Origin of the sequence: Bacillus sp. FSL E2-8887 (assembly GCF_038007205.1) — a bacterium.
In the GTDB taxonomy this organism is placed as follows: Bacteria; Bacillota; Bacilli; order Bacillales; family Bacillaceae_G; genus Bacillus_A; species Bacillus_A mycoides.
This window is the reverse complement of sequence record NZ_JBBOWS010000001.1, coordinates 4,955,798-5,071,140: the sequence shown is the minus strand read 5'-3', so window position 1 is coordinate 5,071,140 and position 115,343 is coordinate 4,955,798. Positions and strand designations below refer to the sequence as shown.

Below are 115,343 nucleotides of genomic sequence, written 5' to 3'. Positions count from 1 at the left end.
AACCAGGTTTCATAACTTGGCTTGCTTACCTTTTTTTCTAATTCTTTTAAGGCACTATTCCATAAATCAGAGATATTTTCCAAAGGTGTCCCTCCTTTACAAAGATGGTAAAAGAATAAGGTTGCGCAACAATTGTACAACCTGTAAATATTTCTAATGCATATTTATACGAAACGTATTTTAAAATATAAAAACGTCGTTAGTATCCGAGATAGAGTTTTCGACAAAATAACACATGTGGACAACTATTTACTCACATGTGATTTAAACTATCCACATGTTATACACAAATTGTGGATAAAATAAAGGTGTGGAAAACTTATTCAAAGTGAAAACACAACTATAATATCAAAAAAAAGCAGCTATAGCAATGAATTTAAGAAAGTTATCCACAAAATCAATACCTTGTGGAATAAACTTGTCCACAACACGATATACTGTGTAAAAGTAAAAAAAGAGTTTGTGGATACAAAAAAGAGAAAATATATTTATCCACAAGGAAATATAGGTACTGTGAAAAAGTTTGTGAATAGGTTAAAAATGAATATTTGATGAAAATTTCGAGAACCATTGACATTTTCCTATTTGATTTACTATAATTTATTAGACTGTCTTTAACAGATATTCCTCAGGGAGGTGTCATATAATGAAAAGAACTTACCAACCAAATAAACGTAAGCGCAGCAAAGTACATGGTTTCCGCAGCCGTATGAGCACAGCAAACGGACGTAAAGTGCTAGCAGCTCGTCGTCGTAAAGGAAGAAAAGTATTATCTGCGTAGACCACTGATCGTTCAGTGGTCTTTTTTTCTAATAATAATGAGTTTCCGCTGATGAAATACAGGAGTGTCAAATGATATGAAGAAAAAAAATCGTATAAAAAAGAATGATGAATTCCAGGCTGTTTTCCAAAAAGGACAATCGAATGCCAATCGCCAGTTTGTTGTATACAAATTAGATAAAGAAAAACAGCCGCATTTTCGCATTGGTCTTTCTGTTAGTAAGAAAATAGGAAATGCAGTAGTGCGTAATCGAATTAAGCGTATGATTCGCCAATCGATTATAGAATTAAAAGATGAGATAGATTCTGGAAAAGATTTTGTTATAATAGCAAGGAAGCCTTGTGCAGAGATGACATATGAAGAGTTAAAGAAAAGCTTAATTCATGTCTTTAAACGCTCTGGTATGAAAAGAATAAAAAAGTAGCGTAAGGAAATGAATTACACTATATACATACCGAAACAAGGAGGAGCAGGCTTTGAAAAAGAAAATAGGTTTATTAGCCATGGTTATTATGCTAATGGCAATTGCTACCGGCTGTAGTGAAACAAATCAACCGATTACACCGAAAAGCACTGGGATTTGGAATGAATATTTCGTATACCCGCTTTCTCAGTTAATCACGTATTTTGCAGAATTATTTGGTAGTAATTACGGTTTAGCAATCGTTGTTACAACTCTTATCATTCGTTTTGCATTATTACCATTAATGATTAAACAAACGAAGAGTACGAAAGCAATGCAGGCGTTACAACCAGAAATGGTGAAATTAAAAGAGAAATATAGTTCTAAAGATCAAGCAACACAGCAAAAACTACAACAAGAAATGATGCAGTTATATCAAAAGAATGGTGTAAACCCATTAGCAGGATGTTTACCAATATTTGTTCAGATGCCTATTTTATTCGCGTTTTATCATGCGATTATGAGAACAACAGCAATTAGTGAACATACATTTTTATGGTTCGATTTAGGACAGGCGGATCCGTTCTATATCCTTCCAATTGTTGCAGCTATTACGACGTTTATTCAGCAAAAGCTTGCAATGGCAGGAACGGCTGGACAAAATCCGCAAATGGCAATGATGATTTGGCTTATGCCAATTATGATTTTAGTCTTTGCAATTAACTTCCCAGCAGCACTATCATTGTACTGGGTAGTTGGTAATATCTTTGGTATCGCTCAAATGTATATGATCAAAGGGCCTGACATTAAGGCTAGTAAGGCAGGAGGATCAAGCAAGTGAGTATGATTACTGCTAAAGGACAAACAGTCGAGCTGGCAGTACAAGATGCTTTAAGACAATTAAATGCTTCGAAAGATCGAGTAGATATAAATATTATCGATGAGGGTAAGAGGGGGTTCCTAGGTTTATTTGGGAATCGCCCCGCTGTTGTAGAAGTTGTATTGAAAAAAGATCCAATCCAAGAATGTGAAGAATATTTAAAAAATGTTATTCAAAATATGGGTGTGGAAGTTGAGATTAGAAAAATTGTAAAAGGACGCGAAGTTGAATTTACAATTTCTGGTGAAAATATTGGTGTTTTAATTGGTAAAAGAGGGAATACGTTGAATTCTTTACAGTATTTAACAAAGCTTGTTGCGAACCGTAATACAAAGCAATATATTGGTATTACACTGGATGCTGAAAACTATCGTAGTAAAAGAAAAAATACGTTAGAATCTCTTTCCTATCGATTAGCAAAACAAGTAGTGAGTACGAAAAAAAGAGTTGTTCTAGAACCAATGCCTTCTTTCGAACGAAAAATTATTCACCAAGCATTATCTAATCATCAAAATATCATTACAACTTCTGAAGGAAAAGAACCACATCGGTATGTTGTAATATCTTCCAAGTGACCGGTTACTCAATTGAGTGCCGGTTTTTTTGAGGAGAAAATAAATGTGGATAACTAAAAAACACTAAACTTATCCACTGTGAATAAGTTTAGTGTTTTTTACATAAGGACATAATAAAATGAGTTATTATTCTTTTGTAGATAGGTTCGTTATGGTATCCTAATAATTTAGTGACGGAAAAAATTCATGTTGAAATAGAGATAAATAAGCAAGTGAGGTGAAAGGACATGGAATTTGATACAATTGCCGCAATTTCCACAGCACTTGGGGAAGGTGCAATTGCCATTGTTCGAGTAAGTGGGGATGATGCGATTGAGAAAGTCGATCGTATTTTTAAAGGGAAGGATTTAACACAGGTTTCTTCTCATACAATTCATTATGGTCATATTGTCGATTTAGATACAAATCAAGTTATTGAAGAAGTTATGGTGTCCATTATGCGTGCACCAAGGACTTTTACGCGTGAAAATATAGTAGAAATTAACTGTCATGGTGGACTTGTTTCGGTAAATAAAGTATTACAGCTTATTTTAGCGCAAGGAGTACGACTGGCAGAGCCTGGTGAATTTACAAAACGTGCTTTTTTAAATGGACGTATTGATTTGTCACAAGCAGAAGCTGTTATGGACTTAATCCGTGCGAAAACAGATCGTGCTATGAATGTAGCGATTAACCAAATGGAAGGCCGATTATCTAAATTAATCGGCCATCTGCGTCAAGAAATATTAGAAACATTAGCTCATATTGAAGTGAATATAGATTACCCAGAATATGATGATGTAGAAGAGATGACGCATAATATTTTAATTGAGAAAGCTACACATGTCCGTGCTGAAATTGCAAAGATATTAGAAACATCGAAGCAAGGAAAGATTTTACGTGAAGGCATTTCTACCGCGATTATCGGTAGACCTAACGTTGGGAAATCATCGCTATTAAATAGTCTTGTTCAGGAGAAAAAGGCAATTGTAACTGATATTGCAGGAACAACTCGTGATGTTATTGAAGAGTACGTTAATGTGCGTGGTGTACCACTTAAACTTATAGATACAGCCGGAATTCGTGAAACGGAAGATATTGTTGAACGAATTGGTGTAGAGCGTTCGAAGGAAATGATGAGCCAAGCAGACTTAGTGTTAATTGTAGTGAATTATAGCGAGGCTTTAACAAATGAAGATGAGGATCTATTCCGTGCCGTACAAGGAAAAGATTTCATTGTTATTGTAAATAAGACAGATTTACCGCAAGAAATTGATATGGAACGTGTTACAGATTTAGCGGTAGGAAATCGTGTTATTACAACATCTTTAATTGAGGAGCAAGGAATAGATGAGCTTGAAAAGGCGATAGCTGATTTATTCTTTGAAGGAACAATTGATTCTGCGGATATGACATATGTGTCTAATGCGAGACATATCGGATTATTAACACAAGCAGGAAGAACAATTAACGATGCAATTGAAGCGATAGAAAATGGTGTTCCGATTGATATGGTTCAAATTGATTTAACAAGAGCGTGGGAAATACTTGGTGAAATTACTGGTGATACTGTCCATGAAAGTTTAATTGACCAATTGTTCTCTCAATTTTGTTTAGGAAAATAAAGTAAAACTCTAATCAGAGATGATTTAGTAAGATAGAGGTTATTAGGAGGAATAAACAATGGGATACAATGCCGGTTCATATGATGTCATAGTAATCGGTGCAGGTCATGCAGGATGTGAAGCTGGTCTTGCGGCAGCACGAATGGGCTCAAAAACATTAATGTTAACAATTAACTTAGATATGGTAGCGTTCATGCCATGTAACCCTTCTGTTGGTGGACCAGCAAAAGGGATTGTTGTTCGTGAAATTGATGCATTAGGCGGAGAAATGGGACGCAATATTGATAAAACACATATTCAAATGCGTATGTTAAATACGGGTAAAGGACCAGCTGTACGCGCGCTTCGTGCACAAGCTGATAAATTCTCTTACCAGCATGAATTAAAGAAAACAATTGAAGAAACACCAAACTTAACGTTGTTTCAAGGTCTGGTAGAGCGTTTAATTATTGAAGATGATGTATGTAAAGGGGTAATTACGCAAGCTGGTGCTGAATACACAGCGAAAACAGTTGTAATTACAACGGGAACATTTTTACGTGGTGAGATTATTATGGGCGATTTAAAATATTCAAGTGGTCCAAATAATCAGCAACCATCTATTACATTATCTGAACACTTAGAGGAACTTGGTTTTGATCTTGTTAGATTTAAAACAGGTACACCTCCGCGTGTAAACAGTAATACGATTGATTATAGTAAAACAGAAATTCAACCAGGTGATGATAAGCCACGTGCTTTCTCTTTTGAAACGACAAAATTTATTATGGATCAAATTCCATGTTGGTTAACGTATACAAGTACAGAAACACATCGTTTAATAGATGAAAACTTACATCGCTCAGCTATGTATTCTGGTATGATTAAAGGAACAGGGCCTAGATATTGCCCTTCAATTGAAGACAAGGTAGTAAGATTTAATGATAAACCACGTCATCAAATTTTCTTAGAGCCAGAAGGACGTAATACACAAGAAGTATATGTACAGGGCTTATCGACGAGCTTACCAGAAGATGTACAGCGTGCAATGCTTAGAACAATTCCTGGCCTGGAAAATGTTGAAATGATGCGTACGGGTTATGCAATTGAATATGATGCGATCGTACCAACTCAACTATGGCCAACACTTGAAACGAAAAAAATTAAAAATTTATATACAGCAGGACAAATTAACGGAACTTCTGGTTACGAAGAAGCAGCAGGACAAGGGCTTATGGCTGGGATTAATGCAGCGTGTCGTTCTTTAGGTAAAAAAGAAGTTATTTTAGGTCGTGCTGATGCTTATATTGGTGTTTTAATTGATGACCTTGTAACGAAAGGTACAAATGAACCATATCGTTTATTAACGTCTCGTGCAGAATATCGCCTATTATTACGCCATGATAATGCTGACCTTCGTTTAACTGAAGTTGGTCGTGAAATTGGCTTAATTAAAGAAGATCGCTATGAGCGATTTACAAATAAAAAGTTACAAATTGAACAGGAGAAGGAACGGTTAGAGAGTATTTTTATTAAACCGCGTCCTGAAGTTCAAGAATTAATTCGTAGTATTGGCGGAAGTGAATTGAAAGATGGAATACGTGCAAGTGACTTATTACGTCGTCCAGAGGTGACATATGAGCATATTCATCTTTTAGTACCAAGTGAAGTAGCATTAAGTGATGAAATTACGGAACAAGTTGAAATTCAGACCAAGTACGAAGGATATATCGAGAAATCTTTACAGCAAGTAGAACGTATGAAGAAAATGGAAAACAAAAAAATTCCTGTGGATATTGATTATGATGCGATTTCTAGCCTTGCCTCAGAAGCAAGACAGAAATTGAAAGATGTTCGTCCGCTTTCAATGGGGCAAGCTTCACGTATTTCTGGTGTAAATCCAGCTGATGTTTCAATTTTGCTTATTTACATTGAACAAGGAAAAATTGCACGAGTATCGAACCAATAACATAGTAAGGAGATATTGCTAGATGAACATAGAACAATTTCAATCTATGCTAGAAGAGAAGGGTATTTCCCTCTCTTCTAGACAGTTAGAGCAGTTCGGAATCTATTTTGAAACATTAGTAGAGTGGAATGAAAAAATGAACTTAACGGCTATTACGGAGAAAGAAGAAGTATACTTAAAACACTTTTTTGATTCTGTTACAGCGGCTTTTTATTATGATTTTTCGAAACCATTTTCTATTTGTGATGTTGGAGCAGGAGCTGGATTCCCAAGTATCCCTTTAAAAATCTGTTTCCCGCACTTAAAAGTAACAATTGTAGATTCATTACAAAAACGTATTAATTTCTTAAATCACTTAGCGCAAAAGTTAGAATTAAGTGATGTTGCATTTTGTCATGATCGTGCTGAAACATTTGGAAAAAAAGAAGGTGTACGTGAAGCATACGATATCGTAATGGCACGTGCAGTTGCACGTCTTTCTGTATTAAGTGAGCTATGTTTACCACTTGTAAAAGTAGGGGGAACATTCATTGCAATGAAAGGTGCAGCGGCGAACGAAGAAATCGAAAATGGCAAATATGCTTTAGAGGTACTTGGCGGAGAATTGAAAGAAATGTCTACGTTCCAATTACCGTTTGAAGAAAGCGAGCGTAATATTTTATTAATCGAGAAAAAGCGCAAGACACCAAAGAAATATCCACGCAAACCGGGAACGCCCAATAAATTACCTATTGAAAAATAAATCTTATTAGACGTAAGATTAAATTATATAAATGAAAACGTAAATGTTTCATAGGAAACATTTTATGTAGAACAGTCAATAGGCCTAAAAGGTGGTGGAATATGTATGAAAAATACGTTTTCTCGTTTATTTGGCTTTGGAGATAAAGAGAGCGAATTCGAATTACAAGACGAAAGCCATGAAGAAATAGCTAAAAAGGTATATGAAGAAATCCAGGAAATTCCGATAGTAAACATTACCCCTAACCGTTATCAACCACGAACAGTTTTTGACGATGCACGTATTGAGGAGCTAGCATTAACGATTCGTACGCATGGGCTTATCCAGCCGATTGTTGTGAGACAGTATGAGGATGATAAGTACGAGATTATTGCCGGGGAAAGGCGTTTCCGCGCAGCAACAAAGTTAGGGTGGGAAAAAGTTCCTGCAATAATAAAGAATTTAAATGATACTGAGACTGCTTCTGTAGCGTTAATTGAAAATTTGCAACGTGAGGAATTAACAGCAATTGAGGAAGCTGTGGCATATCAAAAGCTGATTGAGTTACATAATTTAACACAAGAAGCATTGGCACAACGACTTGGAAAAGGACAATCGACAGTCGCAAATAAATTGCGATTATTAAAATTGCCTGAAGAAATCAAAAGTGCATTATTAGAAAAAAGTATTACAGAACGGCATGCTCGCGCCCTTATTCCTTTGAAGAATGAGGAATTACAACTGAAGGTTTTACAAGAGATTGTGGAGAAGCAATTGAATGTAAAGCAAACAGAAGAACGAATTGCAAAGTTATTAGAAGAAGTAAAACCAAAGCGCAAAGCGAAGCAAAAAGCAGTAAGTCGAGATGCGAGAATTGCTATGAACACGATTAGACAATCATTACAAATGGTTGCTAATAGTGGTTTGAATGTTAATTCTGCGGAAGAAGAGTTTGATGAATACTATCAAATTACGATTAAAATTCCGAAGAAAAAATAATTACGTGCTAGAGACCTTATCCTATTGGAGAGGTCTCTTTTACTATATTTTCTTGTTAAAGCAAGAAGGAGTTTAGAAATAAATTTTGAAGTTTAATAAGGACGTAAAAGAAAAACTTTTATTTCATGTTACAATAAACGTAATTGTTTCTAGAATAAGAAAGAAAGGTTGAAAGTAGGTGACATCATGGGAAAAATCATTGCTATTGCTAATCAAAAAGGCGGTGTTGGAAAAACAACAACATCCGTTAATTTAGGGGCTGGATTGGCACAAGTAGGAAAAAAAGTCCTTCTCGTAGATATTGATGCTCAAGGAAATGCAACGACTGGTGTAGGGATTGAAAAGTCTGAATTAGATCAATGTATTTATAATGTTCTTGTAGAAGATGCAGATGTTCAAGGTGCCATACGGAAAACCGCAACTGAAAACTTAGATGTTCTACCCGCTACAATTCAATTGGCTGGTGCTGAAATTGAATTGGTACCAACCATTTCCCGGGAAGTACGCTTGCAAAGAGCGTTACAGCCGATTCGTGATGAATATGAGTATATTATTATTGACTGTCCCCCATCCTTAGGGTTATTAACGATTAATGCATTAACAGCAGCAGATTCTGTTATTATTCCTGTACAGTGTGAATATTACGCGCTGGAAGGGTTAAGTCAGCTATTAAATACAGTTCGACTTGTGCAAAAGCATTTAAATAAAAATTTAGCAATTCAAGGTGTATTGTTAACGATGTTGGATGCTCGTACAAATTTAGGAATTCAAGTTATAGATGAAGTGAAAAAATACTTTAGAGATAAAGTATATCGTTCGATTATTCCTCGTAATGTTCGCTTAAGTGAGGCACCAAGTCATGGAAAACCAATTATGCAGTATGACGCTAAATCAAGAGGAGCAGAAGTATATTTAGATTTAGCAGAGGAAGTGATTGCAGGTGGCTAAGGGATTAGGAAGAGGAATCAACGTGTTTTTTCCAGATTTAGATGTGAAAGAAGAAGAAACAATTCAGGAGATTATAGTAACTGAATTAAGGCCGAATCCATATCAACCACGTAAATATTTCAATAAAGAAGCGATTCAGGAATTAGCGGCTTCTATTAAAGAGCACGGTATATTGCAACCTTTAATTGCTCGAAAGAGTATTAAAGGATATGAAATAGTTGCAGGTGAAAGAAGATATCGTGCTGCTAAAGAGGCCGGACTTGAGAAAGTGCCTGCTGTCGTAAGGCAATTAAATGAGCAGCAAATGATGGAATTTGCTTTGCTTGAAAACTTACAACGAGAAGATTTAAATCCTATGGAAGAGGCAATGGCATATCAGATGTTAATGAACGAGCTAAATGTAACACAAGAACAATTAGCAAAACGTCTTGGTAAAAGCAGGCCTTATATCGCAAATTATACTCGTTTGTTAAGCCTCCCTTCATTCGTTCAAGATATGATTGCAAACGGTCAACTTTCAATGGCTCATGGAAGAACTTTACTTACAATAAAAGATGAAGAACAGTTGAAATCTTTATTGAAGCGAATTGAAAAAGAAGGACTGAACGTTCGCCAATTGGAACAAATTGTCCAGGAAATTAATCAACGTGTTTCACGTGAAACACAACAAGTGAAAAAAGAAAGAAATATATTTTTTGTAGAGCGCGAAACGTTTTTAAGAGAAAAGTTTGGTACGGATGTAAAAATTAAAGAAACGAAAAAAGAAAAAGGTAAAATCGAAATCGAATTTTTTAATAAAGAAGATTTAAATCGAATTTTAGAATTATTATCAAAGGGAAATTAAAAAGCAAACCATCTTATTGTTTATAGATGGTTTGCTTTTTTTAATGCAGATAATTTTTGATCGGTTTCTTTTATACTTTGTGCAATTACATCGGCCATCTTCATAACTAAACTTAGTCTTGTATTTTGAAGTACGAAAAACTCCATGAAACCATTTAAATTTACGATGCCATGAATATGCAAATCACCAATTTCAGGTAATTTCTTATTCATCGCAGCTCCAGGTTTACTGGGGCCCTTTCCAGTAGTTATAGAACCGATACTTTGAGATTTTCCTAAACATGCATCAACAGCAATAATAAATGAAGTAGGATTTTCTTTCTGTATATTCTGAATTTTTTCCTCTAGATTTAGTGCATGTATTGGTTCGTCTAGTGTGCCGAATACTTGAAGGTTTTTGATTTCAATTTGTTCTAGTTTAGTACCAACTAATGGACCAAGTGCATCACCGGTGGAACGGTCTGTTCCGATACAAACGAGAATGAGTGGCATATTAGTCTTAATGGGAATATGGGAAAGTAAGAAATTACTGATTGTCTCAGAGGCTTCTAAGTCATGATGCATAACATTTTGAGTTTCTTTTTCAAAAAAAGGTAAGCGAAAACTTCTAATATTCATGAAGCACCCATCCTTTTAATAAATTTTCACAATATGTTATATGGTGTGTGAAATGGAAAATTATAAGTGCATACTTTTTACAAACTGTGAATGAAAATGGAAATAATAGTACTAGTATATATATATTCGTTTCATTTTATACCTGAATGGAAGTTAACAAATGGAATTAAAGTCATAAATTTTTTTCAGAAATCAGAGAGAGTTCTGATACAATAATAAGGATAACTAAAAAGAAATTTTAGCTAGAGAGGTAGAGGGACATGGATTTAGCGTTGAAATGGTTTGAGTCCATTGATTGGACGAATATAGGTGTGAAGTCACTAAAAATAATCGTTATTTTAATACTTGGTGCAATCGTTGTGCGAGTTGCAAGGGCAATTGTACGAAATGCGTTTCGTATGGGAAGCCGTTCGCCGATTCAAATTTCAGAACGTCGTACAGTTACGGTAGCGAAGTTGCTTGAAAATATTGTGGCATACGTTGTTATGTTCATTATGTTAATTGCGATTTTAGGTGTGTTTGATATTAATGCATCAGGTCTATTAGCCGGTGCTGGGGTAATTGGTTTAGCAGTCGGTTTTGGTGCACAAAGTTTAGTTAAAGATGTTATTACAGGATTATTTATTTTGTTAGAGGATCAATTTTCAGTAGGTGATTATGTAAGAATAGGGCAATTTGAAGGAACTGTTTTGGAAATTGGACTACGTACAACGAAGATGAAAAGCTGGACAGGTGAAATTCATATAATACCAAATGGTAGTATTGTACAAGTAACGAACTTTTCCGTTAGTAATAGTGTAGCATTTGTTGATGTATCTATTTCTTATGAAAGTGATATAGTACGAGCGGAGCAAGTTATTGAAGATTTATTAGTAGAATTACCAGGAAAATATGAGAAAATGGTAACAACACCTCAATTGCTAGGTGTTCAAACATTGGCAGCGTCTGAAGTTGTATTACGTGTTATTGCTGAAGTTGAGCCGATGCAGCATGCAGTTATTGCGAGGGCTCTTCGCAAAGAGATTAAAAATCGTCTTGATTTACATGGGATTGAAATTCCATACCCACGTATGGTTTTATATAGTCGCGAAGAATTAGTTAGTGAAAAAGCAATTTAATAGTGGGAGGGATTTAGAGAATGGAGCAAAAGCAATATAACTTGTACGATGTTGTGGAAATGAAGAAAGCCCATCCATGTGGTGAAAATCGCTGGAAGATTATTCGTATGGGAATGGATATCCGCGTTAAGTGCGAGGGGTGTGACCATTCGGTAATGATTCCTCGAAGAGAGTTTGATCGCAAGGTAAAAAAAATACTTGTGAAGCACGAAGAATAGTGAAAAAGCAACGGCTGCAGTAGACAGCTGTTGCTTTTTTTCATTTGGTGGAAACTTGTCATTTTTTTCGTTACTATCTATAATGATGAAAGATTGAGACATAGGAGTGAAAAATATGGGATTAACGGCTGGGATTGTTGGATTACCTAACGTAGGTAAGTCCACTTTATTTAATGCAATTACACAAGCAGGAGCAGAATCTGCGAACTATCCATTCTGTACAATCGATCCAAACGTAGGGATTGTAGAAGTACCAGATGAGCGTTTAAATAAATTAACGGAATTAGTAGAACCGAAAAAAACTGTTCCGACTGTATTTGAATTTACCGATATTGCAGGTATCGTAAAAGGTGCGAGTAAAGGTGAAGGGTTAGGAAATAAATTCTTATCTCACATTCGTCAAGTAGATGCAATTTGCCAAGTTGTTCGTTGTTTTGAAGATGAAAATATTACGCACGTTTCAGGAAAAGTAGATCCAATTGATGACATTGAAACAATTAACTTAGAACTAATCTTAGCGGATTTGGAATCTGTTGATAAGCGTATCGAACGAGTTGCGAAGTTAGCAAGACAAAAAGATAAAGAAGCTGTATATGAGCATGAAATTTTAGTTCGTTTAAAAGAAGCTTTTGAAGAGGGAAAACCAGCTCGTACTGTTGAATTTACAGAAGAGCAAATGAAGATTGTTAAAGGCCTTCATTTACTTACAACGAAAGAAATGCTATACGTAGCAAACGTAAGTGAAGATGATATTATGGATCCTTCTGACAATAAATATGTACAAATGGTAAAAGAATTTGCAGCAAATGAAAATTCTCAAGTAATCGTTGTATGTGCAAAAATCGAAGAAGAAATCGCTGAGCTAGACGAGGAAGAGAAAAAAGTATTCCTTGAAGAACTAGGCATTCAAGAATCTGGTTTAGATCAATTAATTCGTGCTGCATATGATTTATTGGGACTTGCTACTTACTTCACAGCTGGTGTGCAAGAAGTACGTGCATGGACGTTTAAACAAGGTATGAAAGCACCACAATGTGCTGGTGTTATTCATACGGACTTTGAACGTGGATTTATTCGTGCGGAAACAGTTTCTTATACTGATTTAATGACAAATGGTTCTATGACAGCTGCAAAAGAAGCTGGAAAAGTACGTTTAGAAGGAAAAGAGTATATCGTAAAAGACGGAGATGTTATGCACTTCCGCTTCAACGTTTAATTTAATATTTCCTAGGAAAAATAAAGATATGAGCTTGGCAAATATATTATGTGTTTGCCAAGTTTTTTACGTATTGGTGAGTTGATTCATATAACTTACTATGATATAATCTAAACTCGTGAGTAATTACTATAAATTAATTGCTCCTTGCCCATTATGGGCCGTTTAGACCAAAAGGAGGTGAAAGTGTAATGAGAAAGTACGAAATTATGTACATCATTCGTCCTGGCGTTGAAGAAGAAGCTCAAAAAGCTTTAGTTGAACGTTTTGCAGGTGTTTTAACAAACAATGGTGCAGAAATCATTAACACGAAAGAGTGGGGTAAGCGTCGTTTAGCTTACGAAATCAACGACTTACGTGAAGGTTTCTACATGATCTTAAACGTGAACTCTAACTCAGAGGCGATTAACGAATTCGACCGTTTAGCTAAGATCAACGAAGATATCCTTCGTCATATCGTTGTTAAAGAAGAAGAAAAATAATTGATATATAAGGGAGAGTGGTTCGATTGATGAATCGTGTTATCCTCGTTGGTCGTTTAACTAAGGACCCTGACTTACGTTACACGCCCAATGGTGTTGCAGTAGCTACTTTTACGTTAGCTGTGAATCGCGCATTTGCGAATCAACAAGGTGAGCGTGAAGCTGACTTTATTAATTGTGTAATATGGCGTAAACAAGCAGAAAACGTGGCAAATTATTTGAAAAAAGGTAGCTTAGCAGGCGTAGACGGACGTCTTCAAACTCGTAATTACGATGGACAAGATGGTAAACGTGTATATGTAACAGAAGTTCTTGCGGAGAGCGTACAATTTTTAGAGCCGCGTAATGGCGGTGGGGAGCAACGTGGTTCATTCAATCAGCAACCATCAGGAGCTGGTTTCGGTAACCAAAGCTCTAACCCATTTGGTCAATCTAGTAATTCAGGTAACCAAGGTAACCAAGGTAACTCTGGATTTACGAAGAATGACGATCCATTTTCGAATGTTGGTCAACCGATTGACATTTCGGACGACGATTTACCATTTTAATGGTGTGAATCGGCTATTTTTAACAAAGAATGGAGGGAATAGACATGGCAGGACGCAAAGGTGGACGTGCGAAGCGTCGTAAGGTGTGTTTCTTCACATCTAACGGCATCACTCGCATTGACTATAAAGATGTTGATTTATTAAAACGTTTCGTTTCTGAGCGCGGTAAAATTTTACCTCGTCGTGTAACAGGAACAAGCGCGAAATACCAACGCAAACTTACAGTTGCAATTAAACGTGCTCGTCAAATGGCACTTTTACCATATGTTGGTGAATAATAGCGTATGAAATGCACAGTAGAGTCGGACTCTACTGTGCATTTTGCTATGCTTTTCTTTTTTTGAAAGAGAGGTTAGATGATGAAGAATACGAAATTTATTACTGAGGGTGCAGCACTGTTAGCGATATATGCAATGTTATTGCTTATATCTATGTATGTTCCAATTTTAGGTACAGTTGTAACGTTTGCGTTGCCATTGCCATTTATATTGCTAACGATAAGATATAGATTATCTAACGCCTTTATAGTTTTTACTGCGGCGCTTTTTATTACTGTTATTGTCAGTCAGCCGATGAACCTAGTAAAGACAACTATGTTTGGATTGATAGGTATCGTTTTAGGATATATGTATAAAAAACGAAAAAAGCCGGTAGAAACTTTAATGGCGGGGACGCTTGTGTACTTAATTGGTATTATGCTCATTTATGTTGCGAGTATAAAGTTTTTTAACATAGATTTAATGAAGCAAATGCAAAATATGTTTAATGAAAGTATGGCGCAAAGTGAAAAGATAGTTACTGCTGCGGGTATGCCTATTAGTAAAGAGCAAAAAGAATTATTTACACAATTTAATGATGTGTTACAAACGTTATTCCCAAGTTTGCTTGTAATGGTTTCTGTATGTTTTTCTTGGATTACAGTTATGATATCAGGTAGTGTTTTGAGAAAACTAAAGCATGACGTTATACCTTGGCCTAAATTTAAAGATATACAATTACCAAAGAGTATTGTTTGGTATTACGTTATATTTATTTTGCTATCAACTTTTATAAAAGTAGAACCGACATCATATTTACATATGGTATTTTCTAATTTATATGTCATATTTGCTTTACTACTAGTACTGCAAGGTCTGACATTTATCGCTTTTATAGCGCATAGCAAAGGTTTTACGAAAGGTGTTCCTATTATTAGTTTTATTGTCTGCATGTTTATTCCGATGATGTTTCCTCTTGTAACAATCTTAGGTATAATTGATTTAGGGATTTCATTGCGTTCTAAAATAGGGGAATAAAATAATATTCCTTACACTATTTTAATTTGTTTAACTAACTGGAAAGTGAGTTAGTTTTACTTTATAGGAGTTGTATACATGCCTGAATTTTATAAGAAACAGTGGTTTTTATATCCTGTTTACGTATTGGCATTTTTTGTATTCGTGCTAATTTCACTCCTCTGTTACTTTCATTTAATTATGGGGATATCAGCCTTCTTTATCTTTTGTATTGTACTTTTTTTCGTTATACGATTCGAACTTACTTTTCAAAGGAATTTTGAAAAACATACGACAGATATGATTACAAGGGTAAAGAAAGTGAGTAATGAAGCATTTAACCAAATGCCAATTGGTATTTTGTTATACAATAAGGATTATGGGATTGATTGGGCGAATCCTTATTTATCATCATGTTTGGGGCAGCATGCATTAGCTGGTTGGCACCTTTACGATGTATCAGAAACATTACTCCTTTTTATTAAGGGGGAAACTTCTGACGATATAGTTTCTTTAAATAATCGTAAGTTTCGTGTTTTTGTAAGGAAAGAAGAAAAACTAATTTATTTCTTTGATGTAACGGAACAAACAGAAATTGAAAAGATGTATGAAGATCAACGCACTGTTTTAGCTGTTATTTATTTAGATAACTATGATGAAGTTACACAAGGATTAGATGACCAATTACGTACGAATATAACAAGTCTTGTGACGTCACGTCTAAATGAATGGGCTGTTAAGTATGGTGCATATTTGAAACGTGCATCTTCAGAAAGATTCTTCGTTGTACTAAATGAAAGTATTTTAGCGCAAATGGAGAAAGGGAAATTTAGTATTTTGGATCAAGTGCGTGAAGAAACATCAAAAAGGAATATACCACTTACATTAAGTGTTGGTGTTGGCTCAGGTGATTTACCTTTATCAGAGCTTGGAGCGATGGCCCAATCTGGTTTAGACCTTGCATTAGGACGAGGAGGAGACCAAGTAGCTATTAAACAAGCAACGGGTAAAGTTAAGTTTTACGGTGGTAAGACGAATCCGGTTGAAAAGCGTACTCGTGTACGTGCTAGGGTTATTTCGCATGCATTAAAGGATTTAGTATTAGAAAGCAGTAATGTCATTATAATGGGGCATAGAGCTCCTGATATGGATGCGATTGGTGCAGCGATTGGTATTTTAAAGGTAGCTCAATTAAATGAGCGCAAAGGATATATTGTATTAGATGAAAATGATTCTGATAAAGGAATCAAACGTTTGATGGATAAAGTGAAACAAAATGAAGAGTTATGGTCACATTTTATTACACCAGGGCAAGCGATGGAATTTGCAAATGATGATTCATTACTTGTTGTTGTTGACACGCATAAACCTTCAATGGTGATGGAGGAAAAACTGTTACACAAGATTGAAAATGTAGTAGTTATTGACCATCATCGCCGCGGGGAAGATTTCATTGAAGATCCATTACTTGTTTATATGGAGCCATACGCTTCTTCAACGGCAGAGCTTGTTACAGAATTACTTGAGTATCAACCGAAAAATTTAAAGATGACAATGTTAGAAGCAACGGCATTGTTAGCTGGTATTATTGTTGATACAAAAAGTTTTACATTCCGTACAGGCGCTCGTACATTTGATGCCGCTTCTTATTTACGCTCGCATGGCGCAGACACTGTACTTGTACAAGAGCTTTTAAAAGAAGATATGGGTCAGTATTTACGAGTTGCAAAAGCCATTAAAAATGCGTACATTTATAAAAATGGAATTGCGATTGCTAAAGTTGATGGTGATGAATATTATGACCAAGTACTTATTGCACAATCAGCAGACACATTATTGACAATGACAGGTATCATTGCATCGTTTGTTATTGCAAAACGTGGAGAAAATTTCATTGGAATTAGTGGTAGATCTTTAGGTGAATTGAATGTACAGCTAATTATGGAGAATTTAGGAGGTGGCGGGCACTTAACAAATGCAGCCACACAAATGAAAAATGTTACAGTAGATGAAGCGGAGGAGAAGCTTCGATTTGTTATTGATGACTATTTACAGGGAGGCACACAATCATGAAAGTAATTTTTCTAAAAGACGTAAAAGGTAAAGGTAAAAAAGGAGAAATAAAAAACGTACCAGACGGTTATGCAAATAATTTCTTACTAAAACAGGGGTTAGCTGCCGAAGCGACAAACAGCAGTATGAAAACTTTAGATGCTCAAAAGCGCAAAGAGGAAAAAGATGCAGCAGCAGAAGTTGAGAATGCAAAAGAGCTGAAAGAAACATTAGAGAAATTAACTGTAGAAGTAAAGGCGAAATCTGGAGAAGGTGGCCGCTTATTTGGTTCTATCACGAGTAAACAAATTGTAGATTTAATGCAAAAGTCACACAAGATTAAACTTGATAAACGTAAATTTGAAATGGATGATGCAATCCGTGCATTAGGTTATACAAACGTCAATGTGAAATTGCATCCGCAAGTAACAGCAACAGTAAAAGTTCATGTTAGTGAACAATAAAAATAAATTAAGCAAGGAGGATTGCGCATGAGTGATGTAATGGCTGATCGTACCCCTCCGCATAATATAGAAGCTGAGCAGGCAGTCTTAGGTGCCATATTAATTGATCAGGATGCGTTAACGTCAGCATCGGAACTATTGGTACCTGACTCATTTTATCGAACGAAACATCAAAAGATTTTTGAAGTCATGCTTGGGTTGTCTGATAAGGGAGAACCAATCGACTTAGTAATAATGACATCAGCGATGGCTGATCAAGGATTACTAGAAGAAGTTGGTGGGGTTTCTTATCTAGCAGAGTTAGCAGAAGTTGTTCCAACAGCTGCTAACGTAGAATATTATGCACGCATCATCGCTGAAAAGGCACTTTTACGTCGTTTAATTCGAACGGCGACTCATATTGTATCGGATGGATACGAGCGAGAAGATGATGTGGATGGCCTTTTAAATGAGGCTGAGAAAAAAATATTAGAAGTATCTCACCAAACAAATGCAAAAGCATTCCAAAACATTAAAGATGTTCTTGTAGATGCTTATGATAAAATTGAACTTTTGCATAATCAAAAGGGTGAAGTTACCGGGATACCAACTGGATTTACTGAATTAGATAAGATGACCGCAGGTTTTCAGCGAAATGATTTAATCATCGTGGCAGCGCGTCCATCGGTAGGGAAAACTGCATTTTCACTAAATATCGCACAAAACGTAGCGACGAAAACTGATGAAAATGTAGCGATTTTTAGTTTAGAGATGGGCTCTGATCAGCTTGTTATGCGTATGCTTTGTGCAGAAGGAAATATTGATGCACAAAGACTTCGTACCGGTTCATTAACTTCTGATGATTGGGCGAAATTAACAATGGCGATGGGTAGCCTTTCTAATGCTGGTATATATATTGATGATACACCAGGGATTAAAGTAAATGAGATTCGAGCAAAATGTCGTAGATTAAAGCAAGAGCAAGGTCTTGGGATGGTTTTGATTGACTATTTACAGCTTATTCAAGGAAGTGGGAAATCAGGAGAAAACCGTCAGCAGGAAGTATCTGAGATTTCTCGTACATTAAAAGGGATTGCACGTGAATTGCAAGTACCTGTTATTGCCTTGTCGCAGTTATCTCGTGGTGTAGAATCTCGTCAAGATAAACGTCCGATGATGTCTGACATTCGTGAATCAGGAAGTATCGAGCAGGATGCTGACATTGTAGCCTTCCTATATCGTGAAGATTACTATGATCGTGAAACAGAAAATAAAAATACAATTGAAATTATCATTGCAAAGCAACGTAATGGTCCGGTAGGTTCAGTAGAGCTTGCGTTTGTTAAGGAATTTAATAAATTCGTCAACTTAGAACGCCGCTTTGAGGATGGACATGCACCGCACGCATAAAGGCAGTATAAAAAAGAAACACATTTCTTATAATAAGATGTGTTTCTTTTTTTTTATATGAAAGATAGGGCTTTCATAAGGTGAATATGTAATTCTTACGAACGAAAACGTTTTTCGATAAAAAAATGTTCGCTTTTTGGTTGACTTCTCTTTCTGTTTTGGTACAATTATATTGTTTGAATAGATCGTTTGAAAATTGCGGAGGTGCTTTAATAATGTCTTCAGTAGTAGTTGTAGGAACACAATGGGGCGACGAAGGAAAAGGTAAAATCACTGATTTTCTTTCTGAGCATGCGGAAGTAGTTGCAAGATATCAAGGTGGAAATAACGCGGGACATACAATTGTTTTCGGTGGAGTTAAATATAAATTACACTTAATTCCATCTGGTATTTTCTATAAAGAGAAAATTTGTGTAATCGGAAATGGCTTAGTAGTAGATCCGAAAGCATTACTTGAAGAGTTGAAATACTTACACGATCGTGGTGTAAGTATTGATAATTTACGTGTAAGTAACCGTGCGCACGTTATTTTACCTTATCACTTAAAACAAGATGAATTAGAAGAAGCGAGTAAAGGTGATAACAAGATTGGTACAACGAAAAAAGGTATCGGTCCTGCATATATGGATAAAGCTGCTCGTATTGGTATCCGTATGGCTGATCTTTTAGACCGTGAAGCATTTAAAGAGAAGCTTGAGCGTAATTTAGTGGAGAAAAATCGTTTGTTTGAAAAAATGTACGATACAGAAGGTTTCAGCGTAGAAGAAATCTTTGAAGAGTACTTCGAATACGGACAACAAATCGCACATTACGTATGCGATACATCTGTCGTATTAAATGATGCACTAGATAACAATAATCGTGTATTATTTGAAGGTGCACAAGGTGTTATGCTTGATATCGACCACGGTACGTACCCGTTCGTTACATCTTCTAACCCAATTGCTGGTGGTGTAACAGTTGGAACTGGAGTTGGTCCTGCGAAAGTTACTCGCGTTGTAGGTGTATGTAAAGCATATACAAGCCGTGTTGGTGATGGTCCATTCCCTACTGAACTTAATGATGAAATCGGTCACCAAATTCGTGAAGTTGGTCGTGAATACGGAACAACAACGGGTCGTCCACGCCGTGTAGGTTGGTTCGATAGCGTTGTTGTAAGACATGCACGTCGTGTTAGTGGTTTAACAGATTTATCATTAAACTCTATCGATGTATTAACAGGTATTCCAACTGTTAAAATTTGTGTTGCTTACAAATGCAATGGCGAAGTTATCGATGAAGTTCCAGCTAACTTAAACATTTTAGCGAAATGTGAGCCTGTATATGAAGAGCTTCCAGGTTGGACAGAAGATGTTACTGCTGTGAAATCATTGGATGAGCTTCCTGAAAATGCAAGAAAATACGTAGAGCGTGTTTCTGAATTAACAGGAATCCAATTATCTATGTTCTCGGTTGGACCAGATCGTAATCAAACAAATATCGTTCGTAACGTATACGAAGCTTAATTGATATAAAAAATTGATTTTTTTAAGAAAAAACTCATATTTTTATGAGTTTTTTCTTATTTTTTATAAAAAAATAAAAAAGGTATTGCAAAAATGAAAGACATCATGTTATGATATGTCTTGTCGTCACGAAAATATGACGTTGGTGAGTATGAGCCATTAGCTCAGTTGGTAGAGCATCTGACTTTTAATCAGAGGGTCGAAGGTTCGAATCCTTCATGGCTCACCATTTTATTTTTCGTGGCCCGTTGGTCAAGTGGTTAAGACACCGCCCTTTCACGGCGGTAACACGGGTTCGAATCCCGTACGGGTCATGTTTTTTTTATGTTCATTTTTGGTCCCGTGGTGTAGTGGTTAACATGCCTGCCTGTCACGCAGGAGATCGCCGGTTCGACCCCGGTCGGGACCGCCACTTTTGTTTATACCACCATTAGTGGTTTTATATATAGTTTTGGCTCGGTAGCTCAGTCGGTAGAGCAGAGGACTGAAAATCCTCGTGTCGGCGGTTCGATTCCGTCCCGAGCCACTCTCAGGATATTAAGTGGGCCCACTTAATATCCTTTTTATTTTGTCCAGTTTTACAAATGTGGGTAGTTATTTTACAATAGAATGAGGAGCCTCTAGCAGTTGAAGCTAGAGGTTTTTCTATAGATCGTATAGGATTCCGTGTAAAAGTGGATGATACATGAGTCTATGAGAATAGAGGAGAAATACTTAGACTAAGATTGTTGTCATATAGGAACATACTATAGAAACACCAATATGTTTGAGGATTATTGATCATATTTTTATAAGGAGGAAATAGACGATGATGGGAAAGAAAATTTTAGTAGTTGATGATGAAAAGCCAATTGCGGATATTTTGAAGTTCAACCTAGAAAAAGAAGGTTTTGAAATTGTAATGGCGCATGATGGTGATGAGGCGATTGAAAAAGCAAATGAAGAACAGCCAGATATGGTTTTATTAGATATTATGTTACCGGGAAAAGACGGTTTAGAGGTATGTCGTGAAATACGTAAAAGCTCAGAAATGCCAATTATTATGCTTACAGCAAAAGACTCTGAAATTGATAAAGTATTAGGGCTTGAGCTTGGAGCAGATGATTATGTAACGAAGCCATTTAGTACGAGGGAGTTACTTGCTCGTGTGAAAGCGAATTTACGTCGCCATCAGCAGGGTGGTGCTGCAGAGAAAGAAGAAAATACCGAAATGGTTATTGGACCAATCGTTATCAATTCGAACGCTTATAGTGTAACAAAGCGTGAAGAAAGCATTGAGCTTACACATCGTGAATTTGAATTACTACATTATTTAGCGAAGCATTTAGGTCAAGTTATGACTCGTGAACATTTATTACAAACAGTTTGGGGTTATGATTATTTTGGAGATGTACGTACAGTAGACGTAACAGTACGTCGTTTACGCGAAAAAATTGAAGATAATCCAAGTCATCCTACTTTAATTGTAACTAGACGTGGGGTAGGGTATTACTTGCGTGACCCAGAACAGGAATAGTATATGAAGAAAGTTGGTTTTTTTCAATCTATTCATTTAAAATTTGTGCTCATATATATGCTGTTAATATTAATAGCAATGCAAGTAATTGGTGTATATTTCGTCAGGGAATTAGAAAAAAGCCTTGTAAAAGGCTTTCAAGATTCCTTAACGCAGCAAACAAATCTACTTTCTTATAACCTGAAGCAAGAGTTTGTAAAAGAACGTCCTAAAACAGAATCAGTAGATAAAGCTATTAATGATTCGATTCAAAAATTTGCATCAGATCGTAAGAAAGATATTCAAGAAGTAAGTGTAATTGATTCTACTAAAAAATTAATGGCAATTTCAGACGGGTCTAAGCAAAATAAGGTAGGAAGAACGTCAGCAGATACAGCTGTACAACGGGTAATGGTACAAAAGAAACCAGAGTCAAAGATTGAGAAAGATGGAAATACAGGTCATCGAGTTCAAGTTATGATTACCCCTATTCTAAAAGATCCAGGCGGAGAGGTACTTGGTGTCATTCATATCGTTGCATCTATGGAAGATGTGTATAAACAAATGAAGGACATCAACCAAATTTTCGCAACGGGTACAGTAATTGCTTTATTAGTAACAGCTGTACTTGGAATTTTATTGGCTCAAACAATTACGAGACCAATTTCAGATATGCGAAGACAAGCAATTGAAATGGCGAAAGGAAATTATTCGCGAAAAGTAAAGGTGCATAGTCACGATGAGATTGGACAATTAGCATTATCTTTTAACAATTTATCTAAAAAATTACAACAAGCTCGTTCCTCCACAGAAAGTGAAAGACGAAAATTATCATCCGTTTTATCACATATGACAGATGGAGTAATTGCTACTGATCGAAAAGGGGATATCATTTTATTAAATGATCCTGCGGAAAAGATGTTAAATGTTTCGCGTGAAACGGCGCTAGATCAATCAGTTTTAGAAGTGCTAGGAATACAAGAAGAATTTACACTGGATCATTTATATGAAGAGCCGGATTCAGTTTTATTAGATTTTAGTACGAGAAATGAACCATATATTTTACGTGCTAGTTTCTCTGTTATTCAAAAAGAAACAGGGAAGGCAAATGGTTTAATTGCTGTATTATATGATGTAACAGAGCAGGAGCGGATAGAACAAGAGCGCCGTGAGTTTGTTGCGAACGTATCTCATGAGTTAAGAACGCCGTTAACAACGATGCGCAGTTACTTAGAAGCACTTACTGATGGAGCATGGCAAGATCCCAATATTGCACCGCAATTTTTAACAGTTACACAAGAAGAAACGGAAAGAATGATCAGGCTTGTAAATGCATTGTTACAACTATCTAAACTAGATAGTACAGAACATCGCTTAATGAAGGAATGGGTTGACTTTACTGATTTCTTTAATAACGTTATCGATCGTTTTGAAATGTCTAAAGAGCAAAATGTAAGCTTCAAACGATCTTTCTCTAAAAAATCTCGATTTATTGATATGGATACAGACAAAATTACACAAGTTTTATATAACATTATTTCCAATGCACTAAAATATTCGCCAGAAGGTGGTACAGTAACATATCGCCTACGTGACCGCGGGGAGTTATTAGAGATTAGTGTGAGTGATCAAGGAATGGGAATTCCGAAAGAAAATGTAGATAAAATATTTGAACGTTTTTATCGTGTAGATAAAGCGCGTTCGAGACAAATGGGTGGTACAGGTCTTGGGTTAGCCATTGCGAAAGAAATGATTGAGGCACATGGCGGCTCGGTTTGGGCGAAAAGTGAGGAAGGAAAAGGGACAACTATTTATTTCACATTGCCAATGGCGACAGATGAAGAGGACGATTGGGAATGAGTATGGAAAACTTTAAAACGATAGTTCTAATTAATTTGGTTGTCATTAGTCTATTTCTTACTTTTAACTTGTGGACATATGTTCCTGATTCTACTTCTATGCAAAATACAAAGTTCGTTCAAGGTAACGAAGAGATAAATACGATAAAGATTTCGGAGGTTGTTCGCCCATCCTCTGTCGTTATTCATAAAGAGAAAAATCATTATGTAAGCGAAAAGAAGGAAAATATGGATTCGATTTATAAAATTCTTGAAAACGGAGAATTACATAATTTCGAGGAAATAACGGGGACAGTCCCTAAAGGTGATTTTCTGTCTTATGTACACGGAGAAGAAAAAATTGAATTTGTTTTTCCTACAAATATCCCGTTAGATACGATTAAAAATATGTTTAATATTAAAGATAAAAACATAGAAAGTAACAGAAGTTTTAATCGTATTATAATTGATCCTTCTAGAAGTAAGGATCAAGAAATTAAAGTTAGCTTTGTTTCCTATGATACTCCTCATAAAATATATCAAGCAACATTAAGTGGTGCTTATATAAAGGATATTATAAATGCTCAAAATCAACTTATAACAGTAGCAAGACCATATTTTGAGTATCAAATAAATGATACAAAAAAACTTTTTTTACCAGAGGGAATTACGGAATTAAGTAAGGCAGAGTATATTACAGCTAAACTAGAAGTGGATCCATTTAAAAATGCTTTATTTAGTGATCCACGTTATTTAAGTCCTATTTCTGAGAGAACAAAGGAAACATTTACAGATGGCATCCGTTCTATGGAAATTGATAAGTCGGATGCAATGTTGAAATATAAAAATTCCGCTGTACATGGTGATAAATCTACGGATAATGCGGTAATTTTACAGAAAAGTTTTGACTTTGTAAGTGGGCATAGTGGATCCTTGAAGTCCTATCGTTTTGATTATATTAATGGGAGGAAAACTTCATTCCGTTTATATGAGGATGGTTTGCCTGTATTTAATGCAAATGGAATAGCGGAATTAAAACAAGTATGGGGTTCAGGTGAAATTATGCAGTATGAAAGACCCTTTTTTGAGTTCAGTATTACTTTGCCTAGTAAACAACAAACAACTTCTCTCGCATCAGGTCGTACAGTGATGACATCACTAGAGAATAATCCAGAAATTGATAAAAAATCAATTCAGGATGTTGGTATTGGTTATAAAATGTCATTGGAACCGTCCATCAGTGATGCGAGAATCGCTGTCTTACAGCCGATATGGTATGTAAAATGTGAAGAAGATGGTAAGCAACAAATATATGAGTGGAGTGAGGGGGGACTAAATGGATTGGGATCGAATTAAGACCATATTTATTGTGACCTTTTTTGTTTTAGACCTCTTTCTTATCTTTCAGTTCATTCAAAAGCAAGATAGTAATCAATTAGAACTTGTGACGGAAACGAAAATCGATCAACAATTAAAAGCTGAAAAAATTACTATGGGAAATTTTCCTAAAGAACCGAAAAAAGAGTCATTTATAATGGCGAAAAATAAGAGTTTCAAAGAAGAAGATGTGCAATTTTTAAAAAATCAGACAGCGCATGTGCAAGACGAATATCAAATAGAGGGTAAATTAAAAGAGCCTTTTTTAAATACAAAATCATTGTCAAAAGATAAGTATAATGAGTTTTTGAAAAATTATGTGCTGGATGGACAAAAATATGAGTTTGGAGCAATAAAGGACTCAAAAATTTACTTCTTTCAAAAGTATAAAGATAAACCAATCTTCTACAATAATCGTGCGATGATTGTTGTAGATTTAAATGAAAAAAATGAGCTTATTTCATATACACAAACAATGTTAACGGATTTGAAGGAAATGGGCGAAAGCGAAAAGACGAAAGAACAAGAAATTATTACTGCTCAAACAGCTTTAGAAAATATATATTTGAAAAATAAAATTGCAGAAAATACGCACGTGAAAGAGGCGCAGATTGGATATGCGACTCTTGCGGAGTCTTCTTCTAATATACAAGTGCTTGCTCCAACATGGAACTTAAAGACAGAACAAAAAAAGGATTTTTTTGTGAATGCAATTGAAGGACAAGTTATGGAATTAGGGGAAACTCAAGTGCCGGAAGAACATAATGGAGTGAGAAAGAATGAGCATGCATTTTAGTGTACTTGCAAGTGGAAGTACAGGGAATATGCTATATGTAGGAACAGATGAAAAAAAACTGCTTGTCGATGCAGGTTTAAGTGGTAAAGCGACAGAGGCTTTATTTAAACAAGCTGAACTGAATATAAATGACATATCAGGTATTCTTGTAACACATGAGCATAGTGATCACATTAAAGGATTAGGTGTATTGGCGCGTAAATATGATTTACCTGTTTATGCGAACGAGAAAACATGGAATGCAATGGAACATTTAATAGGTAATATCCCAACTGATCAAAAATTCATTTTCTCAGTAGGAGACGTGAAAACATTTGGGGATATTGAAGTTGAATCATTTGGTGTTTCTCATGATGCGGCGGAACCGATGTTTTACGCTTTTCATAACAATAATAGAAAGTTAGCTCTTATTACAGATACGGGCTACGTAAGTGACCGTATGAAAGGTGTTATTAAGGGAGCAAATGCTTTCGTGTTTGAAAGCAATCATGATGTGGAAATGCTTCGTATGGGACGCTATCCATGGAGCATTAAGCGACGTATTTTAAGCGACGTTGGCCACGTTTGTAATGAGGACGCTGCATTAGCGATGGCTGATGTTATTACAGATGAGACAAAACACATTTATTTAGCACATTTAAGCTTAGATAATAACATGAAAGAATTAGCGCGTATGTCTGTATCACAAGTATTAGAAGAAAAAGGTTTTGGGGTTGGAGAATCCTTTGAAATACATGATACGGATCAAAAAGTGCCTACGAAAATTCAATACGTATAATTCTTCATTTTAGTAAACAATAAAGGTGAATATAGTTGTTTTCAGGAAGATAGGTGAACAAATATGTCCTTTATTGATGAAGAAAAATATCGTATTAAACGTGCAGGCAAAAAGAAACATAAAGGTATTGTCATTTCTAGCATAGCGGGGACAATTGTAGGGGCTTCATTATTTGCGTTTGGAGCTCCTTTATTTTCAAATCATGCAGGTAAGCTTCCGCAAGCTGAAGCAAGTGAAAAAAATATGGCTGAAGCTCAAAGTGGAAATGTTCCTGTTAAACAGATTAGCTTTGTAGACGCTGTTGATCGTGCTTCAGAGGCTGTTGTTGGTGTTATTAATATTCAACGAGACAATTTTTCAGAGGCTGATTCGGAAGCTGGTACAGGCTCTGGTGTGATTTATAAGAGAACAGATGGACATGCGTATATTGTAACGAATAACCACGTTGTTGCTGGGGCGAATCGTATTGAAGTGAGCTTAAGTGACGGTAAGAAAGTTCCAGGTAAAGTATTAGGAACCGATGTAGTCACGGACTTAGCTGTACTAGAAATAGATGCGAAGCATGTGAAGAAAGTGATTGAAATTGGCGACTCTAATACCGTTCGTAGAGGAGAACCAGTTATTGCGATTGGAAATCCGCTGGGGTTACAATTTTCCGGAACTGTCACACAAGGTATTATTTCGGCTAATGAGCGTATTGTTCCTGTAGATTTAGATCAAGATGGACATTACGATTGGCAAGTAGAAGTATTGCAAACAGATGCGGCAATTAATCCAGGTAATAGTGGTGGAGCGCTTGTAAATGTAGCGGGACAATTAATAGGTATTAACTCAATGAAAATTGCAGCAAAAGAAGTAGAAGGAATTGGACTAGCTATTCCAGTTACGAGAGCTGTTCCTATTATGAATGAACTAGAAAAGTACGGTAAAGTAAGAAGACCTTACGTTGGGATTGAACTAAGATCATTAAATGAGATTCCGAGTTACTATTGGTCAAAAACATTACACTTACCAGGTAACGTAACAGAAGGAGTCTGCATTTTAGATGTGAAAAGTCCTTCGCCAGGTACGGATGCGGGTCTTAGAGAACATGATGTTATTGTGGCGGTAGATGGAAAAGCGGTGCACGATATTATTGGGTTCCGCACGGCCTTATATAATAAAAAAATTAATGATAAAATGACTCTTACGTTTTATCGTGGTACAAAACGAGCGACAACAACGGTGAAATTAGGCATTCAAAAGTATTAAAAACAGGAGGGCCTACCTCCTGTTTTCTATTGTAGAAAAGTGAGGTGAAGAATATGAATTTACCTTGTTGTTTAGAACATGTTGAATTAGCATTAGATATCATTGTGGATGAGTGTGAAGTCGCACCGGTTATTAACAATGTGGATAACTCTAAAGAAGAGAAAAAAACATGTGAATTTTGTCAAAATGAGGCGACATATGTTGTATCGAACACAGATTCTCACACAATATGTGGGTAACATTTGTGGATATGTGGATAAGTCCTGTGGATAACGTGTTTGTAAGGTGGGGAATAAATGTGAATATCTCGATTATTTCAATCGGAAAATTAAAAGAAAAATACTTAAAACAAGGTATAGCAGAATACTTAAAACGATTATCTTCTTACGCAAAAGTAGAAGTAATTGAATTGCCAGATGAAAAGGCACCAGAAAATTTAAGTGCAGCAGAAATGTTAATTGTAAAAGAAAAAGAAGGTATTCGTATACTGGATAAAATTTCTGATGATACGCATGTCATTGCGTTAGCTATAGAAGGAAAACAAAAATCATCAGAAGAATTTGCGGTAAGTATAGATCGCCTTGCTACATATGGAAAGAGCAAGATAACATTTGTAATTGGTGGATCACTGGGGCTTAGTTCTGAAGTAATGAAGCGTTCAAACGAATCTCTTTCTTTCTCAAAGATGACATTACCACATCAATTAATGCGTCTAGTATTGCTTGAGCAAGTGTATAGGGCGTTTCGGATTAATCGTGGTGAACCGTATCATAAATAAATTTTTCATTTGTATATAAAGAGTAAAAAAGACCATTGGACAAAAATCACCGATGGTCTTTTAAACATTAATAGATGGTATGTAGATTTCCTAAAATAAGTATGTTTCTATTTCTAAAAAAATATGCTGTAATATGAAGAGGGAAAAAGTATAAGTAGTCATAGAAGTGAGGAATTAAAGGTGAAGAAGTTTAAGAAGTTTTACTTGGAGATTACGAGTGTATGTAATCTTGCGTGCAGCTTTTGTCCGCCGACGGAAAGGCAGAAGCAATTCATTTCTGTAGAGGATTTTGCTAAAAGATTAGACCAAATTAAACCTCACACAGACTACATTTATTTGCACGTGAAGGGTGAGCCGTTGCTCCATCCGAAAATAGATCAACTATTAGATTTAAGCCATGAAAAAGGGTTTAAAGTTAATATTACAACGAACGGAACGTTAATTAATAAGAGAAGGCATAGACTGTTAAATAAGCCTGCGTTAAGACAAATGAATTTTTCACTGCACAGTTTTGATGGACACCCAGGATCGCAAGATAAAGAGGGCTATGTAAGAAGTATACTTTCTTTCATTAGAGAAGCAACGAGTCAATCGGATTTAATTGTTTCACTAAGATTATGGAATTTAACTCAGGATAATAAAACAAATGCTGAAATCCAGAAAAATAGGGATTTATTATCCATAATTGAAAATGAGTTTGATCTATCCTATCAAATTGAAGAGAAGCTTACACCAGGAAAAGGTATAAAAATTGCGGAACGTGTCTTTATTAATCAAGACTATGAATTCCAGTGGCCGGCATTGCATGAAGAAGAGGATGATGGAAAAGGATTCTGTCATGGTCTTCGAAATCAGGCAGGTATTTTAGCGAACGGAACGGTTATTCCTTGTTGTCTAGATGGTGAGGGAATTATTAATCTCGGAAATATTAATAATGATTCATTCTCTAATATTATTGAAGGCGAAAGAGCGAACAATATTGTAGATGGATTTTCAAAAAGGGTTGCAGTAGAAGAACTATGTAGAAAGTGCGGATACCGCAAAAGATTTGGAAAGTAAATATAGAATAAGCCCTCATAAAGTGAGGGCTTATTTTTATTCTTGATAAGAACGTTCTAATTCATCAATTAAGGAACCGACGTAAGAAACAGCTTTACGGATTGCATCTGGTTTTGACATATCTACCCCGGCATGTTTCATTAATTCAAGTGGTTTCATCGTACCGCCTGCACGGAGTACATCAAGCCAGCGATCAACAGCAGGTTGTCCCTCTTCTTTAATCATTTGAGCTACAGCGGTAGAAGCAGTTAGTCCCGCAGAATATGTGTAAGAATATAAGCCCATATAATAGTGAGGTTGACGCATCCATGTTAAACCGGCGCCTTCATCAATTTCTACGGAATCTCCCCAGAATGTCGAAAGGACCTTCGTTTTTATTTCAGTTAAAGTTGTAGCTGTGAGTGCTTGCCCTTCTTCTGCTAGAGCGTATACTCTTCTTTGATATTCTCCCTCAAGTAGATGGGTAACGAAGTTGTGGTAATATGTGCCGAGTAGTTGCAGAATAACCCATCTGCGCATTCTCTTATCTTCAGTAGTCGCAAGTAAATGCTGGGCTAATAGTAATTCATTCATCGTTGATGGAGCTTCAACGAAGTACATAGATGGACGCACATTCATAATACGCTGATTTTTATTAGCTAAATAAAAATGACCAGCATGTCCAAATTCATGAGCTAATGTGAAACACCCGCGCATCGTACCCTGCCATGTAATTAAAATATAAGGGTGAGAACCGTATGGGCTAGAGCAGAAGGCACCTGTTGATTTTCCTACGTTATCTGCAAGGTCTACCCATCTTTCTTTGAAGCCCTTTTCGATAATGGAACTATATTCATTTCCTAATACTTTTAAAGAATCTTGAATAAGTTTGTCAGCTTCTTCGTAAGTGATTGTTGGATTAAATTCAGGATCTAACGGTGCATGTAAGTCACAGAAAAGCATTTGATCAAGCCCTAATACATTCTTTTTTAAATCTGCAAAACGGCGCATATGAGGCGCTAATTCGTTATAAATAATATCTAGTTGGTTGTTATACATTTCAAGTGGAACTTTTTGAGGTTCTAAAAGCATATGGGTAACGGACTCGTACTTACGCAAACGAGAAAGCGCCACTTGTTTTTTTACTTCAGTAGCATATGTTGTTGCAACTGTATTTTTATATCGTTTCAATGTGGAAACAAATGATGAATATGCTTTTTTACGTATATATGCGCTTGGAGAAAATTCATATTTGCTTTCGAATAATGCAAACGATACAGGCAAATCATTTCCCTGTGCATCTTGTATAGAAGGGAAATCCATATCGGCTAATTTAGTCATGCCGTAAATTTTGTAGGGTGAACTATGAACTTCGCCGAGTGCAGCAAGAGCTTCTTCTGTTTCAGGAGAGAGAGTGTGCTGCCTCTTTTTGAGTATCTCTAGTAATGATTTACGGAAAGGTTCAAGTTTTATTTCCTCAGTTAAATATTTTTCAATTGTTCCCTCCTCAAATGAGAGAATTTCGTTATGAATAAAGGATAGTGCAGTATGTACATTCGTTCTTAGAGCGGAAATTTTGGAAGAGTTCGCTTGAATAACTGAATCTGTACGATCAGCGGATTCTTTTAAATTTGCATATGCGCCGAGTTTTGTTAGCTTCATTAAAAGCTCTTCTTCTAAAAGTAGGCAATTTAATAAGGTAGCGGAGCTAGTGTGTAATTGTCCTTTAAATGCATCAAGTTTTTTTATATCGTCTGTTAATACACGTAATGCAGTTTCCCACTCTTTGTCAGATTCGTATAAATCAGAAAGGTCCCATGTCAATTCAGTAGAGACTTCCGCGCGAATAAGGCGTTTCTCAATTACATTTTTCATTTGTTATATCCCCCTTATTATAAGTATCTAAAAACATAATACTAGAAAATTCAGTTAAATGAAAATATTTTACATTTTTATACATGAAAAAGAAGGACAAGCATAAAAAATGCTTGTCCTTCTAGTTAAATTTATAAATTAATATACTTTGTCACCGTTGAAAATAGAGTTTTTCACGACTACATAATCTACAGTACGAATTGCGTCTAATTTTGTTCCACCAGCGTAAGAGATAGAAGATTGAAGATCTTGTTCCATTTCGATTAAAGTGTCTTCTAAAGAACCTTTATGCTCAACGAACATTTTCTTACCTTCAACGTTTTTCTTCTCACCTTTTTGGAATTCAGAAGCTGAACCGAAGTACTCTTTATAAAGTTTGCCATCTTTTTCGATTGTTTCCCCTGGAGACTCTTCATGACCTGCGAATAGAGAACCGACCATAACCATAGTTGCTCCAAATCGAATTGATTTAGCTACGTCGCCATGTGTACGAATACCACCGTCAGCGATAATTGGCTTACTTGCAGCTTTTGCACACCAGCGAAGTGCAGCTAGCTGCCAACCGCCAGTTCCAAAGCCTGTTTTAATTTTAGTAATACAAACTTTACCAGGTCCAATGCCAACTTTTGTTGCATCAGCACCAGCGTTTTCTAATTCTCTTACCGCTTCTGGAGTTCCAACGTTTCCAGCGATAACGAAGCTTTCTGGTAAATGTTTTTTAATATGTTGAATCATGTTGATCACAGCGTTAGAGTGACCATGTGCGATATCGATTGTAATGTATTCAGGTGAAAGTTGCTCAGCAGCTAATTGTTGTACGAATTCGTACTCGTCTTCTTTAACACCAACGCTGATTGAAGCAATTAATCCACGTGATTGCATATCTCTAATGAATGAAATTCGTTTCTCTGGTTGGAAACGATGCATGATATAGAAGTAATTATTTTCAGCTAAATAAGTTGCGATTCTTTCATCAATAATCGTTTGCATATTTGCAGGTACGACAGGTAATTTAAATTTATGTTTTCCTAAAGTGACAGTTGTATCACATTCAGATCGGCTATTTACAATGCATTTTGCAGGAATTAATTGAATATCTTCATAGTCAAATACGTTTTCCATCATTTACACCCCTAAAATACGAATATTTTATTTTTATTGATTGAAAATGTTCGTCCATAGGAAAATTTACATCATTTTCAGTAAGAAGTCAAAGATTTTCTTAACGTTTTTTTGAAAAGAAGCCAATATATTTTAAAAATAACGTTAAAAACGAATTTAAATAGATTTCTTATGCATAATGTTCGTTTATAAAAAAGTAAGGAAAGTTGCGATAATTGCATAAGATTGTATGTATGCTTCTTATTTTGAGCGAGGGGGCTGGGGAAATACTATGAAAAAGTTAATACTAATAATAGGAATAACTTTGTTGGTTACTGCCGGATGTAGCAATAATGAAGCATTTGATAAGGCAGAGAAACAAGGAGATTTAGCATTGGAAAATAAAGAATACGATAGAGCAGTCGTATCTTTTGAATTAGCATTAAAAGAAAAGAAGGATGATCGGGAAATAAGGCTGAAGGTGAATCAAACAAATAAAATGATTGAAGCATTACAGGAAAGTAATATAGACCAAGCAATTTCGTTATTGAGGGAAATTGAAAATGATTCTGCTAGTTCAGTTATATTAGCCAAACAAAAGAAAAACGAGAAGTTTTAGCTAATCAAAAAGATGAGGAAGAAAAATATAAGCAAATGCTAGTTAAAGTAGAGGAGTTGAAAAACGAGCAGAAGTTTGCGGATGTAAAAGAGCAACTTAACGTAATTATTAGGGAAACGAAAGGGAAAGAACAGTTTAAAATATATTATCAAAATGCGAATGAACAAATTATACAGAGTGTGCCGAGGGCAGTAGATGTAGATAAAACAAAAGATGAGAACCGTAAGGAAGAAAAAGTAATAGAAGAGAAGCCGAAGAAAGTGTTATTACCGGTCAGAAGGCAGAATAATATGGAATAATATTTTTAAAAAGTTTTTAAAATAGAAGATCCTTTTGTTTAGTCAGGCGAATCACGAATGATTCGCCTTTTTATGTGAGCTTTCAAGTATAATGAATAAGGTGATAATAAGGTATATGATGATTCATTGATAGAAAAAGCGAAAAAAGAAAATAATACAGAATAAAAAGAGGTTAATATATGAGTAAAAAAAGTTTTGCTGATTATGCATTAAGTAAAGAAATTGTAAGAGCACTTACTGGTTTAGGATATGAACATCCAACGGAAGTGCAAGGAGAGGTTATTCCAGTTGCCTTGCAAAGGAAAGACCTTGTCGTGAAATCACAGACTGGAAGTGGAAAAACCGCTTCATTTGGCATACCACTTTGTGAAATGGTGGAGTGGGAAGAGAATAAGCCACAAGCTTTAGTTTTAACACCGACGAGAGAGCTTGCGGTGCAAGTAAAAGAAGACATTACGAATATAGGTCGTTTCAAAAGAATTAAGGCCGCTGCAGTTTATGGTAAATCTCCATTTGCACGTCAAAAATTAGAGTTAAAGCAAAAAACACATATTGTAGTTGGGACTCCTGGCCGTGTGTTAGATCATATTGAAAAAGGTACCCTTTCTTTAGAGTGTTTGAAGTATTTAGTTATTGATGAAGCGGATGAAATGCTGAATATGGGTTTTATCGATCAAGTAGAGGCAATTATTGACGAATTACCTAAAAAACGAATGACAATGCTATTTTCAGCAACACTTCCAAAAGATGTTGAAAAGTTATCTCGTACGTATATGGATTCGCCAACGCATATTGAAATTAAGGCTACCGGGATTACAACAGATAAAATTGAACATACACTTTTTGAGATGAGAGAAGAGGAGAAGCTTTCACTTCTTAAAGATGTAACAACGATTGAGAATCCAGATAGTTGTATTATTTTTTGCCGTACGCAAGAAAATGTAGATCACGTATTTCAGCAGTTAAAGCGGGTTAACTATCCTTGTGACAAAATACATGGTGGTATGGTACAAGAAGATCGTTTTGAAGTTATGGACGATTTTAGAAAAGGAAAGTTCCGTTATTTAGTAGCGACAGACGTAGCTGCTAGAGGAATTGATATTGATAATATTACACATGTTATTAACTATGATATTCCATTAGAAAAAGAAAGTTATGTACATCGTACGGGAAGAACGGGACGAGCTGGTAATAACGGGAAAGCTATTACATTCATGACGCCGTATGAAAATAGATTTTTAGAAGAGATTGAGGAGTACATTGGCTTTGAAATTCCAAAGGCACTTGCACCTTCAAAAGAAGAAGTTATGAAAGGGAAAGCAGTATTTGAGGAAAAGATACATGCTAAACCAATTATAAAGAAAGATAAAAATGCAGACCTAAACAAAGGAATTATGAAATTGTACTTTAATGGCGGGAAGAAAAAGAAAATTAGGGCGGTAGATTTCGTCGGTACAATTGCTAAAATTAAAGGTGTTACAGCAGAAGATATAGGAATTATTACAATACAAGACAATGTTTCTTACGTTGAAATATTAAATGGAAAAGGACCACTTGTTTTAAAAAATATGAAAAACACAACGATTAAAGGGAAACAATTAAAGGTTCATGAAGCAATTAAGTAAACAAAAAAACTATCCACCTCTAACAGGTGGATAGTTTTTTTGTTTAAGTTTCTTTGAGGTCATCAACTAGTTTCTCTGCTAAACGTCTATACATATTACTCATAGTCACGAAGGATGTTAGTAATAAAAACTTTTCTAGCTTTGGATCTTCTAAGGAAGAAACCTCGTTTACTTCCTTAACACGGTTATTCACGTCTTGCTTAAAGCTTTCCACATTGGTGTCAGTAAGAGAAAGGTAATCTTTATATAGAGTATTTAATTCGAATGTATCATCGTTTATTAACGGTGCATTTATATTTTCTAAGGAGCTTTTTATATCATTAATGGAAAGAGCTCCTTTTAATTGATAAATTAAGCTGATTAAAATCATATGTTCTTTTGAATACTTTTTATTTTTGATAGGGATGAATAATTTCCCTTTTGCGTAATTGTTAATCATTGTTTTTGTTAATACTTTTTCATCATCAGTTCTCGTTGTATCCGCATAAGTATTCTCAAATAGTTGGACAACTTGGTCTACATATAAGTCGACATTTGGGATATCCTCAAGTTTAATACTTTTTTCTAAATGTAATGATTCAAGTAATTTATTTATATTTTCCACGTAGAACCCCTCACTTTTATAACTTAGTGGAACTTAATGTTTAGTATATCTTTAAATATGGTATTACGAAACAAATGAATTGTAAATGTTGACCCGTACGGATAATACGTATATAATTACATGTAGTTATGAAAACTACATGTAATTATATGAGGGGTGTTTATATGAATGTTTATGTAAGAGAACCGGTTAATGCATTTACTCACTTAGGAGGAGCTGTATTATCATTTATTGCATTATTAGCTATGCTTGTGAAAGTTTCTGTTAAGATGCCATCTGTTGCTGCAATTACAGCTGTTATTTTATTCGGTATCGGGATGATGGTCCTTTATATGGCATCAGCTGTGTATCATAGTGTCGTAGCCAGTGAACGTGTTATTTATTTCTTTAGGAAGCTAGATCATTCTATGATTTTCATATTAATTGCAGGTACATATGCACCCTTTTGCTTAATTACATTAAATTCGGCAAATGGTTTACTATTATTTTGTTTAGTTTATGCAACGGCAATTTGTGGTATTGCTTTTAAAATGTTTTGGTTTAATTGTCCAAGATGGTTATCGACAGCAATTTATCTTCTGATGGGTTGGTTAATTGTTCTATTCTTTGCACCGCTAGCTGAGAATCTAAGTACAGGAGGTATTATTTTCTTAGTACTTGGAGGCATTTTTTATACAATTGGTGGGTTTATTTACGGTGCGAAGCCAAAATGGTTGGAGTTTAAATATATGGGACACCATGAAATTTTTCATGTTTTTGTATTGTTAGGTAGTCTTGCACATTTTCTAAGTGTATATTGTTACGTAATTTGATCAAAAAACGCCACGCGATGTCTGTTATGTGGCGTTTTTTTATTACCTGATTTGAATCGTGTATTGTACTAAAAATCATGGGATAAAATGTAAGTTTCTGTGTTCGCATAATAAACATATGATAAGAAATATGTGATATACTTTGAGAAGTTTATAATGAATGAAATATGGAGGACTATAATTATGGCAATACTTGTAACAGGTGGAGCAGGATATATTGGTAGTCATACATGCGTAGAATTACTAAAAAACGGTTACGAAATTATAGTAGTAGATAATCTTTCGAATAGCTCAGCAGAGTCTATAAATCGAGTGACAGAGATAACAGGAAAACAGTTTAAATTTTATAAAGAAGATATTTTAAATCGAGAAGCACTTGATACGATTTTTGAAGAAAATACAATTGAAGCTGTTATTCACTTTGCAGGCTTTAAGGCTGTAGGGGAATCAGTAGAAATTCCGTTAACGTATTATCATAACAACATTACAAGCACATTAGTGCTATGTGAAGTGATGCAGAAGCATGATGTGAAGAAGATGATCTTCAGTTCGTCTGCAACAGTGTATGGTATTCCAGAAACATCACCAATTACGGAGGAGTTTCCATTAAGTGCAACGAATCCATATGGTCAAACGAAATTAATGATTGAACAAATTATGCGTGACGTAGCATTTGCAGATGCAGGATGGAGTATTGCATTACTTCGTTATTTCAACCCATTTGGTGCACATGAAAGTGGACGCATTGGAGAAGATCCAAACGGAATTCCAAATAACTTAATGCCATATGTAACGCAAGTAGCAGTAGGGAAGTTAGAGGAATTAAGTGTATTTGGAAATGACTATCCAACAAAAGATGGCACGGGTGTCCGTGATTATATTCATGTTGTAGACTTAGCAAATGGCCATGTAAAGGCGCTTGAAAAGGTACTTGGCACTACTGGGATAGATGCATACAATCTCGGTACAGGTACTGGTTATAGTGTGTTGGAAATGGTTGAAGCATTTGAAAAGGTTTCGGGAAAAGAAGTTCCTTATAAAATTACGGAGCGTCGACCTGGCGATGTGGCAGTATGTTTTGCAGATGCATCGAAAGCGAAGCGTGAATTAGGATGGGAAGCAAAACGCGGATTAGAAGAGATGTGTGCAGACTCTTGGAGATGGCAATCAAATAACAAAAATGGCTATCTAGAAGTTTAATAACCAGATAAAAAAATGACCTTTTGCGGGAGCAAAAGGTCATTTTTATTTATTTATTTCCATTAAGTTTATTAGCAAATTTAGTAAAGAAAGTTCGCCGTTTTATAGGAGTATTTGACTGACAAAACGTATAGTAATCAATATCTTTAATGTAAGTAAAGAGTCTAGAAATAGCATATAAGAATGTAATAGAAGATCCAAGTGCAAAACTAATACCGTAACCATTGAACCCAAATGGAAGTAGAAGAAGACTTAATAACAAATTTGCAGAAAAGAACAGGGCTGATGTTCGAAATGCCCCTTTACGATCTTCAAAATATAAGAGTAGTAACGTGATAACAAGGACCATCCCGTTTGCATAAGCACCAATTATAGTCAGCTGCAAAATAGAGTATTCAAGTGTTACGTTCCCAGATTGTGAACTAAACATCCATATTATAAAAATAATAAGTAAAGAAAAAATACCTTGATTACGAAGTATTCGTTCCATTTCTTGCTTTAGGACAAAGTTCATTGATTCTTTTAATTGTAAAATTGTATTTAATGTCGCCCCATTGTTAACTGAACCGAAGAACTTCTTATACCGTTCATAAAACCTTGTTTCAATGGATACTACGAAGAAAATATAGGTTGGGATAATGCTTAAATAAGCCCAGAAAACAGATGTATCATAAATTTGATGATAAATAAACGTGTTTTCAATATTTCCTCGCCCTTCTCCGAACCAAATAACAAAGTTACATACCCAAATGCCAATATTGTAAAGTAAGCTTGACCAGAATAGTTCTGGATATTTATCTAAATAAGAAAGAAAGGTAAATTGTTCAGTAGCATCACTAGTTGGAAACATTCGTACAATAACTATACTTAACCACACTAATGTAATGAAAGTCCCGATTGTAAAAGAAATTAAAAGTAATAGGGCCAATCCGTGTTCTATTCCAAGTGTTGGATGCCAGTAAGCGATAAGTGCAATTCCAGATAAGGAGAAAATGGAACCAATTAAAAATGCAAGAGCGATGGACTGATAATCTTTAGCTGCTGTTAAATAAATGGATTGAATCCAAATGATGTTTAAAGCTAAAAATAAAAATAGCATCACAATTTTATAATACAAGGCTAATGGTTGTCCTTCAGATATACTTGTTAATACGAGAATATCTGTTTGTTTTAAGTAATCTTTAATATTTACTTTGCCGGTCATTATTACATGCTCTTCTAATCCTAATTGTTGAATTAAATCACGACATTCCTGAGCATATTCTGCTTCTTCCGTATCAGGACCTAGTAAGTAAAATATAAATGGAATATCTTTTTCTAATAATAATTTAGCTGCATAAATCATTGTTTTTACATCTTTAATTGGTACAACTCGTATAATAGCGTAAATGATGAGTTTATCCGAATTGTATTTTGGTTTACGTAACCCTTTATAGTCAGATAAAGTAACGCCATTTGGAACGATTTTTAGTTTATGGGCCGGAGCACCTAATTCTTTTTGATATGCACTATTTCGGCCGAACAACGTAATTACATCAGCGGCTTGTTCATATGCTTGATGAGACAAGTGATGAAAGAAAGAAACCCATCTTTTTTTATATTCAATTGGTATCCAAGTAGATTGTAGTATTTCTTCTTCACGCTCCCGAGAATAAATACCGTGTTCAGTTAGAATAAATGGTATATCGGACTTGGCACTAATTGCAGCACCCAGCAATCCACCATACCCTGTCGATACAGAATGAATAAGATCTAATTCAGGAAAATCAATTTGTAAAATTTGAATGATTGGTGTGAACATAGATCTCCACATCCAAAAGTAATTTAAGAAGGATCCACTACTTTCTTCATATAAATAGCAAGTGTTCAAAATGAGATACTATCAAGATTGACTATCACGCTTTAGGTCAGTAATACGATTATCTTATAAAGATAAATGTATTACTGACCAGCCCCTTTCACATAATAGGGGAGATTTAATGAATTCGAACGAGTTGTTTATGGTATACTGTATTACCTTCTTGGCTTGTATATGGCGGGATACTTCGCCCAAAACAATTTGCAACAATATTGGAGTGGCCAGGATAAGAAATACGAATTTCATACAAATCAATAGAGTCATCTAAATCAGCATAAAAAACTGCTAAGTGGTTGCCTTGTAAAATATATGGGAATGCTACTTCCGTATTTTCACCAATTAGTACAGGTAATTTTACAGGATTAGAATAGTTAGACCAATCCCAAACCTCTATAGTTACATGGTGTGTGTAATATGCATCTAAATTTACAATGTTTACTACTGCTGAAACAGTTGCGGGCTCTCTTGTTAATACACCTGTGGAGTGAAAAACAAAATGATTTGGATAATGAAGAGGCATAAATATCAAACCTTTCTAAATTAATATGAGTGTACGATATTCTATGCAAATAATTAATAGAATGAGATAGGGAAAATGTATCATTCTACTAATTTTTTATAGAAATTCAAAACGTAGTATTGAAAAGTATTCCAACACTTGTATCATTGTTAGAGTACGTTTATAATCAAGGAATCCTATTTCATGTTTTGATAGGGTTATTTATTATTGAAAGCGTTTTAAATTTGTTATTTTTTAAGGTAGGAAGTCTAACTTATTCAGGTTAAAAATTATGTATGTAGTTTTAAATAGGAAGAAAAATAATAAAGTGAAACTTTAATCATTGGGTGGGGGTTGTTCATCCCCACTGATTATTAGCCTTCACCGATCGGGCTTTACGGGCAGTTGATCTCCCACTTAACTTCTTTGCTCTAGCTGAATTTTGAGGTGGGAGTTTTACTGCTCGTTAATGCGGGATAAAGTATCACTTTATATTGTGGGGAGGTTAAAAGTGTGAAAGGGAAAGATTTTCACACGAATATATATGGGTTACGTAGGATTATTACTTTCAGGTGCAGCTTTATTTTTAAATAGTCTTGTCATATTAGGCAAAGTAGAGATGAAAAGTGCAGGTGTCTTTAATTTATTTGTGGGGGCATTACAAATTATCATTCCGTTCTATTTGATTATGATTTCTGATCAAAGTAATTGGACGGTATATTCATATGCGGCTACTTTTTTATTTGGTTTAACTTATTTATATGTAGGCGTTACTTTTATTAAAGGAATGGATAGTAGTGGACTAGGCTGGTTCTGTATTTGGGTAGCAATTATTGCTTTATTCTATATGGTTGTTTCATTTGTTCAATTCCACGATGTTGTTAATGCGTTAACATGGTTTATGTGGGCATTACTTTGGTATTTATTCTTTGTATTAAATGCACAAAAAAAGAATATCAATCAATATCTTGGCAGAATTGCTTTTGTACAATCGTGGGTAACATTGACGTTGCCTTCACTCTTTTATTTTATGGGAGTATGGGGCGAGGGATTCATATATGAACTATGGGTTTATGTATCAGTAATTTCTATTTTATATTGCTGCTATTGTATTTTTAAATATCGAGTACGTTAATGTATCGTGTGTAGAAAAAACATGGAATCGTTAAACTGATTCCATGTTTTTTTATTTTAGCGTTTATAATAATAGAGGTAGTATTTTACAATTTGTAAAAACGGGGATGATGAAGGTGAAAAAAGTATTGGTGCTAGGGGGAACAAGATTTTTTGGTAAACATTTAGTAGAAGTACTGTTGCAAGCTGGACATGATGTAACGATTGCGACGAGGGGAGTTACTGAAGATCCCTTTGGAAGTGCAGTAAAAAGACTGATTGTAGATAGAGAAGATGAGAGGCTACTAGAAGAGCGTTTTGAAGGTAAAAGTTATGATATCGTATACGATAATTTATGCTATAGCTCGAATGCAGCGAAGATAATATGTGAAGTGCTAAAAGGAAAAACGAAGAAATACATTATGACATCTTCAATGGCTGTCTATGAGCCTGCGCTAGGCCTGTTAGAAGAAAACTTCAATCCGTACGAGTATACAATTACGTATGGAGGTAGGAATGATTTCAATTATAGTGAAGGTAAGCGATTAGCTGAAGCAGTTTTATTTCAACATGCAACATTCCCAGTCGTTGCGGTAAGATTTCCCGTCGTTATTGGAGAAAACGATTATACGAAAAGATTACAATTTTACGTTGAACATGTTGTGAAACAAGAGTCTATCGTTGTGGATTATGTAGATGGAGAGTTGTCATTTATACATGAAAAAGAAGCAGGAGAATTTTTAGCTTGGTGCGGGATGAAGGACATAGAAGGGCCAATTAATGCTTGTAGTAACGGGGTGGTTTCTACCAGAGAAGTTATTCGTTTCATAGAAGAGAATACCGGGATAAAAGCGCTCATTCAAGAAGTAGGAGATAATATAGCTCCTTATAATGGAGTGATTAATTGTACGTTACATAATGGAAAGGCTCGTGAATTAGGATTCCCGTTCCGAGAGTTGAAATTAGAGACGGAAAAAGTTTTACTTTATTACATAAATACAATGAAATAATCATAAATCCCCCGGTGGCAATCCGGGGGATTCTGGAGGATTTCGACAATACTAATTTTACATTACCAAATTTACCTTATACGCACGACTAATGTGTTTGTGATTGAATTGCTTGTAAATACTTTTCATTTACCCGGTCCCAGTTCACCGTATGCCACCAGTTGGTAACAAATTCTGGACGCCGATTTTGATACTTTAAATAATAGGCGTGTTCCCATACATCGATGACGAGTAATGGAATTTTACCTTCTTGCAAAGGTGTATCTTGATTGGGTGTACTCATAACGGAAAGTTCCTCACCGTCCAGAACAAGCCATCCATAGCCACTTCCAAAACGACTAATAGCTGCTTTGGAAAGTTGATCTTTTAAGTTGTCAAAGGTATTGAAATAATAATCAATTACTTTTGCAACGTCTCCATTAGGCTCACCGCCACCTCGCGGGCTCATTAATTCCCAAAAAAGACTATGACAATAATGTCCACCACCGTTATTTCTGACAGCTGTAACAATTTCTTTTGGTAAAGTTTTTAAATTACATAGTAACTCTTCTAAAGATTTATTATGTAATTCCGTATAGTTTTCTAAAGCGGCATTCAAGTTATTTACGTATGTCGCATGGTGCTTTCCATGATGAATAGAAAGCGTGTTGCTATCGATATATGGCTCTAGTTCATCATAGTCATATGAAAGCTTTGGCAATTGAAATGAAGACATAACATTCCCTCCTTTCTTATTAAAAAAGTTGGTCTAGGTAAAAATAATTTACCTGAGTCAAAAATACACCTATTTTTTATACAAGTCAATAGTAATCTCTTTAATTTTCTGAAAAATATTACAATAAAAGTAACACTTCGACTTTCATTTGTGACTCTTATTCTTTTTGCTTATACTGTAAAGTAGTAACGTTTTGTTGAAATAGAAGGAGATCGTTTATGAGTAAAACGAAACAATTAATAGAGGAAGCGAGTCATTTTATTACGGTTTGCTATAAAGAGCTTAATAAAGAACAATTCATAGAAGAGAGAATAAAAGAAATTCAAATTGAAATAGAGAAGACGGGGACGTATGAGCATACATTTGAAGAACTTGTTCATGGATCACGAATGGCATGGCGCAATAGTAATCGATGTATCGGAAGACTATTTTGGAGTAAGATGCACATATTAGATGCACGTGAAGTAAATGATGAGGAAGGTGTATACAATGCATTAATTCATCATATTAAATATGCAACGAACGATGGGAAAGTTAAACCGACAATTACAATTTTTAAGCAATATCAAGGTGAAGAAAATAATATACGAATTTATAATCACCAATTGATTCGGTATGCAGGATATAAAACAGAAATGGGAGTGATTGGTGACTCTCATTCCACTGAGTTTACGGATTTTTGTCAGGAACTTGGCTGGCAAGGAGAAGGTACGAATTTCGATGTATTGCCACTTGTGTTTTCTATAAACGGGAAGGCACCTATATATAAAGAAATTCCGAGAGAAGAAGTAAAAGAAGTGCCAATTGAACACCCAGAATACCCGATTTCGTCACTTGGAGCAAAATGGTATGGGGTTCCAATGATTTCAGATATGCGCTTAGAAATTGGCGGTATTTCTTATACGTCAGCCCCGTTCAATGGATGGTATATGGGAACGGAGATTGGGGCTCGTAACTTAGCGGATCATGATCGCTATAATTTACTTCCGGCTGTTGCGGAGATGATGAAGCTCGATACATCGAGAAACGGTACGTTATGGAAAGACAAGGCGCTAATTGAATTAAACGTGGCTGTTTTACATTCTTTTAAAAAACAAGGAGTTAGTATTGTGGATCACCATACAGCTGCACAACAATTTCAACAATTTGAGAAGCAGGAAGCGGCATGTGGACGGGTTGTAACAGGTAATTGGGTGTGGCTCATTCCACCGTTGTCGCCAGCTACCACTCATATTTATCATAAACCGTATCCAAATGAAATTTTGAAGCCGAATTTCTTTCATAAATAATAGCTAGTATAGTTTTTTTTCTGCAAAATATAATTTTTTTTAATTACTGTTACGTAGCAAATGGAAGCCTTTACTATCGGTTATTTTTGGAAAGGACTTTTTGAACCAAGGAGTTCCTTATGTTATAATCAAATTTCTGTTTCGAAGACCTTATAGAAATATAAGGTCTTTTGTTTTGCTTTTTTATGTAATAGGAATAGAAATTTTCTTTTAAATAAGGGATTTAGCATATTTTTAGGGACAACATAAGTGTGTAGGAAATTGATGAATTATTATGCTTATATAATCATTGTGTTTTGGGTGTAAAAAAGAAAACATAATAAAGTTGTTTTTTTAGATTGCTGAGGAAGGAGGAAGTGTAAATGAGGATGAAGAGTCGAAAAACGGATTGGCCTGTATTTTTTATTAGTGGTGGCTCACTTTTATTATTTGTAATTGCAGTTATTTTAAATAAAAGTTACGTAGAGGGAGCTATTACTAGCAGTTTTGCAGCTTCAATTAAATATTTTGGTGCCTTTTGGCAGGTTTTATTAATTGGTACATTTGTTGTTGCAATGTGTATGGCGTTTTCGAAATATGGGAGAGTTAAACTTGGGGGACTAGAAAAACCTGAGATTAGTACGACAAAATGGCTCGCTATTATTATGTCTACATTACTTGCTGGAGGTGGCGTTTTTTGGGCAGCCGCAGAGCCGATGTACCATTTGATGACGGTGCCACCAATACATGAAGGTATAACTGCTGGAACGAAAGAAGCGGTAATGCCTGCTTTAGCACAAAGTTATATGCACTGGGGTTTCCTGGCTTGGACGATTTTAGGTACAATTAGTGCGGTAGTTATGATGTACGGGCATTATCATAAAGATATGCCTTTAAAACCTCGAACGCTTTTATATCCTATTTTTGGAGAGAAATTGCGAAAGAGTTGGCTTGGAACAATGATCGATGTGTTTGCCATTATTGCGGTAGCTGCAGGGACGATTGGTCCAATCGGATTTTTAGGACTACAAGCAAGCTATGGGTTACAAGCATTGTTTAACATTCCTGATGTGTTTACTACTCAATTAGCCATTATTGTTTGTGTAGTAGCTGTTTCTACTATATCTGCGGTAACAGGAATTGATAAAGGGATTCAAATTATAAGTAATTTAAATGTTAGGTTAGCAGTTCTATTAATGGTATTTGTATTACTATTTGGACCAGGTGGATTTATTATCGATTCATTTGTTTCTTCGTTTGGATTTTATATAAATGAATTTATTCCAATGAGCACATATCGTGGTGATACAGCTTGGTTAGGATCGTGGACAATCTTTTTCTGGGGATGGTTTATTGGATATGGACCGATGATGGCAATTTTAGTGAGCCGAATTTCAAGAGGAAGAACAATCCGAGAAATCATCGTTGCAATTGGAATTATTGCACCTATTATTACAACGTTTTGGTTTACTATACTAGGGGGATCAGGTGTGTTTTATGAGTTAATGAATCCTGGTTCTATCTCGACCGCATTAAGTGAATCTGGTATGCCAGCGGCTATGATTGCAATTACAGAGCAACTGCCACTATCTAATATTATTGGACCTGCATTTCTTTTATTAACAATTTTATTTGTAGTGACAACAGGAGATTCAATGGCTTATTCGATTTCAATGGCAGTGACTGGAGATGGAGATCCTAGAATTAGTTTGCGAGTTTTTTGGTCGCTTATTATGGGCGCAGTTGCGGCGATTCTTTTATATATGGGTGAGGGAAGTATTAACGCCTTACAATCCTTCATTGTAGTGACGGCTGTTCCGGTATCTATTCTGTTATTCCCAATGCTATGGCTAGCGCCTAAAGTCGCAGGGGAATTAGCGTTAAAACAAGGTATTGTAAAAGAAGAAGATAAAACTAGCTTCTTGTTCCAAAAAGCTAGTAAATCAAAATAAATAATTGTATTTATATAAGAATAGGAAGCATTTCATTTGAGATGCTTCCTATTTGCTATTTATCCAAATACTTTTCCTGAGGGGACAGTATTTGGATAAACATTTCGTACAGCTTCAATCTATTCTAATACTTTATCTTTCGTCTCTGGGACACATAATAGCATTGTAACTAAACCGATTGGATAGATAATGAAGATGAGAGATAATGCTCCCATTAAATTACCACCTGCAGCAAGTAAGCCGATAATAACAGGTCCAAATCCAGCTAACCCACGTCCTGTACCGAAAATAAAGTTCTCTGCTGTCGAGCGAGCTTCAGCAGGATAGTTTTCAGCTAAAACTGCTCCGAATCCCCCCATCATGCCATTGGCAAAGAATCCAAGCAATGCACTTCCCCATAACAATGATGTTGAGTCTGTGAATAAGAAGAAGTAAATGAGACAGTATATAGTACCACCGACATAATAGATTGTAAAAGTTTTACGTCGGCCAATTTTATCGGCTAGAATACCAAAAGTTGCAATTCCAATTAGCATGCCGATTGTAGAGATGAACATCCAACCGCTCGCTTTTGCTAATGTGTAGTTATATTTATTCGCTAAAATAGTTGGCATCCATGTGAAAATTCCATAATATCCGAAGTTCTGGATGAATGACATAATAATAAGACCAATTGTTGTTATCGTTACTTTTTTATTGGCAAATAACTTTCGAAGTGGGAACTTTTTCATTTGCTTTAGTTGTTCTGCCTCAGTAGTTGTTAAATTACCTTTAGCTTCTTTTTGTAACAATTCTTTTTTGTATCGTTGTTTTTGTTCCCATATTTTCGGTTCACTTAAACTTTTGCGGACGTAAACAGCTAGTAGAGCGGGAATGAGTCCAAATAAGAAAACAGCTCTCCATCCGAAATGTGGGACGATAAATGCCGGAAGGAGTGAAGCGACTAGTACGCCAAATTGCCATCCAAGTGCAACAACGGATGTCGCCTTAGCGCGCATTTCTTTAGACCATGTTTCAGTTACGATGGCCATCCCAATCCCGAATTCACCACCAACTCCCATTCCAACTAAAAAGCGAAGAATTAATAATTGCCAATAATCTGTTGCGAAATAAATAAGTGCTGTTGCTAGTGAGAATAGTAAGATTGTGAAGGCCATCGTACGGATACGCCCAAATAAATCAGCAATAAATCCAAATAAATAAGACCCGATTAGCATTCCTATTGTGGTAGCTAATGTTAAGTTTCCACCTTCAACAGGGCTTAAATGAAATTCTTTTAAAATGTAGACGAGTACGAAAGATAAGAGCAACATGTCTAAACCTTCTGCTGCATATCCTAGCGCAGAACCAAACAATGTTTTATATCTTTTCTCTTTCGTCTCCTCTGTTGTTGATTGTACATCAGTAGTGACGTTCATCATTAATCCTCCTTATTTTCTTCTACAGTCGCTATGGAAGAATAACAAAAGGCCTTCTCACCTGATATGATGAGAAGGCCAAAAAAGCATACGTATCCCTAAAAAAGACCATACGTATAGTATATTCCGACTTCCTTCTCAACCTCACGGGGTTGGGTTAAAGGACTGTATTATATTACTTTATTTTTAGCACTCTTCTGTTAGATTGTCAAATAAAGAGGGGATAGTTATGTGTAAAATATTTCAAAAAACATTTCATTCTCCTTGACGCGCGCTTCATTATTTTCCCATAATAAAACTAACTAATATAAAAAGGAATGAATCACAGATGCTAAATTTAGTACTTATGATGATTGAACGCGTCGGACTTATTGTTATTTTAGGATTTTTACTCTCTCATATTAAAACGTTCCGGCGTCTTCTTCATAAGCAAGACGGATATGTAGATAAGTTTAAGCTTATTTGTATTTTTTCAGTGTTTACAATTGTAAGCAATTACACAGGGATTGAAATAGCAGGAAATACTATTATGAATGAAAATTGGTTACAAGGTGTTTCATCATCCAGCACAATTGCGAATACACGAATCATGGGTGTTGGAATTAGTGGATTGCTTGGCGGTCCTATCGTCGGAATTGGAGTAGGTTCTATTGCGGGTATTCATCGTTATATGCTTGGTGGGACGACGGCAGTAAGTTGTGCAATTTCATCAATTTTGGCTGGGATTATAACAGGTTATATTGGATACATTTTCAAAAAATATAACCGTACTATTACTCCTAAATTTTCTGCGATTTTAAGTGTTTTTATCGTTACTTTAGAAATGCTTATGATTCTATTAATTATAGAAGATGGACTTAGTGTTGTGAAAACAATTGCGCTACCGATGATTCTTGTAAATAGTTTTGGCAGTTTCATTTTACTTTCGATGATACTAGCTATTTTACGACAAGAAGAAAACGCAAAAGCTTTGCAAACGCATAAAGTATTACGAATTGCTGATAAGACGTTACCATATTTCCGCCAAGGGTTAACAGAAGAGTCTTGTAAACATGTGGCACAAATTATTCACCGCTTTACGGGAACAGATGCGGTATCCTTAACAGATACAGAGGAAATCTTAGCTCACGTTGGATTAGCATCAGATCATCATATTCCTTCACACAGTTTAATAACAGGTTTATCAAAAGAAGTATTAAAAACAGGGAAAATAATGAAGGCAAAATCACGTGAGATTATTAATTGTCAACATGAAGGGTGTCCATTACAAGCGGCAGTTGTTATTCCATTAACTTCACATGGAAATACGATAGGAACATTAAAACTTTATTTTAAAAACCCTAATCAATTAAGTCGTGTTGAAGAAGAGTTAGCGGAAGGGCTAGCGAAAATATTCTCCACACAGCTTGAGTTAGGTGAAGCTGAGTTACAAAGTAAGTTATTGCAAGATGCAGAAATAAAAGCGTTGCAAGCACAAATCAATCCGCATTTTTTATTTAATGCAATTAATACAGTATCAGCTTTATGCCGAACAGATGTAGAGAAAGCGAGAAAATTATTATTGCAGCTTAGCGTTTATTTTCGTTGTAATTTGCAAGGGGCACGACAATTACTTATTCCATTAGAACAAGAGTTGAATCATGTACATGCATATTTATCGTTAGAGCAAGCGAGGTTTCCGAATAAGTATGAAGTGAAGATGTACATTGAAGAGGCACTAAAGGTGACTTTAGTTCCACCATTTGTGCTTCAGCTATTAGTTGAAAATGCATTGCGCCATGCTTTTCCGAAAAAGCAGCCAGTGTGCCAAGTCGAGGTACATGTGTTTGAAAAAGAAGGGATGGTTCACTTTGAAGTAAAGGATAATGGACAAGGGATTGAGAGTGAACGTCTAGAGCAATTAGGAAAAATGGTAGTTCCATCAAAGAAAGGGACGGGAACAGCCTTATATAATATTAATGAACGACTTATCGGGTTATTTGGGAAAGAGACAATGCTTCAAATTGAAAGTGAATTAGAGCAAGGGACAAAGATCCTCTTTGTGATTCCGAAAAAAGTAGAGGAGGACAAACGGAGTGTTAAAAGTATTAGTAGTTGATGATGAAATGTTAGCACGGGATGAATTGAAATATTTATTAGAGAAAACAAAAGAAGTAGAGATAATTGGTGAGGCGGATTGTGTAGAGGATGCATTAGAAGAATTAATGAAAAACAAACCAGATATTGTTTTTCTAGATATTCAATTATCTGATGATAATGGATTTGAAATCGCAAATATATTAAAGAAAATGAAAAACCCACCTTCAATTGTGTTTGCTACTGCATATGATCAATATGCGTTGCAAGCATTTGAAGTAGATGCGTTAGATTACATTTTAAAGCCATTTGATGAAGAACGTATCGTACAGACATTAAAGAAATATAAAAAACAAAAGCAAATAAAGTTAGAAACAAAGCAAGATGTAAAGAGTGTAGATGTAACGGCCGAGATGCATAAATTAGCATTACCAATTGAGGAATCAATTGTACTTGTTAACATTGAAGATATTATTTATGTAGGGCTTGTAGATGGGAAAGTAACTGTAAAAACAATGAAAGAAACATATGTAACACATGATACGCTTGTCATTTTGGAAAAGAAATTACCACAAACAATTTTTATGCGTGTTCATCGTAGTTTCGTTGCTAATATTAATCATATTTCTGAGATACAGCCGTGGTTTAATTCGACTTATAACTTAATTATGAAAGAGGGATCCAAAGTCCCGGTTAGCCGTACATATGCAAAAGAACTTAAAAAGCTGCTTCGTATTTAAGAAGCAGCTTTTTGTATTTCGTCTGCCTATTTTTGTAACTAATTTTGTATATTTGACGTTCTGTTATGTAAACGCTTACAGTTTTATTTTTATCTTATACAATAAAGGTACCAAATCGAAAGAGGTGGCCAAAATGAGTACGAAAAAAGTATATAGTTTCTTATCACAAGCATTCATATTTTCAGCTATTATGTTAGTTTCTAATATTATTGCAACGCATTTACCAATTCCAATGCCTTCATCGGTGATCGGATTAGTTATTTTATTTAGCCTATTATGTTTAAAAGTTATTAAATTGGAACAAGTTGAATCACTCGGAACGGCTTTAACAGGTATTATCGGATTCCTTTTCGTTCCATCAGGTATTTCGGTTATTAATTCTCTCGGTGTAATGGGACAATATTTTGTACAAATTTTAACTGTAATTGTTGTCGCAACAATTATTTTACTCGCTGTAACAGGATTATTTGCACAATTTATTTTAGGAAAAGACGATAAAGAAATAGAAGATACGAAAGAATTGAAAGTAGTAAATAAAGGACGTAGGCACGGAAAAGTTGCGTAACCAATTTAGTATATATTGTTAGGAGGGAATGAACATGGCAAGCACAATGACTCCATATTTCGGAATCGTCGTTTCATTAATCGCATACGGAATCGGAACATTATTATTTAAGCATTCAAAAGGATTTTTCTTATTCACACCATTATTCGTAGCGATGGTATTAGGGATTGTCTTTCTAAAAGTAGGTAACTTTACTTTTGAAGAATATAATACTGGCGGAAAAATGATTAGCTTCTTCTTAGAACCAGCAACAATCGCGTTTGCAATTCCATTATATAAACAAGTTGATAAGTTAAAAAAATATTGGTGGCAAATTTTATCGGCTATTGTGGTTGGATCTATTTGTTCAGTGGTTGTTGTGTTCATTGTCGCAAAAGCAATTGGTCTAGATACAGCTGTAATGAACTCAATGTTACCGCAGGCAGCAACAACAGCAATTGCATTACCAATCTCTGAAAGTATCGGTGGTATTCCAGCAATTACATCATTTGCAGTTATCTTTAATGCTGTTATCGTATACGCATTAGGAGCTTTATTCTTAAAAACATTTAGAGTTAAACATCCGATTGCTAAAGGTTTAGCGCTTGGAACAGCAGGACATGCGTTAGGGGTTGCAGTAGGTATCGAAATGGGTGAAGTAGAAGCAGCTATGGCCAGTATCGCTGTGACAGTGGTTGGTGTCGTAACAGTGGTGGTTATTCCAATGTTCATGCTGTTTATTGGATGATAAAACTTACTAAAAAAAATATAAAAGCAAGTTATTTGTAGGACGGATTTCTACTGATAGCTTGCTTTTTATGTTACAGTAGTGGTAAGACCTATTGAAGGATAAAAGTTTCCTTAAATCTTCATTAATACTACGTATAATGCGTTCTGAAATAGGTCATTGTATTGTAAAATAAGAAGTAACATAATATATAGCACAATTAACGGGTGGTTAGAGTTGAATATAAATTGCTCGCAATGGCTTTAATATTAAAGGATAATTATAAGTAGAGGATAGAGAGAGATCTACTTGTTAACGTTTTACTTTATAGGACAGGAGAGAGTACTCGTCGATTATGCAAATAAAAAACCTGTTTCAAAGCAAAGGATTTCAGAGGTTAATCGTATTAGTATTACTTGCTCTCATATTGTATGGGATGCAAAGTATGTTAAATTTAATTTTAATTACGTTTATGTTGACGTATTTAATGGATCGATTCCAAAAGTTTATTTCTCGCAAATTAGATCATTTCATGCCAATTAATCGAAAAATTATTATAGCGCTTTTATATGTAATGTTGGTGGCAGGAATTGCCATTACGCTATTTAAATATTTACCGGTATTAACAATACAAATTTCACAATTGATTTATCAATTTAATGTATTTTTAAGAAATCCACCTGATAGTGAATTAATTAAGTATGCAGTTAATGCTGTTAATCATATGGAGCTTTCTAAATATGTGGGGCAAGGCGTAGACATTTTGTATAAATCTATTACGAATGTTGGGAAATTTGGCCTTCAAGTTTTACTTTCTGTAATTTTAAGCTTATTTTTCTTACTTGAAAAAGCACGTATCGTTGCTTTTACTTCGAAATTTAAAGAAAGCCGACTTGCAATTTTCTATAACGAAATAGAGTATTTCGGAAAGAAATTTGCACGTTCATTTGGAAAAGTAATCGAAGCACAATTTTTAATTGCAATTGTTAACTGTGTTTTATCTGTTATTGCATTATGGATATTAGGATTCCCGCAATTACTAGGTTTAGCGTTAATGATTTTCTTGCTTGGTTTAATTCCAGTGGCGGGTGTTATTATCTCGTTATTCCCACTCTGTATGATTGCTTACAATATTGGCGGTATTATGTATGTCGTTTATATTGTAGTTATTGTAACAGTAATTCATGCACTTGAGAGCTATGTATTAAATCCGAAGTTTATGTCACAAAAAACAAACTTACCAATCTTCTACACATTTATGATATTAATTTTCTCTGAGCATTTCTTAGGTGTGTGGGGACTTATTATCGGTATTCCAATCTTCATTTTCTTATTAGATGTCTTAGATGTGACAAGTGATGAAATGGAGAAGGACGTTGGAAAAAAATAAAGTGAAGTAAAGAAAAAGCATCGATGTTCGATGCTTTTTCTTTTATAACATGACGTTCCTTATGCCATACTGTAAGGAGAAGATAGAATAGGGGTGAAATAATGGCTGTAAATGAAAAGATAGAGTTAGCTACGTTTGCCGGAGGGTGTTTCTGGTGTATGGTTTCGCCATTTGAAGAGATGGAAGGGATTATACAGGTTGTTTCAGGCTATACAGGTGGCCATAAAGAGGATCCAACGTATAAAGAAGTGTGCTCGGAAACAACTGGGCATTATGAAGCAGTACAAATTACATTTGATGCAAATAAAATGCCGTATGAAGAGTTGTTAAATATATATTGGAGACAAATTGACCCGACTGATATAGGGGGACAATTCCACGACCGCGGGCAGTCTTATGAAACGGTGATTTTTTATCATAATGAAGAACAACATAAAAAGGCAGAGGCTTCAAAAGAAGAGCTCGAGAAAAGTGGGCATTTTTCGAAGCCAATTGCGACAAAAGTATTGCCAGCTGCTACGTTTTATCCAGCTGAAGAATATCACCAAGGATATTATAAGAAGAATACATTTCGCTATGAGTTATATCGTAAAGGCTCAGGTCGAGATGCTTTTATTAAACAACATTGGCCAAAGAATAATGCTCATTTAAAAGAAAGATTAAACGAGATGCAGTTTTATGTAACACAGGAAAATGGGACAGAACCGCCTTTTCAAAATGAGTATTGGAATCATAAAGAAGAAGGGCTTTATGTAGATATTGTTTCGGGGGAACCATTATTTACTTCTTTCGATAAGTTCGATAGCGGCTGTGGATGGCCGAGTTTTACGAAACCAGTTATGTCAGCTAGTGTGAAAGAAAAAATGGATGTTAGCCATAATATGACGCGTACGGAAGTGAGAAGTAAAGAAGGAGATTCACATCTTGGGCATGTATTTCCAGACGGCCCAGGACAAAACGGCCTTCGTTATTGTATTAATTCGGCAGCGCTACGCTTTATTCAAAAAGAAGATTTAGAAAAAGAAGGATATGGTGATTTCCTAATCTTGTTTGGGAATAAAAAATAACCTCGCAGTCAGCGAGGTTATTTTTTTATTTTACTTTTTTCTTTTTAAATTTGCTTAATGCTTCATAAACGATTGGAACAATAAGAAGTGTTAATAACGTTGAACTTGTTAATCCACCAATTACTGTTACGCCAAGTCCTTTAGAAATTAAGCCGCTACCTTCAAATCCTAATGCAAGCGGGATAAGAGCCCCGATTGTTGCAATTGCAGTCATTAAGATAGGACGCAGGCGTGTTGTACCAGCTTCTAATAATGCTTCACGTGTTGATAGGCCGTCATTTTCTTTATGAATAACACGGTCAATGAGCACGATTGCGTTCGTTACAACGATACCAATTAGCATAAGAGCCCCAATCATCGCAGATACGCTTAACGTTTCGCCAGAAATTAATAAGGCAACGAGTGCACCAATGATTGTGAATGGTAGCGAGAATAAAATTGCGAATGGTGCAAGGGCACCGCCAAATGTAACAACAAGAACGAAGTATACAATGGCAATCGCAGCTAACATCGCTAAGCCAAGTTGTTTGAATGATTCTTGAATATCTTGTGTAACACCACCCATAGAAACATCTATACCAGAAGGAAGATCCATTTTATCTACTTCTTTTTGAACAGCGGCAGATGCTTTTGAAACGTCATCAGATGTTAGTTTTGCACTAACTTCCGCATAAACACGGCCATCACGATGTGTTACTGTGTTAGAAGTTTCACCTTCTTTTACAGTCATAACATCTTTGACAGCAACTTCATTACCAAGTGGTGTTGTAATTTTACGATTTGTTAAGTCATCGATCGTTTCATAGTTTTGTTTTTCAGTTTCTACATATACATTTATATCTTTATCGTCTTTTTTAATTGTTGTAAGAACAGGGCGATCATGTTGATTAGAAAGTCCCATTCCAATTTGAGCAGCAGTTAGCCCCATTTTACTTAACTTTTCTTGATCAGCGACTAAAGTATATTCTGCATATGTTTTTGCAACACTAGAGTCTATGTCTTTTAAATCTTTATTTTTCTTCATGATATTTTGAATGTCTTTCACGACAGGCTTAATTTCTTCAGAGCTATCTCCATAAACGTATAGCTTAATTTCGTTACTACCGCCACCTGCTCCGAAATCTTGGTTTTTCCATTCACCTTTTCCAGACATCTTTTGTAAATCTTTAACGACTTGTTCTTTCTCTTTTTCAAAGTTTTTCGTATCGTTATCATATTGAACGAAGAACATCGCTTGATTTGTTTGACCAGGGCTCATTGGGTTTTCGCCGCCTAATGAGAATTGAATCGTTTTGACGTCTTTTTTATCTTGGAAATGCTTTTCAGCTTTCGTTGCAATTTTTTCAACGTCGTCTAACGTTTGACCTGGCTCAGGTTTGTACGTTGCGATAATCATTTTTTCTTCTTCAGATGGTAAGAAGCTGACACCGATGATTGGTACAAGTGCAAGGCTGCCTACTAATAGGAGGACTGTGATACTTGATGTAATAATTTTATGGTTTAACGCCCATTCAAGTATACGTTTATAGCCGTTTGCTAATTTGCTTGGTTTTTCCTCATGATGTACTTCTTTTTCTCTCATGCTTTCCTTCTTAAATAAGGAATGTGCTAGCATCGGTACAATTGTAACTGCCACAAGTAAAGAAGCAAGTAGGGCAAAAACAATTGTTAAAGCAAATGGTAAGAACATTTCACCAATCATACCTTTTACAAGTCCAAGAGGTAAGAATACAGCGATTGTTACAATTGTAGAAGACATAATCGGGATAAACATTTCTTTCGTAGCTTCACGAATTAAATCTTTCCCACGTAATTTCTCTTCTGATAAAGACATACGTCGGTAAATATTTTCAATAACAACAATTGAGTCATCAACAACGCGTCCAATAGCAACTGTCATTGCTCCAAGTGTCATAATGTTAAGGGTAATATCCATTTGTTTTATTACTAAAACTGCAATTAATAAAGAAAGTGGTATAGAAACGACAGAGATTAGTGTTGTTCGAATGTTTCGCAGGAACAACATAATAATAACAATTGCAAAGATAGCACCGAAAATAGCTTTGCTAAGCATTGTTTCGACTGATTTTTCAATAGGCGCACCTTGATCGAATGTTGAAATAATCTCTAAGTCTTTATATTTTTTCTCAAGGTCCTTCACTTTATCTTTAACTGCATTTACAACATCAACTGTATTCGCATCAGCAGCCTTCACAATTTGAATACCGATTGCTTCTTTTCCATTCGTTCGAGAAATGGATTCTGCTTTTCCAACTTCTTTAATATCAGCAATCTCCTCTAATGTAACCGTTGGCATGCCGTTCATAGCGGCCGGATTCATCTGTGGTGCTTGTGTTCCAGCACCAGCGTTTTGGCTACCTTGACCATTCGGTGATGAAGGGATAGCTGGAATTTTTAATTCTTTTAATGCTTTAATTGTTGTAATGTTACCATCGACAACAACTGATTTTTCCGTATCTTTAAATGTATATAAGCCAAGTGGTAACGATACGTCCGAACCTTTAATCATATTTTTTACAGTATCTTCACTTAAACCTAATTCTTTCATCTTATCTTTTTTGAAGACAAGCTGTACTTCGTCTACTTGTTGACCTGCGATTTGAACAGATGCGACACTATCAAGTCCTTTTAATCCAGGAACAACATTTTTTTCTACATTTTCTGTTAAGGCAGCTAAAGATTCATTTTTACTCGCTACGCTTAATGAAATAACAGGAAAGGCATTAAAGTTTACTCGTGAGACTTTCGGGTCTTTCACACCTTCTGGCAGTTTCACGTTTGCGAGCGATTCTTTAATTTCCGTTTCGGCTTTTTCCATATTTTTATCAAAATCATATTCTACCTGAATAGAAGATGCGTTTTGATAAGATGATGAACTAACAACGTTTACACCGCTTAAATTTTGGAGTTGCTCTTCCATTGGTTTTGAAATTTTATCAGCTACTTCTTCTGGTGTAGCACCAGGATAAACCGTGGTTACTGTTACAATCGGTGTTGTAATATCAGGAATTGTCTCCAGCTTCATATTGAGTCCAGAATAAATACCCGCAATAGTAACAATAATGGTTAGTAGCCAAACTGCGAACTTATTTTTTAACGTGAAATTGATGATTTTGTTCATGTTTGCGCTCCCTTTTCATTATATTGACCAATCGGTCAGTCTAATACATAATATAACTGACCGATTGGTCAGTCGTCAATGAAAAGAGATGGTATAATAAAATCAAACTGTAAGTAGTCGGTTTCCTATTCTTTTTCTGATCATTGGCTTTTACTAACCGGATTTTATAGATGGAAAGGCTTCTATATAAACCATTTACTCCATTAAATTTTAGATGGGGAGTTTTATTTTCAGTTAATGTGGAATAAAATCAAGTTTGAATTTACATAAGATGCGAGATTAAATTTAGGAGAGAGAATATGAAAGAAAAAGAGCGCTTAATTATAGAGATGGCTATGAGGTTATTTGCAACTAAGGGTGTAAATGCAACGTCAGTACAAGAAATCGTAACCGCATGTGGTATATCAAAAGGAGCTTTTTATTTATATTTCAAATCAAAAGATGAGTTATTATTGGCCACACTTCGATATTATTATGACAAGATTCAGAAGAAAATGCTGGATATTGAAAAAGAATCTTTATTACCACGTGAAAAATTTGAAAAACAATTATATTGTCAGTTTACTGATGTACAAAAACATAAAGAATTTATTATTATGCATGCAAGAGAAAATGCAATTCCGTTTAATAAAGAAGTAGAAGAGTTTATGATGAGGATGAAATTAGAGTCTCATGCATTTTATCGGAATAGCTTACTGTCCATTTATGGTGAAAAGGTTATTCCATACTTGTTAGATCTAGTAATTATGGTGGAAGGGATATGCCGTGGGTATTTAGAATTAATTATTTTAAATGCACCAGAAATTGATTTGTCCTATGTCTCAGCTTTTATTTTAAAAAGGATAGACAATTTAGTAGAGGGGCTTCTAGAATCTTCGGAGGAACCTGTCCTACATGAAGAGAGACTAGGAGAATTTCTTTGTAGTTCCGAGCTTATTAAGGAACAGGTGAAGGAACATTTTCTAAGTGAAATTATTGTATTTAAACGAACATTAGCTGATCAATTAGAAAATGATGAGTTACTTGTAACTTTAGATGTTTTAGAAGCAGAAATGAGATTGCAAAATCCAAGAATTCCAGTCATTAGAGGTATGCTTGCTAATTTAGCGGTATATCCTAGTTTAAATGAGTTTCGATTGAGGCTTACGGCATACTATAATATAAAAAATCCTTGCATATAGAACGCAAGGATTTTCTATTATAATTAAGAATTATTTTGTGACCATTCTTCAACATTCCAAGTTTTTGTAATCCAGCCTTCATAAAATTCTGGTTCGTGACATACAAGAAGGATTGTCCCTTTATATGCCTTCAGAGCTTTTTGAAGTTCTTCCTTTGCTGTAACATCAAGATGGTTTGTTGGCTCATCAAATAGGATCCAGTTACTTTCTTCACCCATTAACTTACATAAACGAACTTTTGCTTGTTCGCCACCACTTAATTGATTTAGTGGGCGAGAGATATGCTCATTTTTTAATCCGCATTTCGCTAACATTGCACGAACTTGATGTTGGTCCATACTAGGGAATGTGTTCCAAACATCATCAATTGGTGTTATATTATCAGCTTTTACTTCTTGCTCGAAGTATGCAGGCTCTAAGAAGTCACCAAGACTCGTTTTACCGCTTAAAGGTTTAATTTTTCCTAAAATTGTTTTTAGTAATGTTGATTTACCGACACCATTACATCCAACGATAGCAATTTTTTCACCGCGTTCAATTGTCATTGTTAGTTTTGGTAGTAATGGGTGTGTATATCCGATTTCTACATTTTCACCTTCAAAGACGAAACGGCTACTTGCACGACATTCTTTAAATGAGAATTCTGGCTTAATTGCTGTTTCAGGACGATCAATACGCTCCATGCGATCAAGTTGTTTTTGACGACTTTTTGCACGACCTGTCGTTGAATAACGAGCTTTGTTCTTTGCAATAAAGTCTTCCTGCTTTTTAATAAACTCTTTCTGTTTTTCATAAGCATTTATATGTTGATTTTTATTAATTACGGCTAACTCTAGGAATTTTTCGTATGTCGCTGTATAGCGCGTCATTTTTGTAAATTCTAGATGGAAAATAACATCAACGCATTTGTTCATAAATTCCGTATCATGAGAAATTAATAAGAATGCATGTGGATATTCTTTTAAATAATTAGTTAACCAATGAATATGTTCAACGTCTAAATAGTTAGTAGGCTCATCGAGTAATAACACTTCTGGTTGCTCAAGTAATAGCTTTGCAAGTAATACTTTTGTACGTTGTCCACCACTTAGTGCTGAAACATCACGATCTAAACCGATTGCATCAATTCCAAGACCTCTTGCTGCCTCTTCGATTTTCATATCTAGTAAATAGAAACCACCTGCTTCGAGAGCATCTTGGATTTCTGCCATCTGCTCAAGAAGGTCCTCTAATTCTTCCGGTGTTGCAGTTCCCATTTTTTCTGCAACTTCATTTAAAGCTTTTTCTTTTTCAAATAAAGGTAAAAACGCGTCAGCTAATACATCACGAATTGTGCGACCAGGTGTTAAAATTGTATGCTGGTCTAAGTAACTGTAATTTGTACCAGGTGTCCATTCTACACGGCCTTCATCATGGATAAGTTGACCAGTAATAATATTCATAAATGTTGATTTGCCAACACCGTTTGCACCGACTAATCCGACATGTTCTCCTGCTAGTAAACGCATGGATACATCTTTAAATAATGTGCGATCGCCAAATGTATGGCCTAGTTTTTCTACTGTTAATAAGCTCATAGTATCCTCCGTCCAACTTGAAATAGTACCTTGAATCATGATACTAAATTATTGAGTATAATGCTATCCTTTCAAAATGTATCTTTTTTCAAGAATTATTTTGCGTTAATTTTTTTGGGAAATATAATAGTAAAAAAGTTACTTCTATTTACAGAAGTAACTTTTTTACTAAGCTTTTTGTTTTACTTTACTAACTTTTTTTTCTGCTACAATGAAATGTGGTCTACGCTTTGTTTCATAATAAATACGACCGATGTATTCACCGATAACCCCTAGGAAAATGAGTTGAATACCACCGATAAATAATATGGCAGAAATTAATGTAAAGTATCCTGGTACATCGACGCCGCTAACGGTAATTTGAATAAATGTAGTGATTACATATAAAACAGCTAAAAGCGTTGTTAATAATCCAAGGTATATAGATAATCGCAATGGTTTATTGTTAAACGAAATTACACCATCTATCCCGTAATTTAATAACTTAGAGAAAGTCCATTTACTTTCTCCGTCAGAACGTAATACATTTTCGTATTCAATAATTTGTTCTTTGAAACCAATCCAAGAAAATAAACCTTTTGAAAAACGATTGTATTCAGTTAGAGATAGTAGTGAATCGACTGCACTTCTACTTAAAAGTCTAAAATCACCGATGCCATCTACTAGCTCAATATCAACGAATTTATTCATGACTTTATAATATAAGCTAGAAACGAAAGAACGTACTGGTGAATCACCCGTTCTAGTTCGCTTTGCAATTACTTGATCATAGCCGTTATTATAGCCGTCTAGCATATCTTTTATTAGTTCGGGTGGATGTTGTAGATCAGCATCCATAATAACCACAGCGTCGCCTGTAGCATACTTTAGACCGGCAAGCATAGCAGCTTCTTTTCCAAAATTCCTACTAAATGATATATAATGCACACTTGAGTCTGAATCGGCTAGGTCACGTAGAATTTCTAGTGTGTTATCTTTACTTCCATCATTGACGAAAACAAATTCATAATCAGTAGTTAGTTTATGAATTTCAAGAGAAGTCTCTGAATAGAAAGCTCTGAGTACCTTCTCTTCATTATAACAAGGTACTACTATTGAAAGGGTCATGTTAGGACCTCCTTAGGTGTAATTTTAAACTGGGCATGAAGTAAAAGCTCAAGCAATTATCTTCAACTTTTACTTCACTTTATTTTAATAACTTTTTTTAAAACGACTTTTAAATTTTTTATATCGATCCTTATCTCCAAGAACTAGAAGCGAGATACAAATGATAAATGAAATGATAGAAATAACGAGACCCATTTTGAAATAAGGTGTGACGTATTTCATTTCAACTACATGCTGCCCTTTTGAAATAGGAACACCAATAAAGGAAGAATTAGCCTTCGTAAACTCAGTTTCTTTACCGTCAACCTGTATTGACCATCCTTTACTATACGGTACAGATAAATATAGTAATCCATCTTTAGTAGAATTAATATTACCTTTTAAGTAGTTACCTTTATAGTAAATATTTTGTAGGCTATTTTCTTTTAAAGTATTCACTTTTTTCGGGACAGTTTTATAGTTGGTACTGTTGACTTGTAAGTCTTTCAACTCGTATTGACCAGGAGTAGGGATAGAAATGATTAGCTCAGTTGGCTTCGCATCTTTTCCTAAATTGTAAACAAATCTTTCTAACGGGTAAGCATAAGCTCCATCTTCATTACCTTTTATCATAGATTTGTCATTCACAGTAACCCCAAATGATTCCTTATTTATATTTCTAATTTTAATTTCAACAAGGAGATCACCTAACATATCGGTATTATCAACAGGTACTATTATACGCCCATTTTCATGAACAGTGAGTATATCTTTCTCTTTATCTATATTTTCCCACTTAATTTTATTTGGATTAATCTTAATTTGTTTTGAATCTAGCTGTTTTGTATTAAATTGTTTTAACGGAAGACTTCCAACATTATCTACAACTACAGCATCTAATAAAAGTTGATCTCTCTCAGCAAAATTAAGTTTTGAAAATTCTTCATCACTTATTCCAGCTTCGTATACATAGCCTAATGGTAGTGCAAATTCGTTTTTATAAATGTTGTAAGGACCTACTTGTTGTAAATATTTATAACCATACGGAATATCAGTTTTATTAGCACCTTCACTTAATACATAATATTTTACCCCTAGCATGTTCTCAAGGAATAGTCGTTTATCTAACTGGAAGAACATAGATGGACTATCATATCCTTGGAAAACATTGTACTTATTTTTCATAAAGTCATGAACATCACGATTGACTAAGCTTTGATAAGTACTTGTACCATGATAACCTTGCAGCATCGGTGTATTCTTATAATTATTGTTTGGATTGATAATTCGATAAAAATCTTTATCTTGATTTTGTATATAATGAATTGCGTCAATTTCATCCTTATTATCGAGACCTGGACCATGTAATGATTCTTTTGTTGCGCCTGCTTGATTAAAGTGTTTACTAAGAGCTGTATCTGAATAGATGTAATTAATACATATTACATTGACCAGTACATTCAATATAATGAAAGATTGTAAGACTGCTTTTGATAAATAGCGCCATAGTAATATTGTAATAATAGATAAAGCAGTGGTACCAATTAAAATTTTATCAATCGTTTCTAGTGGTTGTTCGTTTATATTTGTTTTTCTATAGAATGCGTAAATAAATAACGCTGTCGCTAGCAAAGGACCTATTAAATAGTTGACCTTCTTTTTGTGAAGTAGCATCCAATCTAAAATGTAAGCTGAAGTTTGGGCAACCACAAATGCAAATAGGTAAAACCATCTGGATTGCATAGCAGAAAAACCATTAAATACGGAATACGTATATGGAAGCATATACAGAACTAGCATAAACCCAATAAAGAGTAACTTATTTGTGACAAGTTTATTGCGTATTAGAAGCGCGCTAGTAATAAGGAAGAGAATGAAAACTGGGAATGCGAGCTGATACTCCTCTGTATTATTAATGAAAAAGATACTTTCCATTAAGTTTTTATAAAACGTATCTTCAAAAAATAATGGAATAGTAAATTTTGTAGCTAGTCGATCTGAACTAAATACACCATTTACAGATGGTATAAAGCAAACAGCAGCTAAACCTAGTGATAAAGAATATAGGAAAGCAATTCTAATATAATAAGTTAGAAATGTTTTTATCGTTTTGTTTTGCTGTGTAGCGAAATACTGGAAAAAGGCATAAATATAGATGAAAATGCTAGTAATGAAAGCGAAATAGAAATTTGATGCAAGCATAAGCGCTGTTGCAAACAGGAATAATCCCTTTTTTCGCTCTAAAATATATTTATCCAGTCCCCATATTACTAAAGGTAAAAACACTATAGCATCTGCCATGAAATCCCATAATAAAGAATGGCGAATAAAAGTCACACATCCCCCATATATAATGGCAGAAATGAAAGAAGAAAAAATAGTTTTATTATGATAACGTAAAGAGCCATACATGAATAACATCGCTAATGTACTTTTTAAAATACTCATATATAGCTTCATCTCAAAGATTTGGTCAAAATTTAGTTTAGGAAGAAGGAGCGTAAGCCAGAAAAATGGTGCTGTACTATAGTAATAACTAAATTCCCCGAATAAATCTCCACCTAAGCCATAATCCCAAGACCAAAATAAATTCCCATCTTTAAATGCATGTTGTAAAAGGAATGTAAAGAAGCTGAATTGTGATAATGCATCTCCCGTACTAGAAAATACACTGTCTGATTTTAAGAAAAAGTAATGAAAAGCAAATGCACATACTATTAATAATGGAATGATAATAAGTGTGCTTTTAGTGAAAAAGGTTCTTTTATTTACTTCTGAAGTCATTAAATGAATAAGCCTCCTCAATACAATTATTAAGATTTAAGCCACATTCTCCATATTTAGATATTGTTTTATAATGAAGAAAAACTATGGATGAATCGACGATTTTTGATGGTAGTAATAAAGTTTTCAGGTGTGCAATTTATGGTAAATTTGGGTCGTAACAAGTTAATGTTTGTATAGAAGATTAACTGCGAATTGCTTTAATACTAGGTGTTGTACATCTAGGGCTGTCCGTTTCCAAGTATAATCATTCCAGAAAGGCAAGTCAATTTAAGATAAAGATTGAAAACAAGGTTAATTCTAAGTAAAGACGATAAAATAAAAACTTCAAATTAAATTTGAAGTTTTTATTTTTATTTATTTTCTAGCTAGCTTTTTATTTATAAATCCTAAAATTAACCCGCGTATTTGAGGATCAATGGCAAGACCGATAATGCCGTACAATATACCAGTAAATGTTAAAGCTATTAGTGGCGGTAAGTTAATTAACACTGTGCGGTATATCGCGTAACTGATTATAAATGCTAATGCATTGAATATTATTCCTTTGAATAGTAATGCAAAGCCTTTACGAACGAATAAAGTAAATCCGATTAATAATGTAATTTCGGTAATGATTGCAGCTCCCGCAGCTCCCATCATTCCAAATTGGCTACCTAATACGATGTAACTTACGATAGCGACAGCTAATCCAATTCCCATCGTTGTCGCACGCTTCCACTGTTGACCAATAGTTGTTAAATTATCAGCAAGTGGATAGTTGATAGATTGTAAAATGACCATAAAGGCTAAAATTGCAAGAGCATCACCGGCTGGTGCATATTGTTCACCTAATAAAGTAACAATCCAAAAGCTTGGATCAGCGATAAATGGAATGGAGATTCCCATTCCTAAGAAAGACATAAGTTTTAATTCGAACTGAGATAGTTTTCTATGTTCATCAATATTCTTTTCATTTCCAAAAGCAAATAATTTTGGATAAAAAGCTGCTGCAATTACACCAGGTATTTGATAAAGGACAGCGGGTATTTTCGATGCAGCTCCAAAGAATCCAACTTGCTCATACGTTGAAACTTTTTCTAATATAATGGGCCCTAACTGTGGTAAGAGCATAATGATAATGCCATTGATTGTGAAAATGAGCAATTGATCTAAAATACCTTTATCCCAGCCCTTATGAACTGTTGTATGGCGAATTACCATTATAAAGGCGATGAGTCCTGTTACGAGACTGGATATCCCGTACATGGCAGCAACCATCATAAGTGACCATTTAAAGGACATTCCTAGTAGAAGAGCAGCTGCGGCTGTTACACCTTGTATTACAGAAATAATCGCTGTAAATTGCATGCGTTCTGTTACTTGGAAGTAAGCCATCCCAACACCTTGTAAAGTGGCTCCAAACATTGTCGGCAGTACAACCCAATATACCATCGCACGTAAGTAAGCATCAGGATAGAAGAACTGAGCGAAAATAGCGAAGAGCACAGAAATTACGATAGCTAATACTAAACGAATACGTAAATAACTACTAATTAGTACGCTAATGTTAGCGTTGCTTCTCGTTCCTTCACGCATAAACGTATGTGTCAAACCTGCATCTGTAAAATAACAAATAACAGCGGAAACTGCTAATGCAGTTGTAAACATCCCATAATCCTTTGGTGAAACATATCTCGCAAAGAAAATCGTCGCAATAGCAAGTACAAATCGAACAGTAATATTTCCTACAAATAGGTAGGAGGCGTTTTTAAGGATTTTATTTGTTTTCATGGAACAAGACCTTTCTATTTTTCAGGACGCACTTCGTCCTATTTGTAAATTTGATTTGTTTACGGAAGGTATGTTTAAAAGCGTATTCTTTATTTAAGAAAACATAAACTTTATTCGTACAAACCAAAGCATTGCGTATAGCTTTTTGCTTCGTTTTCCATTTTTTGAATAAATTTTGCGACAATATTTATTTATATCGCCCTTGATTAATTGAACTTGTGATTTATCTAACTTAGAGCTTCCTTTAATGTATATACAAGCATTGTTAATGACTGTATATGGGAATAGGTAAGTTTCAAGAATTTCAAGAAGTTCTGTAGAATCATTCACGATTAAGTCTTGTGATTTATTATGAACCCAATCCTTCATTCGATTAAATACTTCTAATTCTTTTGCTGTTTTTAATTCATAATCTTTATACTTTGAAGAAAGATTTCCTTCTGATAAGATTCTGTAATATGTCAAATATTCATCTACATAGCATACGTTTGTTACACTCATTAATTTAAATAGAAATTCTAAGTCTTCTCCCCAGCTACATCCTGGTGTGAAACGAATGTTATGATCCATCACGATAGATCTTTTAAAAATCCAAGTACTCGTTTGCGCAACAACTTGATGCGTTAAGAAAGCTTTTGTCATATCACCTTTAATAAAGTTTGTCGTGTGTTCAACTTTTTCACCCGTCTCTTCATAAAAGTTCATATAGCCACAATAACAAGCATTCATGTTGTTTTTATGCATGCTTTCAACTTGTTTTTCGATTTTTGTTGGATGCCATAAATCATCACTATCAAGAAAAGCAACATATTCTCCGCTAGCGTTTTCAATTCCTGTATTACGAGCAACAGAAACGCCTTGATTTTCTTGAGGGACGTATTTTATTTGTCCTGGATATTTTTGTTCAAGGTTTTTTACGATAGAAGATGATTGATCTTTACTCCCATCATCTATAATTACAATTTCAATATGTTTATATGTTTGATTTAGTATCGATTCCATCGTTTCTTCAATATATTTTTCCGCATTATACAGCGGGATAACAACTGAAACGATTTGTTTTTGTTCCATCATATAATTTTTATCTCCTCAAATTTTTTATGTTTCACACTATATATAGGCCTTTTCAAAGGAAGAAGATTACAAGAACATCTGTATAAGTTTACCGCATATAAACTTTGTAAATCAACTCTATGTATTTTATATGAAAAGCGTGCAAACAAATGCTTCATATAAAAAACCTTCCTTTTTGATTAGAAAAAAGGAAGGTAAATCAGTTATTAAATACTCCAAGGTTTATTCAAAGTTAACACTTCAGCCATTTCTTTACTTTTCAAACGTCCCTTTTTTCTATTTTCTGCACGCTCTGAACCAGTTGTATGTAGCCAATGTTCTTCCTCTGTTTCAGGAATTACTTGTGGTACAGATGAAGGTTTTCCGTCTTTTAATGCGACAAATGTAATGAAACACGTTGCGGCCATTCTACGCTCGCCTGCTAGTAGATCCTCTGCAATTACTTTTACGAAAACTTCCATTGAAGATTTTCCTGTATAACATACGAATGCTTCATAACAAACAGAATCTGCTTGGTGAATTGGAGTTAAAAAATCAACGGAATCGATAGATGCTGTTACGCAATGTTTGCGGCTATGTCTTGCAGCTGCAATTGAGGCGATACTATCAATTTCTGCTAATAATTTCCCACCGAAAAGTGTTTGGTGATTATTTAAATCGTTAGGAAAAACACGTGTTGTTTTAATTGCTTTTGATTCTCGCATGAATTTCTTTTCCATATATTCATCCCCTATTTTCTGTTTTCAATCAGAGTGACATGTGTAAGTGGAGTACTCATATTAGATATTTAATGAAGTAAAGTGTTCCAAGAGGATTATCCCGCTATTTTCGGGATAATAGTCAGTGGAGGATGAACAACCCCCCGCGGATTAAAGTTTCACTTTATTGAAATTTCTGTATTTGCATTCATGTAACTGAAAGAAAATTTATCGTATATAAAATGTAGTGTAAAAGAGGATTCGCTTACATTGCAAGTGAAAAAGTAATGACTATGTATTTGTCATAGAAATTCCCTATTAACCTTATGCCTATTCATGATAGAATCGTTTTGTTATGAATGGAAATAGAGGTGCAATGAACATATGAATCATATACAAACAAATTTTTCATCTTTCTTCAGTAAAATAATGATTGGTGCGATGCTCGCATTTTTTGTCTATAGTTGTTGGTCCGCTTTTGAAACAAGTAAGCAATTTTTTGGGGGAAGTACAACAAGTATAACAATCGTATTAGTGATTTTTGTTATTCTTATTTTGTTAGTAGCATCAATTTTGCAATATCGTTTTACAGATAAACAATTTCTTATTTTTCTTATAAGCATGTCTATAGTTGTAAGACTTATCACAGTTCTATTTGTAGATAGTCCAATGATAGGTGATATGAAAGCTATGTATGAGTCTGCAAAGCAGATTGCAATTGGCAATAATATAGAGAATGTAGCACAGTTACCTTTTATTATTTATGAATCGATCATCATTCGTATATTTGGTGATACGGTATTCGCTTTACAACTATTTAATATTTTATTTTGTACAGGAACTGCATTTTTCATTTATCGCATTGCGTCAATGGTCTTTGGAGAAGAGTGTGGTCGTATTGCATCAATATTTTACGCTTTATATATTCCAAATATATTTATGAGTTCTGTATTAACGGGGGAATCACTCGCAATATTTTTATTTTATTGTGCTTGTTACATATTTTTATATAAGGGATTAGATCATCCTTATATGTGGGTAATTTCAACCATTTTATTTGCGCTTAGCAATATGATTTTCCCAATGGGGTTATTTTTACCTATCTTTATAGCTGTATATGTGCTGTTAATTGAATTATTTCAATCAGGGGCGAAACAAAAATTACTATTAAAAATGATAGGAATACTTATTCTGTTTTATAGTACTCATTTTGGTGTGAGCTATGGTATCAAGATGATGGGAATGTCACAGTATACGATTTCTAATCAGACTTATGTTCAATCTGTTTTAATTGGGAAAAGTCAAAAGGAAGAAAAAACATCCAAAAATCAAAGTGTAAAAGAGCACATTGATCAAGAGTTAAAAGAAATGGAAGTAGAAAGATTTAAACTGTTAAAACCAGTTATTAACCAGTTTTCAGATGAGGGAATAAATTCTATTATTTTTAAATGTGAAAAGCTTATATATATAGTGGTGACATTATTTATGGCCATAGCTTTATTACATTTTCTAATTAAGAAACAGCAAAACGAAGGATATATGTTGTTTGTATTATTAATTACCGGATATGTGTCGTTAAGGCTCTTTCGAGTAGATATGGCATATTATAATATTATTATGCCAGCCTTGTTTATTTTACAAAGCTTTGGTGTTTATATGAGTTATTTTTATTGCCAAAAGATATTTTTCAGAAAATAAAAGAATCCATTTTGGATTCTTTTTTTGTAGATGGATGATAAGGATGAATGCAAAGCGGAGATGAAGAATCTCCACTTTGTATCGATTCGCCTTATCGGTTTAGTTCTAGTTGTAAATTATCCGCTGTTAAGGCCATTGTTGAGGAATCGTCTTGAATACTCTTCATTACTTGTGAGATAGTCTCTAATTCATTTTCAATTTTTTTATTTTGTTCTTTAGAGTTAGACATATCTTTTACGATTTCTTGGAAATATTGATCTGTCGCATGCATACTATCTGTCCCTTCAGATACGAGAGAGCTTATTTGTTCCACGGAAGAAGAGACGTGTATAATTTGTTCATTAGTTTTTTCAACGAGTTTTGTAACGTTGGAAATTGATTCTTTCGTTTGCTCTGATAACTTTCGAATTTCTCCCGCTACGACTGAAAAACCTTTACCAAATTCGCCGGCACGTGCAGATTCAATAGCGGCATTTAATGCCAGTAAATTTGTTTGCTCGGCGATTGATTTTACAATATCAATGATTTCGTTAATTTTGTTAGAAATATCAAGAAGTTCACGAGTATCAGTAATAATAGTTTCCATATTCGTTTGGATACTTTCCATTCGTTTGTTTTGCAGATTTAATTGTTCTTTTCCTTTATTGGCCTTTTCTTCTGATGTCGTAGCTAATGATGTACCTGTTTTTGCAATTCCTACGATACTTTCTGATTTAGATGTTAACTGTTGAATAGAAGAGCTTGTTTTTTCAGATACTGCCGCTAGTTCTGTTGCAATATGTGTAATCGTCATAGTTGTCAGTTCTTTTTCTTTTTCATGTTCTTTTTGGATTCTTTCATATTCGGATTCATAAGCCGCAATAACAAGTTCTTGTTCTAATGTGAATAATTTATTTATTACGTTTATGGAATAAGAAAAATCGTCTATCGTTGAAATTTTCGTTTGCAAAATCTTCATGACGGAGCGGAATAACTCTTGATAAGCAGCAGTATACCATTTTCTATGTAAACCAATTTGTACGTGCCTTTTTGCAATTCTAACACGTTGTTCAATAAAATCTTCATTCATATTCCCGCTGAACAATTCTTTAATATGTGTCTTTAAAGTTTGTTTTAATTTGGGAATAGAGCTGTAGCGTTCAATAACAGCAATTAAATTAGGTTGTTTTGTGATGTTGGTGTAGAATTTTTCTGTTATCCAATCTATTTCCTCATAAATAAATGGCTGTAATACTTTAACAATTTGTAAATCTTCCTTTGAAATATGTAGCATATCCATTTGAGTTTTTAGTTCAGAATTAGCAGGCACGTTAAATATGATTTGTTGGCCTTTGCTTAATTCAATTATACTGGTGTTTGTTTTATTTTTTTTAAAAACCCCAAGCATCATTCTTCCCCCTGTTTATAAAGCGTTTTCATTTGTTTATTCTAATGTAATTATATATTTTTATATACAATTACTCTATAGTATATGGAATTGTATATAAATTAAGAGAATTCTATGTAGAATTCTCTTAATGGCCTTTATTAATTTTTGCATGTGTTTTAAAGAAAACTGGGAAATGTACATTATATATTACGGTGACTACACGAATAACGAATGTTATTAATAAACAAACATAGAAAGCTAATACGTGTGCCCCCATTGCATGTGTAATTAGGAAACTAACTGCTCCTAAAATAGAAGCAATTGCATATATCTCTTTTCGGAATACATACGGGATATCTTGAGCGCAAATGTCACGTAAAATGCCGCCCCCAATACCTGTAATAACTCCCATTGAAACGACTAAAAACGAGGCGTCAACGTGATGTGACATTGCTGCATTTGCACCAATAGCTGTAAATACACCTAAACCAACAGCATCAGAAAGCATAATAACAACTTGAAGTTTATTGATGCGCTCAAAAAACATACATGTGAATAATGCTGATAGTACACTTACGAAAAAGTAAATGGGTTTTACAAATGCGACAGGAGGCAGGTTACCAATCATAATATCACGAATAATACCGCCGCCGAGCGCAGTAGCTACAGCTAAACAAAGGACACCAAATAAATCTAGATCTTTTTTCAAACCAACTAATGTACCAGAAATGGCAGCGGCGATAATGCCAAGAAACGTAAATATATCGATTAATAACATGGCTTTAATTCCTTCCTCTTAAAGATGTTCCAGAGAAAAAATATACACTAAAGTTTTGGAAATAACAATTACTTTTCGCTACATGTAGAAAAACGGATGAAATAGCTAAAGAAAGCGTTTGAAAATGCTTGATAAGTAGCAATAAAGTAAAGCGAAAAAGTGTGGAAAGATTAATTGTATAGTTTTTTGATGTAGCTTAGTTGGAGGAATGGTAGAATAAGAGAAGTCCGCTTTGTACATTTGTATAAAATGATAAAAAAATATTTCTGTACGGTCGAAAATAAGTGCACAGGTGTTAGATAGTTTTTATAGGGATAGGGAAGGATAGCTAAAGGACAATAGTTTCTATTACTAATAACGCTTGATTTGACTAGTGTCGGCATAAAAAATAGTTCTCAATTTAAATATGAGTTATGTTATAATTGCTAGGTGTGTTTTAACGATAGAAAACTATGATTAAAAGATAATGTAAAGATTTTGTATGGAGGTCTTGGAATGTTAGCAAATCAAGCTAGGGTTAGATTTGAGCATTTTTTGCTCTTTTTTATTATTTTACAGCCTGTTTTGGATTTATTAACGTCTCTTAGCATTGAGTTATTAAAAGTAAATGCGACAGTTGGAATTATGGTGAGATTCCTCATTATGGCAATGGGCGGTATCTATATTTTAATTCAGGCAAAAGAAAGAGAAAATAGGAAGTTTTTGATTTATCTTGTATTACTAGGAGCTGCATTAGGAATAGGGTTTATTAATAACAAGTTAATCAAGAGTCCTATTGTACTCGCAGAAGAAGTTAAATTCATTGGAAAAGCATTGTATATATATATTATGCTTGGTTCATACATTTTAGCTTTAAAATCACTAAAGAAAACAGTAAATATTAGCGATAAAGTTAGAAATAACATTATGTATTCAACATTAATTATTAGTGCTGTTATGGTTATTTCTATTACGACAGGTACAGATTTCGGTAGTTATGAATGGATGAAAGTTGGTTCCCGAGGATGGTTCTATGCAGGTAATGAACTAGGGTCAATCTTAGCTATTATTTTCCCTATCGTGGTACTATATTCTATTCAAAAAACAAAGAGCGTGAAACACGTTTTATATTGGATTCCATCGCTTTTAATGATTTACTCGTTAATTCAAGTTGGTACGAAAGTAGGGATGGGCTCAATTGGTGCTACGTTAGCAGCAGCAATCGGGATTATCGTACTACAATTATTATTTGATAGAAGAAATCCAAACAAAAGGTCTCTTGTACTTAATGGATTAATTGCTATTGTTCTATTAGCTGGTGTTGTCGGAACGTTTAAAATGACGCCATTAGCACAAAATATGGGTATTCATAACAACTATTTATCAGAACAAAATGTAGCGCAGCAAGGTCAGAAAGAAAAAGAAATTAAAGATAAAATTAAAAAAGAAGAAAAACAACAACATAAAGTGGAAAAGCCGGAAGAAAAGGCAAAGATAGAAGAGGAAGTTAAGAAAGAGCTTGAGAAAGAGCAAAAGAAAGAAAATCAAGAAAATCTTATTTTCAGTGGACGTCAAGTATATGAAGAGAGACATAAGCAGTTCTTTAAAGAAGCGCCAACGTCACAAAAGTTATTCGGAATGGGTTATGCAGGTAACTATAAATATAATGAACAAAAGCAGCCAGATCCGAAGCTAATCGAAATGGACTTCCATGATTGGTTTTATGATTTCGGAATTATTGGTTTTGCGTTAATGATGATTCCATTTATTTATTACGGCTTAAGAATCTTAATAGCATTTGTTACAAGATTTAAGGAAATATTCAATGTGAAATATGGAATGATTTCAGCAAGCTTAGTATTAGCATTAGGTATTGCATATATTGCAGGACATATTTTCACAGCACCAGGAGTAGGAATTTACTTTGTAGTGTTGTTAGCTTATCTAATCGTAGATCTAGAAATTGAATGATAAAAATAAAAGCTAACTTTTGTTAGCTTTTATTTTTTAGTACAGTAAAATAAAGATAGATGGAAATGTAGCGAGGATTTAAAGGAGGAAAAAATATGAGGATATTGCATATGAATGCAGGGGCAGAAGATGGTGGAGGAAAAACACATATTATTTCACTGCTCGATCAATTTCCGAATGGTGAAGTAGAATTAGCAGTATTTGAAGATGGAATTGTTGCGAAAGAAGCAAGAGAGCTAGGGATAAAAGTTCATGTGTTTTCACAAAAATCTCGCTATGATTTATCCATTTTAAAAAACATAAGTGAATTCATTAATAAAGAAAAATTTGATGTAGTTCATACACACGGTCCTAGGGCAAATTTCTTTGTTTCTTTAATGAAAAAGAAATTCGCGGCAAAATGGGTAACGACAATTCATAGTGATCCATTTCAAGACTTTACTAAACAAGGCTTAAAAGGCTGGATTTTTACTAAATTAAATTTGAAAGCTTTAAAAAATATAGATTTATTTTTTGTTGTAACGAATAGGTTGAAAAAAAGCTTAGCCGCATTAGGTATTTCAAATGAAAAGATGCATGTTATCTATAACGGGATTGAATATGATCAGGAAAAAGCAGATGGCTATAATAAAAAGGAAATGTTTAATATTGATGAAGATGTGTTTACGGCAATCCAAGTAGCGCGTTTGCATCCTGTTAAAGGACATGAAGTTTTATTCGATGCGTTACAACAAACAAAATTGGAGAAAATTAAAGTGTTATTAGTTGGTGACGGGCCGTTAGAAAGAGAACTAAAGGCGTTAGCTACTGAAAAAGGGATTAATGATAAAGTTGAATTTTTAGGGCATCGTCAAGATGTGAAACAATTATTTGCTTCATCACATGTCAATTTGTTAACTTCCCATAGCGAAGGATTTCCATTAGTTTTATTAGAAGCGGCAAATCAACGTGTACCATCAATTGTGACTAGAGCTGGAGAAATCGAACCGTTAATTGCAGATGAAACTTATGGGTGGATTGTACCAACTGGTGATGGAAAAGCATTGGCATCGGCATTAGAAGAGGCGTATGATAAGTGGAAAACTGGAGAGTTATCAGTAATGGGCAAGCATATTTATGAGCATGCTACTATGAACTTCTCACTTCAAAAGTTATATGAAGATACGAAAGAAACATATAAGCAATTAATAGCGAAAAACCTTTAATGATAGAGAGGATAGTTAAATATGGCAGTACAAACGGTTGATATTCTAGGTGTTCCTTTCTCTACAATGACAATGGATGAAACGGTCCAATATTTAAAGGAACAACTAGAATTGGAGCAAACTCATACTTTTCAGGTAGTAACAGCAAACCCTGAAATTGTTATGTGCGCAAAAAAGGATGAAAAATTCCATAAAACATTACTAAATACCGATTTAATTACACCTGATGGTATTGGGGTTGTAAAAGCAAGTGGTATGCTTGGTACACCTGTAAAAGAACGTGTAGCAGGTTTTGATTTAATGTGTAATTTATTTGCGAAGTTATCAGAAGAGAATAAACCAGTATCTGTTTTCTTATTAGGTGCAAAACCACATGTTGTACAAGCCGCGGCTGATCATTTAACGAAGACATATTCGGCTGCATCTATCGTGGGGATACAAGATGGATATTTTAAACAAGAAGAAGAAGAGAATATTGTTTCACGTATTCAAGAGGCAAAACCAGATCTATTACTTGTTGCACTTGGCTTTCCAAGACAAGAAAACTTTATCCAAAACAATAAGCATCGTTTAGAAACGAAAATGGCTGTTGGAGTAGGCGGTAGTTTAGATGTGTGGGCTGGAGAGGTAAAGCGTGCGCCAAAATGGATTCAATCTATTCATTTAGAGTGGTTTTACAGATTATGTAGTAATCCAACACGTTGGCGTCGTCAGTTAGTATTAGCTGAATTTTTAAAAGAAGTAATGCGTTCAAAAAAGTAGCGGAACATCGCTACTTTTTTTTATTTGTTTATTTTTGATAAACATTTTACTTTTGGGAATGATGAAGGAGAATTTTTTATAAGAAAGTATTTTACTTATGCAATACACACGTGTAAAATGATGTGTAAAGACACCTGTGTAAGGAGGACTTCTTGTGAGCAAGGTAAAAGAAATTTCGAAGCGAAAGCTACTGGGTATAGCAGGGCTTGGCTGGCTATTTGATGCAATGGATGTTGGAATGCTTTCATTTGTAATCGTAGCACTCCAAAAAGATTGGGGATTAAGTACTCAAGAAATGGGTTGGATAGGTAGCGTTAATTCAATTGGTATGGCAGTAGGAGCGCTCCTTTTTGGGATACTATCAGATAAAATAGGACGGAAATCAGTCTTTATTATTACATTATTACTATTTTCTATCGGTAGTGGTTTAACTGCTTTAACGACGACATTCGCGATGTTCCTCGTTTTACGCTTTTTAATTGGTATGGGACTTGGCGGGGAACTTCCAGTTGCATCTACTCTTGTATCAGAAAGTGTTGAAGCGCACGAACGTGGAAAAATAGTTGTACTATTAGAAAGCTTTTGGGCTGGTGGTTGGTTAATCGCAGCTCTTATCTCATATTTTGTTATTCCTAAATACGGTTGGGAAGTTGCTATGGTATTAAGTGCAGTTCCAGCGTTATATGCTTTATATTTAAGATGGAATTTACCCGATTCTCCAAGGTTCCAAAAGGTTGCAAAAAGGCCATCTGTTATTGAAAATATAAAATCGGTTTGGTCTGGAGAATATCGTAAAGCAACAATTATGTTATGGATTCTATGGTTTTGTGTTGTCTTTTCCTATTATGGAATGTTCCTTTGGTTACCTAGTGTAATGGTACTGAAAGGCTTTAGTTTAATAAAAAGTTTTCAGTACGTACTCATTATGACTTTAGCTCAACTTCCAGGATATTTCACAGCTGCATGGTTTATTGAACGTCTTGGTCGTAAATTTGTATTGGTTACGTATTTAATTGGTACAGCATGTAGTGCTTATGTGTTCGGAATTGCGGATTCATTAACAGCATTAATAGTGGCGGGTATGTTACTATCCTTCTTTAATTTAGGTGCTTGGGGTGCATTATACGCTTATACACCGGAACAGTATCCAACAACTATTCGCGGTACAGGTGCAGGAATGGCAGCTGCATTTGGGCGTATTGGTGGTATTCTTGGACCACTATTAGTAGGGTATTTAGTTGCTTCACAAGCTTCACTATCGCTAATATTTACGATTTTCTGTGGATCAATTTTAATTGGGGCACTTGCTGTAGTTATACTTGGTCAAGAAACGAAACAGAGGGAATTAGTATAAAGAGAAACCTTAATCAGTGGTGTTTTGTCCATCAACCACTGATTATTAGCCTGCACCAATCGGGATAAAAGAAAAGGGGAACCAAAGTGGTTTCCTTTTTTCTGTTTTTTTAGATAAATAATGGTATAGTAAGAAAAAGGGAATGTTTCTTACTAAGGCGAATGTATACAACAAGACATATGGACGAAGGAATTAGGTGGCTGGATAAATGAAAATCTTACTTATCATGGAAGAAGCAGAAGAGCGAAGAAAATTAGTTGAGAACTTTACTGAAAACATTCGAAATGTAGAATGTTTTGAAGCGAAAACTGGAACAGAATCTTTGCTAATAATGAAAAAACATACACCTGATTTTGTTTTTTTAAATTCGCAATTAATGGATGGTACTGGTTTTGAATATTCGAGTTTGTTACGAGAAGTGAATTGTTATACGAAATTTATTTTTATTGGTGAGGATATAGAAGAGGCAATTACAGCTTTTCGTTTCCAAGCGTTTTATTATTTATTACGACCATTTCGTGAAGAAGATTTACAATTCATTTTATATAAAATGGGAAAAGAACAAGGTGAGAAAGCAAAGAGTCATCTGCGTAAACTGCCGATAGAAGGCCATGAGGGGATTAGATATATTCTCCCGGAGGATATTGTATATATTAGTAAAAATAAGGAAAACAAAACCGTTTCAATTTATACAACGAATAATCAGTATATTTCAACATACACACTCCAGGAATTAGAAAATAAACTAAATGCATATGATTTTTTACGTGTACATAAAAGCTATTTAATTAATATGTCATACGTACAAGAACTTAAACCTTATTATAATGGCACGTATAATTTGCATTTAGACAGGTACGATGAGCAACCGATTCCAGTAAGCCGTAATTATGTAAAACGGCTTCGAAATAAAATTGAGCTATGACAAGTAATGAGAGAATTTTAACATAATAGCCTAGAAATCCTTCATGATAAGGAGGATTCAAATTAAATATTCAGAAAATTTAGTACAATCTCCTATAAGAAGTAGTAATGGGGGGATTGTACGTGAAAACATTGAAATCAATTTTACTTTGGGGAGTTATTGCAGCAGTAGGAGCATCTGCTTTTGGTGTAATAGCTTTATCACAAGGTGAGACAATTAATGCTGTATGGCTATTAGTTGCTGCTGTATCAGTGTATGCGATTGCTTATCGCTTTTATAGTAGATTTATAGCAAGGAAAGTTTTCGGACTAGATAATAATAGGCAAACACCTGCTCATACATTAAATGATGGGAAGGATTATGTTCCGACAAATAAATGGGTTTTATTTGGCCATCACTTTGCAGCTATTGCAGGGGCAGGTCCTTTAGTAGGCCCAATTTTGGCGGCGCAGATGGGCTATTTACCCGGGACGATTTGGATTATTGTTGGAGTAGTTATTGCCGGAGCTGTACAAGATTTTGTAATTTTATTTGCTTCAATGAGACGTAACGGTAAATCATTAGGAGAAATGATTAAAGATGAGATTGGTCCTGTTACAGGATTAATTGCGATGATTGGCATTTTAGGTATTATGATAATTTTATTAGCAGTATTAGCTTTAGTAGTCGTGAAGGCGCTCGTTGGAAGTCCATGGGGAATGTTTACAATCGCAGCAACGATTCCAATTGCTATTTTAATGGGAGTTTACATGCGTTACATTAGACCAGGGCGAGTAGGGGAAGGATCAGTAATCGGTATTGTTCTACTAGTCCTATCGCTTATTGGTGGACAATATGTAGCAGAAAATCCAACACTTGCAAGTATGTTTACTTTTAGTGGTGAAACAATTGCTATTATGCTTATCGTATATGGATTCATTGCATCGGCATTACCAGTTTGGATGCTCCTTGCACCACGTGATTATTTAAGTACATTTTTAAAAATAGGAACGATACTTGGATTAGCAATTGGTATTTTAATTGTAGCTCCAGATTTGAAGATGCCGGCAGTATCTAAGTTTATTGATGGAACAGGCCCTGTTTTCTCCGGGAATTTATTTCCGTTCTTATTTATTACAATAGCTTGCGGTGCTGTCTCTGGATTCCACGCTCTCGTTTCATCAGGTACGACGCCGAAAATGATTGAGCAAGAAGGTCATGCACAGCCAATTGGTTATGGGGCAATGTTAATGGAATCATTTGTAGCAGCGATGGCTATGATTGCAGCTTGTGTATTAACACCAGGAACTTATTTTGCAATTAATAGTCCAGCAGCACTGATCGGAACAGATGTATCACAAGCGGCTCAAGTTATTTCTTCGTGGGGATTTGCTATTACACCGAATGAATTAAAAGAACTTGCTGTTAACGTCGGAGAACAGACCATTTTATCACGTACAGGTGGCGCACCAACATTAGCAATTGGTATGGCACATATATTTTCACAAGTAATAGGTGGAACGGCGATGATGGCATTTTGGTACCATTTTGCCATTCTTTTTGAAGCACTATTTATTTTAACAACGATTGATGCTGGAACACGTGTAGGACGATTTATGATTCAAGATATTTTAGGGCATGTGTACAAGCCGTTTGCGAAAACAGATTCCACAATAGCGAATGTGGTTGCTACAACGTTATGCGTATTAGGCTGGGGGTACTTCTTATATCAAGGGGTGGTTGACCCTCTCGGTGGAATTAATACGCTATGGCCACTTTTCGGTATTGCAAATCAAATGTTAGCGGGGATTGCATTATTACTTGGAACGACAATTTTATTCAAAATGGGGAAAAAGGTATACGTATGGGTAACGCTTATTCCGACTGTGGGATTACTTATTGTAACGATGACAGCTGGTTATCAAAAGTTATTTCATGAAAATCCTAAAATAGGATTCCTATCACATGCGAAAGTATTCCAAGGAGCATTAGATGATGGGAAGGTATTAGCTCCAGCTAAAAACGTTGCGCAAATGAAGCAAATTATTTTTAATGACTATATTGATGCGGCACTTTGTGGGATTTTTATGATAGTTGTAATTGCTGTATTAATTTCTGCACTTCGAATTTGGATTCAAGTATTAAGAAATAAGCCAATGCCGTTAAAAGAGGCACCATATATTCCAAGAGATGAAAGTGAGTCGAGGAACTATGCTTAAAAGTTTACGGAACGTATGGGGAAAGAGAAAGCAATTTATTAGTTTACTTGTCGGAGTTCCAAGTTATGAAACGTATGTAAATCATATGAAAATGCATCATCCAGAAGAGAAAATTCTATGTCAAAAGCAATTTTTTGCTGAGGCACAAGAAGCTAGATTTAATGCAAAAGGCGGAAAGATATCACGATGTTGTTAATGGAGGAGACGAAATTTCGTCTCCTTTTTTATTTTGCTGTTCCACGTGGAACAATAAAATAAAAAGTTTGGGAATTATAGGGATTTCGTAATACAATAACATATAGAAGGGGATAGAAGGAAAAGAAAAAGTAGGGAGATTATTTTATGTTTAGAGATCTATTTGTAAATATGACAATCATTCTGTCCTTTATCTTTGTAGGTGCTCAGATTTTAAGAGATAAGCCATTAAAAGAAGGATTCTCTTTTTGGCAGAAATGTTTGGTCGGTATTTTAACTGGGATATTAAGTATATTATTGATGCATTTTGGTGTACATATTGAAGATATTATGTTGGATTTACGTTACTTGGCAGTTATTTTGGCAGTTATAATTGGGGGGCCGATAGCTAGTAGTATAACAGTTATGGTCATTTTAATAACACGGGTATTTTTTACTGAGTATTCTTTAGCCTCTGAATTGGCTTGCTATACTATCGTGGCAATAGGGATTGGAGTTACCCTTATTTGGCGGATGAAGATTTCTATATTTACAAAATGGATATGGTTTAATGTATACAGTTTATCTATTTTAATACTACCACTTTATATTTTGTTTAAGGATCTATATGTAGTGGCATTATATTTAGTTTGTTGTATTGTAGCGGCATACATCACATTTGTGAGTGCAAGTTACGTGTTGCAATCGAATGAATTATTTCAAACGATGAAGCATTATGCAACGATAGATGCATTAACGAATCTAGGAAATGTAAGGCAGTTTGATTTAGAGATGAATCGCCATATTGGTAACAAGTATATGAAAAATGATTCACTTTGTTTATTACTTATCGATATTGATCACTTTAAGTATGTAAATGATACGTACGGCCATCCTGCTGGAGATGAAGTGTTAAAACAAGTAGGGCGTATTTTGTTAGAGAATGCACCATTCCAAAATTTAGTCTTTCGAAAGGGTGGCGAAGAGTTTGCTCTGTTGTTACCAAAAAAGAGAGTAGCATTTGGAACTCGTATAGGGGAACAAATTCGACTAGCTGTTGAAAAGCATTCATTTCAACTGCAAAATGGGGAAAAAATTAAAATTACAGTTTCTGTTGGGCTTTCAGAATATAAAAAATCACCTGAGCAATTTATTCAATCAGCGGATGATGCGTTATATTATTCAAAAAGAAATGGTAGAAACAAGGTTAGTTCAGCATCATAGGAATTTGGGGAGTACTTTAAAAGATTTCTGTAAAGTAATTAAAACCGACAGAACAATAAATGTTCTGTCGGTTTTAATCTATTTTTAAATTTATTAATAAAAAGCTTTATGTTAGACAAGTTCTTTCGGTGCAACGAATTTGCGGTATGCACCGTGATGTGTTGGTCCTACATATTCGTTAATCTTAAATGAATGACGAATTGCAGCTGTGATGAATTCTTTCGCAGTTTTTACTGCTTCTTTCACCGTTTTTCCTTTTGCAAGTTCTGCTGTAATTGCAGCAGAATATGTACAACCTGCACCGTGTGTATTTGTCGTATCAATCTTTTCTGATTCTAGAAGATCGAATGTTTCTCCGTCATATAATACATCAATAGCAGTTTCTGTGCCTAGTTTGCTACCACCTTTAATCAGTACGTATTTAGCACCTAAAGCATGGATTTTTTTTGCAGCTTCTTTCATGTCCTCAAGAGAATTAATTTTCACACCACTTAATTGATATGCTTCAAATAAGTTTGGCGTTACGACTAATGCCTTTGGAACAAGAACGTCACGTAAGCAGTCATTTGTTTCAGGATGTAACGCTTCATCCGCTCCCTTACATACCATAACAGGATCAACTACTACATTTTCGAAATTGTGCTTTTCAATTGTTTCCGCAACCATTTCGATAATTTCTACTGATCCAAGCATACCCGTTTTTAAAGCATCTACACCAACGCCTTCAATTGTCGTTTCTAATTGTGGTTTTAATGTAGAAGCTGGGATTGGGAATACGTTATGTGCCCAACCGTTATGTGGATCCATCGTTACGATTGTCGTAAGAGATGTCATTCCGTATACACCAAGTTCTTGGAATGTTTTTAAATCTGCTTGTATACCAGCACCGCCACTTGTGTCAGAACCAGCGATAGTAAGTGCCTTATTCAATGTCATTATGAAAGCCCCCTCAAGTGATATAATGAAAACTATGTTTTCACCATTATATCAATGTTACGAATAAGTACAAAGTGAAAAGTAGATGATTTATGTTAAGTACTATTTAAAATCTTGTATGTAGGAGACGAATTATGTTTCAAGAGAATCGTACAAATGAATTAGTTATATTAAAAGAGATTGCAGAAACGTTGAATACCTCAAATGATACATATCACGTACTTCAAGCTGTGCTGGAAAAGCTGTTGAATGTAACTGGTTTAACGACAGGATGGATTTTCCTTGCGGATGAAAATGGTAGATATACAAAATTAATTGATTACCAATTACCAGAGGGATTGAAATTCGAAAATAAACGACCGATGTGTGAGGGGAATTGCTGGTGCTTACACCGCTTTGTGGAAGGAAAACTAGAGCGAGCAGTTAATATTATTGAATGTAAGAGAATTAATAATGCGATTGAATACAACTGGGGAGATACAGAAGGGATTGTACATCATGCGACAGTACCGCTAAAAGCGGGAGAAGATGAATTTGGCGTGTTAAATGTAGCTAGCCCAGGTAAAACGCATTTTTCGGAAGAAGAATTAGTACTATTACAATCAGTTGCCTTTCAAATTGGAACGGCATTAAAGCGTACAAAACTGTATGAAAATGAAAAGAGAAGAGCTCATTATTATGTAAAGTTAGAACGCTTTATTCAAGCTTTAAGGACAATTCATAAATTTAATGCATTACCAGAAGAGATTGTAATGCAAATAGGGAGCTTATTTCTATGGGAGCAAGTTGTATTCTTTATTAGAGAAGAAAATGAACTAGCTGTGAGAGCTTCTTATAAGAAAGGTGAACTACAAGATGATTTGAGGGCAGCAGCACAGGAAGCGTTGGAAAAAGAAGAGTCTGTCTTGTCAAAGCGTCAGGTTGGGAATATAGAGCATCCCAATAGGGCAGTTATCGCTATTCCGATACATATTCAAAATCATATATTTGGAGTATTAAGTGTAAGTTCTAATAATGGAGAATTTGATATAAATACGATAGATGTAGTACAAGCGTTAGCAAATCATATTTCATTAATGATAGAGAACTTAAGATTAAATGAAAAACGCCGCGAACTTGTACGAATGGAAGAGCGTAATCGTTTAGCTAGAGATTTACATGATTCTGTTTCACAAAAGTTGTTTTCATTAACGTTTATGACGAAAGGCGCTGAAGCTGTCTTAAAGGGTCAAAATGAAAAGGTAGATCAGTCTTTGTATGAGATGCGTGAATTAGCACAAGGTGCCTTAAAAGAAATGAGGACATTAATTTGGCAGCTCCGTCCGGCTGGATTAGAGAAAGGGTTATTACCAGCTTTAAAGCAATATGGTGAAAGTTTAGGATTGAAAATTCGGGAACAAGTTACAGGTGTACGTGATTTGCCGCGTGTAGTAGAAGAAGCGCTATGGCGAATTGGACAAGAAGCTTTAAATAACGTAAGTAAGCATGCGAATGTAAGAGAAGCGACGATTTATTTCAAAGTGACGGAGAAAAATGTATTATTAGAAATAGTCGATCAAGGAAATGGGTTTGTAGAAAAGGATATAAAAGAGAAGAAATCACTCGGTATGACTACGATGCGTGAAAGAGTAGAATTAGTTGGTGGAACAATTAAAATTGTAAGTAGTAAGAAACGAACGAGTATAAAAGTAAATGTACCATTATGATGTGAAAATGAGGGAAGTTTGTGAAAATAAAAGTATTGTTAGTTGATGATCATACAGTTGTTTTAAAAGGATTAGCATTTTTTCTAAGCACACAGGAAGATTTTGAATTAGTTGGTGAAGCAAATAATGGGAAAGAGGCGCTAGTGAAAGTAGGCGAAACAAGTCCAGATGTCGTATTAATGGATTTATATATGCCTGAGATGGATGGAATTGAGGCAACAGCTTGTATTAAAAAAGAATATCCAAACGTGAAAGTAATTGTATTGACTAGTTTCTCTGATCAAGCTCATGTATTGCCGGCACTAAAAGCTGGGGCGAGCGGTTATATTTTAAAAGATATCGAACCAGATCAGCTTGTTGAAGCTATTCGAAGCGCGTATAAAGGTAATATTCAATTACATCCAGATATAGCAAATGCCCTTCTTTCTCAAACATTACCACAGGAAGAGAAAGAAGAAGAACCTTCCGTTCAAGTGGATGTATTAACAGCGAGAGAAAATGAAGTATTGCAGTTATTGGCGAAAGGGATGAGTAATAAAGAAATTGCTTCTGTTTTAGTTATTACAGAAAAAACGGTAAAAGCTCATATGAGTAGTATTTTGAGTAAGTTACATTTATCCGATCGCACACAAGCAGCATTATATGCAGTGAAAAATGGAATCGTATAAGACAAAAGTCGTAAGACCTAGTTCGCCTTTAGAAGGTGGACTTTTTTTATGGAAAAATACGTCTATGTGAGGACGTAATTGTTTTGATATAAAGATAAAATGTATTTGTAAGCAACAATAATTATAAGGGAGTACCCTTTTTCGTAAGTGATATATAACAACATAAGAGTGAGTAGTAGGAGGAAAAACAATGGCAACAGTTTTATTTGTAAAAGCAAACAACCGCCCAGCGGAACAAGCAGTTAGTGTGAAATTATACGAGGCCTTTTTAGCAAACTATAAAGAAGCGCATCCAAATGATACAGTGGTAGAACTTGATTTATATAAAGAAGAATTACCATATGTAGGCGTAGATATGATTAATGGTACATTCAAAGCGGGTAGAGGATTTGATTTAACAGAAGAAGAAGCAAAAGTGGTAGCAGTTGCTGATAAGTATTTAAATCAATTCTTAGAAGCTGATAAAGTAGTTTTCGGTTTCCCATTATGGAACTTAACGATTCCGGCCGTATTACACACGTATATTGATTATTTAAACCGTGCTGGTAAAACGTTTAAATATACACCAGAAGGTCCAGTTGGGCTTATTGGAGATAAGAAGATTGCATTATTAAATGCACGCGGCGGCGTATATTCTGAAGGACCAGCAGCTGAAATGGAAATGGCTGTTAAATACGTAGCAAGCATGATGGGCTTCTTCGGTGCAACAAACATGGAAACGGTAATTATCGAGGGACATAACCAATTCCCAGATAAAGCAGAAGAAATCATTACTGCAGGTCTTGAAGAAGCAGCTAAAGTAGCAAGCAAATTTTAATTAAAATTATAATCGCCACTCAAAAAAACAGCATTAACTTTTATGTTAATGCTGTTTTTTTATATTTTTAGCTCGTCAGCAAGTTTTTCTAATTGATTTCGATCTTGTATATAATATGTTCGGCCTTCTTTTTTTAAATAGTTTTGCTGGCAAAACTGGTTTAATACATATAAAAGATGGCGGTAACTGACGTTTAAGTATTCTGAGGCCTCAGTATGTTTTTCGGTATAGCAACTATTTTGTTCCGTTAATAGAATGAACGCAGCTAATCGGTTTTCAAATGGATAACTATAGTTTTTGGCGTAATTTTCTGTTCGGATAATTGTTTTTTCTCCAATAAATTTGCATAGTTTCTGTAGAAAGGTAGCATCTTGCAATAAAAGATGCTGACAATCTTTAAGAGGAAGCGCTAAGCAAATACAATCTTCAATCACCTCAACCGCTTTCGTAACAGATTCTACGCCAATTAATCCTAATTCTCCAATGAATGAAGGTGCTTGAATAAAATTAATTAAAGAGACTTTCCCATTTTTATGGCTCATATATATTTTTGCTTTCCCGGAAATTAAGTAATAGAGATAAGGGAGGTCGACTCCCTCCTTACATATCATCTCTTTCTTTTGAAAAGAATGTAGTTCTACATATGGTAAGACATGAAAGGAAAAAAGAGTATGGAATTGATGAATTTGCATGTGTTGATAAATTTCTTTCTCATTTTTACTGATTTTCATATTTTCACCCCTGTTTGTAGTATGAGATATCTCCTATTATTTTTACAAGGAAGAATGATACGATTTATGTAAATTTGTTTTTGTAGAAAAGAGAGTGTGAGGGGTTTATGAAAAAATATAAAACATTGCTATTTGATGTAGATGATACATTGTTAGATTTTCAGAAGGCGGAGAAAGTGGCGTTACGTATGCTCTTTGAAGAGAAAGGGATTCCTTTAACTAGCGAGGTTGAAGCGCAGTATAAAAAAATTAATAAAAGCCTTTGGGATGCTTTTGAAGAAGGTGAAATAAACCGTGATGAAGTCGTAAATACACGATTTTCGATTTTGTTTAAAGAGTACGGGGAAGAAGTAGATGGGATATTATTCGAAAATAATTATCGTAGCTACTTAGAAGAAGGAAACCAACTTATGCAAGGTGCATTTGAATTTATAAATCAAATTCAAAATGAGTATGATTTATATATAGTGACAAACGGTATTTCTAAGACGCAAGATAAACGTTTACGTAATGCAGGATTACATTCATTGTTTAAAGATATTTTTGTTTCTGAAGATACGGGATTCCAAAAGCCGATGGAAGAGTATTTTGATTATGTTTTTGAAAGGATTCCTAATTTCGCTTTTGAAGAAGGGCTCATTATTGGGGATTCGTTAAGTGCCGATATTAAAGGTGGATATGTAGCGGGAATTGATACTTGTTGGTTTAATTCAGAAAAGAAACCAAATAATAGCGAGATTGTGCCAACATATGAAGTGCATAGTTTTGAAGCGTTATACGCGCTATTAAAGCAGCATGTGTAATAAAGTGAAACTTTAATCAGTGTGGATTTTGGCCATCCCCCACTGATTATTAGCCTTCACCAATCGGGCAGTTACGGGCAGTTATCTCCCACCCAACTCCCTCGCACTTGCCGGATTTTGAGGTGGGAGTCTTACTGCTCGCAAATAGCGGGATAAAAACAGGCAGTGGAACTTTTGTCCCTACTGCCTGTATGTATTAGTTTGTAGCTTCATTGTTTTTAGGAAGCGGAAATGCATTCCCAATCGCTGCTGCCCCGAGCATCGGTAATAATAAATTGAGCGGGAAAAACATGAGTAATAGTAATGTTATAGCTATTGGTTTTCTTAATGCATAGCTTGAAATAGCTGTCGTGACGATGGCTACAGAAGCTATTGGATCTATAGGGATAATAGAAGCTATAGCATATCCGATACTTGATCCAGCAAATATAATTGGGAAAATATGTCCGCCGCGCCAACCCGTATTTAAACAAACGGCAGTAATACATAATTTTAAAATTCCTGAAAGAAGTAGTACCCAGAAGGATAAATGGCTCCATTCAACGACTAAATCTTTTAATTGATGTTCCCCTGAGAATAACGTGTAAGGAAGGAAAGTTCCTGTAATTCCTAATAAAATACCGCCTATAATTCCAAGTGATACCTTGTATTCTTTGAAGGGGTGGATTAATTTCTCTAATGTGAATTCTAATTTGAAATAAAAGAAACCAACTATAGCACCAATGCTAGCAAGTGGTAGAAAGGCGATCCATTCATTAAGAGCAAGAGACCCTTCCCCAAAATCAACAATAAAGGATCCACGATTATCGAGTTTACTAAGCAATAAGTAAACGGAAAAACCGGCAAAAGTGGTAGCTAAATATACAATTGCTTTTTTTCCTTTCGAAAATTCATTAATTTGTTCACCCTCATTTTCATTCGGAGCTAAGTAACCGAATAATGGTGCATTAAAAATTACACTTAAAGTAGCACCAATTCCAACCTCTGTTAGTTCATTCATTCCCTTTAAAGCAAAATTAAAGCGATCTCCTACCCATGTACAAAGTCCACCGATAATTCCAACAAGTGCTGCTTCTGGGCCTAAACTAGCTCCAAATATTAAAACGATAATCGCAGTTAAAGTAGCTTTATGTACAAAACTGTATTCGATTCTACCTGTTTTTTTATATTCAGCCATCACTTCGGGCATAAGACGTGGATATGTACCGAAGTATTTTTGTGTTAAACCAACGAGGATACCACCGATGATTGTTACACAAATGGTGTAATAAGGCGGAGAAGAGAAAATAGTAGGTAAGTATCCCCAAATAAAGTGAATTCCGATATTTATTGTAACTAAAAATAACCAGACTGTAGCTCCTACTATAGAGCCTAAAAGAATGCCATATAGGACGAGTATATAGTGCATGTCCTTTTTATTTGTCATGTTGTACCTCCGTTATGTAAATTTTCATGTAGAAAGGATTAAATATGCTAGTGTGAAATGAATTGAATATATATAGTATCTTTTTGAGGGTTTGGCTTATTCAATATATTGAAATCTCATGAAAATTTGAAACCAACGCGGTTAAACCACTTATTTAATTTTATATATTGATCGGAGTTTTTAAAAGGTCTTTTTCAAATTAATATGGAATATATTTCTTTTGTTGTTTATATTAAATTCCTCGCATTTAATTTAGAACATTCAGAAAAACCATTTGACATCAGGAAATTATTGCTATAAAATCAACGGTAATTGCATAGTCTTATCAAGAAAAGGTGGAGGGACAGGCCCGATGAAACCTTGGCAACAGCCGTATAACGGAATTGTGCCAAATCCTGCAGGTAATAATCCTGAGAGATAAGAAAGAGCCTTAGAGCGTGTTTTCAAACTGCTCCTTTCTTGTTTTCAGGGAAGGGGCAGTTTTTTATTTTGGATAAAGTGAAACTTTAATCAGTGGGGGTTTTGTCCCTCCCCCGCTAATTATTAGCCTTCATCAATCGGGCAGTTATCTCCCACCTAACTTCCTCGCATTTGCCGAATTTGGAGGTGGGAGTCTTACTGCCCGCAAATAGCGGGATAAAAGAAAGGAGAATGAGAGATGGGAGAATCATGGGGGAAAGGAACGATTTGTGTGCAAGGTGGCTATACGCCAAAAAATGGTGAGCCGCGTGTTTTGCCACTTTATCAAAGTACAACGTATAAATACGATACGTCAGATGATTTAGCAGCACTATTTAATTTGGAGGCAGAGGGATATATATATACGCGTATTGGAAATCCTACTCTAGCCGCATTTGAGCAGAAGTTATCAGATTTAGAAGGCGGTGTAGGGGCTGTTGCAACAGCTTCTGGGCAGGCAGCCATTATGCTTGCGGTTTTAAATATTTGCAGTAGTGGAGACCATTTACTTTGTTCTTCAACTGTTTACGGAGGAACGTTTAATTTATTTGGAGTGAGTTTGCGAAAGCTGGGCATAGATGTTACGTTCTTTAATCCTAATTTAACGGCAGATGAAATTGCGGCACTTGCTAATGATAAGACAAAACTCGTTTATGCAGAGTCGTTAGGAAATCCAGCAATGAACGTTTTGAATTTCAAAGAACTTTCAGCGGCAGCAAAAGAATTAGAAGTACCTTTTATCGTTGATAATACATTGGCGACGCCTTATTTATGCCAGGCGTTTGAACATGGGGCAAATATCATTGTCCATTCTACAACGAAATATATTGATGGCCATGCAAGTTCTCTAGGTGGGATTGTAATAGATGGAGGGAACTTCGATTGGACAAATGGAAAATACCCTGAGCTTGTCGAACCTGACCCGAGTTATCATGGCGTAAGCTATGTTCAAAATTTTGGAGCAGCAGCGTATATTGTGAAAGCACGCGTTCAGTTATTAAGAGACTACGGAAACTGTATGAGCCCATTCAATGCATATATTAGCAACATTGGCCTTGAAACATTGCATTTACGAATGGAGCGTCATAGTGAAAATGCTCTCGAAGTTGCTAAGTGGCTTGCCAATCATGATCGCATTGAATGGGTGAATTATCCAGGATTAGATAGTAATGAAAATTATTCGTTAGCACAAAAGTATTTGAAAAAAGGTGCTAGTGGAGTTTTAACATTTGGTATTAAGGGCGGATTAGAAGCAGCGAAAGAATTTATCGCAAATGTAAAGCTTGCAACTCTTGTAACGCATGTAGCTGATGCAAGAACTTGTGTAATACATCCTGCTAGTACGACGCACAGACAATTAAGCGCAGAAAATCAGCGTTTAGCTGGCGTTACATCTGATTTAATCCGTTTATCGGTCGGTATAGAAGATGTTTCTGATATTATTGCAGATTTAGAAGCGGCACTAGTCGGAGGCAAACAACATGCCGATCATAATTGATAAAGATTTACCAGCTCGCAAAGTATTGCAGAAGGAAAATATTTTTGTAATGACGAAGGAGCGAGCAGTAACACAAGATATACGTGCTTTGAAAATTGCTATATTAAATTTAATGCCTACAAAACAAGAAACAGAGGCGCAATTACTTCGTTTAATTGGAAATACACCGTTGCAATTAGATGTTCATTTACTTCATATGGAATCGCATCTGTCTCGCAATGTAGCGCAGGACCATTTAACGAGCTTCTATAAAACATTCCGTGATATTGAGAATGAAAAATTTGATGGACTCATTATTACAGGAGCACCAGTTGAAACTCTTTCTTTTGAAGAAGTAGATTATTGGGAAGAGCTTGGACGTATTATGGAGTATTCAAAAACGAATGTAACATCTACGCTTCATATTTGCTGGGGGGCACAAGCTGGTTTGTATTACCACTATGGTGTGCCGAAGTATCCTCTTGCGGAAAAAATGTTTGGTGTATTTGAACATGAGGTTCGCGAGCAACATGTGAAATTGTTACAAGGGTTTGATGAAGTGTTTTTTGCTCCGCATTCTCGTCATACAGAAGTACGAGAGAGCGATATTGAAAAGGTGAAAGAATTAACGTTATTAGCCAATTCTGAAGAAGCAGGCGTTCATCTTGCTATTGGGCAAGAGGGAAGGCAAGTTTTCGCACTCGGACATAGTGAATACAGTTGTGATACGTTAAAGCAAGAATACGAACGGGACTGCCAAAAAGGATTAAATATTGATGTGCCAAAAAATTATTTTAAACATAATAATCCAAATGAGAAGCCAATTGTTAGGTGGAGGAGTCATGGGAATTTATTATTCTCTAATTGGCTGAATTATTACGTGTATCAAGAAACCCCTTATATATTGTAAATGATTGTATAACACGTGGTAGCGTTTTATTTGTAAAGATTAACCTTTATTTTTCTTAATATTCAAAATACATTGTTTTTCAGATTTTTTGTCTATATAATGGCATCTAAACACAATTTTTGAGGGGTGGATAGTATTATGAAAGAAATTCAAGTGGGGTTATTAGGTCTTGGGACAGTTGGTAGTGGTGTAGTTCGTATTATTACAGATCATCAAGAACGACTTATACACCAAGTAGGTTGTCCAGTGAAAGTAACGAAAGTATTGGTGCAAAACATTGAGAAAGAGAGAGAAGTAGACGTGCCTTCTACTCTATTAACACAAGATGTGAATGAAATTTTAGATAATCCTAATATTGATGTTGTCATTGAAGTAATGGGCGGCATTGATGATGCAAAAGCATATATTTTACAAGCTTTAAAAAGCGGGAAGCACGTTGTGACTGCAAATAAAGATTTAATGGCGTTACACGGAGCGGAACTCTTAGCGGTAGCAAAAGATAATCAGGCTGATTTATTTTACGAAGCAAGTGTAGCTGGAGGGATTCCAATTTTACGAAGCATCGTAGAAGGACTTTCTTCAGATCTTATTACGAAAGTAATGGGAATTGTAAATGGAACGACAAATTTTATTTTGACGAAAATGTCAGACGAAGGGAGAGCATATAACGACGTGTTAAAAGAAGCTCAGCAGCTTGGATTTGCAGAAGCAGATCCAACATCAGACGTAGAAGGTTTGGATGCAGCAAGAAAAATGACGATTTTGGCTACTCTCGGTTTCTCTACAAATGTAGAGCTTGGAGATGTGAAGGTAAAAGGGATTACTTCTATTACAGCAGAAGATATTGAATATAGTAAGAGCTTAGGCTATACAATTAAATTAATTGGTCTTGCAAAGCGAGATGGCGAGAAATTAGAGGTTACAGTTGAGCCAACGCTACTTCCAAATGCACACCCTCTTGCGGCAGTGCAAAATGAATATAATGCTGTGTATGTGTATGGTGAAGCGGTAGGAGAAACGATGTTTTATGGTCCGGGAGCAGGAAGCTTACCGACAGCGACAGCTGTTGTTTCTGATCTAGTTGCTGTAATGCAAAATATTAGGTTAGGTGTAACAGGAAATAGTGCTGTAGTTCCGCAATATCAAAAGGTACTAAAAGAGCCAGATGAAATTATTGTGAAAAAGTTTTTAAGACTTCATGTGAAAGACGAAATTGGTGTGTTTGCAAAAATTACATCATTGTTCTCTGAGCGCGGTGTTAGTTTTGAAAAGATTATTCAAATGCCACTTGAAGAGAAAGGGAAAGCAGAAATAGTAATTGTAACGCATCGTGCTTCTCTTGCGGATTATGAGTACATTCTACATACATTGCAATCGTATGAAGAAATAGATTGTGTGAAAGCAAATTATCGAATTGAAGGAGATGCTAAGTAGTATCTCTTCTAATAAAACGAAAAAACCTATTAAGCGGCTTGCTTAATAGGTTTTTTTCTATTTAAAATCTGCGTACCAACTTGAATAAAAGCTTGAATAATCCAACCTGTTGTAAAGGATAAGATAATTGTTCCAAAATAGATTGGCCCATCTAATAAGAAGCTTAATGTTAAAAATAAAAAAGCTAATGAAATTTCTGTTCTTCTAAATGTCCATTTCTTTTTCTCAGCAACAGTTAAAACGAAAGCCTCTTGAGGTGCTGCGCAAAGGTTAGTAGAGACGTAAAGACCAATTCCGGCTCCGACGAATAGGTTTCCGCAAATAAGTGTTATATATTTTGGAAGAGAGCGGATAATGTCCATAATGGTCGTAATAGAACCAACCCAATCAACAAAAAGAGAAATAAGAATCATCGTTACAATTGTGCCGATTGTAATTTGTTTTTTGTCCCAAAAGAGTACGATCAGGGTAAAAACAAAGTTAATCATGAAAATCCAAAAACCAATACTTATCCCAAAATTTTGATATAGTGCAATAAAGAAGGAATCATAAGGGCTAAGTCCAAAGGAAGTAATTGTCGTCATCATATTAATACCGATGGCGAGAATGAGTAAACCGCCAATGAAAAATATATATTCTAGTTTGAATCGAAGCATAGTTGTATATCCTTTCAAAATGTATTTGCTAAGAAAGGATATACTGTGGAAAGCTTACCAGGTCAAGCGAGAATTTTTGAGGGGAAGGGGAGAATGAGATGACTAATATAAGAAAGATTGCTGAACTTGCTGGGGTATCTGTTTCAACTGTTTCACGTGTACTCAATAATCATCCGTATGTGAATGAACAGAAACGAAAAGAGATTTTAGCGATTATTGAAGAATTAAATTACACGCAAAATGTGAATGCGATTCATTTAGTGAAAGGAAAAACGAATGTAATTGGCGTTTTATTGCCGCACGTAAATGATCAATATTACAGTGCCATTATTGGGGGGATATCAAAGGAAACCGCAAAGAACAATTATAATATGATGCTTTGCCAGACAAATTATAGCGAAGAAAAAGAGCTTGAAATTTTACATATGTTAAAAATGAAAAAGCTTGATGGAGTAATTATATGTTCACGGACAAATAGTAAGGAAAAACTTGAAGAGTATACGAAGTTTGGTCCAATTGTGATGTGTGAAGAAATAGATTCGAATTTCATTTCGAGTGTACATATTGATTACTACAAAGTATTTTTGCGCGGGATGAAAAGCTTAATAGATGCTGGTCATACACGTATCGGATATTGCATTGGAAGAAGTAATAGTATTAATAGCCAGAGGCGAAAAAAGGCGTATGAGGATTCACTTCAACAGATTGTTGTAACACCGTTAGATGCCTGGAAGTTTAAGGGCTGTTTTACGGTGGAAGATGGGCGCAATGTAGTCAGGAAATGGGCTCGTATGTCTGTAAAACCGACGGCTTTTCTTGTATCTTGCAATCATATTGCTGCAGGAATGGTAACGGAGGCGAAAAAACAAGGAATTCGTATCCCAGAGGATATTACGATTATCGGATGTGATGATCAAGAGGTGGCAAATATATTAGGTATTACGACGATTTCGCATTCTAGTAAAAATGTTGGTGTAAAGGCATTTGAATTATTATATGAAAAGATTAATGATGAGGAAATAGATGTGAAACATGTAGAGTTATTACCAGATTTGGTAGATAGGGAAACGACATAATAGAGAAGGTGTGAAAATCGCTTTTCGAAAATTCGTTTGGTATAATTATGGACAATCTATAGGGGCTAAAAGGGGTTTTGATATGAGATCAAAATTAGTAAAAGTAATTCTACTCATTACAATTGCATCTTTCTGTTTATTTGCATACGGTTTTGTTTCGGGTGTAAATGATGTATTAAATCCGAAAGCTTCAAAATTAATTACGAAGACTGACGTAGTGGCAAAAGAGAAAAAGAAAACGGGAACGTTACAAGTAGTTAGTTTAGGTGATTCGTTAACGCGCGGCGTTGGTGATAAAGAAGGAATTGGCTATATTGGACGAATGAAAGAGAATTTACAAAAAGATTATAAACAAAAAGTTGCACTAAGCAATTTGGCAGTTAGTGGTGCGAAAATGCCTGATTTATTAAAACAAATCGAAAGCAGCGGAGCTCAATATTCAATTAAGCAAGCAGATGTAATTGTTTTAACAATTGGAGGAAATGATTTATTCCCAGGATGGGAATCGCTCGGAAAGATAGATTTAGAGACGTATCGTCCTGATACGGAAACGTTTCAAAATGAAGCGAAGAAAATTATAGAAGAAATTCGTAAATTAAACACAGATAGTCCTATTTTTTGGCTAGGTTTATACAATCCTTTTGAGGATGTAGAAGATTTAAGAGGTTCATCAAATATTGTTGTGGATTGGAATGCTTCTTTAGAGAAGTTAGCATTAAATGATAAAAATGTATATATTACACCGACATTTGATTTATTCCAAAATCGTGGAAAAGATTTATTATACTCCGATCATTTTCATCCGAATGAAGTAGGCTACACATATATGGCAGAGCGATTGGTCCAAAACGTCGTAAGCAAATTAAAACTAGAGCAAGGAGGGATAAAATGACGACGATACTTTCTGTACGAGACTTGAAGAAGGTAATTGGAAAGAAGACGCTTGTAGAGGACATTTCATTTGATGTAAAACAAGGAGAAGTGTTTGGCTTTTTAGGACCGAACGGAGCCGGGAAAACGACAACAATTCGAATGTTAGTTGGACTGATTAAAGCGACAGAAGGTACTATTTCTATCAGTGGTTATTCTATTAAGGAAAATTTCAGAGAAGCGATGCGTCAAATTGGAAGTATAGTTGAAAACCCAGAGCTTTATACATATTTAACGGGATGGGAAAACTTAAAGCAATTTGCGCGCATGCTTGGTGATATATCAGATGAACGTATTATTGAAATTGCAAAAATGGTTCATTTAGATGAGCGTATTCACGATAAGGTAAAAACATATTCCCTTGGTATGAAGCAGCGTCTTGGAATTGCACAGGCGCTACTTGGAAACCCGAAATTGCTCATATTAGATGAACCGACGAATGGTTTAGATCCAGCTGGGATTAGAGAACTTAGGGAATTTATACATAAGCTTGTAAAAGAAGAAAATATGAGTGTATTTATTTCGAGTCACTTGCTAAGTGAAGTGCAACTGATATGCGACCGTGTTGCTATTATTCATAAAGGAAAAATGATAACAGTTGCACCTATTGAGGAGTTGATCAAAACAGCGAGTGATCGTGTGGAATGGGTCGTTACACCGATTTCCAAAGCGAAAGACATGTTAGAAGCTGCTGAAGAGATAGAGGAAGTTAGTGTAGAAGATGAGCGTTTATTATGTCGTATGGATGTTGCATCTATTAATGTTTGGAATAAGCATTTTGTAGAAAACGGGATAGATGTACATAGCGTCAAAGAGCTTGTATTTACGCTAGAAGATTTATTTATTGAACTCACAAGGGGTGAGCAACATGCGTGAATTTGCGAATCTAGTTTTAAATGAATCAGAAAAGATTTATCGTAAGAAACGAATTGTTGTTGTCATGCTTATTTTAGCAATCTTGATTCCACTTTTTGTGTATGCTCAGTATCGTGAAATAGAAACGACGCAAAAAAGGCTTGGTACGACCGATTGGAAAGTATCATTACAGCAACAAATTGTTGATTCACAAAACCGCTTGAACAATTCTAGATTGCCAGAAGAATGGCGGGATTGGTTAAAAGTAAGAGTGGAACAACAACAATATTATTTAGATCATAATATTAATCCGACTGCGCCAGGAGCACCGACATTTGTGAGGGCGTTTATTGAACAAGGAATAACGTTATTTATTCCATTGCTCGTTATGATTGTCGCCATTGATATTGTTTCAGGAGAACGAAGTGATGGTACGATGAAAATGCTTCTGACGAGGCCAATTAGGCGCTGGAAAATACTCCTTAGTAAATATGTGACGATGTTATTTTTCATTTCGCTCATATTGCTTCTTGTCGGTTTGTTTGCTTACGCATTATCAGGGCTTGTATTTGGATACTCTGGATGGAATTTACCTGTGTTAACAGGATTCGTCATTGATAAGGAAACGTTAAATACAAACTTTGTACACCTTATTCCGCAGTGGCAATACATTTTAATGGCGTACGGACTAGCTTGGTTTGTTGCTATCGTTGTTGGAACTATATCATTTATGGTCTCTGTTTTAATTCGTAATACACCAGCTGGCATGGGCGTTATGTTAGCTGCGTTAATTGCAGGCGGCATTTTAAGTTCATTCGCAACGTCTTGGGAAGGTGCGAAATACATTTTTAGTGTCAACTTATCGCTAACGGATTATTTATCAGGAAAACTTCCTGCATTACAAGGGTTATCAATGGGATTTTCTTTAATAAATTTAACGGTTTGGGCAGTAGTATCTCTTATCATTTCGTTTGTAGTATTTACAAGGCAGGATATGGTGAATTAATTGGATAGGAAGTGAAGGCATGGAAAACATTTTGCAGAATGATTGGGGACCATTACTGGGGCCAGAATTTGAGAAAGAATACTATCAAAATTTAGCTAACTTTTTAAAAGAAGAGTATGAGGAGCATGTGATTTATCCAAAGGTAGAAGATATTTTTAACGCTCTTCAGTATACAAGTTATGAAAATACAAAGGTCGTTATTTTAGGACAAGACCCATATCATGGACCGAATCAAGCGCATGGTTTAAGCTTTTCGGTACAACCTGGTATTAAAACGCCGCCATCATTGCTAAATATGTACAAAGAACTTCGAGATGAATACGATTATGAAATTCCGAATAATGGTTATTTAGTAAAATGGGCGGAGCAAGGGGTTTTACTATTAAATACTGTGTTAACGGTTCGTCAAGGTGAGGCGAATTCTCATAAAGGAAAAGGATGGGAGCATTTCACAGATCGTGTAATTGAGCTATTAAATGAACGTGAAAAGCCAGTTATTTTCATATTATGGGGACGCCATGCTCAGGCGAAGAAAAAGTTAATTACGAATACGAGTCATCGTATTATCGAGTCTGTACATCCAAGTCCATTATCAGCAAGACGAGGTTTCTTTGGAAGTAAGCCGTACTCTAAAGTAAATACGATTTTAGCTAATATGGGCGAAAGAGAAATTGATTGGGAAATTCCAAATTTATAAATAGAAAAGGTAGTTAACAGTTGTTAACTACCTTTTTATTATTGTTGTTCGTTCTTTAGTTTTGCATCTAGTACAAAAGTACCGAATGGGATAACTGATGAAACGAATGCCCCAAGTGCCCATAAAATTGATTTACGGTGTACGATTGTTACTTGAATTACTGCAAAGATGAATAGAATAAATAAAACGCCATGAGCCATGCCTGTAATTTTAACAGCTGTTGCAAACCCTGCAAAATATTTTAATGGCATTGCTACAAATAATAGTAATAGGAAAGAAATCCCCTCAATTAAGCCGATTGCTCTTAATCTTCCGATTGGTGTAGATAACATGAAGTAGCCTCCTTTAATGTATGCTTGTATATAGTAAATTTGTATTCTTTTTCAAAATGAAATAGTCTATTTTGTTTCATTATATACAAAAAGAAAGTTTACACTACGAGAATAGTGCAAAGTTCAAAATATAGTCACAAAAGCGTTGTAATTTAAATAAAAACCTATTTGAAGTGTTTGACTTCAAATAGGTTTTATGAATGAAAATATTAAACAAGTACTTCTGTTTTTAAAACGAATTTCTCTACAACTTTTGCAACGCCATCGCTCATATTTGTATCTGTTACATAGTTTGCAATTTCTTTAATATCATCTGGTGCATTGCCCATCGCAACGCCAAGACCAGCAAATTCAATCATCGCTTGATCGTTATAGCTATCGCCCATTGCGATAACTTCTTCGCGCTTAATACCAAGTTTTTGGATTAATTGGTTTAAGCTCGTTCCTTTCGTAACACCATGTTCAGTAAATTCTAAGAAGAATGGTTTAGAGCGCATAACGCTTAATTGACCTTCTAGTTGTTTTTGTAGTTTCTTTTCTACTTCAACAAGGCGTTCAGCTTCTTTATTCATTAATACTTTTACTACAGGTTCTTTAACAGCAGTTTTAAAATCATCTACTTCAATAATCGGCATGCCAGTAATTTCGCCCTCAATTTTAGTATAAGGATTATTTTCTTCTGTTACGATATCATCGCCAATATAAGTATGAATCCATACATCTTCAGTTTTACTAATTTCAAATAGGTTGTGAACGATTTCAGGAGATAGCGTGCTACTGAAGATTTCTTCATTTGTTTTACAGTTAATAATTTTAGCACCGTTAAAAGATAGAATGAAGCTACCGTATTCTTCTAAAAGAAGTTCTTTTGCAACATTGCGCATACCAAAAGTTGGGCGCCCAGAAGCAAGTACAACTTTAACTCCTTTTTCTTGTGCTGTCATTAAAGCCTCTTTCGTACGAGGGGAAATTGTATGGTCATCGCGTAATAAAGTATCATCTAAATCTAAAACAATCATTTTATAAGTCATATAGAAAATCCCTTTCTTTGTTGGAATAGAAATAAATTTGTATGAAGATATTGGGGAATATATAGTAAGACATCGAACCTCTTTACATGAAATTAGGAGAAGTTCTGCATTGTTAGTATAAATTATCATGAGTGTGTTGCCCATGATAATTTATCCCGCTATTTGCCGGGCAGTAAGACTCCCACCTCAAAATTTAGCTGGAGCAAAGAAGTTAGGTGGGAGATTAACTGCCCGTAAACGCCCGATTGGTGCGGGCTAATAATCAGTGGGGATGAACAAAAACCCCACTGATTAAAGTTTCACTTTATCATTATCGTAACAACTCTAAAGGTAGAGTGCAATAATGGAAGTTTTCCAATTTACGATAGTTGTTTTTCGTGCGAACGAGAAAATAGTATTTCCAGCAAGATAGCCATTACAGATCCAAGAACAAGACCGTTACTTAAAAAAGATGCTAAAAATGGCGGCAGCGTAGAAAATGCTCCGGCTGGAACGAACATAACTCCGATTCCCGTAAAGATTGAAAGACCTGCTACTTTAAATAATTTTTCTTTATTTTGTACAGTGTCATATTCGCGAAAGGCGAGACCAATCATGCTTGCAAATACAGGGTAAATCGCAGCATACCCAACTGCGACGGGGATTGCTGCAAAGAATGAAGTAATCTTTGGGAATATACTAACAAGAATGATAAAGCTTGACCCTAACATAAATGGGAGGCGTTTATAAATATTTGTCGTTGCAATAAATCCTGCGGATCCAGAAATGGCAACAGGACCAATGGCTGAAAATAGACCGCCTAGCAATTGATTTATTCCTGTTATAATGCCAGCTTGTTTGAAGCGATCTGGAGCAGCACCTTCTTCATACTTAGAAACAACCTTTTGTACAACGCGAATACTTGCTAACATATTTGTTAGAAGTAATAGTGTGACGAAAACTACCGTAATTGCCATGTTCCATTCAATGCGAGGCATTCCGAAAACAAATAGAGATGGAAGACGAATTATATCTGTCACAGGTGTTACTGGATTAGATAATCCGAAGCACGCAAATAATATCCAGCCGCAGACGATACTGAAAAGAACGGAATATCGTCCAATAATAGGTAGCTTCATAATGAAAAAAGATAGTAAAATAACAATGAGTGAAAGAATAAATACCTTTGGCTGCACTTCTGTATGTTGTCCATCAAGGCCAAACATACCTTTTAAGAAGGAGCCACTAAGTTGTGCGACAAGAAGGAATAAATACGTTCCAATTACTGTAGGTGTAAAGTAGCGAACTAGTTTATCGATAAGTCCAAAAACACTAAGAATAATACAAATAATTCCGCTTAGTAGGAAAGCGTACTGAAGGACCTTAAGTGTTTCATTACTTGATCCAAATAATACGACGCCTAAACTTGCATACAGGGAGAAAATTCCCCACCAAAGGCCTGCGGGACCTTCTTGAATAGGAAGTTTATGCCCAAATATAGCTTGCAGTAGGCCGGCAAAACCGAGAACAAATAATGTTCTTTGTACAAACGCGATAGCTTCAGTGCCGTCAAGGCCGTAACTAGTTGCGACACTAATTGGTACAATAAGACTTCCAGCTAAAATAAATAGTGCCCATTGTAAGGCAGAAAGAAATAGCTTCATTATATCAACCTCTTTCATAGATTCCGTTTCTAGTATATAGGTATTTCATTTCCTTTGGCAAAGATTGTAGATAGAGAAAAGAGTTGAAATATAATATGAATGCACGTAAGCAATTATGGATAGCAGTTATATGTATGACCTTTGTTGTAATTTTAGGGACGATAGGATTTATGACAATTGAAGAGATTAGCTTGTTTCAAGCATTTTGGATGACGATGATTACTGTATTAACGGTTGGATATGGTGATGTAGTGCCTATAACACAGGCGGGGGAATTTTTTGCGCTCCTTATTATACCTGTTGGCGTCGGTATCGTTACGTATGCAATGGGGGTAGTTGCAGCTATGATCATTGAGGGTAACTTATTTCATGCAGTGCGGAGGAAGAAGATGGATAAACAAATAGCACAGTTACAAAAGCATATTATAGTATGTGGTTGTGGAAGAGTAGGGCTTCAAGTTGTACATGAATTAAAGGAAAAGAAAATCCCATTTGTAGTTGTGGATAAAGATGAAAGTATATTCGAACAGGAAAAGCTTTTATATGTACATGGGGATGCAACTGAAGATCAAGTGTTACATAATGCCGGAATTTCGAAGGCAGCCGGTCTAGTTGCTATCGTAGCAAACGATGCTGAAAATGTATTTATTACATTAACGGCAAGAGGGCTTAATGATACAATTAAAATTGTAGCAAGAGCTGAAAAGCCAGAAACAGAAGAAAAATTACGGCGCGCTGGTGCAAATAAGGTTATTAATCCATCTAGTATGGCAGGGATTCATATCGCAAAAGGTATTGCGAATCCGTTAACAGTTCATTATATTGATACAGTATTGTATGGAATAGAGCAATCATTTGTAATTGAAGAAATTCAAGTTGGTAAAGATTCTATCTTAGCTAGTAAATCGTTATTAGAGAGTAATGTGAGAAATCAATTTGATGTAACAATTTTAGCGATTTTAAGAGATGGGTATATTATCCATAATCCAACAGGGCAGGAAAAACTGCAAGAACATGATATGATAATAGTATTTGGTTCAGTGGAGAAACTGGGGCAATTTGAGAAAGAACTACAAAGTAAGAGGTGACAAGGAATGCAAGTATCTAGCGATAAGGTTTTAAATAAAATGGCGAGTGAAATTGCAAAGGCAAAAAGTAGTGAAGGACAAAAATCAAAAGAGCATTTATTAGTTGTGCGTGCATTATGTGATTTATTATTAGATGAACAAGTTGAGCCTTCTACGTATAGAGAACCACAAGTTCAATCACAAATAATCGGATCTCAGCCTATAACAACAGTTCAACCGGTTATGCCAGTTTCTGGAGAACCTGTGTATATAAAAGAAGAAGGTGCAAATGGTAATTCTTTATTTGATTTTTAGGGATTAAATCGTTTGGATTATATGTGAAAATTGCTTATGATAAAAATAAAAAGGGGAATTAAGATGAAGATTTTCTTTTTACTAGGTTGTATTGCAGCGGGGCTATCTGTTGCATTAGGGGCTTTTGGAGCACATGGTTTAGAAAATAAAATTTCTGCAAAAATGTTAGAAGTGTGGAAGACGGGCGTTACATATCAAATGTTTCATGCAGGTGGCTTATTCGTAGTTGCTCTATTAATGGACAAAATGCAATCATCACTTTTAAGCACTGCGGGTTGGCTTATGGTAGCTGGGATTATTATGTTCTCAGGCAGTCTTTATGCATTAAGTACAACAGGTATTAAATTCTTTGGCCCAATTACACCCCTTGGTGGTGTAGCGTTTATTGTGGCGTGGATTCTAGTCGGAACTGCAGTTGTAAAAGGGTTATAAAAAACAAAAGCTGGCATTCGCCAGCTTTTTTTTATGGTCTTGGAGCATAAGTTGCTTGTTGACCAGGTAAATACGTAATTTCTCCTGGGAATTCTACATAATCTAAATAAATCATTAGTAGTAAAAAGCGTTTTCCAGATTTCGGCTCACTAATTACGATATGATCACGGCCAGCTGCCTCGATGATCCCTGTATAAGATTGTGTACCAAGCGAACTACCGCGTTCATAAGTCATTACAACTGTAGCTGGCTTACCCTTATTTAAACGAAGGATATTTTCAATATACGATTGCTCTAGTGGTAACATACCTTGAGAAACTGCAAGTTGAGCCTGAGCAGCTTGTTGTTGCATCGCTTGCTGTTGTTGTTGCTGTTGCTGCTGCTGTGGGGTCATTTGTTGCGGTTGCACATAAGTTCCAGATGGTTGATAAAAACCTGTTCCGTAGTACGGGTTTTGTTGCTGTGTCATTCAAAAATCCCTCCTCATTTTCATTCCTTAATATACGCCTGGACAATCTCCACCAGATGGTTGGAAGAAGCAGTGTTTTTTAAAGCGACCAGAATTTTGTTGGTCATACCAAGTTGGTGGGCAAGGACCTTCAGGTCTAAAGAACCATAAGGCGAAGTTGGCGGGCCAAAAACGTTGTCCCTGAATTGTCCGGCGGGCTAAGGCAATATCTTGTTCTCTCGCTCGTTGATAAAAATACCCTTTTTGAGTTGCTTCAAAACCACCAGGATTTTGATAAACCATTTGACGTAAATTACGTATTTTTTTGAAATCTAAACAATTTCCGCGGACACGATTTACCCCAACGTTTCCGACCATTAACATCCCTTGTTGGCCTTCTCCTTCGGCTTCAGCACGCATCAGTCTAGCTAATAACTTAACATCTTCTTCGTTATACGCGATAACACCCATTATGTGTCACCTCTCTTTTTGGAATGCCTTGTAGAAAGAGGTTCATTTCTAGATGAAGTGTGGAACAATTACTAGTTCATACGTATGAGAAAAAGGACGCAGATATGACAACCAAACGAAGTTTTACATCTAGAGGGGAAAATAAAAAAAGCTAGCGTGAGCTAGCTTTTCATCATTAAAATACTTTAGACCATAAGTTTGAGAAGAAATCGCCAATTGAACGCATTGTTAATACGAACCAATTTGCTTTTTCTACTTCTTCAGTCGCTTTTGCAGTAACTTTTATACTTTTATTTCCGTCTAAGAAACCATATTTATCAGTTGGTTCTAAGACGATTGAACCTACCTTTGCATCTTTCTTAATAGGAGCAACTAAATGCCCATCTTCAGCAAGTGATTTATCTGCTTCAGTAGAAATTTTGTAAGGTGATTTGCTACCTTTTGTAGTAACTACTGTCACTTCTTTTTCTGGTGCAACTGTTACGTAGTCTTCTTTTCCTGTTACTACAGAAATTTTGTTGTTTTTATCTATTTTTAATTTCTGTTTTTCGAAGTTATTAAATCCATATTCAATTAATGCGCGAGATTCTGTGAAACGTTCGTCCATTGATTTCGTTTTAATAATAACAGATATAAGACGTAAATCACCGCGTTTTGCTGTAATGGTAAAACCATACCCAGCTGTATCGGAACTTCCTGTTTTTAAACCATCTGCTCCTTCATAAGAGAAAGCAGCACCTGGTAACATCCAGTTTCAATTTTCCATACGAATTGGTTTTGGATGATTATCTGGGAAGTTTCTAAATCTTTGTTTTGTATCCTCTAGCATTTCTGGATACTTTGTAATAATTGTTTTTGAAAGAATACCCATATCGCGAGCTGACATGGAGTTTTCTCCATTCGGATCAGTTCCTTCAGGATGTTTTCCTTTTAAATCAGCGTTATTTAACCCAGTAGCGTTTACAAATTTATATTTCTTTAACCCTAGTTTTTTCGCATGTTCATTTGCGAGATTTAAGAAGTTCTTTTCACTTCCTGCAAGTAATTCTGCTAAAGCAATACTAGATCCATTTGCAGAGAAGATAACGATAGAATGGTATAACTCTCTTACAGTATATTGACGTCCTTTTTCGAACGGCACGTTAGAGAATTCATTATTACGTGAAACTTCATAAGCGTAATCAGAAATAGTTACTTTCGTATCCCAAGTGATTTTTCCTTCTTTAATTGCTTCTAATACGGCATAAATAACAATTAATTTTGACATACTAGCGATAGCTAGTAATTCATCTGGATTTTGTTCATGCAGTATTTTTCCTGTATCCGCATCAAATAGCAGTGCAGCAGCTGCCTCTATATGTATTTTTTCTTCTGCATGGGATGTTGTTACTCCTAAGGAAGAAATTGACAATAGAGACACTAGTAAAATAGACAAGATTTTCTTCATATACATTATCACCTTCGCATCGTTATTAGCATATAGCTCGTACCATTTTAGCATAAATTTGGATATAGAAAGGTTACAATTTTGTAAGGAAATTGAAAAGAATTTGTCGATTTTTGTTCAAATTTGCAGAGAAAAGAAGTTTTTTGTGGGTAAATATAGAGGATAATAAAAAAAGGAACGAAATTCGTTCCTTTTTCATTATTATATGTGTAAAAATTTCTCTACTTTTTCGTCTGGTAAAATGTTCCCAACGAAGAATGTACCGAATTCACCGTAACGGGCACTTACTTCATCGAAGCGCATTTCATATATAAGCTTCTTAAATTGAAGAACATCGTCAGCGAATAATGTTACGCCCCACTCGAAATCGTCGAATCCGACTGATCCTGAAATTACTTGGCGTACTTTCCCTGCGTATTGGCGACCGATTTTACTGTGACTGTACATCATTTTTTTACGTTCTTCCATAGGAAGCATGTACCAGTTGTCATCACCTTGGCGACGCTTGTCCATTGGATAGAAGCAAATATGATTTGCTTTTGGTAACTCAGGATATAAGCGAGCTAAGATTTGTGGGTTTTGGTATGGATCTTCATCAGCTGGAAGGTAGTTGCTTAGTTCAACAACAGATACGTAAGAATATGCAGGAACTAAATATTCAGCTAATGTTGTTTTATTTAATTCTGTTTCGATTTCATTTAACTCTTCCATTGTTGGACGTAAGATCATAAGCATAATATCTGCTTTTTGACCAACAACTGTATACATTGCATGACTGCCTTTTTTTGCAGTAGCTACTTCGTTCCATTTTTCAACGACATTTAAAAATTCAGACACTGCTTGTCCGCGTTCGTCACTAGATAATGTTTTCCATGCTGCCCAATCAATAGAACGTAAATCATGTAAACAATACCAGCCATCTAACGTTGTTGTTGCTTCACTCATTCTATTCACCTCAGTTAATGATATTTTACACGTTAACTATAGCATATATAGGATTAAAAACATCTACATAAAGTTTCAGCGCATAAAATTGTCACATTTAAATTTACTTGAAAATAGGAGGAGATAAGGCTTAAAGGGGCTTTATTTCTATGCTGAATTTTATGAAAATATAATCATTTTCATTTTATCTATTTTTTGGGAGCTATAAGTTTAAAATATAGAGGAAAAGCAGTATTCTTAAAGATAGAGTTTTTTAACATATGTAGGAGGGTTTATTCGTGAGCAACTTATTTACAACAGTAAAAGAAAAAGTTCAAGGAAAAGGCATTTCTATCGTACTTCCTGAAGGAACTGATGAAAGAATTTTAGGCGCTGCAGAGCGTTTAGCAAAAGAAGAGTTAGTAAAACCAATCTTAGTTGGTAATAAAGAAGAAATTAGCGCAAAAGCAGCTAGCATGAACTTAACATTAGCAGGCGTTGATATTTATGACCCAGCTACATACGAAGAAATGGATGCAATGGTAGCATCTTTCGTTGAACGCCGTAAAGGTAAAGCAACAGAAGAAGATGCTCGCAAAATCCTTAAAGACGAAAACTACTTCGGTACGATGCTTGTATACATGGGCAAAGCACAAGGTTTAGTAAGTGGTGCAGCTCACTCTACAGCTGATACAGTTCGTCCAGCACTTCAAATTATTAAAACAAAACCAGGCGTTACAAAAACTTCAGGCGTATTCATCATGGTACGTGAAGAAGAGAAGTATGTATTCGCTGATTGCGCAATTAACATTGCACCAAACAGCCAAGATTTAGCTGAAATTGGTATCGAAAGTGCGAAAACTGCTGAACTATTCGGTATTGACCCACGCGTTGCTATGTTAAGCTTCTCTACAAAAGGTTCTGCGAAATCTCCAGAAACAGAAAAAGTTGTAGAAGCAACTCGCATTGCAAAAGAAATGGCTCCTGAATTAACTTTAGATGGAGAATTCCAATTCGATGCTGCATTCGTACCATCTGTAGCTGAGAAGAAAGCTCCAGGTTCTACAATTAAAGGTGATGCTAACGTATTCGTATTCCCAAGCTTAGAAGCTGGTAATATCGGCTACAAAATCGCTCAACGCTTAGGTAACTTCGAAGCAGTAGGACCAATCTTACAAGGTTTAAATATGCCTGTAAATGATCTGTCTCGTGGATGTAACGAAGAAGAAGTGTACAAGTTAGCTTTAATTACAGCAGCTCAAGCACTTTAATTCTATAACGAATTAATATGAAAAAAGACCATCCTATTTCTTTTGAAATGAGGGTGGTCTTTTTGGTTTCTATTTTTCTAAAACAAGTGCCTTATTATTACGGTCAATAATACGTTGTAAATTCGTCTCATATAAAGGAACTTCATCTACTGTTAGCTGAGATGATGTTAACTTTGGAGTGAATTGTTGCAACGTTTTTAAAAGGCGCATCATTAAATCTTGCACTGTAATTGTTTCGCCAAGTAATTCAGATAGTGAAGCCATCGTACTCGGTACAATTTCAGGATACGTAAATCTTGTTTCTTCGCCTTGAATTGCTACGTTGTAAAAATCACGAACGAGTGCGGCACGCTCAGATCCGCTTCCTGTCGCACATAAGTAAATTTGTACAGCAACGCCTCCGCGAATACGACGCTGAGAAATACCAGCAAATTTTTGATCGCGAATGCTCAAATCGTAGCTACCAGGACAATAAGAACCAACAATTTCTTTTGCTTCGATAGTAACATCGTAATCTTTTAACATTTCCTTAATTAAATGCCACATCGTATCGTATCCAAGGTCGATATCGATACCCTTTTCTGTTTCTTGGAATAAAAGTGATACGTTTAAAACACCTTCATCAAGTACGACAGCAAGTCCACCAGAATTACGAACGATAACATTGAAGTCGTTTTCTTTTAAAAAGGAAATACCTTCTTCTAAATGTGGTAGGCGTGAATCTTGAATGCCAAGAACAATTGTATTGTGATGAACCCAAGAGCGCATTGTTGCAGCGGATAGACCATTTCCAATACTTGTGCATAACGTGTCATCCATTGCGAATGACTGAAGTGCATGGAAAGTTGGTCCTAAACTAGACTGATCTACAATACGCCACTCTGGCTGAGATAAAATCGAACGGGAATTGCTCATATAACTAACCCCTTATTTTTAAAATGACAATCTCTATTATAGCAAAAAATGTAGAAAGGGGTTTTCTCATATATAAAGGGAAGTTTAGAGGTGAAAGAATAAAAAGGATGCATTGCATGCATCCTTTTTATTCTGCAATTTTTTCTAAGTTACCGTTTCGATCCATGCGGAAAGATGTTTGTGAGCGTTCCTCATCATCCATTACTGCTAATTTACGAGCACGGTTCATAATATTCATAAGTGTTTCGTAATCCTCTTGTACAGTATGAGATTGTTGTTCTAATTTTTCTAGTTTCTTTTCTAGTTCTTCATTTCGAAGGATTTGCGTTTTAATTTCTTGTTTCAATCTCGTATTCTCGTTTTCAAGAGCTGTTACTTTTATATTTGAAGATCCAACTGTTTGTAAAAAGTAAATAACATCTTGCATTGTTATTGAGCTTTTTGGAGCAGGGACAGTCGGCTTTTGATATGGAGTAGCTTCTGTATATTGAACAGCTGTTTCATACGGTACGTGTTCTTCATAATCAGTTATCGCCGCCGCTGAAGCTGGTGGTGTGTAAAGCAAACGTTTTTTTGTCTGTTCACCGCCCGCAGCACGCATTTTATCTTTACGATGTTTTTTTGCTAGTTGAAGAGCTTGTTCATAGCTATAGCGAACAACAGCATTCCAGCGGAAACCACAAGCAGCAGATGTGCGATTTAACTGATCTCCTACTTCTTCAAAAGCATTTAATTGAGTACTTCCTTCTCGAACATGGCGAAGCACCGTTTCAGCAAGTAATAAATCGTCCTCGTCTGTCCAAGCATCTTGTCTTACTTTCATAGATTCAACTCCCTTTCTTTTTATGAACTTCCTATTTTTATAATGGGCAAAAAAATGAGCTTTTATACAAAGCTTTTAAAAATATGGTAGATTTCAATGAAGAGAAGAAATATGGCTATGAATGATGAAAGCTTTTGAAGGAGAAAATATAAAAAATAGGTAGCTTTATATAGGAATAGAGCTACGCCCGGAGACTTGCAACAAGCTTCAAAGAGCGGTAAAATACCATTTAGTGTTTATTTTTAAATGTACTTGTGAAAAGTTTAAAATAGAGGAAGTGTTATATATAATGGGAAACGAATTTCGTGTGTGTGATGATTGTCAGGCAACGAACGTTAAAACGTTGATTCCGAAGTTAAAAAAAGTAGATTCATGTGCAACGATTGAGGTTGCATGTCAGTCTTACTGTGGCCCTGGTCGTAAAAAATCATTCGCGTTTGTAAATAATCGTCCAGTTGCGGCTCCAACAGAAGATGAATTAATTGTAAAAATTGAAGCAAAATTAAATAAGTAAGAAAAAGAAGAGTGAACAGATTACTCTTCTTTTTTTATGTCCATAAGATAGCGTTTTGTATGAATTCGTATTTCAAAATAATGGTTGACAGTCTTTTGACGTGGTAGGTAGAATAGAAAGTGTCTGATTCTGATAATCATTATCATGAAAAAGGTCAATTCACCTAATTTTTTTATTATTATTTGAGAATAAATTTCATTTTATTAAATATATGTTGTTGGTTAGGATGGTTGAGGGATGGAAGCGAGCGCAAGGAGTATAGAACAGCAAGATGTGAATGTTAAAGAGATTAAGAGCAGACCGCTCGTTGCTTCTATTATTTTAATAGCAGGCACAATTTTGTTAGTTTTAAGTATGGCAGTTTCTATTTCGTTTGGTGCAGCAGATATTAGTTTAAAGACCGTTTGGCAAGCTGTATTTCAGTTTGATGGTTCCATAACGCACCATAACGTAATTCAAGAACTTCGCATGCCTAGAGCAATAGGGGGCGTAGTTGCAGGTGCTTTTTTAGCGGTATCAGGTGCAATTATGCAAGGTATGACACGAAATCCACTTGCATCTCCATCGTTAATGGGGATTACAGATGGTGCTGTATTCGGAATTGCAATTATGTATGCATTCTTCCCTAATTCACCTTATTTAATGTTTGTTATCGCATCTTTTATTGGAGCTGCGTTTGGAGCGAGCATTGTATATGGTATTGGGTCTTCTTCACCAGGTGGATTAACGCCTGTAAAATTAGCTTTAGCAGGTGCAGCAATTAGTGCTTTATTAGGGGCAATTTCATCTGGAATTGCATTGTATTTCAACCTTGCCCAAGAGGTAAGTATGTGGAATGCAGGCGGTGTTGCCGGAGTGAAATGGCAAAGTATTAATATGTTAGTACCGATTGGTCTTGTTTGTCTCATTATAGCAATTATGATGTCGAGATATATCACAATTTTAAGCTTTGGTGAAGAAATTGCGATTGGACTTGGTCAAAATACGACATTAATTAAATTTATCGGAACAGTACTTGTTCTTGTATTAACAGGTTCTGCGGTTTCTATGGCAGGATCAGTTGGATTTGTTGGACTTGTAATTCCGCATATGACTCGTTTCCTTGTAGGCTCAGATTATAGATGGGTTATTCCATGTTCTGCGGTCTTAGGTGGATTGCTAATTGAATGTGCAGATATGTTATCTCGCGTTATTAATCCACCATTTGAAACGCCAATTGGAGCAATTACAGCGCTAATTGGGGTGCCATTCTTCCTCTACTTAGCACGTAATGAAGGGAGAGGAAAGATGTGAGGACGAGCGTCTTAACAAAAAAGAACGTTTCTATTTTAACGATTTTAGTAGGATTAATTGTTGGTGTATTTTTAATAAGTTTAAATACAGGAACATTTAAAATTCCTCCAATAGATGTATTAAAGTCATTGGTTGGATTAGGTGCAGAAGATCAATCTGTTATTTTATTTGAATTTCGTATGCCGCGTATGGTTATTGCTATATTAGTTGGTTCTGCATTAGCTATGTCAGGTGCAATTTTGCAAGGGCTATCACGAAACCCACTTGCTGATCCAGGTATTATAGGTATTAACGCCGGAGCGGGATTAACAGTTGTTGTATTCGTCTACTTTTTCTTTGGAAAAGTTGGAACTGGTACATTTTTATCTGTATTTATCCTTCCATTCTTCGCGCTAGTTGGTGCGATATTAGCAGCGGTTATTATTTATTTACTAGCATGGAAAGACGGTGTTTCATCAACTCGATTAATTCTTGTTGGTATCGCTGTTGCAGCCGGATTTGGTGCGGTTAGTTTAATTTTCTCTATGAAGATGACATCTAACGACTTCCGTTTTGCAACGATTTGGTTGGCAGGAAGTTTATGGGGAACAGATTGGAAGTTCGTACTAAGTGTACTCCCATGGATGATTATTTTCTTACCACTTGCCATTAGTAAAGCGCACATATTAAATGTAATGAATTTAGGCGACTCTACAGCAGTTGGCCTTGGTGTAAACGTAGAAAAGGAAAGACGTAAATTATTATTTATTGCAGTTTGTTTAGCTGGTGCATCTGTTGCGGTGGCGGGAGGCATTGGTTTTATCGGTTTAATGGCTCCGCATTTAGCGAGACGCCTCGTTGGTGGTAAACATCAAATTATGTTACCAACGGCTGCATTAATAGGAACGTTCTTGCTTTTATTTGCAGATGTAATTTCAAGAAGTGTGTTACCAACTTCAGAAATACCGGTCGGTCTTGTTATTTCTGTAATTGGTGCACCATATTTCATATATTTACTTATGAGGACAAAATAAAGGGAGGCTTTTTGTATGGCAACTTTAGCAGTTGATGCGGTATCTGTTGGGTATAATGAAGGGTTAATTATAGATGGATTAACAGTTGAAATTCCGGAAGGACAAATTACAACGATTATTGGACCAAATGGTTGTGGGAAATCCACATTATTAAAAACGGCTTCTCGTATTTTGAAAGCAAAACGAGGTACTGTTTATCTTGATGGAAAAGCAATTGAGAAACAGCCAACGAAAGAAATCGCAAAGAAAATGGCGATTTTACCACAAACTGCAGAAGTGCCAACAGGCCTTACTGTGTTTGAACTTGTTTCATATGGACGTTTTCCTCATCAAAAAGGATTTGGAACATTGAAAGAAGAGGATTATCGCTACATTCATTGGGCACTTGAAGTGACGGGGATGACAGAATTCGCAAATCGTCCAGCAGAAGCTTTATCAGGTGGTCAACGCCAACGTGTATGGATTGCGATGGCTCTTGCACAAGGAACAGATTTACTTGTGTTAGATGAACCAACAACATACTTAGATATGGCTCATCAACTTGAGATATTAAACTTACTGAAGAAGTTAAACAAAGAAGAAGGCAGAACGATTGTTATGGTTATTCACGATTTAAATCATGCTTCTCGTTTCTCTGATCATATGATTGCATTAAAAGCAGGTAAGTTAATGAAACAAGGAACGCCAGATGAAGTTATGACGAGTGAAACACTTCGTAACGTATTTGAGATTGAAGCGCAAATCGTTCCATGTCCAGTAAACTGTAAACCAATTTGTTTAACATACGATTTAGCGATGATTAATAATCAATTGCGTAAAAAAGCATAATTAATAGAATTTCCCCCTCTTAAAGAGGTGAGAGGGGGAGTTCTAATGGACGTTGAGCTTCTTACCCACGGATGGGAAGTTGAACGCCCGTTAGAACGGGTTATAAACAACAATTAATAAAAATATATTAATTAAATGTTGTTTCGTTTCTTATAGTTACATGCAAATTATAAGAGAAATACAGCTAGAAGGAGTCGGAATATGAAGAATTTTAAAATGGCACTATTAGCAATGGTACTAGTTGTTACTTCTGTACTATTTGCAGCTTGTTCTAACAAAGAAGAAGAAAAGAAAGCAGATGCGAAAACTGAAGAGCGCACTGTACAACACGCAAAAGGGGAAATTAAAATTCCTGCAAATCCAAAGAAAATTGCTGACCTTAGTGGTTCAACAGAAGAATTATTAATTTTCGGTATGAAACCGATTATTACTGCAAATACAACACAAGAAAAAATTGATTCACATATTGAGAAGAAATTGAAAGATGTAAAACCGGTTGGTTCTGCGTGGGGCGATAAAATTAACATCGAAGCAGTGGCTGCTGCAAAACCAGATTTAATTATTGTAAACAATCGTCAAGAAAAGATTTATGATCAATTATCTAAAATTGCACCAACAGTTATGTTAAAAACTCCATTAGACCAATGGCGTCCAAAATTCGAAGAAGTAGGTCAAATCTTCGGTAAAGAGAAAGAAACAAAAGAATGGTTCAAAAAGTATGATGAAAAAGCAAGCAAATTACATGACAAAATCGTTGCTAAAACTGGCGATGCAACATTCATGAAAATGGCTGCATATCCAAATGCATTCCGTGTATACGGTGACTACGGTTACGGTAGCGTAATCTTTGGTGATTTAAAATTACCAGCAGTTAAAGGTACACCAACAGATAAACCGTTAGTACAAATACAAAAAGAAGCTTTAATTGATTACAACCCAGATTACTTATTCGTATTTACAACTGGTGACGGTTCTCAGCGTCTAAAAGAATTCCAAGAAGAATCAATTTGGAAAAATATGAACGCTGTTAAAAACAACCATGTATTTACAATCAGTAATGAAGATGTAAACAAAGGATACTTCCCACTAGGTAAAGAAATGATCCTAGACGAAGTTACTGAGTTCATTTTAGGAAAATAATATATAAAGAAAAATCACCTTTGCTTTGGTAAAGGTGATTTTTCTTTATATAACAGGAATTAATATAGTCTTTCATTTCTTTCTGTTTCCTATATCGTTTATAATATATAGTAAGAATGCAGTAAAGAAAGGGGGATGTCGGAAAGTGGTATATTTAAACGACAAACTCAGCGAAACAAAAGTGTTTAAAGACCCAGTACATAAATATGTACACGTGCGTGATCGCGTTATTTGGGATTTAATCGGAACGAAAGAATTTCAACGCTTGCGCCGTATTAAGCAGCTTGGTACGACATTTTTTACATTTCACGGTGCAGAGCATAGTCGCTTTACTCATTCGTTAGGTGTATATGAAATTATTCGTCGTATGATTGATGATGTGTTTGATGGCAGACCGAACTGGAATGCTGAAGATAGATTGTTATGTTTATGTGCGTCATTACTTCATGATGTCGGTCACGGCCCATTTTCTCACTCGTTTGAAAAAGTATTTTCGTTAGATCATGAGAAATTTACGCAAAAGATTATCGTTGGTGATACGGAAATTAATCGTGTGTTAAGCCGTGTGGATAAGGATTTCCCGCAAAAGGTAGCAGATGTAATTGCGAAAACATCTACTAATAAATTAGCGATTAGTATGATTTCGAGCCAAATTGATGCCGATCGTATGGATTATTTATTAAGAGATGCATATTTTACTGGTGTAAAGTATGGGAACTTTGATATGGAACGTATACTGCGTGTCATGCGCCCGTACGGTAATCAAGTTGTCATTAAAAATAGTGGTATGCATGCTGTAGAGCATTATATTATGAGCCGTTATCAAATGTATTGGCAAGTATATTTTCATCCGGTAACACGTAGTGCAGAAGTAATTTTAACGAAGATTTTACACCGAGCTAAATCGTTGCATGAGAAGTATTATGCGTTTAAAAATCATCCTGTTCATTTCTATTCTTTATTTGAAGAAGAAGTAACAGTAGAGGATTATTTAAAGCTAGACGAGAACGTAATGTATTATTACTTCCAAGTATGGCAAGAGGAAGAAGATCCGATTTTAAGTGACTTATGCCGCCGTTTTATGAATCGAAATCTATTTAAATATGTAGAGTTTACAGATAAGCACGGTTTAGATAATTGGATGGAGCTAAGTAGCTTATTTAAAAAGATTGGACTCGATCCAGAGTATTACTTAGTTGTGGATTCAACATCGGATTTACCGTATGACTTTTACCGCGCAGGAGAAGAAGAAGAGCGTCTGCCAATCTTACTTCTTATGCCGAACGGGGAACTTAGAGAGCTTTCGCGTGAATCGGATATTGTTGAGGCGATTACAGGTAAGAAGCGAACGGATCAAAAGCTATTCTATCCGCATGATTTAATCTATGAAGATGGAAGAAAAGGAAAATATAAAGAGAGAATTATCGAGTTGTTAGAAGGAAAGAAAT

General features: G+C 35.3%; 107 protein-coding genes, 4 tRNA genes, 3 pseudogenes and 1 riboswitch (2 of these 115 running past the window's edge). Of the genes and pseudogenes, 82 read left to right on the top strand and 32 right to left on the bottom strand.

The genetic code is table 11. From position 1 onward, the window contains the following. Positions 1 to 83: the start of a chromosomal replication initiator protein DnaA gene (dnaA, locus tag NSQ08_RS26130; RefSeq protein ID WP_002016481.1), read on the bottom strand. It extends 1,258 nt beyond the left edge of the window; the window shows 83 of its 1,341 coding nt (coding positions 1-83); the start codon lies at positions 81 to 83; its stop codon lies off the left edge, out of view. 563 nt (positions 84 to 646) lie between these two features. Here dnaA and rpmH point away from each other — a divergent pair. The 10 genes from rpmH (at position 647) to spo0J (ending at position 9,703) form a co-directional block, all read left to right on the top strand. Next, positions 647 to 781, top strand: a complete 135-nt coding sequence (rpmH, locus tag NSQ08_RS26125) for a 50S ribosomal protein L34 (protein ID WP_000831901.1) — start codon at positions 647 to 649, stop codon at positions 779 to 781. 76 nt (positions 782 to 857) lie between these two features. Continuing rightward, a complete protein-coding gene (rnpA, locus tag NSQ08_RS26120; RefSeq protein ID WP_002089963.1) occupies positions 858 to 1,205 on the top strand; it encodes a ribonuclease P protein component in 348 nt (115 codons plus the stop codon). Between the two features lie 52 nt (positions 1,206 to 1,257). Continuing rightward, a complete protein-coding gene (gene spoIIIJ, locus NSQ08_RS26115; protein WP_002016477.1) occupies positions 1,258 to 2,025 on the top strand; it encodes a YidC family membrane integrase SpoIIIJ in 768 nt (255 codons plus the stop codon). Then, positions 2,022 to 2,639, top strand: coding sequence for an RNA-binding cell elongation regulator Jag/EloR (gene jag, locus NSQ08_RS26110; RefSeq protein ID WP_002166368.1), 618 nt, complete (start codon positions 2,022 to 2,024; stop codon positions 2,637 to 2,639). The genes spoIIIJ and jag overlap by 4 nt, the downstream gene beginning before the upstream one ends. A 227-nt stretch (positions 2,640 to 2,866) precedes the next feature. Then, positions 2,867 to 4,243, top strand: coding sequence for a tRNA uridine-5-carboxymethylaminomethyl(34) synthesis GTPase MnmE (gene mnmE / locus NSQ08_RS26105; protein WP_002034990.1), 1,377 nt, complete (start codon positions 2,867 to 2,869; stop codon positions 4,241 to 4,243). A gap of 58 nt (positions 4,244 to 4,301) precedes the next feature. Then, positions 4,302 to 6,191, top strand: a complete 1,890-nt coding sequence (gene mnmG / locus NSQ08_RS26100; RefSeq protein WP_340779829.1) for a tRNA uridine-5-carboxymethylaminomethyl(34) synthesis enzyme MnmG — start codon at positions 4,302 to 4,304, stop codon at positions 6,189 to 6,191. A gap of 22 nt (positions 6,192 to 6,213) precedes the next feature. Continuing rightward, a complete protein-coding gene (gene rsmG, locus NSQ08_RS26095; RefSeq protein WP_002016472.1) occupies positions 6,214 to 6,933 on the top strand; it encodes a 16S rRNA (guanine(527)-N(7))-methyltransferase RsmG in 720 nt (239 codons plus the stop codon). 105 nt (positions 6,934 to 7,038) lie between these two features. Beyond that, positions 7,039 to 7,911, top strand: coding sequence for a nucleoid occlusion protein (gene noc, locus NSQ08_RS26090; protein WP_002016471.1), 873 nt, complete (start codon positions 7,039 to 7,041; stop codon positions 7,909 to 7,911). Positions 7,912 to 8,097: 186 nt separating this feature from the next. Then, positions 8,098 to 8,859, top strand: coding sequence for a sporulation initiation inhibitor protein Soj (gene soj, locus NSQ08_RS26085; protein WP_002016469.1), 762 nt, complete (start codon positions 8,098 to 8,100; stop codon positions 8,857 to 8,859). After that, positions 8,852 to 9,703 carry a stage 0 sporulation protein Spo0J gene (gene spo0J / locus NSQ08_RS26080; RefSeq protein ID WP_170935246.1) on the top strand — a complete coding sequence of 284 codons (852 nt, stop codon included), beginning with the start codon at positions 8,852 to 8,854 and terminating at the stop codon, positions 9,701 to 9,703. Before soj ends, spo0J begins: the two co-directional genes overlap by 8 nt. A 20-nt stretch (positions 9,704 to 9,723) precedes the next feature. Here spo0J and yyaC read toward each other — a convergent pair whose 3' ends face one another. Next, positions 9,724 to 10,320: a spore protease YyaC gene (yyaC, locus tag NSQ08_RS26075; protein WP_002089953.1), complete on the bottom strand. Its 597-nt coding sequence runs from the start codon at positions 10,318 to 10,320 to the stop codon at positions 9,724 to 9,726. A gap of 260 nt (positions 10,321 to 10,580) precedes the next feature. On the opposite strand from yyaC, the gene NSQ08_RS26070 reads away from it, so the two are divergent. The 24 genes from NSQ08_RS26070 (at position 10,581) to NSQ08_RS25955 (ending at position 29,958) form a co-directional block, all read left to right on the top strand. After that, entirely contained in the window at positions 10,581 to 11,438 is an 858-nt protein-coding gene (locus tag NSQ08_RS26070) for a mechanosensitive ion channel family protein (RefSeq protein WP_002016466.1), read from the top strand. Positions 11,439 to 11,458: 20 nt separating this feature from the next. Continuing rightward, a complete protein-coding gene (locus tag NSQ08_RS26065) occupies positions 11,459 to 11,656 on the top strand; it encodes a DUF951 domain-containing protein (protein ID WP_000436054.1) in 198 nt (65 codons plus the stop codon). A gap of 115 nt (positions 11,657 to 11,771) precedes the next feature. Beyond that, entirely contained in the window at positions 11,772 to 12,872 is a 1,101-nt protein-coding gene (gene ychF, locus NSQ08_RS26060) for a redox-regulated ATPase YchF (RefSeq protein ID WP_340779818.1), read from the top strand. A gap of 191 nt (positions 12,873 to 13,063) precedes the next feature. After that, positions 13,064 to 13,354 carry a 30S ribosomal protein S6 gene (gene rpsF / locus NSQ08_RS26055; protein ID WP_001233782.1) on the top strand — a complete coding sequence of 97 codons (291 nt, stop codon included), beginning with the start codon at positions 13,064 to 13,066 and terminating at the stop codon, positions 13,352 to 13,354. 26 nt (positions 13,355 to 13,380) lie between these two features. Further along, entirely contained in the window at positions 13,381 to 13,902 is a 522-nt protein-coding gene (ssb, locus tag NSQ08_RS26050) for a single-stranded DNA-binding protein (protein WP_000981963.1), read from the top strand. A 44-nt stretch (positions 13,903 to 13,946) separates the two neighbouring features. Continuing rightward, entirely contained in the window at positions 13,947 to 14,180 is a 234-nt protein-coding gene (gene rpsR, locus NSQ08_RS26045) for a 30S ribosomal protein S18 (protein WP_000918874.1), read from the top strand. A gap of 81 nt (positions 14,181 to 14,261) precedes the next feature. Next, positions 14,262 to 15,197 carry a YybS family protein gene (locus NSQ08_RS26040; RefSeq protein ID WP_133059875.1) on the top strand — a complete coding sequence of 312 codons (936 nt, stop codon included), beginning with the start codon at positions 14,262 to 14,264 and terminating at the stop codon, positions 15,195 to 15,197. Positions 15,198 to 15,275: 78 nt separating this feature from the next. Further along, the gene (locus NSQ08_RS26035; protein WP_002016460.1) at positions 15,276 to 17,249 is read left to right on the top strand and encodes a DHH family phosphoesterase; all 1,974 of its coding nucleotides are present in this window, start codon (positions 15,276 to 15,278) and stop codon (positions 17,247 to 17,249) included. Next, the gene (gene rplI / locus NSQ08_RS26030) at positions 17,246 to 17,692 is read left to right on the top strand and encodes a 50S ribosomal protein L9 (RefSeq protein WP_340779810.1); all 447 of its coding nucleotides are present in this window, start codon (positions 17,246 to 17,248) and stop codon (positions 17,690 to 17,692) included. Before NSQ08_RS26035 ends, rplI begins: the two co-directional genes overlap by 4 nt. 27 nt (positions 17,693 to 17,719) lie before the next feature. Next, positions 17,720 to 19,081 (top strand): replicative DNA helicase, encoded by a 1,362-nt coding sequence (gene dnaB / locus NSQ08_RS26025; protein WP_002016457.1) that lies wholly within the window; start codon positions 17,720 to 17,722, stop codon positions 19,079 to 19,081. A gap of 215 nt (positions 19,082 to 19,296) precedes the next feature. After that, complete coding sequence (locus NSQ08_RS26020) at positions 19,297 to 20,586, top strand: adenylosuccinate synthase (RefSeq protein WP_340779806.1); 1,290 nt, start codon at positions 19,297 to 19,299, stop codon at positions 20,584 to 20,586. Between the two features lie 153 nt (positions 20,587 to 20,739). After that, a tRNA-Lys gene (locus NSQ08_RS26015) sits at positions 20,740 to 20,815 on the top strand. Positions 20,816 to 20,828: 13 nt separating this feature from the next. Next, a tRNA-Glu gene (locus NSQ08_RS26010) sits at positions 20,829 to 20,900 on the top strand. Positions 20,901 to 20,922: 22 nt separating this feature from the next. Next, positions 20,923 to 20,998 (top strand) — tRNA-Asp (locus NSQ08_RS26005). Positions 20,999 to 21,039: 41 nt separating this feature from the next. Next, a tRNA-Phe gene (locus tag NSQ08_RS26000) sits at positions 21,040 to 21,112 on the top strand. A 282-nt stretch (positions 21,113 to 21,394) separates the two neighbouring features. Next, complete coding sequence (gene walR / locus NSQ08_RS25995) at positions 21,395 to 22,102, top strand: cell wall metabolism DNA-binding response regulator WalR (RefSeq protein WP_000971867.1); 708 nt, start codon at positions 21,395 to 21,397, stop codon at positions 22,100 to 22,102. Between the two features lie 3 nt (positions 22,103 to 22,105). Next, positions 22,106 to 23,941 carry a cell wall metabolism sensor histidine kinase WalK gene (gene walK, locus NSQ08_RS25990; RefSeq protein ID WP_002143958.1) on the top strand — a complete coding sequence of 612 codons (1,836 nt, stop codon included), beginning with the start codon at positions 22,106 to 22,108 and terminating at the stop codon, positions 23,939 to 23,941. Next, entirely contained in the window at positions 23,938 to 25,275 is a 1,338-nt protein-coding gene (locus NSQ08_RS25985) for a YycH family regulatory protein (RefSeq protein ID WP_340779803.1), read from the top strand. Before walK ends, NSQ08_RS25985 begins: the two co-directional genes overlap by 4 nt. After that, positions 25,256 to 26,092 carry a two-component system regulatory protein YycI gene (locus tag NSQ08_RS25980; protein ID WP_340779800.1) on the top strand — a complete coding sequence of 279 codons (837 nt, stop codon included), beginning with the start codon at positions 25,256 to 25,258 and terminating at the stop codon, positions 26,090 to 26,092. Before NSQ08_RS25985 ends, NSQ08_RS25980 begins: the two co-directional genes overlap by 20 nt. Next, positions 26,076 to 26,870, top strand: coding sequence for an MBL fold metallo-hydrolase (locus tag NSQ08_RS25975; protein ID WP_002143955.1), 795 nt, complete (start codon positions 26,076 to 26,078; stop codon positions 26,868 to 26,870). The genes NSQ08_RS25980 and NSQ08_RS25975 overlap by 17 nt, the downstream gene beginning before the upstream one ends. Positions 26,871 to 26,933: 63 nt before the next feature. Further along, positions 26,934 to 28,121, top strand: coding sequence for a S1C family serine protease (locus NSQ08_RS25970; protein ID WP_340779796.1), 1,188 nt, complete (start codon positions 26,934 to 26,936; stop codon positions 28,119 to 28,121). Positions 28,122 to 28,174: 53 nt separating this feature from the next. After that, a complete protein-coding gene (locus NSQ08_RS25965) occupies positions 28,175 to 28,360 on the top strand; it encodes a CxxH/CxxC protein (protein ID WP_002035001.1) in 186 nt (61 codons plus the stop codon). Between the two features lie 59 nt (positions 28,361 to 28,419). Beyond that, positions 28,420 to 28,899 carry a 23S rRNA (pseudouridine(1915)-N(3))-methyltransferase RlmH gene (rlmH, locus tag NSQ08_RS25960; protein ID WP_002130178.1) on the top strand — a complete coding sequence of 160 codons (480 nt, stop codon included), beginning with the start codon at positions 28,420 to 28,422 and terminating at the stop codon, positions 28,897 to 28,899. A 180-nt stretch (positions 28,900 to 29,079) separates the two neighbouring features. Next, positions 29,080 to 29,958: a radical SAM/SPASM domain-containing protein gene (locus NSQ08_RS25955; RefSeq protein ID WP_002016446.1), complete on the top strand. Its 879-nt coding sequence runs from the start codon at positions 29,080 to 29,082 to the stop codon at positions 29,956 to 29,958. A gap of 36 nt (positions 29,959 to 29,994) precedes the next feature. Here the strand turns inward: NSQ08_RS25955 and pepF are convergent, their stop codons facing one another. Together pepF and guaC are read right to left on the bottom strand one after the other, a co-directional pair. Then, positions 29,995 to 31,812 carry an oligoendopeptidase F gene (gene pepF, locus NSQ08_RS25950; RefSeq protein ID WP_340779789.1) on the bottom strand — a complete coding sequence of 606 codons (1,818 nt, stop codon included), beginning with the start codon at positions 31,810 to 31,812 and terminating at the stop codon, positions 29,995 to 29,997. A gap of 138 nt (positions 31,813 to 31,950) precedes the next feature. Then, positions 31,951 to 32,934 carry a GMP reductase gene (gene guaC / locus NSQ08_RS25945; RefSeq protein ID WP_002068771.1) on the bottom strand — a complete coding sequence of 328 codons (984 nt, stop codon included), beginning with the start codon at positions 32,932 to 32,934 and terminating at the stop codon, positions 31,951 to 31,953. Positions 32,935 to 33,205: 271 nt separating this feature from the next. Here guaC and NSQ08_RS25940 point away from each other — a divergent pair, with 271 nt between their 5' ends. From NSQ08_RS25940 to NSQ08_RS25930, 3 genes are all read left to right on the top strand, one after another. After that, positions 33,206 to 33,532, top strand: a complete 327-nt coding sequence (locus NSQ08_RS25940) for a hypothetical protein (protein WP_340779787.1) — start codon at positions 33,206 to 33,208, stop codon at positions 33,530 to 33,532. Between the two features lie 35 nt (positions 33,533 to 33,567). Then, positions 33,568 to 33,831, top strand: coding sequence for a hypothetical protein (locus NSQ08_RS25935; RefSeq protein WP_340779785.1), 264 nt, complete (start codon positions 33,568 to 33,570; stop codon positions 33,829 to 33,831). Between the two features lie 179 nt (positions 33,832 to 34,010). Continuing rightward, positions 34,011 to 35,456, top strand: a complete 1,446-nt coding sequence (locus NSQ08_RS25930; RefSeq protein WP_340779783.1) for a DEAD/DEAH box helicase — start codon at positions 34,011 to 34,013, stop codon at positions 35,454 to 35,456. Between the two features lie 43 nt (positions 35,457 to 35,499). Here NSQ08_RS25930 and NSQ08_RS25925 read toward each other — a convergent pair whose 3' ends face one another. Then, on the bottom strand, positions 35,500 to 36,060 hold the full coding sequence (locus NSQ08_RS25925; RefSeq protein WP_002035007.1) for a DUF1836 domain-containing protein: 561 nt from the start codon (positions 36,058 to 36,060) through the stop codon (positions 35,500 to 35,502). 164 nt (positions 36,061 to 36,224) lie between these two features. Between NSQ08_RS25925 and trhA the strand changes: the two genes are divergently transcribed. Both trhA and galE read left to right on the top strand, forming a co-directional pair. Further along, on the top strand, positions 36,225 to 36,872 hold the full coding sequence (gene trhA, locus NSQ08_RS25920; RefSeq protein WP_002016441.1) for a PAQR family membrane homeostasis protein TrhA: 648 nt from the start codon (positions 36,225 to 36,227) through the stop codon (positions 36,870 to 36,872). 183 nt (positions 36,873 to 37,055) lie between these two features. Next, entirely contained in the window at positions 37,056 to 38,072 is a 1,017-nt protein-coding gene (gene galE, locus NSQ08_RS25915; protein ID WP_061673857.1) for a UDP-glucose 4-epimerase GalE, read from the top strand. A gap of 49 nt (positions 38,073 to 38,121) precedes the next feature. Here the strand turns inward: galE and pelG are convergent, their stop codons facing one another. Next, a complete protein-coding gene (gene pelG, locus NSQ08_RS25910) occupies positions 38,122 to 39,942 on the bottom strand; it encodes an exopolysaccharide Pel transporter PelG (RefSeq protein WP_340779779.1) in 1,821 nt (606 codons plus the stop codon). Between the two features lie 106 nt (positions 39,943 to 40,048). After that, entirely contained in the window at positions 40,049 to 40,450 is a 402-nt protein-coding gene (locus NSQ08_RS25905) for a hypothetical protein (RefSeq protein ID WP_002192217.1), read from the bottom strand. 523 nt (positions 40,451 to 40,973) lie between these two features. Between NSQ08_RS25905 and NSQ08_RS25900 the strand changes: the two genes are divergently transcribed. Together NSQ08_RS25900 and NSQ08_RS25895 are read left to right on the top strand one after the other, a co-directional pair. Further along, the gene (locus NSQ08_RS25900) at positions 40,974 to 41,564 is read left to right on the top strand and encodes an AmiS/UreI family transporter (protein ID WP_061673851.1); all 591 of its coding nucleotides are present in this window, start codon (positions 40,974 to 40,976) and stop codon (positions 41,562 to 41,564) included. Between the two features lie 43 nt (positions 41,565 to 41,607). After that, the gene (locus NSQ08_RS25895; RefSeq protein ID WP_193652234.1) at positions 41,608 to 42,552 is read left to right on the top strand and encodes an NAD-dependent epimerase/dehydratase family protein; all 945 of its coding nucleotides are present in this window, start codon (positions 41,608 to 41,610) and stop codon (positions 42,550 to 42,552) included. An 88-nt stretch (positions 42,553 to 42,640) separates the two neighbouring features. Here NSQ08_RS25895 and sodA read toward each other — a convergent pair whose 3' ends face one another. Beyond that, a complete protein-coding gene (gene sodA, locus NSQ08_RS25890; RefSeq protein WP_002034977.1) occupies positions 42,641 to 43,267 on the bottom strand; it encodes a superoxide dismutase [Mn] in 627 nt (208 codons plus the stop codon). Between the two features lie 218 nt (positions 43,268 to 43,485). Between sodA and NSQ08_RS25885 the strand changes: the two genes are divergently transcribed. Together NSQ08_RS25885 and NSQ08_RS25880 are read left to right on the top strand one after the other, a co-directional pair. Beyond that, positions 43,486 to 44,556, top strand: coding sequence for a nitric oxide synthase oxygenase (locus NSQ08_RS25885; RefSeq protein WP_002034978.1), 1,071 nt, complete (start codon positions 43,486 to 43,488; stop codon positions 44,554 to 44,556). A gap of 362 nt (positions 44,557 to 44,918) precedes the next feature. Beyond that, on the top strand, positions 44,919 to 46,487 hold the full coding sequence (locus NSQ08_RS25880) for a BCCT family transporter (RefSeq protein ID WP_340779769.1): 1,569 nt from the start codon (positions 44,919 to 44,921) through the stop codon (positions 46,485 to 46,487). Between the two features lie 119 nt (positions 46,488 to 46,606). Here the strand turns inward: NSQ08_RS25880 and NSQ08_RS25875 are convergent, their stop codons facing one another. After that, the gene (locus NSQ08_RS25875; RefSeq protein ID WP_002089901.1) at positions 46,607 to 47,905 is read right to left on the bottom strand and encodes an MFS transporter; all 1,299 of its coding nucleotides are present in this window, start codon (positions 47,903 to 47,905) and stop codon (positions 46,607 to 46,609) included. A 328-nt stretch (positions 47,906 to 48,233) separates the two neighbouring features. Between NSQ08_RS25875 and lytS the strand changes: the two genes are divergently transcribed. The 7 genes and pseudogenes from lytS (at position 48,234) to msrB (ending at position 54,449) form a co-directional block, all read left to right on the top strand. Further along, complete coding sequence (lytS, locus tag NSQ08_RS25870) at positions 48,234 to 50,003, top strand: two-component system sensor histidine kinase LytS (RefSeq protein WP_340779765.1); 1,770 nt, start codon at positions 48,234 to 48,236, stop codon at positions 50,001 to 50,003. Beyond that, positions 49,981 to 50,721, top strand: a complete 741-nt coding sequence (locus NSQ08_RS25865; RefSeq protein ID WP_002130151.1) for a LytR/AlgR family response regulator transcription factor — start codon at positions 49,981 to 49,983, stop codon at positions 50,719 to 50,721. Before lytS ends, NSQ08_RS25865 begins: the two co-directional genes overlap by 23 nt. A gap of 133 nt (positions 50,722 to 50,854) precedes the next feature. Further along, positions 50,855 to 51,286 carry an antiholin-like murein hydrolase modulator LrgA gene (gene lrgA / locus NSQ08_RS25860; protein WP_016102341.1) on the top strand — a complete coding sequence of 144 codons (432 nt, stop codon included), beginning with the start codon at positions 50,855 to 50,857 and terminating at the stop codon, positions 51,284 to 51,286. Between the two features lie 34 nt (positions 51,287 to 51,320). After that, the gene (lrgB, locus tag NSQ08_RS25855) at positions 51,321 to 52,013 is read left to right on the top strand and encodes an antiholin-like protein LrgB (protein WP_340779764.1); all 693 of its coding nucleotides are present in this window, start codon (positions 51,321 to 51,323) and stop codon (positions 52,011 to 52,013) included. Between the two features lie 334 nt (positions 52,014 to 52,347). Then, positions 52,348 to 53,382 (top strand): AI-2E family transporter, encoded by a 1,035-nt coding sequence (locus NSQ08_RS25850; RefSeq protein WP_002016425.1) that lies wholly within the window; start codon positions 52,348 to 52,350, stop codon positions 53,380 to 53,382. Between the two features lie 101 nt (positions 53,383 to 53,483). Next, positions 53,484 to 53,951 (top strand): annotated as a pseudogene (gene msrA / locus NSQ08_RS29960) (peptide-methionine (S)-S-oxide reductase MsrA); the annotation flags it as partial. Between the two features lie 45 nt (positions 53,952 to 53,996). Beyond that, complete coding sequence (msrB, locus tag NSQ08_RS29955) at positions 53,997 to 54,449, top strand: peptide-methionine (R)-S-oxide reductase MsrB (protein ID WP_370458379.1); 453 nt, start codon at positions 53,997 to 53,999, stop codon at positions 54,447 to 54,449. Between the two features lie 25 nt (positions 54,450 to 54,474). Here the strand turns inward: msrB and NSQ08_RS25840 are convergent, their stop codons facing one another. Beyond that, positions 54,475 to 57,591, bottom strand: a complete 3,117-nt coding sequence (locus NSQ08_RS25840) for an efflux RND transporter permease subunit (protein ID WP_340779758.1) — start codon at positions 57,589 to 57,591, stop codon at positions 54,475 to 54,477. Between the two features lie 299 nt (positions 57,592 to 57,890). Here NSQ08_RS25840 and NSQ08_RS25835 point away from each other — a divergent pair, with 299 nt between their 5' ends. Then, entirely contained in the window at positions 57,891 to 58,772 is an 882-nt protein-coding gene (locus NSQ08_RS25835; RefSeq protein ID WP_016096444.1) for a TetR/AcrR family transcriptional regulator, read from the top strand. Positions 58,773 to 58,795: 23 nt separating this feature from the next. Here the strand turns inward: NSQ08_RS25835 and NSQ08_RS25830 are convergent, their stop codons facing one another. The 6 genes from NSQ08_RS25830 to NSQ08_RS25805 form a co-directional block, all read right to left on the bottom strand. Beyond that, positions 58,796 to 60,349 carry an ABC-F family ATP-binding cassette domain-containing protein gene (locus NSQ08_RS25830; RefSeq protein WP_340779752.1) on the bottom strand — a complete coding sequence of 518 codons (1,554 nt, stop codon included), beginning with the start codon at positions 60,347 to 60,349 and terminating at the stop codon, positions 58,796 to 58,798. Positions 60,350 to 60,517: 168 nt separating this feature from the next. Then, positions 60,518 to 61,456: a glycosyltransferase family 2 protein gene (locus NSQ08_RS25825; protein ID WP_000175832.1), complete on the bottom strand. Its 939-nt coding sequence runs from the start codon at positions 61,454 to 61,456 to the stop codon at positions 60,518 to 60,520. An 84-nt stretch (positions 61,457 to 61,540) separates the two neighbouring features. Beyond that, on the bottom strand, positions 61,541 to 64,219 hold the full coding sequence (locus NSQ08_RS25820) for a YfhO family protein (protein ID WP_340779750.1): 2,679 nt from the start codon (positions 64,217 to 64,219) through the stop codon (positions 61,541 to 61,543). 357 nt (positions 64,220 to 64,576) lie between these two features. After that, positions 64,577 to 65,992 (bottom strand): oligosaccharide flippase family protein, encoded by a 1,416-nt coding sequence (locus tag NSQ08_RS25815; RefSeq protein ID WP_340779747.1) that lies wholly within the window; start codon positions 65,990 to 65,992, stop codon positions 64,577 to 64,579. Between the two features lie 93 nt (positions 65,993 to 66,085). Then, positions 66,086 to 67,066: a glycosyltransferase family 2 protein gene (locus NSQ08_RS25810; protein ID WP_340779745.1), complete on the bottom strand. Its 981-nt coding sequence runs from the start codon at positions 67,064 to 67,066 to the stop codon at positions 66,086 to 66,088. A gap of 206 nt (positions 67,067 to 67,272) precedes the next feature. Beyond that, on the bottom strand, positions 67,273 to 67,785 hold the full coding sequence (locus tag NSQ08_RS25805; RefSeq protein WP_071743997.1) for an acyl-CoA thioesterase: 513 nt from the start codon (positions 67,783 to 67,785) through the stop codon (positions 67,273 to 67,275). A 363-nt stretch (positions 67,786 to 68,148) separates the two neighbouring features. Here NSQ08_RS25805 and NSQ08_RS25800 point away from each other — a divergent pair, with 363 nt between their 5' ends. Beyond that, entirely contained in the window at positions 68,149 to 69,462 is a 1,314-nt protein-coding gene (locus NSQ08_RS25800; RefSeq protein WP_340779744.1) for a glycosyltransferase family 39 protein, read from the top strand. A gap of 91 nt (positions 69,463 to 69,553) precedes the next feature. Here NSQ08_RS25800 and NSQ08_RS29950 read toward each other — a convergent pair whose 3' ends face one another. The 3 genes and pseudogenes from NSQ08_RS29950 to NSQ08_RS25790 all read right to left on the bottom strand — a co-directional run bounded on the left by NSQ08_RS29950 (position 69,554) and on the right by NSQ08_RS25790 (position 71,609). After that, on the bottom strand, positions 69,554 to 70,360 hold the full coding sequence (locus tag NSQ08_RS29950; RefSeq protein WP_412675713.1) for a methyl-accepting chemotaxis protein: 807 nt from the start codon (positions 70,358 to 70,360) through the stop codon (positions 69,554 to 69,556). After that, positions 70,358 to 70,735: pseudogene (locus NSQ08_RS29945) on the bottom strand (protoglobin family protein); the annotation flags it as partial. The gene NSQ08_RS29950 and the pseudogene NSQ08_RS29945, both read right to left, overlap by 3 nt. 241 nt (positions 70,736 to 70,976) lie before the next feature. Further along, positions 70,977 to 71,609, bottom strand: a complete 633-nt coding sequence (locus NSQ08_RS25790; protein WP_000924380.1) for a trimeric intracellular cation channel family protein — start codon at positions 71,607 to 71,609, stop codon at positions 70,977 to 70,979. Between the two features lie 495 nt (positions 71,610 to 72,104). Here NSQ08_RS25790 and NSQ08_RS25785 point away from each other — a divergent pair, with 495 nt between their 5' ends. The 8 genes from NSQ08_RS25785 to NSQ08_RS25750 all read left to right on the top strand — a co-directional run bounded on the left by NSQ08_RS25785 (position 72,105) and on the right by NSQ08_RS25750 (position 81,401). Then, positions 72,105 to 73,559, top strand: a complete 1,455-nt coding sequence (locus tag NSQ08_RS25785; protein WP_340779740.1) for an O-antigen ligase family protein — start codon at positions 72,105 to 72,107, stop codon at positions 73,557 to 73,559. Between the two features lie 95 nt (positions 73,560 to 73,654). After that, positions 73,655 to 74,764, top strand: a complete 1,110-nt coding sequence (locus NSQ08_RS25780) for a glycosyltransferase family 4 protein (RefSeq protein WP_088033868.1) — start codon at positions 73,655 to 73,657, stop codon at positions 74,762 to 74,764. A 21-nt stretch (positions 74,765 to 74,785) separates the two neighbouring features. Beyond that, positions 74,786 to 75,526 carry a WecB/TagA/CpsF family glycosyltransferase gene (locus tag NSQ08_RS25775; protein ID WP_088033866.1) on the top strand — a complete coding sequence of 247 codons (741 nt, stop codon included), beginning with the start codon at positions 74,786 to 74,788 and terminating at the stop codon, positions 75,524 to 75,526. 154 nt (positions 75,527 to 75,680) lie between these two features. Continuing rightward, a complete protein-coding gene (locus NSQ08_RS25770) occupies positions 75,681 to 76,880 on the top strand; it encodes an MFS transporter (protein ID WP_002016404.1) in 1,200 nt (399 codons plus the stop codon). Between the two features lie 208 nt (positions 76,881 to 77,088). Next, a complete protein-coding gene (locus NSQ08_RS25765) occupies positions 77,089 to 77,805 on the top strand; it encodes a LytR/AlgR family response regulator transcription factor (RefSeq protein ID WP_340779734.1) in 717 nt (238 codons plus the stop codon). Between the two features lie 122 nt (positions 77,806 to 77,927). Continuing rightward, on the top strand, positions 77,928 to 80,003 hold the full coding sequence (gene cstA, locus NSQ08_RS25760) for a carbon starvation protein CstA (RefSeq protein WP_340779732.1): 2,076 nt from the start codon (positions 77,928 to 77,930) through the stop codon (positions 80,001 to 80,003). Continuing rightward, positions 79,996 to 80,199 (top strand): YbdD/YjiX family protein, encoded by a 204-nt coding sequence (locus NSQ08_RS25755; RefSeq protein WP_340779730.1) that lies wholly within the window; start codon positions 79,996 to 79,998, stop codon positions 80,197 to 80,199. Before cstA ends, NSQ08_RS25755 begins: the two co-directional genes overlap by 8 nt. Positions 80,200 to 80,345: 146 nt before the next feature. Beyond that, positions 80,346 to 81,401, top strand: coding sequence for a GGDEF domain-containing protein (locus tag NSQ08_RS25750; RefSeq protein WP_340779728.1), 1,056 nt, complete (start codon positions 80,346 to 80,348; stop codon positions 81,399 to 81,401). 111 nt (positions 81,402 to 81,512) lie between these two features. On the opposite strand, the gene pdxK is transcribed toward NSQ08_RS25750, so the two are convergent. Continuing rightward, on the bottom strand, positions 81,513 to 82,337 hold the full coding sequence (gene pdxK / locus NSQ08_RS25745) for a pyridoxine/pyridoxal/pyridoxamine kinase (protein WP_002016397.1): 825 nt from the start codon (positions 82,335 to 82,337) through the stop codon (positions 81,513 to 81,515). A 134-nt stretch (positions 82,338 to 82,471) separates the two neighbouring features. Here pdxK and NSQ08_RS25740 point away from each other — a divergent pair, with 134 nt between their 5' ends. The 3 genes from NSQ08_RS25740 to NSQ08_RS25730 all read left to right on the top strand — a co-directional run bounded on the left by NSQ08_RS25740 (position 82,472) and on the right by NSQ08_RS25730 (position 85,528). Next, positions 82,472 to 84,043, top strand: coding sequence for a GAF domain-containing sensor histidine kinase (locus tag NSQ08_RS25740; protein WP_340779724.1), 1,572 nt, complete (start codon positions 82,472 to 82,474; stop codon positions 84,041 to 84,043). Between the two features lie 20 nt (positions 84,044 to 84,063). Continuing rightward, a complete protein-coding gene (locus tag NSQ08_RS25735; protein ID WP_002016393.1) occupies positions 84,064 to 84,711 on the top strand; it encodes a response regulator in 648 nt (215 codons plus the stop codon). A 190-nt stretch (positions 84,712 to 84,901) separates the two neighbouring features. Beyond that, positions 84,902 to 85,528, top strand: a complete 627-nt coding sequence (locus NSQ08_RS25730; protein WP_002184487.1) for an FMN-dependent NADH-azoreductase — start codon at positions 84,902 to 84,904, stop codon at positions 85,526 to 85,528. A gap of 59 nt (positions 85,529 to 85,587) precedes the next feature. On the opposite strand, the gene NSQ08_RS25725 is transcribed toward NSQ08_RS25730, so the two are convergent. Then, positions 85,588 to 86,259 (bottom strand): transcriptional regulator YeiL, encoded by a 672-nt coding sequence (locus NSQ08_RS25725; protein WP_061673833.1) that lies wholly within the window; start codon positions 86,257 to 86,259, stop codon positions 85,588 to 85,590. 107 nt (positions 86,260 to 86,366) lie between these two features. On the opposite strand from NSQ08_RS25725, the gene NSQ08_RS25720 reads away from it, so the two are divergent. Continuing rightward, positions 86,367 to 87,062, top strand: a complete 696-nt coding sequence (locus NSQ08_RS25720; protein ID WP_044438384.1) for a YjjG family noncanonical pyrimidine nucleotidase — start codon at positions 86,367 to 86,369, stop codon at positions 87,060 to 87,062. 196 nt (positions 87,063 to 87,258) lie between these two features. Here NSQ08_RS25720 and NSQ08_RS25715 read toward each other — a convergent pair whose 3' ends face one another. Beyond that, a complete protein-coding gene (locus NSQ08_RS25715) occupies positions 87,259 to 88,488 on the bottom strand; it encodes a chloride channel protein (RefSeq protein ID WP_061673832.1) in 1,230 nt (409 codons plus the stop codon). 319 nt (positions 88,489 to 88,807) lie between these two features. Then, a riboswitch (SAM riboswitch) is annotated at positions 88,808 to 88,912 on the top strand. 234 nt (positions 88,913 to 89,146) lie between these two features. On the opposite strand from NSQ08_RS25715, the gene NSQ08_RS25710 reads away from it, so the two are divergent. The 3 genes from NSQ08_RS25710 (at position 89,147) to NSQ08_RS25700 (ending at position 92,768) form a co-directional block, all read left to right on the top strand. After that, the gene (locus NSQ08_RS25710) at positions 89,147 to 90,445 is read left to right on the top strand and encodes a bifunctional O-acetylhomoserine aminocarboxypropyltransferase/cysteine synthase (RefSeq protein WP_002068601.1); all 1,299 of its coding nucleotides are present in this window, start codon (positions 89,147 to 89,149) and stop codon (positions 90,443 to 90,445) included. After that, positions 90,429 to 91,334 (top strand): homoserine O-acetyltransferase MetA, encoded by a 906-nt coding sequence (gene metA, locus NSQ08_RS25705; RefSeq protein ID WP_002191327.1) that lies wholly within the window; start codon positions 90,429 to 90,431, stop codon positions 91,332 to 91,334. The genes NSQ08_RS25710 and metA overlap by 17 nt, the downstream gene beginning before the upstream one ends. A gap of 138 nt (positions 91,335 to 91,472) precedes the next feature. Next, positions 91,473 to 92,768, top strand: coding sequence for a homoserine dehydrogenase (locus NSQ08_RS25700; protein ID WP_002184491.1), 1,296 nt, complete (start codon positions 91,473 to 91,475; stop codon positions 92,766 to 92,768). Between the two features lie 29 nt (positions 92,769 to 92,797). Here NSQ08_RS25700 and NSQ08_RS25695 read toward each other — a convergent pair whose 3' ends face one another. Continuing rightward, the gene (locus tag NSQ08_RS25695) at positions 92,798 to 93,424 is read right to left on the bottom strand and encodes a YczE/YyaS/YitT family protein (RefSeq protein WP_002089845.1); all 627 of its coding nucleotides are present in this window, start codon (positions 93,422 to 93,424) and stop codon (positions 92,798 to 92,800) included. A 98-nt stretch (positions 93,425 to 93,522) separates the two neighbouring features. On the opposite strand from NSQ08_RS25695, the gene NSQ08_RS25690 reads away from it, so the two are divergent. The 5 genes from NSQ08_RS25690 to NSQ08_RS25670 are packed head-to-tail and all read left to right on the top strand — an operon-like array spanning position 93,523 to position 97,988. Further along, a complete protein-coding gene (locus NSQ08_RS25690; RefSeq protein WP_340779705.1) occupies positions 93,523 to 94,500 on the top strand; it encodes a LacI family DNA-binding transcriptional regulator in 978 nt (325 codons plus the stop codon). Between the two features lie 10 nt (positions 94,501 to 94,510). Further along, a complete protein-coding gene (locus tag NSQ08_RS25685; protein WP_002034946.1) occupies positions 94,511 to 95,392 on the top strand; it encodes an SGNH/GDSL hydrolase family protein in 882 nt (293 codons plus the stop codon). Beyond that, positions 95,389 to 96,306 (top strand): ABC transporter ATP-binding protein, encoded by a 918-nt coding sequence (locus NSQ08_RS25680; protein WP_340779704.1) that lies wholly within the window; start codon positions 95,389 to 95,391, stop codon positions 96,304 to 96,306. The genes NSQ08_RS25685 and NSQ08_RS25680 overlap by 4 nt, the downstream gene beginning before the upstream one ends. Beyond that, positions 96,299 to 97,291, top strand: coding sequence for an ABC transporter permease (locus tag NSQ08_RS25675; protein WP_002089839.1), 993 nt, complete (start codon positions 96,299 to 96,301; stop codon positions 97,289 to 97,291). The genes NSQ08_RS25680 and NSQ08_RS25675 overlap by 8 nt, the downstream gene beginning before the upstream one ends. Before the next feature lie 19 nt (positions 97,292 to 97,310). Next, the gene (locus NSQ08_RS25670; RefSeq protein WP_002192234.1) at positions 97,311 to 97,988 is read left to right on the top strand and encodes a uracil-DNA glycosylase; all 678 of its coding nucleotides are present in this window, start codon (positions 97,311 to 97,313) and stop codon (positions 97,986 to 97,988) included. Between the two features lie 38 nt (positions 97,989 to 98,026). Here NSQ08_RS25670 and NSQ08_RS25665 read toward each other — a convergent pair whose 3' ends face one another. From NSQ08_RS25665 to NSQ08_RS25655, 3 genes are all read right to left on the bottom strand, one after another. After that, a complete protein-coding gene (locus tag NSQ08_RS25665; RefSeq protein WP_000953390.1) occupies positions 98,027 to 98,320 on the bottom strand; it encodes a DUF3817 domain-containing protein in 294 nt (97 codons plus the stop codon). 209 nt (positions 98,321 to 98,529) lie between these two features. Then, the gene (locus NSQ08_RS25660; RefSeq protein WP_340779699.1) at positions 98,530 to 99,351 is read right to left on the bottom strand and encodes a Cof-type HAD-IIB family hydrolase; all 822 of its coding nucleotides are present in this window, start codon (positions 99,349 to 99,351) and stop codon (positions 98,530 to 98,532) included. Positions 99,352 to 99,710: 359 nt separating this feature from the next. Continuing rightward, positions 99,711 to 100,994, bottom strand: a complete 1,284-nt coding sequence (locus tag NSQ08_RS25655) for a purine/pyrimidine permease (protein ID WP_002143916.1) — start codon at positions 100,992 to 100,994, stop codon at positions 99,711 to 99,713. A 95-nt stretch (positions 100,995 to 101,089) separates the two neighbouring features. Between NSQ08_RS25655 and NSQ08_RS25650 the strand changes: the two genes are divergently transcribed. The 3 genes from NSQ08_RS25650 (at position 101,090) to NSQ08_RS25640 (ending at position 102,808) form a co-directional block, all read left to right on the top strand. Next, positions 101,090 to 102,082 (top strand): potassium channel family protein, encoded by a 993-nt coding sequence (locus tag NSQ08_RS25650; protein ID WP_340779694.1) that lies wholly within the window; start codon positions 101,090 to 101,092, stop codon positions 102,080 to 102,082. 6 nt (positions 102,083 to 102,088) lie between these two features. Next, positions 102,089 to 102,376, top strand: a complete 288-nt coding sequence (locus tag NSQ08_RS25645; RefSeq protein WP_001198367.1) for a YwdI family protein — start codon at positions 102,089 to 102,091, stop codon at positions 102,374 to 102,376. A 63-nt stretch (positions 102,377 to 102,439) separates the two neighbouring features. Next, positions 102,440 to 102,808 (top strand): DUF423 domain-containing protein, encoded by a 369-nt coding sequence (locus NSQ08_RS25640; RefSeq protein ID WP_002016371.1) that lies wholly within the window; start codon positions 102,440 to 102,442, stop codon positions 102,806 to 102,808. A gap of 31 nt (positions 102,809 to 102,839) precedes the next feature. Here the strand turns inward: NSQ08_RS25640 and gerQ are convergent, their stop codons facing one another. From gerQ to hemQ, 4 genes and pseudogenes are all read right to left on the bottom strand, one after another. Continuing rightward, positions 102,840 to 103,277, bottom strand: coding sequence for a spore coat protein GerQ (gene gerQ, locus NSQ08_RS25635; RefSeq protein ID WP_002143914.1), 438 nt, complete (start codon positions 103,275 to 103,277; stop codon positions 102,840 to 102,842). A 27-nt stretch (positions 103,278 to 103,304) separates the two neighbouring features. Further along, positions 103,305 to 103,727 carry a cell wall hydrolase CwlJ gene (cwlJ, locus tag NSQ08_RS25630; RefSeq protein ID WP_000538158.1) on the bottom strand — a complete coding sequence of 141 codons (423 nt, stop codon included), beginning with the start codon at positions 103,725 to 103,727 and terminating at the stop codon, positions 103,305 to 103,307. Between the two features lie 175 nt (positions 103,728 to 103,902). Then, positions 103,903 to 105,180, bottom strand: a pseudogene (locus NSQ08_RS25625) (serine hydrolase). Between the two features lie 195 nt (positions 105,181 to 105,375). After that, entirely contained in the window at positions 105,376 to 106,119 is a 744-nt protein-coding gene (gene hemQ / locus NSQ08_RS25620) for a hydrogen peroxide-dependent heme synthase (RefSeq protein ID WP_001287592.1), read from the bottom strand. 278 nt (positions 106,120 to 106,397) lie between these two features. On the opposite strand from hemQ, the gene pta reads away from it, so the two are divergent. After that, the gene (gene pta / locus NSQ08_RS25615) at positions 106,398 to 107,369 is read left to right on the top strand and encodes a phosphate acetyltransferase (protein ID WP_000067219.1); all 972 of its coding nucleotides are present in this window, start codon (positions 106,398 to 106,400) and stop codon (positions 107,367 to 107,369) included. A 69-nt stretch (positions 107,370 to 107,438) separates the two neighbouring features. Here pta and NSQ08_RS25610 read toward each other — a convergent pair whose 3' ends face one another. After that, positions 107,439 to 108,284 carry a lipoate--protein ligase family protein gene (locus NSQ08_RS25610; protein ID WP_340779687.1) on the bottom strand — a complete coding sequence of 282 codons (846 nt, stop codon included), beginning with the start codon at positions 108,282 to 108,284 and terminating at the stop codon, positions 107,439 to 107,441. A gap of 127 nt (positions 108,285 to 108,411) precedes the next feature. Next, positions 108,412 to 109,107 (bottom strand): RsfA family transcriptional regulator, encoded by a 696-nt coding sequence (locus NSQ08_RS25605; protein WP_002016365.1) that lies wholly within the window; start codon positions 109,105 to 109,107, stop codon positions 108,412 to 108,414. Between the two features lie 289 nt (positions 109,108 to 109,396). Here NSQ08_RS25605 and NSQ08_RS25600 point away from each other — a divergent pair, with 289 nt between their 5' ends. The 6 genes from NSQ08_RS25600 to NSQ08_RS25575 all read left to right on the top strand — a co-directional run. Then, a complete protein-coding gene (locus NSQ08_RS25600; protein ID WP_000526075.1) occupies positions 109,397 to 109,621 on the top strand; it encodes a DUF1450 domain-containing protein in 225 nt (74 codons plus the stop codon). Positions 109,622 to 109,858: 237 nt separating this feature from the next. Beyond that, positions 109,859 to 110,914 carry a FecCD family ABC transporter permease gene (locus NSQ08_RS25595; protein WP_340779684.1) on the top strand — a complete coding sequence of 352 codons (1,056 nt, stop codon included), beginning with the start codon at positions 109,859 to 109,861 and terminating at the stop codon, positions 110,912 to 110,914. Further along, positions 110,911 to 111,927 carry a FecCD family ABC transporter permease gene (locus NSQ08_RS25590; RefSeq protein WP_060750525.1) on the top strand — a complete coding sequence of 339 codons (1,017 nt, stop codon included), beginning with the start codon at positions 110,911 to 110,913 and terminating at the stop codon, positions 111,925 to 111,927. Before NSQ08_RS25595 ends, NSQ08_RS25590 begins: the two co-directional genes overlap by 4 nt. Before the next feature lie 15 nt (positions 111,928 to 111,942). After that, positions 111,943 to 112,755 carry an ABC transporter ATP-binding protein gene (locus tag NSQ08_RS25585; protein ID WP_002034935.1) on the top strand — a complete coding sequence of 271 codons (813 nt, stop codon included), beginning with the start codon at positions 111,943 to 111,945 and terminating at the stop codon, positions 112,753 to 112,755. A 201-nt stretch (positions 112,756 to 112,956) separates the two neighbouring features. Further along, on the top strand, positions 112,957 to 113,895 hold the full coding sequence (locus tag NSQ08_RS25580; RefSeq protein ID WP_002138981.1) for an ABC transporter substrate-binding protein: 939 nt from the start codon (positions 112,957 to 112,959) through the stop codon (positions 113,893 to 113,895). Between the two features lie 145 nt (positions 113,896 to 114,040). Beyond that, a protein-coding gene (locus NSQ08_RS25575; RefSeq protein ID WP_002130105.1) for an HD domain-containing protein crosses the window boundary here: on the top strand, positions 114,041 to 115,343 show its 5' portion. Its footprint extends 2 nt past the window's final position; 1,303 of the gene's 1,305 nt are visible here — the first part of the coding sequence; the start codon lies at positions 114,041 to 114,043; only part of the stop codon is in view: it crosses the right edge, with 1 base visible at position 115,343.

Excerpts from the sequence above, each read along its gene's own strand:
- NSQ08_RS25840 (WP_340779758.1), bottom strand. The coding sequence starts at position 57,591 with ATGAACAAAATCATCAATTTCACGTTAAAAAATAAGTTCGCAGTTTGG.
- NSQ08_RS25775 (WP_088033866.1), top strand. The coding sequence starts at position 74,786 with ATGGCAGTACAAACGGTTGATATTCTAGGTGTTCCTTTCTCTACAATG.
- lrgB (WP_340779764.1), top strand. The coding sequence starts at position 51,321 with ATGGCAAGCACAATGACTCCATATTTCGGAATCGTCGTTTCATTAATC.
- NSQ08_RS25780 (WP_088033868.1), top strand. The coding sequence starts at position 73,655 with ATGAGGATATTGCATATGAATGCAGGGGCAGAAGATGGTGGAGGAAAA.
- NSQ08_RS25785 (WP_340779740.1), top strand. The coding sequence starts at position 72,105 with ATGTTAGCAAATCAAGCTAGGGTTAGATTTGAGCATTTTTTGCTCTTT.
- NSQ08_RS25805 (WP_071743997.1), bottom strand. The coding sequence starts at position 67,785 with ATGGAAAAGAAATTCATGCGAGAATCAAAAGCAATTAAAACAACACGT.
- hemQ (WP_001287592.1), bottom strand. The coding sequence starts at position 106,119 with ATGAGTGAAGCAACAACAACGTTAGATGGCTGGTATTGTTTACATGAT.
- NSQ08_RS25885 (WP_002034978.1), top strand. The coding sequence starts at position 43,486 with ATGAGTAAAACGAAACAATTAATAGAGGAAGCGAGTCATTTTATTACG.
- NSQ08_RS25655 (WP_002143916.1), bottom strand. The coding sequence starts at position 100,994 with ATGAAGCTATTTCTTTCTGCCTTACAATGGGCACTATTTATTTTAGCT.
- NSQ08_RS25975 (WP_002143955.1), top strand. The coding sequence starts at position 26,076 with ATGAGCATGCATTTTAGTGTACTTGCAAGTGGAAGTACAGGGAATATG.
- dnaB (WP_002016457.1), top strand. The coding sequence starts at position 17,720 with ATGAGTGATGTAATGGCTGATCGTACCCCTCCGCATAATATAGAAGCT.
- NSQ08_RS25980 (WP_340779800.1), top strand. The coding sequence starts at position 25,256 with ATGGATTGGGATCGAATTAAGACCATATTTATTGTGACCTTTTTTGTT.
- NSQ08_RS25690 (WP_340779705.1), top strand. The coding sequence starts at position 93,523 with ATGACTAATATAAGAAAGATTGCTGAACTTGCTGGGGTATCTGTTTCA.
- rplI (WP_340779810.1), top strand. The coding sequence starts at position 17,246 with ATGAAAGTAATTTTTCTAAAAGACGTAAAAGGTAAAGGTAAAAAAGGA.
- NSQ08_RS26040 (WP_133059875.1), top strand. The coding sequence starts at position 14,262 with ATGAAGAATACGAAATTTATTACTGAGGGTGCAGCACTGTTAGCGATA.
- NSQ08_RS25810 (WP_340779745.1), bottom strand. The coding sequence starts at position 67,066 with ATGATGGAACAAAAACAAATCGTTTCAGTTGTTATCCCGCTGTATAAT.
- walK (WP_002143958.1), top strand. The coding sequence starts at position 22,106 with ATGAAGAAAGTTGGTTTTTTTCAATCTATTCATTTAAAATTTGTGCTC.
- yyaC (WP_002089953.1), bottom strand. The coding sequence starts at position 10,320 with ATGAATATTAGAAGTTTTCGCTTACCTTTTTTTGAAAAAGAAACTCAA.
- lytS (WP_340779765.1), top strand. The coding sequence starts at position 48,234 with ATGCTAAATTTAGTACTTATGATGATTGAACGCGTCGGACTTATTGTT.
- NSQ08_RS25585 (WP_002034935.1), top strand. The coding sequence starts at position 111,943 with ATGGCAACTTTAGCAGTTGATGCGGTATCTGTTGGGTATAATGAAGGG.
- NSQ08_RS25710 (WP_002068601.1), top strand. The coding sequence starts at position 89,147 with ATGGGAGAATCATGGGGGAAAGGAACGATTTGTGTGCAAGGTGGCTAT.
- rpsR (WP_000918874.1), top strand. The coding sequence starts at position 13,947 with ATGGCAGGACGCAAAGGTGGACGTGCGAAGCGTCGTAAGGTGTGTTTC.
- NSQ08_RS25595 (WP_340779684.1), top strand. The coding sequence starts at position 109,859 with ATGGAAGCGAGCGCAAGGAGTATAGAACAGCAAGATGTGAATGTTAAA.
- NSQ08_RS25730 (WP_002184487.1), top strand. The coding sequence starts at position 84,902 with ATGGCAACAGTTTTATTTGTAAAAGCAAACAACCGCCCAGCGGAACAA.
- NSQ08_RS25650 (WP_340779694.1), top strand. The coding sequence starts at position 101,090 with ATGAATGCACGTAAGCAATTATGGATAGCAGTTATATGTATGACCTTT.
- NSQ08_RS25765 (WP_340779734.1), top strand. The coding sequence starts at position 77,089 with ATGAAAATCTTACTTATCATGGAAGAAGCAGAAGAGCGAAGAAAATTA.
- NSQ08_RS25610 (WP_340779687.1), bottom strand. The coding sequence starts at position 108,284 with ATGAGCAATTCCCGTTCGATTTTATCTCAGCCAGAGTGGCGTATTGTA.
- NSQ08_RS25875 (WP_002089901.1), bottom strand. The coding sequence starts at position 47,905 with ATGAACGTCACTACTGATGTACAATCAACAACAGAGGAGACGAAAGAG.
- NSQ08_RS26070 (WP_002016466.1), top strand. The coding sequence starts at position 10,581 with ATGGATTTAGCGTTGAAATGGTTTGAGTCCATTGATTGGACGAATATA.
- NSQ08_RS26065 (WP_000436054.1), top strand. The coding sequence starts at position 11,459 with ATGGAGCAAAAGCAATATAACTTGTACGATGTTGTGGAAATGAAGAAA.
- lrgA (WP_016102341.1), top strand. The coding sequence starts at position 50,855 with ATGAGTACGAAAAAAGTATATAGTTTCTTATCACAAGCATTCATATTT.
- NSQ08_RS25895 (WP_193652234.1), top strand. The coding sequence starts at position 41,608 with ATGTTTTTTTATTTTAGCGTTTATAATAATAGAGGTAGTATTTTACAA.
- NSQ08_RS25965 (WP_002035001.1), top strand. The coding sequence starts at position 28,175 with ATGAATTTACCTTGTTGTTTAGAACATGTTGAATTAGCATTAGATATC.
- NSQ08_RS25740 (WP_340779724.1), top strand. The coding sequence starts at position 82,472 with ATGTTTCAAGAGAATCGTACAAATGAATTAGTTATATTAAAAGAGATT.
- ychF (WP_340779818.1), top strand. The coding sequence starts at position 11,772 with ATGGGATTAACGGCTGGGATTGTTGGATTACCTAACGTAGGTAAGTCC.
- NSQ08_RS25675 (WP_002089839.1), top strand. The coding sequence starts at position 96,299 with ATGCGTGAATTTGCGAATCTAGTTTTAAATGAATCAGAAAAGATTTAT.
- NSQ08_RS25660 (WP_340779699.1), bottom strand. The coding sequence starts at position 99,351 with ATGACTTATAAAATGATTGTTTTAGATTTAGATGATACTTTATTACGC.
- rnpA (WP_002089963.1), top strand. The coding sequence starts at position 858 with ATGAAGAAAAAAAATCGTATAAAAAAGAATGATGAATTCCAGGCTGTT.
- trhA (WP_002016441.1), top strand. The coding sequence starts at position 36,225 with ATGAATGTTTATGTAAGAGAACCGGTTAATGCATTTACTCACTTAGGA.
- NSQ08_RS26035 (WP_002016460.1), top strand. The coding sequence starts at position 15,276 with ATGCCTGAATTTTATAAGAAACAGTGGTTTTTATATCCTGTTTACGTA.
- NSQ08_RS25830 (WP_340779752.1), bottom strand. The coding sequence starts at position 60,349 with ATGAGCTTATTAACAGTAGAAAAACTAGGCCATACATTTGGCGATCGC.
- NSQ08_RS25905 (WP_002192217.1), bottom strand. The coding sequence starts at position 40,450 with ATGCCTCTTCATTATCCAAATCATTTTGTTTTTCACTCCACAGGTGTA.
- NSQ08_RS25850 (WP_002016425.1), top strand. The coding sequence starts at position 52,348 with ATGCAAATAAAAAACCTGTTTCAAAGCAAAGGATTTCAGAGGTTAATC.
- NSQ08_RS25750 (WP_340779728.1), top strand. The coding sequence starts at position 80,346 with ATGTTTAGAGATCTATTTGTAAATATGACAATCATTCTGTCCTTTATC.
- walR (WP_000971867.1), top strand. The coding sequence starts at position 21,395 with ATGATGGGAAAGAAAATTTTAGTAGTTGATGATGAAAAGCCAATTGCG.
- NSQ08_RS25645 (WP_001198367.1), top strand. The coding sequence starts at position 102,089 with ATGCAAGTATCTAGCGATAAGGTTTTAAATAAAATGGCGAGTGAAATT.
- NSQ08_RS25665 (WP_000953390.1), bottom strand. The coding sequence starts at position 98,320 with ATGTTATCTACACCAATCGGAAGATTAAGAGCAATCGGCTTAATTGAG.
- NSQ08_RS25900 (WP_061673851.1), top strand. The coding sequence starts at position 40,974 with ATGGGTTACGTAGGATTATTACTTTCAGGTGCAGCTTTATTTTTAAAT.
- noc (WP_002016471.1), top strand. The coding sequence starts at position 7,039 with ATGAAAAATACGTTTTCTCGTTTATTTGGCTTTGGAGATAAAGAGAGC.
- NSQ08_RS25695 (WP_002089845.1), bottom strand. The coding sequence starts at position 93,424 with ATGCTTCGATTCAAACTAGAATATATATTTTTCATTGGCGGTTTACTC.
- NSQ08_RS25835 (WP_016096444.1), top strand. The coding sequence starts at position 57,891 with ATGAAAGAAAAAGAGCGCTTAATTATAGAGATGGCTATGAGGTTATTT.
- NSQ08_RS25715 (WP_061673832.1), bottom strand. The coding sequence starts at position 88,488 with ATGACAAATAAAAAGGACATGCACTATATACTCGTCCTATATGGCATT.
- NSQ08_RS25725 (WP_061673833.1), bottom strand. The coding sequence starts at position 86,259 with ATGAAAATCAGTAAAAATGAGAAAGAAATTTATCAACACATGCAAATT.
- gerQ (WP_002143914.1), bottom strand. The coding sequence starts at position 103,277 with ATGACACAGCAACAAAACCCGTACTACGGAACAGGTTTTTATCAACCA.
- cwlJ (WP_000538158.1), bottom strand. The coding sequence starts at position 103,727 with ATGGGTGTTATCGCGTATAACGAAGAAGATGTTAAGTTATTAGCTAGA.
- NSQ08_RS25670 (WP_002192234.1), top strand. The coding sequence starts at position 97,311 with ATGGAAAACATTTTGCAGAATGATTGGGGACCATTACTGGGGCCAGAA.
- NSQ08_RS25600 (WP_000526075.1), top strand. The coding sequence starts at position 109,397 with ATGGGAAACGAATTTCGTGTGTGTGATGATTGTCAGGCAACGAACGTT.
- NSQ08_RS25815 (WP_340779747.1), bottom strand. The coding sequence starts at position 65,992 with ATGAAAACAAATAAAATCCTTAAAAACGCCTCCTACCTATTTGTAGGA.
- NSQ08_RS25935 (WP_340779785.1), top strand. The coding sequence starts at position 33,568 with ATGCTAGTTAAAGTAGAGGAGTTGAAAAACGAGCAGAAGTTTGCGGAT.
- NSQ08_RS25580 (WP_002138981.1), top strand. The coding sequence starts at position 112,957 with ATGAAGAATTTTAAAATGGCACTATTAGCAATGGTACTAGTTGTTACT.
- NSQ08_RS25790 (WP_000924380.1), bottom strand. The coding sequence starts at position 71,609 with ATGTTATTAATCGATATATTTACGTTTCTTGGCATTATCGCCGCTGCC.
- pdxK (WP_002016397.1), bottom strand. The coding sequence starts at position 82,337 with ATGACATTGAATAAGGCACTTACTATCGCTGGTTCTGACACAAGTGGC.
- NSQ08_RS25940 (WP_340779787.1), top strand. The coding sequence starts at position 33,206 with ATGAAAAAGTTAATACTAATAATAGGAATAACTTTGTTGGTTACTGCC.
- pepF (WP_340779789.1), bottom strand. The coding sequence starts at position 31,812 with ATGAAAAATGTAATTGAGAAACGCCTTATTCGCGCGGAAGTCTCTACT.
- sodA (WP_002034977.1), bottom strand. The coding sequence starts at position 43,267 with ATGTCTTCATTTCAATTGCCAAAGCTTTCATATGACTATGATGAACTA.
- NSQ08_RS25605 (WP_002016365.1), bottom strand. The coding sequence starts at position 109,107 with ATGAAAGTAAGACAAGATGCTTGGACAGACGAGGACGATTTATTACTT.
- soj (WP_002016469.1), top strand. The coding sequence starts at position 8,098 with ATGGGAAAAATCATTGCTATTGCTAATCAAAAAGGCGGTGTTGGAAAA.
- NSQ08_RS25880 (WP_340779769.1), top strand. The coding sequence starts at position 44,919 with ATGAGGATGAAGAGTCGAAAAACGGATTGGCCTGTATTTTTTATTAGT.
- NSQ08_RS25820 (WP_340779750.1), bottom strand. The coding sequence starts at position 64,219 with ATGACTTCAGAAGTAAATAAAAGAACCTTTTTCACTAAAAGCACACTT.
- mnmE (WP_002034990.1), top strand. The coding sequence starts at position 2,867 with ATGGAATTTGATACAATTGCCGCAATTTCCACAGCACTTGGGGAAGGT.
- NSQ08_RS25825 (WP_000175832.1), bottom strand. The coding sequence starts at position 61,456 with ATGACCCTTTCAATAGTAGTACCTTGTTATAATGAAGAGAAGGTACTC.
- NSQ08_RS25985 (WP_340779803.1), top strand. The coding sequence starts at position 23,938 with ATGAGTATGGAAAACTTTAAAACGATAGTTCTAATTAATTTGGTTGTC.
- NSQ08_RS25800 (WP_340779744.1), top strand. The coding sequence starts at position 68,149 with ATGAATCATATACAAACAAATTTTTCATCTTTCTTCAGTAAAATAATG.
- NSQ08_RS25930 (WP_340779783.1), top strand. The coding sequence starts at position 34,011 with ATGAGTAAAAAAAGTTTTGCTGATTATGCATTAAGTAAAGAAATTGTA.
- mnmG (WP_340779829.1), top strand. The coding sequence starts at position 4,302 with ATGGGATACAATGCCGGTTCATATGATGTCATAGTAATCGGTGCAGGT.
- galE (WP_061673857.1), top strand. The coding sequence starts at position 37,056 with ATGGCAATACTTGTAACAGGTGGAGCAGGATATATTGGTAGTCATACA.
- rpmH (WP_000831901.1), top strand. The coding sequence starts at position 647 with ATGAAAAGAACTTACCAACCAAATAAACGTAAGCGCAGCAAAGTACAT.
- NSQ08_RS25755 (WP_340779730.1), top strand. The coding sequence starts at position 79,996 with ATGCTTAAAAGTTTACGGAACGTATGGGGAAAGAGAAAGCAATTTATT.
- NSQ08_RS25700 (WP_002184491.1), top strand. The coding sequence starts at position 91,473 with ATGAAAGAAATTCAAGTGGGGTTATTAGGTCTTGGGACAGTTGGTAGT.
- NSQ08_RS25970 (WP_340779796.1), top strand. The coding sequence starts at position 26,934 with ATGTCCTTTATTGATGAAGAAAAATATCGTATTAAACGTGCAGGCAAA.
- rpsF (WP_001233782.1), top strand. The coding sequence starts at position 13,064 with ATGAGAAAGTACGAAATTATGTACATCATTCGTCCTGGCGTTGAAGAA.
- NSQ08_RS26020 (WP_340779806.1), top strand. The coding sequence starts at position 19,297 with ATGTCTTCAGTAGTAGTTGTAGGAACACAATGGGGCGACGAAGGAAAA.
- rsmG (WP_002016472.1), top strand. The coding sequence starts at position 6,214 with ATGAACATAGAACAATTTCAATCTATGCTAGAAGAGAAGGGTATTTCC.
- guaC (WP_002068771.1), bottom strand. The coding sequence starts at position 32,934 with ATGGAAAACGTATTTGACTATGAAGATATTCAATTAATTCCTGCAAAA.
- NSQ08_RS25640 (WP_002016371.1), top strand. The coding sequence starts at position 102,440 with ATGAAGATTTTCTTTTTACTAGGTTGTATTGCAGCGGGGCTATCTGTT.
- metA (WP_002191327.1), top strand. The coding sequence starts at position 90,429 with ATGCCGATCATAATTGATAAAGATTTACCAGCTCGCAAAGTATTGCAG.
- NSQ08_RS25720 (WP_044438384.1), top strand. The coding sequence starts at position 86,367 with ATGAAAAAATATAAAACATTGCTATTTGATGTAGATGATACATTGTTA.
- NSQ08_RS25680 (WP_340779704.1), top strand. The coding sequence starts at position 95,389 with ATGACGACGATACTTTCTGTACGAGACTTGAAGAAGGTAATTGGAAAG.